General features: G+C 35.6%; 112 protein-coding genes, 3 tRNA genes and 1 pseudogene (1 of these 116 cut by a window edge). 70 read left to right on the top strand and 46 right to left on the bottom strand.

Annotated elements, in window-relative coordinates:
- Window positions 1-265: 265 nt before the first annotated feature.
- From RBH94_RS03210 to RBH94_RS03195, 4 genes are all read left to right on the top strand, one after another.
- Entirely contained in the window at window positions 266-1,663 is a 1,398-nt protein-coding gene (locus tag RBH94_RS03210) for an arginine decarboxylase (RefSeq protein ID WP_307882332.1), read from the top strand.
- Window positions 1,664-1,843: 180 nt separating this feature from the next.
- Window positions 1,844-2,818 (top strand): deoxyhypusine synthase family protein, encoded by a 975-nt coding sequence (locus RBH94_RS03205; RefSeq protein WP_188223102.1) that lies wholly within the window; start codon window positions 1,844-1,846, stop codon window positions 2,816-2,818.
- 23 nt (window positions 2,819-2,841) lie between these two features.
- A complete protein-coding gene (locus RBH94_RS03200; protein WP_307882331.1) occupies window positions 2,842-3,195 on the top strand; it encodes a hypothetical protein in 354 nt (117 codons plus the stop codon).
- A gap of 15 nt (window positions 3,196-3,210) precedes the next feature.
- Window positions 3,211-3,438, top strand: coding sequence for a hypothetical protein (locus RBH94_RS03195; RefSeq protein WP_307882330.1), 228 nt, complete (start codon window positions 3,211-3,213; stop codon window positions 3,436-3,438).
- A 46-nt stretch (window positions 3,439-3,484) separates the two neighbouring features.
- On the opposite strand, the gene RBH94_RS03190 is transcribed toward RBH94_RS03195, so the two are convergent.
- On the bottom strand, window positions 3,485-4,867 hold the full coding sequence (locus RBH94_RS03190) for a mannosyltransferase (RefSeq protein WP_307882329.1): 1,383 nt from the start codon (window positions 4,865-4,867) through the stop codon (window positions 3,485-3,487).
- Between the two features lie 235 nt (window positions 4,868-5,102).
- Here RBH94_RS03190 and RBH94_RS03185 point away from each other — a divergent pair, with 235 nt between their 5' ends.
- A complete protein-coding gene (locus tag RBH94_RS03185; RefSeq protein WP_307882328.1) occupies window positions 5,103-7,730 on the top strand; it encodes a glucosidase in 2,628 nt (875 codons plus the stop codon).
- Window positions 7,731-7,816: 86 nt separating this feature from the next.
- On the opposite strand, the gene RBH94_RS03180 is transcribed toward RBH94_RS03185, so the two are convergent.
- From RBH94_RS03180 to RBH94_RS03170, 3 genes are read right to left on the bottom strand one after another with little or no spacing between them, the layout of a single operon-like run.
- Window positions 7,817-9,307, bottom strand: coding sequence for a cellulose synthase family protein (locus RBH94_RS03180; RefSeq protein ID WP_307882327.1), 1,491 nt, complete (start codon window positions 9,305-9,307; stop codon window positions 7,817-7,819).
- The gene (locus tag RBH94_RS03175; RefSeq protein WP_307882326.1) at window positions 9,304-9,996 is read right to left on the bottom strand and encodes a glycosyltransferase family 2 protein; all 693 of its coding nucleotides are present in this window, start codon (window positions 9,994-9,996) and stop codon (window positions 9,304-9,306) included. Before RBH94_RS03175 ends, RBH94_RS03180 begins: the two co-directional genes overlap by 4 nt.
- Entirely contained in the window at window positions 9,983-10,468 is a 486-nt protein-coding gene (locus RBH94_RS03170; protein WP_307882325.1) for a hypothetical protein, read from the bottom strand. Before RBH94_RS03170 ends, RBH94_RS03175 begins: the two co-directional genes overlap by 14 nt.
- A gap of 96 nt (window positions 10,469-10,564) precedes the next feature.
- Between RBH94_RS03170 and RBH94_RS03165 the strand changes: the two genes are divergently transcribed.
- Both RBH94_RS03165 and RBH94_RS03160 read left to right on the top strand, forming a co-directional pair.
- Entirely contained in the window at window positions 10,565-11,572 is a 1,008-nt protein-coding gene (locus RBH94_RS03165; protein WP_307882324.1) for a glycoside hydrolase, read from the top strand.
- A gap of 111 nt (window positions 11,573-11,683) precedes the next feature.
- Entirely contained in the window at window positions 11,684-12,415 is a 732-nt protein-coding gene (locus tag RBH94_RS03160) for a metallophosphoesterase family protein (protein ID WP_307882323.1), read from the top strand.
- Here the strand turns inward: RBH94_RS03160 and RBH94_RS03155 are convergent, their stop codons facing one another.
- The 3 genes and pseudogenes from RBH94_RS03155 to RBH94_RS03145 all read right to left on the bottom strand — a co-directional run.
- Window positions 12,416-13,921, bottom strand: a complete 1,506-nt coding sequence (locus tag RBH94_RS03155; RefSeq protein WP_307882322.1) for a carboxypeptidase-like regulatory domain-containing protein — start codon at window positions 13,919-13,921, stop codon at window positions 12,416-12,418. It lies immediately after the preceding gene.
- A 60-nt stretch (window positions 13,922-13,981) separates the two neighbouring features.
- Window positions 13,982-14,866, bottom strand: a complete 885-nt coding sequence (locus tag RBH94_RS03150) for a sterol desaturase family protein (RefSeq protein ID WP_307882321.1) — start codon at window positions 14,864-14,866, stop codon at window positions 13,982-13,984.
- A 140-nt stretch (window positions 14,867-15,006) separates the two neighbouring features.
- Window positions 15,007-15,188, bottom strand: a pseudogene (locus tag RBH94_RS03145) (SAM-dependent methyltransferase); the annotation flags it as partial.
- Window positions 15,189-15,456: 268 nt separating this feature from the next.
- Between RBH94_RS03145 and RBH94_RS03140 the strand changes: the two are divergent.
- A complete protein-coding gene (locus RBH94_RS03140; protein WP_307882320.1) occupies window positions 15,457-16,101 on the top strand; it encodes an outer membrane beta-barrel protein in 645 nt (214 codons plus the stop codon).
- A gap of 66 nt (window positions 16,102-16,167) precedes the next feature.
- Here RBH94_RS03140 and RBH94_RS03135 read toward each other — a convergent pair whose 3' ends face one another.
- From RBH94_RS03135 to RBH94_RS03115, 5 genes are all read right to left on the bottom strand, one after another.
- Window positions 16,168-16,980, bottom strand: coding sequence for a purine-nucleoside phosphorylase (locus RBH94_RS03135; protein WP_307882319.1), 813 nt, complete (start codon window positions 16,978-16,980; stop codon window positions 16,168-16,170).
- Window positions 16,977-17,648 carry a TIGR04282 family arsenosugar biosynthesis glycosyltransferase gene (locus RBH94_RS03130; protein ID WP_307882318.1) on the bottom strand — a complete coding sequence of 224 codons (672 nt, stop codon included), beginning with the start codon at window positions 17,646-17,648 and terminating at the stop codon, window positions 16,977-16,979. Before RBH94_RS03130 ends, RBH94_RS03135 begins: the two co-directional genes overlap by 4 nt.
- A gap of 10 nt (window positions 17,649-17,658) precedes the next feature.
- Window positions 17,659-18,711 (bottom strand): arsenosugar biosynthesis radical SAM (seleno)protein ArsS, encoded by a 1,053-nt coding sequence (gene arsS / locus RBH94_RS03125; RefSeq protein ID WP_307882317.1) that lies wholly within the window; start codon window positions 18,709-18,711, stop codon window positions 17,659-17,661.
- A gap of 41 nt (window positions 18,712-18,752) precedes the next feature.
- A complete protein-coding gene (locus RBH94_RS03120; RefSeq protein WP_240571923.1) occupies window positions 18,753-19,088 on the bottom strand; it encodes an arsenosugar biosynthesis-associated peroxidase-like protein in 336 nt (111 codons plus the stop codon).
- Window positions 19,089-19,233: 145 nt separating this feature from the next.
- A complete protein-coding gene (locus RBH94_RS03115) occupies window positions 19,234-20,376 on the bottom strand; it encodes an acyl-CoA dehydrogenase (protein ID WP_307882316.1) in 1,143 nt (380 codons plus the stop codon).
- Window positions 20,377-20,470: 94 nt separating this feature from the next.
- Here RBH94_RS03115 and RBH94_RS03110 point away from each other — a divergent pair, with 94 nt between their 5' ends.
- From RBH94_RS03110 to RBH94_RS03060, 11 genes are all read left to right on the top strand, one after another.
- Entirely contained in the window at window positions 20,471-21,541 is a 1,071-nt protein-coding gene (locus RBH94_RS03110) for an anhydro-N-acetylmuramic acid kinase (RefSeq protein WP_307882315.1), read from the top strand.
- Window positions 21,542-21,701: 160 nt separating this feature from the next.
- The gene (locus tag RBH94_RS03105; protein WP_307882314.1) at window positions 21,702-22,928 is read left to right on the top strand and encodes a Glu/Leu/Phe/Val dehydrogenase dimerization domain-containing protein; all 1,227 of its coding nucleotides are present in this window, start codon (window positions 21,702-21,704) and stop codon (window positions 22,926-22,928) included.
- Between the two features lie 14 nt (window positions 22,929-22,942).
- Complete coding sequence (gene nhaD, locus RBH94_RS03100) at window positions 22,943-24,340, top strand: sodium:proton antiporter NhaD (protein ID WP_188223423.1); 1,398 nt, start codon at window positions 22,943-22,945, stop codon at window positions 24,338-24,340.
- Between the two features lie 52 nt (window positions 24,341-24,392).
- On the top strand, window positions 24,393-25,094 hold the full coding sequence (locus tag RBH94_RS03095; protein WP_307882313.1) for a MotA/TolQ/ExbB proton channel family protein: 702 nt from the start codon (window positions 24,393-24,395) through the stop codon (window positions 25,092-25,094).
- Window positions 25,094-25,489, top strand: coding sequence for a biopolymer transporter ExbD (locus tag RBH94_RS03090; protein ID WP_188223425.1), 396 nt, complete (start codon window positions 25,094-25,096; stop codon window positions 25,487-25,489). Before RBH94_RS03095 ends, RBH94_RS03090 begins: the two co-directional genes overlap by 1 nt.
- A 126-nt stretch (window positions 25,490-25,615) precedes the next feature.
- Window positions 25,616-26,464, top strand: coding sequence for an energy transducer TonB (locus RBH94_RS03085; protein ID WP_307882312.1), 849 nt, complete (start codon window positions 25,616-25,618; stop codon window positions 26,462-26,464).
- A gap of 4 nt (window positions 26,465-26,468) precedes the next feature.
- Window positions 26,469-27,686: a folylpolyglutamate synthase/dihydrofolate synthase family protein gene (locus RBH94_RS03080; RefSeq protein WP_307882311.1), complete on the top strand. Its 1,218-nt coding sequence runs from the start codon at window positions 26,469-26,471 to the stop codon at window positions 27,684-27,686.
- A gap of 62 nt (window positions 27,687-27,748) precedes the next feature.
- Window positions 27,749-27,823 (top strand) — tRNA-Val (locus RBH94_RS03075).
- A 97-nt stretch (window positions 27,824-27,920) separates the two neighbouring features.
- Window positions 27,921-27,995: transfer RNA gene (locus RBH94_RS03070), tRNA-Val, on the top strand.
- 95 nt (window positions 27,996-28,090) lie between these two features.
- A tRNA-Val gene (locus tag RBH94_RS03065) sits at window positions 28,091-28,165 on the top strand.
- 131 nt (window positions 28,166-28,296) lie between these two features.
- A complete protein-coding gene (locus tag RBH94_RS03060; protein WP_307882310.1) occupies window positions 28,297-29,067 on the top strand; it encodes a LuxR C-terminal-related transcriptional regulator in 771 nt (256 codons plus the stop codon).
- A gap of 161 nt (window positions 29,068-29,228) precedes the next feature.
- On the opposite strand, the gene murF is transcribed toward RBH94_RS03060, so the two are convergent.
- Together murF and gldJ are read right to left on the bottom strand one after the other, a co-directional pair.
- Window positions 29,229-30,509 carry a UDP-N-acetylmuramoyl-tripeptide--D-alanyl-D-alanine ligase gene (gene murF / locus RBH94_RS03055; RefSeq protein WP_307882309.1) on the bottom strand — a complete coding sequence of 427 codons (1,281 nt, stop codon included), beginning with the start codon at window positions 30,507-30,509 and terminating at the stop codon, window positions 29,229-29,231.
- 92 nt (window positions 30,510-30,601) lie between these two features.
- A complete protein-coding gene (gene gldJ, locus RBH94_RS03050) occupies window positions 30,602-32,293 on the bottom strand; it encodes a gliding motility lipoprotein GldJ (protein ID WP_188223430.1) in 1,692 nt (563 codons plus the stop codon).
- Window positions 32,294-32,558: 265 nt separating this feature from the next.
- On the opposite strand from gldJ, the gene porU reads away from it, so the two are divergent.
- From porU to RBH94_RS03025, 5 genes are all read left to right on the top strand, one after another.
- Window positions 32,559-36,443, top strand: coding sequence for a type IX secretion system sortase PorU (porU, locus tag RBH94_RS03045; protein WP_307882308.1), 3,885 nt, complete (start codon window positions 32,559-32,561; stop codon window positions 36,441-36,443).
- A 34-nt stretch (window positions 36,444-36,477) separates the two neighbouring features.
- On the top strand, window positions 36,478-37,722 hold the full coding sequence (porV, locus tag RBH94_RS03040; RefSeq protein ID WP_307882307.1) for a type IX secretion system outer membrane channel protein PorV: 1,245 nt from the start codon (window positions 36,478-36,480) through the stop codon (window positions 37,720-37,722).
- 128 nt (window positions 37,723-37,850) lie between these two features.
- Window positions 37,851-38,333, top strand: coding sequence for a cytidine deaminase (gene cdd, locus RBH94_RS03035; protein ID WP_307882306.1), 483 nt, complete (start codon window positions 37,851-37,853; stop codon window positions 38,331-38,333).
- A 211-nt stretch (window positions 38,334-38,544) separates the two neighbouring features.
- Window positions 38,545-39,543, top strand: a complete 999-nt coding sequence (pdhA, locus tag RBH94_RS03030; RefSeq protein WP_307882305.1) for a pyruvate dehydrogenase (acetyl-transferring) E1 component subunit alpha — start codon at window positions 38,545-38,547, stop codon at window positions 39,541-39,543.
- Window positions 39,544-39,546: 3 nt separating this feature from the next.
- Entirely contained in the window at window positions 39,547-41,181 is a 1,635-nt protein-coding gene (locus RBH94_RS03025; protein WP_307882304.1) for a pyruvate dehydrogenase complex dihydrolipoamide acetyltransferase, read from the top strand.
- A gap of 103 nt (window positions 41,182-41,284) precedes the next feature.
- On the opposite strand, the gene RBH94_RS03020 is transcribed toward RBH94_RS03025, so the two are convergent.
- The 4 genes from RBH94_RS03020 to RBH94_RS03005 form a co-directional block, all read right to left on the bottom strand.
- Window positions 41,285-41,557 carry a DUF4242 domain-containing protein gene (locus RBH94_RS03020; RefSeq protein ID WP_188223436.1) on the bottom strand — a complete coding sequence of 91 codons (273 nt, stop codon included), beginning with the start codon at window positions 41,555-41,557 and terminating at the stop codon, window positions 41,285-41,287.
- 22 nt (window positions 41,558-41,579) lie between these two features.
- Complete coding sequence (locus tag RBH94_RS03015) at window positions 41,580-41,954, bottom strand: group 1 truncated hemoglobin (RefSeq protein ID WP_188223437.1); 375 nt, start codon at window positions 41,952-41,954, stop codon at window positions 41,580-41,582.
- A gap of 97 nt (window positions 41,955-42,051) precedes the next feature.
- Window positions 42,052-42,447: a DUF4242 domain-containing protein gene (locus RBH94_RS03010; RefSeq protein ID WP_307882303.1), complete on the bottom strand. Its 396-nt coding sequence runs from the start codon at window positions 42,445-42,447 to the stop codon at window positions 42,052-42,054.
- Window positions 42,448-42,567: 120 nt separating this feature from the next.
- A complete protein-coding gene (locus RBH94_RS03005) occupies window positions 42,568-43,665 on the bottom strand; it encodes a nickel-binding protein (protein ID WP_307882302.1) in 1,098 nt (365 codons plus the stop codon).
- A 140-nt stretch (window positions 43,666-43,805) separates the two neighbouring features.
- Here RBH94_RS03005 and RBH94_RS03000 point away from each other — a divergent pair, with 140 nt between their 5' ends.
- Window positions 43,806-44,489, top strand: a complete 684-nt coding sequence (locus RBH94_RS03000; RefSeq protein WP_307882301.1) for an SDR family oxidoreductase — start codon at window positions 43,806-43,808, stop codon at window positions 44,487-44,489.
- 8 nt (window positions 44,490-44,497) lie between these two features.
- The gene (locus RBH94_RS02995) at window positions 44,498-45,133 is read left to right on the top strand and encodes an HAD family phosphatase (RefSeq protein ID WP_307882300.1); all 636 of its coding nucleotides are present in this window, start codon (window positions 44,498-44,500) and stop codon (window positions 45,131-45,133) included.
- A 60-nt stretch (window positions 45,134-45,193) separates the two neighbouring features.
- On the opposite strand, the gene RBH94_RS02990 is transcribed toward RBH94_RS02995, so the two are convergent.
- The gene (locus tag RBH94_RS02990; protein ID WP_307882299.1) at window positions 45,194-47,698 is read right to left on the bottom strand and encodes a T9SS type A sorting domain-containing protein; all 2,505 of its coding nucleotides are present in this window, start codon (window positions 47,696-47,698) and stop codon (window positions 45,194-45,196) included.
- A gap of 255 nt (window positions 47,699-47,953) precedes the next feature.
- Here RBH94_RS02990 and RBH94_RS02985 point away from each other — a divergent pair, with 255 nt between their 5' ends.
- The 3 genes from RBH94_RS02985 (at window position 47,954) to RBH94_RS02975 (ending at window position 51,283) form a co-directional block, all read left to right on the top strand.
- Window positions 47,954-48,556 (top strand): SprT-like domain-containing protein, encoded by a 603-nt coding sequence (locus RBH94_RS02985; protein ID WP_307882298.1) that lies wholly within the window; start codon window positions 47,954-47,956, stop codon window positions 48,554-48,556.
- Window positions 48,557-48,613: 57 nt separating this feature from the next.
- Window positions 48,614-49,693 carry a mannose-1-phosphate guanylyltransferase gene (locus tag RBH94_RS02980; RefSeq protein WP_307882297.1) on the top strand — a complete coding sequence of 360 codons (1,080 nt, stop codon included), beginning with the start codon at window positions 48,614-48,616 and terminating at the stop codon, window positions 49,691-49,693.
- A 102-nt stretch (window positions 49,694-49,795) separates the two neighbouring features.
- Window positions 49,796-51,283: a DUF389 domain-containing protein gene (locus RBH94_RS02975; RefSeq protein WP_307882296.1), complete on the top strand. Its 1,488-nt coding sequence runs from the start codon at window positions 49,796-49,798 to the stop codon at window positions 51,281-51,283.
- 36 nt (window positions 51,284-51,319) lie between these two features.
- Here the strand turns inward: RBH94_RS02975 and RBH94_RS02970 are convergent, their stop codons facing one another.
- Both RBH94_RS02970 and RBH94_RS02965 read right to left on the bottom strand, forming a co-directional pair.
- Window positions 51,320-52,087: an ABC transporter ATP-binding protein gene (locus RBH94_RS02970; RefSeq protein WP_188223444.1), complete on the bottom strand. Its 768-nt coding sequence runs from the start codon at window positions 52,085-52,087 to the stop codon at window positions 51,320-51,322.
- Entirely contained in the window at window positions 52,087-52,824 is a 738-nt protein-coding gene (locus tag RBH94_RS02965; protein WP_307882295.1) for an ABC transporter permease, read from the bottom strand. The genes RBH94_RS02970 and RBH94_RS02965 overlap by 1 nt, the downstream gene beginning before the upstream one ends.
- A 110-nt stretch (window positions 52,825-52,934) precedes the next feature.
- On the opposite strand from RBH94_RS02965, the gene pafA reads away from it, so the two are divergent.
- Both pafA and RBH94_RS02955 read left to right on the top strand, forming a co-directional pair.
- Window positions 52,935-54,605 carry an alkaline phosphatase PafA gene (pafA, locus tag RBH94_RS02960; protein ID WP_307882294.1) on the top strand — a complete coding sequence of 557 codons (1,671 nt, stop codon included), beginning with the start codon at window positions 52,935-52,937 and terminating at the stop codon, window positions 54,603-54,605.
- 1 nt (window position 54,606) lies between these two features.
- Window positions 54,607-55,413 carry a DNA/RNA non-specific endonuclease gene (locus tag RBH94_RS02955; RefSeq protein ID WP_307882293.1) on the top strand — a complete coding sequence of 269 codons (807 nt, stop codon included), beginning with the start codon at window positions 54,607-54,609 and terminating at the stop codon, window positions 55,411-55,413.
- On the opposite strand, the gene RBH94_RS02950 is transcribed toward RBH94_RS02955, so the two are convergent.
- From RBH94_RS02950 to gcvP, 5 genes are all read right to left on the bottom strand, one after another.
- On the bottom strand, window positions 55,410-55,628 hold the full coding sequence (locus RBH94_RS02950) for a hypothetical protein (protein ID WP_307882292.1): 219 nt from the start codon (window positions 55,626-55,628) through the stop codon (window positions 55,410-55,412). The genes RBH94_RS02955 and RBH94_RS02950 overlap by 4 nt on opposite strands.
- A gap of 59 nt (window positions 55,629-55,687) precedes the next feature.
- On the bottom strand, window positions 55,688-56,536 hold the full coding sequence (locus tag RBH94_RS02945) for a glycosyltransferase family 2 protein (RefSeq protein ID WP_307882291.1): 849 nt from the start codon (window positions 56,534-56,536) through the stop codon (window positions 55,688-55,690).
- Window positions 56,537-56,560: 24 nt separating this feature from the next.
- The gene (locus RBH94_RS02940; protein WP_307882290.1) at window positions 56,561-57,082 is read right to left on the bottom strand and encodes a methyltransferase; all 522 of its coding nucleotides are present in this window, start codon (window positions 57,080-57,082) and stop codon (window positions 56,561-56,563) included.
- 27 nt (window positions 57,083-57,109) lie between these two features.
- Window positions 57,110-58,168, bottom strand: coding sequence for a 3-oxoacyl-ACP synthase III family protein (locus tag RBH94_RS02935; protein WP_307882289.1), 1,059 nt, complete (start codon window positions 58,166-58,168; stop codon window positions 57,110-57,112).
- A gap of 101 nt (window positions 58,169-58,269) precedes the next feature.
- A complete protein-coding gene (gene gcvP / locus RBH94_RS02930) occupies window positions 58,270-61,119 on the bottom strand; it encodes an aminomethyl-transferring glycine dehydrogenase (protein ID WP_307882288.1) in 2,850 nt (949 codons plus the stop codon).
- Between the two features lie 122 nt (window positions 61,120-61,241).
- Here gcvP and RBH94_RS02925 point away from each other — a divergent pair, with 122 nt between their 5' ends.
- Window positions 61,242-62,075 (top strand): hypothetical protein, encoded by an 834-nt coding sequence (locus tag RBH94_RS02925; protein WP_307882287.1) that lies wholly within the window; start codon window positions 61,242-61,244, stop codon window positions 62,073-62,075.
- Here the strand turns inward: RBH94_RS02925 and RBH94_RS02920 are convergent.
- From RBH94_RS02920 to RBH94_RS02905, 4 genes are all read right to left on the bottom strand, one after another.
- Window positions 62,068-62,334, bottom strand: a complete 267-nt coding sequence (locus tag RBH94_RS02920) for a hypothetical protein (RefSeq protein ID WP_307882286.1) — start codon at window positions 62,332-62,334, stop codon at window positions 62,068-62,070. The two genes, RBH94_RS02925 and RBH94_RS02920, sit on opposite strands and share 8 nt — an antisense overlap.
- A 1-nt stretch (window position 62,335) precedes the next feature.
- Window positions 62,336-62,887, bottom strand: a complete 552-nt coding sequence (locus RBH94_RS02915) for a sigma-70 family RNA polymerase sigma factor (protein ID WP_188223455.1) — start codon at window positions 62,885-62,887, stop codon at window positions 62,336-62,338.
- Window positions 62,888-62,992: 105 nt separating this feature from the next.
- Window positions 62,993-63,352, bottom strand: a complete 360-nt coding sequence (locus RBH94_RS02910) for a DUF779 domain-containing protein (protein WP_307882285.1) — start codon at window positions 63,350-63,352, stop codon at window positions 62,993-62,995.
- Window positions 63,353-63,421: 69 nt separating this feature from the next.
- Entirely contained in the window at window positions 63,422-64,921 is a 1,500-nt protein-coding gene (locus tag RBH94_RS02905) for an aldehyde dehydrogenase family protein (protein ID WP_307882284.1), read from the bottom strand.
- Window positions 64,922-65,093: 172 nt separating this feature from the next.
- Between RBH94_RS02905 and RBH94_RS02900 the strand changes: the two genes are divergently transcribed.
- Window positions 65,094-66,011: an AraC family transcriptional regulator gene (locus RBH94_RS02900; RefSeq protein ID WP_307882283.1), complete on the top strand. Its 918-nt coding sequence runs from the start codon at window positions 65,094-65,096 to the stop codon at window positions 66,009-66,011.
- 40 nt (window positions 66,012-66,051) lie between these two features.
- Here the strand turns inward: RBH94_RS02900 and RBH94_RS02895 are convergent, their stop codons facing one another.
- The 3 genes from RBH94_RS02895 to RBH94_RS02885 all read right to left on the bottom strand — a co-directional run bounded on the left by RBH94_RS02895 (window position 66,052) and on the right by RBH94_RS02885 (window position 69,918).
- Complete coding sequence (locus RBH94_RS02895) at window positions 66,052-68,088, bottom strand: M3 family metallopeptidase (RefSeq protein WP_374047705.1); 2,037 nt, start codon at window positions 68,086-68,088, stop codon at window positions 66,052-66,054.
- A gap of 150 nt (window positions 68,089-68,238) precedes the next feature.
- Entirely contained in the window at window positions 68,239-68,718 is a 480-nt protein-coding gene (gene purE / locus RBH94_RS02890) for a 5-(carboxyamino)imidazole ribonucleotide mutase (RefSeq protein ID WP_307882282.1), read from the bottom strand.
- 45 nt (window positions 68,719-68,763) lie between these two features.
- Complete coding sequence (locus RBH94_RS02885; protein WP_307882281.1) at window positions 68,764-69,918, bottom strand: 5-(carboxyamino)imidazole ribonucleotide synthase; 1,155 nt, start codon at window positions 69,916-69,918, stop codon at window positions 68,764-68,766.
- Between the two features lie 153 nt (window positions 69,919-70,071).
- Between RBH94_RS02885 and RBH94_RS02880 the strand changes: the two genes are divergently transcribed.
- The 7 genes from RBH94_RS02880 to murC all read left to right on the top strand — a co-directional run bounded on the left by RBH94_RS02880 (window position 70,072) and on the right by murC (window position 76,660).
- Window positions 70,072-71,181 carry an adenylate kinase gene (locus tag RBH94_RS02880; protein ID WP_307882280.1) on the top strand — a complete coding sequence of 370 codons (1,110 nt, stop codon included), beginning with the start codon at window positions 70,072-70,074 and terminating at the stop codon, window positions 71,179-71,181.
- A 128-nt stretch (window positions 71,182-71,309) separates the two neighbouring features.
- Window positions 71,310-72,308: a GTPase ObgE gene (gene obgE, locus RBH94_RS02875; protein ID WP_307882279.1), complete on the top strand. Its 999-nt coding sequence runs from the start codon at window positions 71,310-71,312 to the stop codon at window positions 72,306-72,308.
- Between the two features lie 31 nt (window positions 72,309-72,339).
- Complete coding sequence (locus tag RBH94_RS02870) at window positions 72,340-73,029, top strand: ion transporter (RefSeq protein WP_307883130.1); 690 nt, start codon at window positions 72,340-72,342, stop codon at window positions 73,027-73,029.
- Window positions 73,030-73,065: 36 nt separating this feature from the next.
- A complete protein-coding gene (locus RBH94_RS02865) occupies window positions 73,066-73,587 on the top strand; it encodes a DUF4136 domain-containing protein (RefSeq protein WP_307882278.1) in 522 nt (173 codons plus the stop codon).
- Window positions 73,588-73,667: 80 nt separating this feature from the next.
- Window positions 73,668-74,393: an SDR family oxidoreductase gene (locus RBH94_RS02860; RefSeq protein WP_188223462.1), complete on the top strand. Its 726-nt coding sequence runs from the start codon at window positions 73,668-73,670 to the stop codon at window positions 74,391-74,393.
- Between the two features lie 104 nt (window positions 74,394-74,497).
- Complete coding sequence (locus RBH94_RS02855; protein WP_307882277.1) at window positions 74,498-75,235, top strand: lipopolysaccharide assembly protein LapB; 738 nt, start codon at window positions 74,498-74,500, stop codon at window positions 75,233-75,235.
- Between the two features lie 69 nt (window positions 75,236-75,304).
- Window positions 75,305-76,660 carry a UDP-N-acetylmuramate--L-alanine ligase gene (gene murC, locus RBH94_RS02850; protein ID WP_307882276.1) on the top strand — a complete coding sequence of 452 codons (1,356 nt, stop codon included), beginning with the start codon at window positions 75,305-75,307 and terminating at the stop codon, window positions 76,658-76,660.
- A 17-nt stretch (window positions 76,661-76,677) separates the two neighbouring features.
- Here the strand turns inward: murC and RBH94_RS02845 are convergent, their stop codons facing one another.
- Window positions 76,678-79,182 (bottom strand): mechanosensitive ion channel domain-containing protein, encoded by a 2,505-nt coding sequence (locus tag RBH94_RS02845; RefSeq protein WP_307882275.1) that lies wholly within the window; start codon window positions 79,180-79,182, stop codon window positions 76,678-76,680.
- A gap of 57 nt (window positions 79,183-79,239) precedes the next feature.
- Window positions 79,240-80,127 (bottom strand): dienelactone hydrolase family protein, encoded by an 888-nt coding sequence (locus RBH94_RS02840; RefSeq protein WP_307882274.1) that lies wholly within the window; start codon window positions 80,125-80,127, stop codon window positions 79,240-79,242.
- Window positions 80,128-80,203: 76 nt separating this feature from the next.
- On the opposite strand from RBH94_RS02840, the gene radC reads away from it, so the two are divergent.
- The 4 genes from radC (at window position 80,204) to RBH94_RS02820 (ending at window position 83,905) form a co-directional block, all read left to right on the top strand.
- On the top strand, window positions 80,204-80,902 hold the full coding sequence (radC, locus tag RBH94_RS02835; RefSeq protein ID WP_307882273.1) for a DNA repair protein RadC: 699 nt from the start codon (window positions 80,204-80,206) through the stop codon (window positions 80,900-80,902).
- 30 nt (window positions 80,903-80,932) lie between these two features.
- Window positions 80,933-82,234 (top strand): polysaccharide deacetylase family protein, encoded by a 1,302-nt coding sequence (locus RBH94_RS02830; protein ID WP_307882272.1) that lies wholly within the window; start codon window positions 80,933-80,935, stop codon window positions 82,232-82,234.
- Window positions 82,224-82,913 carry a YjjG family noncanonical pyrimidine nucleotidase gene (locus tag RBH94_RS02825; RefSeq protein ID WP_307882271.1) on the top strand — a complete coding sequence of 230 codons (690 nt, stop codon included), beginning with the start codon at window positions 82,224-82,226 and terminating at the stop codon, window positions 82,911-82,913. The genes RBH94_RS02830 and RBH94_RS02825 overlap by 11 nt, the downstream gene beginning before the upstream one ends.
- Window positions 82,914-83,050: 137 nt before the next feature.
- Window positions 83,051-83,905 (top strand): hypothetical protein, encoded by an 855-nt coding sequence (locus RBH94_RS02820; RefSeq protein WP_307882270.1) that lies wholly within the window; start codon window positions 83,051-83,053, stop codon window positions 83,903-83,905.
- 53 nt (window positions 83,906-83,958) lie between these two features.
- Here the strand turns inward: RBH94_RS02820 and RBH94_RS02815 are convergent, their stop codons facing one another.
- On the bottom strand, window positions 83,959-85,236 hold the full coding sequence (locus tag RBH94_RS02815; protein ID WP_307882269.1) for a replication-associated recombination protein A: 1,278 nt from the start codon (window positions 85,234-85,236) through the stop codon (window positions 83,959-83,961).
- 202 nt (window positions 85,237-85,438) lie between these two features.
- Here RBH94_RS02815 and RBH94_RS02810 point away from each other — a divergent pair, with 202 nt between their 5' ends.
- Window positions 85,439-86,179 (top strand): rhomboid family intramembrane serine protease, encoded by a 741-nt coding sequence (locus tag RBH94_RS02810; RefSeq protein ID WP_307882268.1) that lies wholly within the window; start codon window positions 85,439-85,441, stop codon window positions 86,177-86,179.
- Between the two features lies 1 nt (window position 86,180).
- Here the strand turns inward: RBH94_RS02810 and rlmB are convergent, their stop codons facing one another.
- The 10 genes from rlmB to RBH94_RS02760 form a co-directional block, all read right to left on the bottom strand.
- The gene (rlmB, locus tag RBH94_RS02805) at window positions 86,181-86,918 is read right to left on the bottom strand and encodes a 23S rRNA (guanosine(2251)-2'-O)-methyltransferase RlmB (RefSeq protein WP_307882267.1); all 738 of its coding nucleotides are present in this window, start codon (window positions 86,916-86,918) and stop codon (window positions 86,181-86,183) included.
- 58 nt (window positions 86,919-86,976) lie between these two features.
- A complete protein-coding gene (locus RBH94_RS02800; RefSeq protein ID WP_307882266.1) occupies window positions 86,977-88,458 on the bottom strand; it encodes an aryl-sulfate sulfotransferase in 1,482 nt (493 codons plus the stop codon).
- A 46-nt stretch (window positions 88,459-88,504) separates the two neighbouring features.
- The gene (locus RBH94_RS02795; RefSeq protein ID WP_307882265.1) at window positions 88,505-89,002 is read right to left on the bottom strand and encodes a lipid-binding protein; all 498 of its coding nucleotides are present in this window, start codon (window positions 89,000-89,002) and stop codon (window positions 88,505-88,507) included.
- Between the two features lie 18 nt (window positions 89,003-89,020).
- On the bottom strand, window positions 89,021-89,689 hold the full coding sequence (locus tag RBH94_RS02790; RefSeq protein ID WP_307882264.1) for an immunoglobulin-like domain-containing protein: 669 nt from the start codon (window positions 89,687-89,689) through the stop codon (window positions 89,021-89,023).
- Between the two features lie 16 nt (window positions 89,690-89,705).
- Entirely contained in the window at window positions 89,706-91,160 is a 1,455-nt protein-coding gene (locus RBH94_RS02785) for a SusD/RagB family nutrient-binding outer membrane lipoprotein (RefSeq protein WP_307882263.1), read from the bottom strand.
- Between the two features lie 17 nt (window positions 91,161-91,177).
- Window positions 91,178-94,354 carry a SusC/RagA family TonB-linked outer membrane protein gene (locus tag RBH94_RS02780; RefSeq protein ID WP_307882262.1) on the bottom strand — a complete coding sequence of 1,059 codons (3,177 nt, stop codon included), beginning with the start codon at window positions 94,352-94,354 and terminating at the stop codon, window positions 91,178-91,180.
- A 222-nt stretch (window positions 94,355-94,576) separates the two neighbouring features.
- The gene (locus RBH94_RS02775) at window positions 94,577-95,305 is read right to left on the bottom strand and encodes a hypothetical protein (RefSeq protein WP_307882261.1); all 729 of its coding nucleotides are present in this window, start codon (window positions 95,303-95,305) and stop codon (window positions 94,577-94,579) included.
- 24 nt (window positions 95,306-95,329) lie between these two features.
- Entirely contained in the window at window positions 95,330-96,946 is a 1,617-nt protein-coding gene (locus RBH94_RS02770; protein WP_307882260.1) for a RagB/SusD family nutrient uptake outer membrane protein, read from the bottom strand.
- A gap of 28 nt (window positions 96,947-96,974) precedes the next feature.
- On the bottom strand, window positions 96,975-100,103 hold the full coding sequence (locus RBH94_RS02765) for a TonB-dependent receptor (RefSeq protein WP_307882259.1): 3,129 nt from the start codon (window positions 100,101-100,103) through the stop codon (window positions 96,975-96,977).
- A gap of 165 nt (window positions 100,104-100,268) precedes the next feature.
- On the bottom strand, window positions 100,269-101,963 hold the full coding sequence (locus tag RBH94_RS02760; protein WP_307882258.1) for a POTRA domain-containing protein: 1,695 nt from the start codon (window positions 101,961-101,963) through the stop codon (window positions 100,269-100,271).
- 178 nt (window positions 101,964-102,141) lie between these two features.
- Between RBH94_RS02760 and rpsL the strand changes: the two genes are divergently transcribed.
- The 25 genes from rpsL to secY form a co-directional block, all read left to right on the top strand.
- Window positions 102,142-102,516, top strand: coding sequence for a 30S ribosomal protein S12 (gene rpsL, locus RBH94_RS02755; RefSeq protein ID WP_027138488.1), 375 nt, complete (start codon window positions 102,142-102,144; stop codon window positions 102,514-102,516).
- 22 nt (window positions 102,517-102,538) lie between these two features.
- The gene (gene rpsG, locus RBH94_RS02750; protein WP_188223480.1) at window positions 102,539-103,015 is read left to right on the top strand and encodes a 30S ribosomal protein S7; all 477 of its coding nucleotides are present in this window, start codon (window positions 102,539-102,541) and stop codon (window positions 103,013-103,015) included.
- Window positions 103,016-103,021: 6 nt separating this feature from the next.
- Window positions 103,022-105,148, top strand: coding sequence for an elongation factor G (gene fusA, locus RBH94_RS02745; protein ID WP_307882257.1), 2,127 nt, complete (start codon window positions 103,022-103,024; stop codon window positions 105,146-105,148).
- Window positions 105,149-105,159: 11 nt separating this feature from the next.
- A complete protein-coding gene (gene rpsJ, locus RBH94_RS02740) occupies window positions 105,160-105,465 on the top strand; it encodes a 30S ribosomal protein S10 (RefSeq protein WP_188214800.1) in 306 nt (101 codons plus the stop codon).
- A gap of 128 nt (window positions 105,466-105,593) precedes the next feature.
- Window positions 105,594-106,211: a 50S ribosomal protein L3 gene (gene rplC / locus RBH94_RS02735; RefSeq protein WP_188223482.1), complete on the top strand. Its 618-nt coding sequence runs from the start codon at window positions 105,594-105,596 to the stop codon at window positions 106,209-106,211.
- A complete protein-coding gene (gene rplD / locus RBH94_RS02730; RefSeq protein WP_188223483.1) occupies window positions 106,211-106,840 on the top strand; it encodes a 50S ribosomal protein L4 in 630 nt (209 codons plus the stop codon). Before rplC ends, rplD begins: the two co-directional genes overlap by 1 nt.
- A gap of 5 nt (window positions 106,841-106,845) precedes the next feature.
- Window positions 106,846-107,136, top strand: a complete 291-nt coding sequence (gene rplW, locus RBH94_RS02725; protein WP_188214803.1) for a 50S ribosomal protein L23 — start codon at window positions 106,846-106,848, stop codon at window positions 107,134-107,136.
- Window positions 107,137-107,146: 10 nt separating this feature from the next.
- Window positions 107,147-107,971, top strand: a complete 825-nt coding sequence (gene rplB / locus RBH94_RS02720) for a 50S ribosomal protein L2 (protein WP_307882256.1) — start codon at window positions 107,147-107,149, stop codon at window positions 107,969-107,971.
- A 3-nt stretch (window positions 107,972-107,974) separates the two neighbouring features.
- The gene (gene rpsS, locus RBH94_RS02715; RefSeq protein WP_188223485.1) at window positions 107,975-108,253 is read left to right on the top strand and encodes a 30S ribosomal protein S19; all 279 of its coding nucleotides are present in this window, start codon (window positions 107,975-107,977) and stop codon (window positions 108,251-108,253) included.
- A gap of 6 nt (window positions 108,254-108,259) precedes the next feature.
- Entirely contained in the window at window positions 108,260-108,667 is a 408-nt protein-coding gene (rplV, locus tag RBH94_RS02710; protein WP_188223486.1) for a 50S ribosomal protein L22, read from the top strand.
- A gap of 9 nt (window positions 108,668-108,676) precedes the next feature.
- On the top strand, window positions 108,677-109,393 hold the full coding sequence (gene rpsC, locus RBH94_RS02705; RefSeq protein ID WP_188223487.1) for a 30S ribosomal protein S3: 717 nt from the start codon (window positions 108,677-108,679) through the stop codon (window positions 109,391-109,393).
- 19 nt (window positions 109,394-109,412) lie between these two features.
- Window positions 109,413-109,832, top strand: coding sequence for a 50S ribosomal protein L16 (gene rplP, locus RBH94_RS02700; protein ID WP_188223488.1), 420 nt, complete (start codon window positions 109,413-109,415; stop codon window positions 109,830-109,832).
- A 13-nt stretch (window positions 109,833-109,845) separates the two neighbouring features.
- Complete coding sequence (gene rpmC / locus RBH94_RS02695) at window positions 109,846-110,037, top strand: 50S ribosomal protein L29 (protein WP_188223489.1); 192 nt, start codon at window positions 109,846-109,848, stop codon at window positions 110,035-110,037.
- A 12-nt stretch (window positions 110,038-110,049) separates the two neighbouring features.
- The gene (rpsQ, locus tag RBH94_RS02690; protein WP_044637136.1) at window positions 110,050-110,307 is read left to right on the top strand and encodes a 30S ribosomal protein S17; all 258 of its coding nucleotides are present in this window, start codon (window positions 110,050-110,052) and stop codon (window positions 110,305-110,307) included.
- A 2-nt stretch (window positions 110,308-110,309) separates the two neighbouring features.
- Window positions 110,310-110,678 carry a 50S ribosomal protein L14 gene (rplN, locus tag RBH94_RS02685; RefSeq protein ID WP_188223490.1) on the top strand — a complete coding sequence of 123 codons (369 nt, stop codon included), beginning with the start codon at window positions 110,310-110,312 and terminating at the stop codon, window positions 110,676-110,678.
- Between the two features lie 15 nt (window positions 110,679-110,693).
- The gene (gene rplX, locus RBH94_RS02680) at window positions 110,694-111,005 is read left to right on the top strand and encodes a 50S ribosomal protein L24 (protein WP_188223491.1); all 312 of its coding nucleotides are present in this window, start codon (window positions 110,694-110,696) and stop codon (window positions 111,003-111,005) included.
- Between the two features lie 2 nt (window positions 111,006-111,007).
- Window positions 111,008-111,559, top strand: a complete 552-nt coding sequence (gene rplE / locus RBH94_RS02675) for a 50S ribosomal protein L5 (protein WP_188223492.1) — start codon at window positions 111,008-111,010, stop codon at window positions 111,557-111,559.
- Between the two features lie 3 nt (window positions 111,560-111,562).
- Window positions 111,563-111,832, top strand: a complete 270-nt coding sequence (gene rpsN / locus RBH94_RS02670; RefSeq protein ID WP_188223493.1) for a 30S ribosomal protein S14 — start codon at window positions 111,563-111,565, stop codon at window positions 111,830-111,832.
- A 72-nt stretch (window positions 111,833-111,904) separates the two neighbouring features.
- Window positions 111,905-112,303, top strand: coding sequence for a 30S ribosomal protein S8 (rpsH, locus tag RBH94_RS02665; protein ID WP_188223494.1), 399 nt, complete (start codon window positions 111,905-111,907; stop codon window positions 112,301-112,303).
- Between the two features lie 11 nt (window positions 112,304-112,314).
- Window positions 112,315-112,857, top strand: a complete 543-nt coding sequence (rplF, locus tag RBH94_RS02660; protein ID WP_188223495.1) for a 50S ribosomal protein L6 — start codon at window positions 112,315-112,317, stop codon at window positions 112,855-112,857.
- 10 nt (window positions 112,858-112,867) lie between these two features.
- Window positions 112,868-113,224, top strand: a complete 357-nt coding sequence (gene rplR / locus RBH94_RS02655; RefSeq protein ID WP_188223496.1) for a 50S ribosomal protein L18 — start codon at window positions 112,868-112,870, stop codon at window positions 113,222-113,224.
- 5 nt (window positions 113,225-113,229) lie between these two features.
- Window positions 113,230-113,754, top strand: a complete 525-nt coding sequence (rpsE, locus tag RBH94_RS02650) for a 30S ribosomal protein S5 (RefSeq protein ID WP_188223497.1) — start codon at window positions 113,230-113,232, stop codon at window positions 113,752-113,754.
- 12 nt (window positions 113,755-113,766) lie between these two features.
- Complete coding sequence (rpmD, locus tag RBH94_RS02645) at window positions 113,767-113,946, top strand: 50S ribosomal protein L30 (protein WP_188223498.1); 180 nt, start codon at window positions 113,767-113,769, stop codon at window positions 113,944-113,946.
- A gap of 16 nt (window positions 113,947-113,962) precedes the next feature.
- Window positions 113,963-114,415: a 50S ribosomal protein L15 gene (gene rplO, locus RBH94_RS02640; protein WP_188223499.1), complete on the top strand. Its 453-nt coding sequence runs from the start codon at window positions 113,963-113,965 to the stop codon at window positions 114,413-114,415.
- Window positions 114,416-114,430: 15 nt separating this feature from the next.
- Window positions 114,431-115,343, top strand: partial view of a preprotein translocase subunit SecY gene (gene secY / locus RBH94_RS02635; protein WP_188223500.1) — the 5' portion only. It continues 431 nt past the right edge of the window; only the first 913 of its 1,344 coding nucleotides appear in the window; the start codon lies at window positions 114,431-114,433; the stop codon falls past the right edge of the window.

Genomic DNA, 115,343 nt, shown 5'->3' with positions numbered 1-115,343 from the left:
TTGTAACCTAATTAGCTGAACAATTGAAATCTGTTTTTATGTTCGGGCTTTTGAACAATAGGAAGTCATTTTCAAGAGCAGCTTATAGATTAAGTAACCGAATTTTAGAGCTAGCTTCCGCGTATTACATCTTTTTAAGTCAACATTTGTTTGGCTTTATTCCTACGACTCATCCTCAACTACAGGTTTGATATATTTTATTTGATATTGACTTAATATTGAATTATATTATAATTCTCATTTTTAAAATATTTAAAATAAAATAATGAATACCAAATACATCGATTTAATTAATCAAACATTCGATTTTCCACAAGAAGAGTTTAAACTGGAAGATAAACACTTACAGTTTCATGATATTGATTTAATGGCCTTGGTAGAGGAGTATGGAGCACCTTTAAAATTCACGTATTTGCCTCAAATTTCTAATAATATAAATAAGGCAAAAGGTTGGTTTAATAAGGCTTTAAAAAACAATAAGTATAAAGGGAAATACCATTATTGTTATTGTACAAAAAGCTCGCACTTTAAGCACGTTTTAAACGAAGCATTAAAGAATGATATTCATATAGAAACCTCGTCGGCTTTCGATATTGATATTGTTGAAAATCTTAAAAAAGAAGGTAAAATTACCGATGATACTTTTGTAATCAGCAACGGATTTAAACGTTCACAATACGTAACAAATATTGCCAGACTTATTAATAACGGACATAAAAACGCTATTCCAATTATTGATAATTACGAGGAGTTAGATTTACTGTCTCAGGAAATAGAAGGTAAATTTAATGTAGGAATTCGAATTGCATCAGAGGAAGAGCCTAAGTTCGAGTTTTATACCTCTAGATTAGGTATTGGTTATAAAAATATTGTTCCTTTTTATAAAAATCAGATTCAGGGTAATAAAAAAGTAAACCTTAAAATGTTACACTTTTTTATCAATACCGGTATTCGTGATAATGCGTATTACTGGAATGAGCTGCACAAATGTTTAAAGGTATATACGAGTCTTAAAAAGATTTGTCCGACTTTAGATAGCTTAAATATTGGAGGCGGTTTTCCAATTAAAAACTCGTTGGCTTTTGAATTCGATTATGAGTATATGGTTGATGAAATCATCAATCAAATTAAATTAGCTTGTGAGGAGGAGGAAGTTCCGGTGCCACATATTTTTACTGAATTTGGAAGCTTTACAGTTGGTGAAAGTGGTGGAGCTATATACGAAGTGCTATACCAAAAACAACAAAACGACCGTGAGAAGTGGAACATGATCAATTCATCATTCATTACAACGCTTCCAGATACCTGGGCGATTAACAAGCGTTTTATCTTGTTACCAATTAACCGCTGGAACGATAGCTACGAACGTGTGTTGTTAGGAGGTTTAACCTGTGATAGTGACGATTATTACAACAGTGAACAGCATATGAATGCGATTTACTTACCAAAGTATAATAAAGAAAAACCGCTTTATCTAGGGTTCTTTAATACCGGTGCGTATCAGGAAACCATTGGAGGATTTGGTGGGTTGCAACACTGTTTAATTCCGTCGCCTAAACATATTCTAATCGATAGAGATGAAGAAGGAAACATTACAACATCACTATTTAGTGAACAACAAAAAAGCGAAGATCTGCTTAAGATTTTAGGTTACGATAACTAAAATTCGAGAACAAAAGGAATGTGTGTTTGTTGGGTAAATAATGTTTTAGAATGAATACAAATTTCAGAATTGTTTAAAGCAGCATTGTATTATAAAAGGTTAAGTTATAAATTTATACGTGAAGAAGTGATTGAAAATAAGAAATGCTTCAGCGTAAAAACATATTAAAGCATAAAGAAAATGAGTACCAAAGGACCAATTTCACAATTTATAGAAAAGCATTATTTGCATTTTAATGCAGCGGCATTAGTCGATGCAGCAAAGGGCTATGAAGCACAATTGGCTTCAGGAGCTAAAATGTTAGTGTCGTTAGCAGGAGCTATGAGTACAGCGGAATTAGGTAAAAGTTTTGCTGAAATGATTCGTCAGGATAAAGTACAGATCATCTCTTGTACAGGAGCAAACCTGGAAGAGGATATCATGAATTTAGTAGCGCATTCGCACTATAAGCGTGTGCCTAACTATAGAGATTTAACTCCAAAGGAAGAGTGGGATTTATTAGAGCAAGGATTAAACCGTGTTACCGATACTTGTATTCCTGAGGAGGAAGCATTCCGTCGTTTACAAAAGCATATTTTTGAAATCTGGAAAGATGCCGACGATAAAGGTGAGCGTTATCTGCCACATGAGTACATGTATAAAATGTTATTATCAGGTGTGTTAGAGGAATATTACGAGATCGATTTAAAAGATTCTTGGATGTATGCAGCAGCCGAAAAGAATTTACCTATTGTATGCCCAGGATGGGAAGATAGTACAATGGGGAACATTTTTGCAAGTTATGTGTTAAAAGGCGAGCTTAAAGCAAGTACCATGAAATCTGGTATTGAATACATGACCTTTTTAGCAGACTGGTATACCGATAATTCAGAAAACGGTATCGGATTTTTCCAAATAGGTGGTGGTATCGCTGGGGATTTTCCAATCTGTGTTGTGCCAATGTTATATCAGGATATGGAACGCACGGATACACCATTCTGGAGTTATTTCTGCCAGATTAGCGACTCAACAACCAGTTATGGTTCTTACTCGGGAGCAGTACCAAACGAAAAGATTACTTGGGGTAAATTAGATATCGATACGCCTAAGTTTATTATAGAAAGTGATGCAACTATTGTTGCGCCGTTAATTTTTGCATATTTATTAGATCAATAATATAACCAACCCAAAAAATTAAAATGTTACGTAAAATTGTAGATTACAAAAAGTTGAATCAGGATATCTTAAATCTTCTGGTAGACAAATTTCCTGATGGATATGATGACTCCGATGTGATTTCATTTAGAAATGCTCAAAATGAAATTATTGAGGCGGTGGAGGTACGTACCGATGATACTATTTACTTAGTAAAAGTTGGTAAGCGTCTTGTACAAGCAATGGAAGACTTTGGTGACGATGATAGTGATGATAACGATACCGAAGTAGATTTCGAAAGCGTAAAAGTTGAAGACGGTGATGAAGATACTGATGAAGACGAGGATTCAGCAAATGATGTTGCTGATACCGACGATGAAGATGACGATAACGACTAAATAATTGTATGTGTAATGAGAACAGCTGTTTTTAAGTCTTACAAAAAAGGGTATTTTACTTTTTGGTTTGAAAATGGAGAGGAATTGGTTTTCGAAGAAGTTCATCCAAGAGTGTTAAAACAATACGATTTAAAGAACGACAAAAGTTATATCGATCAAGAGTTTAGAATAACGTTTGTTGAGGATTATGAAGATGATGATGCTGTAATTTATAGAGTGGAAAGTTTAAAACCAATCCAATAAATTTAAAATCTTCTACCTTATAAAAGAAAGATAAGAGTCTGCTATTTTAAATAATGGCAGACTTTTTTATACCCAAAGGTTTCTTTAAAATAACTTCCCATGTAAACGCCGAATAGACAATAAGGTATTCTGAGGCAATTATCCAAAGGTTTTCCTGATCCGCAGTATTTGAGTAGGCTAAATAACTTAAAATAATAACAAAGCTCCATATCAATGGGAATTTGTATGTTGTAAACACCGATAAAATTAAAAGTGTGGCAATGTACCATGGATGCACCGTTGTGGCAGCAAAATAATAAAAGCTAAGTACGAAAAGCATTGAAGAAATAAGCAGCGGTATGGATTTGTTATTTCTAAAAAAGGTTACAATTAAGACAAATAGAATAACTAAAACAGGAATATATTTTCCAATAATGGCAATTTCATTATATCCTCTAAAAGTATATCCTATAGCCCTTGCTATGTAATATAAACTTGCATTGAATTCAAATCGTTGGAACCACAAACCAACAGTTTGAGTATAGTTGTTAATAAATTCGGAAGATGTAAACGGAAGAAAACTAATGATAATTACCAACCCAACGATACTATAATATCGTGTTAATTTTAGAATACCTTTAGTTTTTGAAGTCTCTCTGTTCATAAACAATTGAAACAATAATGGTAAAAACATTAAAGGAATAAGTTTTGTAGAAACCGATAAGCCTAAAGTAACAGCAGACAGGATCCAGTGACCTTTGTAAAGTAAATATAAACTCCAAATTAAAAAGAAAATCATGACACCTTCAAAATGAATATTACCTGTTAATTCAATAATAATAAACGGGTTGAGTAAATACCAAAATATGTTATGAACAGGCTTGTTAATAACCTTTAAAAGTTGCTTTCCGTAGTAGAAGGTCCCAAAATCTGCCGCAATAATTATTAAACGCATTACAACCACCGAACCCAAGATATTGGTTTTGGCAAATAGTGCTGCAATTAAAAAACACAACTGATTTAGTGGAGGGTAATTGGTAAAGTGACTAGCGTTTAGCTTACCCATGCCTTTAAATAATTCTTCGGCTTGTGCTACCGGGAATTCATTGTTGTTTATAAAGGATGCAACATTAAATAAATAAGGGTTGTAACCTTCAAGCAATAGTCTGCCATCCCATATAAATCGATAGAAATCTTGAGATAGATTCGGTATGGCAAAAATAAATAGTGCACGGAAACCAAAGGCTAAACCCGTTAACAACTTAATGTTTGTTTTGTTATAATTAACAAGTGAATAAAACAATAAAAATAGTGTGCTATACAATAAAAGTAACTTAGGGTAGTCAGTGCGAACTAAGTCGTAGGCGAATATAAAATATAAAACAGAAGAAGCTGTTGCTAATAGAATTAGGGCTTTCTTATTGTTTTCAATTTGTAAGTTGCTAAACATATTTCAAATATAACATCATTTACAATGTATTACGAGTCTAAAAGTTTTTGACTTCCTTAATTTTTTGAGGACTTTTTTTAAGGACATTTTAAAAGAACAGCCTTAATAAAGTCAATTAGCTAATTCTTTTGTTGAAAATTATTTTTTGGAATAAAAAACCTAAATTTATGTAAGACTATAAATGCCGTTAGTTGACTTTCAGTAACATGAACGCTAACAAAAAGAAAAGATTGATATGAAGCAAAAAGGGCCTGAAGCAAAGCGATTGGAAGTAGCAGACGCTTATAGACATTGGAAAAATTGGGGGCCTTATTTAGCCGAGAGGCAATGGGGAACTGTCCGTGAAGATTATAGTTTGTATGGAGAATCCTGGGAATTTATAGATCACGATAAAGCACGCAGTAATGCATTTCGATGGGGAGAGGAAGGTATTGGCGGATTTTGTGATTCTCGAGAGATTTTATGCTTAGCACCGGCTTTTTGGAATGGTAAAGATGCCATCTTAAAAGAACGTCTGTTTGGTCTAACCAATAATCAGGGTAATCACGGTGAAGATGTTAAAGAACTTTATTTTCACCAAGTATCAACACCTACACATTCTTACTGCAAATATCTTTATAAATATCCTCATAATGAGTTTCCATATAGCGATTTGGTAAACCGAAATCGGAGAAGTCGTGAAGAACCGGAATATGAACTCCTAGATACGGGCTGCTTTAAAAATAATGCTTATTTCGATTGTTATATTGAATATGCTAAAGCCGACGTAGGCGATATTTTATTAAAAGTTACTGTTGTTAACCGCGGGAAAAAGGCAGCCGATATTCATGTTTTGCCTCATCTGTGGTACCGCAATTTCTGGAAGCATAATAATAGGTTTGAACGCCCTAGTATGAGGTTGTCAACATCTCAGGAGGAAGCTGTCGTGGCAAGAAGTATTCGTAATGGGCGTTACTATTTTTATCATGAAGGAGGAGAGCAATTGTTTTGTGAAAATGAAACAAATAATAAACGCATTTATAATGTGCCTAACGATGTGCCTTATGTAAAAGACGGTATCAATAATCATGTTATAGAAGGCAAAGCTTCGGTTAACCCTGATAAAACGGGTTCTAAACTAGCAATTTGGCATCAGTTTAAACTTAAGCCAGGAGAAGAAAGAAGTGTAAAAGTGCGATTAAGTAAAAATAAAATAGAATCACCTTTTGTTGATTTTGATGCCGTTTTTAATCAAAGACAACAAGAATGTGAAGAGTTTTATAATGAAACCATAGAAAACAATGTGCCGGAATCTCATAAAAAAGTGGCGAAAGCAGCTTTTTCTGGGTTATTATGGACGAAGCAGTTTTATTATTATGATGTGTTTAAATGGCTGTTTGGAGGACCTGGAGAAGCAAAACCAGATCGCGTAAATCTTCGAAATTACAGCTGGCAACATCTAACCAACAGGCATGTAATTTCTATGCCTGACAAATGGGAATACCCTTGGTATGCAGCCTGGGATTTGGCCTTTCATATGGTATCTTTTGTTGAGGTCGACCCGTATTTTGCTAAAGAACAATTGTTACTAGTGCTTCAGGAAAGTTATATGCATCCTAACGGACAAATTCCGGCTTACGAATGGAATTTTAGTGATGTAAACCCTCCGGTGCATTCGTGGGCTGTATGGAGTGTTTATGAAAAAGATAAGGAATATACAGGTGTTGGAGATACAGCGTTTTTAGAAAAGGTATTTCAGAAGTTACTTATTAATTTTACCTGGTGGGTCAATCAAAAAGATAAAAATGGTATTGATTTATTTGAGGGTGGATTTTTAGGTTTAGATAACATTGGTGTTTTCGATCGAAACCATATGCCTCCGGGAATCACCAGAATGCAGCAAGCTGATGCCACGAGTTGGATGGCACTATTCACGATTAATATGCTGCGTATGTCTTTGGAACTGGCTAAAACCAACAAGATTTATGAGGAGGTCGCTGCTAAGTTTTTCAGGCACTTTTTAAACATTGCATGGGCGATGCATCATATTGGTCAAAAAGACATATCGCTTTGGGATGATGAAGATAATTTCTACTACGATGTTGTTGAAATGGAATCGGGAGCAACAGAGCGTTTAAAAGTACGTTCGTTGGTGGGTATTATTCCTTTGTTTGCTGTGGAGATTATTCATAAAGATTTATTTGAAGAATTAAAAGAATTTAAAATACGTGCAGCTGAAATTGTAAGAACTCGCCCAGATTTAGCATCGTTAATTTCTAATATTGAAAAAATAAATGACGATGGCTATCATTTATTTTCTATTATGCGTGGTTTTAGGTTAGAACATTTATTAAAACGTATGTTGGATGAAGATGAGTTCTTGTCAGACTACGGTATTCGTTCACTATCTAAATATCATGAAAAACACCCGTTTGTTTTTGAGCATCATGGGCGTCATCAAATACAATATGAATCTGGTGAAAGTAGAACCAATATGTTTGGCGGAAACTCGAATTGGAGAGGTCCGATTTGGATGCCTTTAAATTATATTATTATCAGATCCCTTCGAAAATATTACAGTTATTACGGCGATGCTTATACTTATGAATATCCAACAGGATCAGGAAATAAACTCAATTTGAAGCAGATTTCGAATGAGTTAACAAAACGATTGGTGAAACTTTTTGAGCGTAATAAAGACGGAAAATATCAATACCACTCCGATGATGAGAATCATATGTTTTCCAAAGAAGAACATTTTAAAAATGAACATTTATTCTATGAGTTTTTTGATGGTGATAATGGAAAAGGGTTAGGAGCATCGCACCAAACCGGATGGACTGCACTAATCGCTAATTTAATTATGGAAATGGATGAAGATTAATTGAATGAAATCATCCTAACAGAAACAAAAAAGGCTCGCTAAATAAGCGAGCCTTTTTGTTGTTTTATGTAGACGTTCTATGAAACTTATACTTTAGAGGTTAGCGATTTAATAAATACATAGCCAAACCCAACGAATAACATCAAGTGGAATGGGAAAAGCCCAAAGTCTCCTCCTTGATTTCCTACGATAAAGGCGCTATACATCCCAAACCCAAAATATAACATCAGTAATCCTTCAAAAATTACATGGATAGAAACCGTTTTTTTAAGGTATTTGTTTTTCTTCCAGCTGTCTTTTAATGTATTAATATTGAATTTAGGGGTACGAACAAATTCACTTTTCTTACCCCAATGGCCTTCTAATACCGCAATCGAGTTGTGTAATGAGAAGCCCATAGCGATTGAGAAGAACACAAAGAACATACCTATATATCTGATGAAATTCTTGATGCCACCTCCGTAGGTGTTTTTATACATAAACCAATAACACACAAAGAAAATGATGGTACTAATCACAAAGAAACTCATGACATAAAAGTATGGTTTTAAGTGAGTGTACTCATTTTTAATGTATAACATTGGAATACTTAAAATACCAACGATTAATACGTTTAAGAACATGGTGCTGTTTAAAAGGTGCAATAACCCGTGAAGCTTTGTTTTTGCAGATATGTTTTCACTCTTCAATACGCGCCAAAGCATTTTTCTAAAGTTTTCGGCACCACCTTTATTCCATCTAAATTGTTGCGAACGTGCTGCGCTAATTACAACGGGTAATTCGGCAGGTGTTTTTACGTCCTCTAAATATTTAAATTTCCAGTTTTTTAATTGGGCCCGGTAGCTTAAATCTAAATCTTCAGTTAAGGTGTCTCCTTCCCAGTTTCCTGCGTCAAGAATACAGGTTTTACGCCAGATTCCGGCAGTACCGTTAAAGTTGATAAAATGACCTTTTGAGTTTCTTCCAACTTGTTCTAAAGTAAAGTGTGCATCTAAAGCAAAGGCCTGAATTTTTGTAAGTAGTGAGTAGTTGCGGTTCAAGTGTCCCCAACGGGTTTGAACCACACCAATGTTTTCGTCTTTAAAAAACGGAATAGTACGCTGTAGCCAGTCGGTTTCTGGTAAAAAGTCAGAATCAAATATGGCAACAAACTCACCTTTAGCAATGGTTAGTCCTTCTTTTAAAGCGCCTGCCTTAAAACCGGTTCTGTTGGTTCTGGTAATATGTTGAATATCTAAACCTGTAGCTTGTAGTTTTTCTACGTGCTTACGCGTAGTTTCTATAGTTTCGTCGGTTGAATCGTCAAGAACCTGAATTTCAAGTTTGTCTGTTGGATAGTCGATTTTAGCAATGTTATCTAATAAACGATCCATAACGTACATTTCGTTATACACTGGCAATTGGATCGTGACGAAAGGGACTTCATCAGGATTCGATAAATCGAATGTTTCACAAGTATCCTTACATCTCTTGGATGACAGGTAATTGAAAAGAAGGTTTAGTTGCGCTAAAGCATACATGAAAATAAGCAATAGTGCAATGCTATAAATAATGATAACTGTTGTTTCTAAAATCATTTCTTAATACTATATTTAAAAATCCAACCTAAGATTTTAATGCCCGCAAATATACTACCTTTTATGGTTCCTGAAACTTTTGAGACACCAATTCTATTTCGATAATTTACGGGTATTTCTGTGTATGATAATTTGTGTTTTAATGCCTTTAATTGCATTTCTATGGTCCACCCATAGGTCTTGTCTATCATGTTTAAATTCAGTAATTTATCGTATTTAATGGCACGAAAAGGTCCCAGATCGGTATATTTTGCAGAAAAGAATAAGGTCATCAAGTTTGTGGCCAGCCAATTGCCAAAAATTTGTGGTCCAGTCATGGACCCGGGTTCACGTAAATTTTTTACTCTAGAACCAATAACAAAGTCTATATTATTTTCGATAATAGGCTGCACTAGTTTGGTTAATTCTTCTGGGTAATCGCTATAGTCTCCATCCAAAAATACAATAATATTTGGTTTTTCAATCTTATTTTCAATGTATTGCATGCCTTTTAAGCATGCATAGCCGTAACCTTTATTGGTTTCGGTTAATACGGTGGCTCCGGCATGTTTTGCATTTACCTCAGTTTGATCGGTGGAGTTGTTGTTAATAACTATAATTTCATCAACTATATCTGGAATGTCCTTAATAACTTTGGCAATAGAATCTTCCTCGTTGTAAGCAGGAATAATAACATTAATTATTGTCATTTGGGGGAGAAATATAATTTAGGTTTAATTTTTTTTGGCGCTTCTGAAGGTATTCTTCTTGTTGGGCAGGAACAATATGCTTGTCAAAATACCAAGACGACCATTTTTCTAAAGAAAGAAAAATACCAATACCTAAAACTATAATAATTACAGTAACCAAAATAAGATTGTTTCTTTTACGTTTTGGGTCTATAGAACATTGGTTTTGTTTTTTACGATACATAAAAATACCATAAACACCTATGATTACTGCGATGCCACGTAAAATCCAAGATCCCAACCCAACGGAGCCATCTTCAGCATAAAAAAAATCGGCAAACGATATGGCGTAAATACCTCCCATTAAACCAAACATAAATAAAACCGCAGGTGCAACGCAGCATAAAATACCTGCAATACCTGCTGATGCCGCAAATTTAAAGGCCCATTTAAAAATATTAGGTTCTTGGTTTTTGGTTTTTAATTCGTTCATAGTTTTTTCAATTTGTCCTTTAAAGTTTGGCTACCTTTCAAAAAAAAAGGTTTAATTAAGATGTTAGATAATTAAATATAGCATTATTTTTCAGGTATGAAACGTTTTATAATTATTGGTTTAATGGTTTTGCTGAGTAGTTGCGATATAGCTTCTGTGGCAAACAACAAAATTAACGGCGTTAGTTTTGTTGCTTCCAGAGATTCCATAAATAATGCGCACGTTACCCCGGTTATTAATCTTCAGGCAAATTATGTTGCAATAATGCCTTTTGGGTTTATACGTAATTTAGAGCATCCTCGGATTACATACAATTCAAATAGACAATGGTTTGGTGAAACTAAAGAAGGCGTACAACAGTATGTTAAGGCTTTTAAAACCCAGAATATTCGGGTAATGATTAAACCTCAGATATGGGTGAGTCGTGGTGAATTTACAGGGAAAATAAAAATGAATACAGAAGTCGCATGGACAGAATTAGAGGAAACCTATTCTAGTTTTATCTTAGATTTTGCCAAAGTGGCTGAAGAAACTCAGACGGAATTATTTTGTATTGGTACCGAGCTTGAAACGTTTATTGACCATCGGCCGGAATTTTGGTCAGAACTGATTAGTAGCATTAGAAAAGTATACTCCGGTAAATTAACCTATGCAGCTAATTGGAATGAATATAACCGCACCCCATTTTGGAATCAGCTGGATTTTATTGGAATTGATGCTTATTTTCCAGTGAGCAATTTAAAAACACCATCCGTTGAAAGTTGTAAACAAGGTTGGGAAAGTTATAAGCCTCAGTTAAAAATATTTTCAGATAACTTAAAGAAACCTGTTTTGTTTACCGAGTTTGGTTATCGCAGTGTCGATTATGCCGGAAAGCAGCCATGGGAATCTGACAGACGAATGAATGCCGTAAATCTAGAAGCACAGTTAAATACAACTCAGGCTTTGTTTGAAACTTTTTGGAATGAGGACTGGTTTGCTGGAGGTTTTCTTTGGAAATGGCACCATAAACATGATAGTTCGGGGGGAGAGGAGAATTTCATGTTTACGCCGCAGAATAAACCCGTTGAGGTTTTAGTTAAAGATTGGTATACTCGTTATTAATTTTTTAGTTCTCCTTTTATGTATTCGGTAAATCTTCAATTTTAACTTATAATAACGTTGAAGCTTCTTTTGTTTTGAGCTAATCTTTTAGTTTTGTGGAAAAAAGCAAGTATGAGTACATATGCCATTGGAGATATTCACGGCGGTTTTAAGGCTTTAATTCAGGTTTTAAATAAGTTGGAGGTTAAAGACGAAGATACTTTAATTTTTATGGGCGATTATGTGGACGGATGGAGTGAGTCGGCACAAGTTATTGCCTTTCTAATGGACCTATCTGAAAAAATAAACTGTGTTTTTATAAAAGGAAATCACGATGTCTGGTGTGAAGACTGGTTAAAGTCTGATTATGTGAACCCTACCTGGTACATACATGGTGGTAAGGAAACTATGGAGAGTTATGCAGGGTTTTCTAAAGAGGAAAAGTTAGCACATCATGCTTTTTTTAACGACATGCCTTGGTATTATATTGATGATGAAAACAGGCTGTTTATTCATGCCGGATTTACTTCAATGCATGGGGTAGGTAAGGAAGCAATGGCTAGTAGTTTTTCAACAGATCGAACTTTATGGGAAATGGCCTTGGGGTTAGATAAGTCGCTCAATAACGATTCCCCAAAGTACCCAAATCGATTAAAGCATTATAATGAAATTTTTATCGGCCACACGCCAACCATTAATTTCAATTCATTTGAACCTATGCATGCGGCTAATGTTTGGAATATTGATACCGGCGCTGCTTTTTTCGGATGCATTACAGGAATGAATGTCGATACTAAAGCCTATGTGCAAAGTGATATTGTTAAAGATTTGTATCCCGACGAAAAAGGTAGAAATAGAAATTAACTATTCCATAATTTTAAAATCTTTAATAGCTTGATTCGGTTCAATAATGTTGTAGCCAGCCCAGAAATCTGGATCGTAAGCAGGTAAATAAGTCGGAGTTACTTTCGGGTTTTCCTTGAAACTGTTGTATTCATTTTCAGAAATCGTATGGTTTTCAAAAACAACGAGCACTTGTTTTGATGAACTAGAAAGTATAAAATGAATATCGGAAACCAATTCGTTTTGTTTTCTTCGACCTCGAGTATTTTTGTTTTTTTCAACAATTTTTAAAGGTCTTTCAATACCGATATTATGACCTTGTGTATTTTCGGCGAAACGAAGCGAATAGCTTTTGTCTTCATTTTTACCATAAATTAAGGTGCCTTCATGTTTGTATTCTTTGAATGAGAATCCGAGTAAACTAAAATTTCTTAAATCTTTTACATTTCTGTAATCGACACGAACCACTGCAAAATCATCGGTATTTATATAAAGTACGCCTTGGTAATCTGCACCCCGCTTCGGAGTAAAGCTAATTTTATACACAAAATCATCATTTAAAAATGCATAATCCAAAAGTTGATATTCATATTTATTAGATTTATGAATAAAGTTGAGGTCGCTTTTTTCTGAGACAAAACTTTCGTTAATCAAGTTGGATATCACTTGTTTGTTACTCATTAAAAAGAGTTCTTTTCTTGAGTTTTCATCGGCTTCCTGTTCGTCGATTAAGGATTTCGTTTGTTTGTTATTCTCGGTATCAAAAAACGATGAATCAATACTTTCTTTAGTACCAAACCAACCCGATTTAATTTTTAAATACGAATCACGCTTTATGTGTTTTTGAGCAATGTCTTTTAGTTTGTTTTGAAAGCCTTTTAAGTTGATTTCGGTGTCTTTGTTGTATAATTTCGATGCTTTAATAACATTAAGTTTTTCCGATTGGCTGTAATTGTTAGTGTAAAGGTCTCCTAGAAGTTCGGTATGGTAATCGTTGTTTTTAGGAAGCGACTGAATCACGCTGTCGATGAATGTCTGATTGAGTTCGGGAATACTACTTTTTTTAATGTCAATCTCTTGTTTTTGCATTTTGGTGTTGAACGATGTTCTTGAGAAGAGTGTGCTTTTGGTAAACTCGGTACTGTAGTTTTGCAAGAGGTTGTCTTTAACTTTGTCTATGATTTCTTCCGGGGTATAATGTTTGTTTGAAACGAGAACTTCATCTAATTCAATGGATTTTGGACGTAGTAAAACGATACTGTCTTTAAACTTTTTAACTGGAAGATTTTTACTCTCATAACCCAAACACTGAATAATTAAATCGATGTCTTCTGTAGTATTCAGATTAATTTGAAATTCACCATATTCATTACTGATAACTCCAAAATTTTTAGCGGTAGAAATGGTAGCAAAGGGAATGGGGTTTTGGGTTATAGAATCTAAGATTGTGGCTTTTATAGTTTCTTGGGCAGATACAGAAATATGGAGCCATATAATGCAAAAAAAGAAGGTGTAGGTGAGTTTCATAGTATTTTGCTTTACCATAAAAATAGGCGATTCACCTGTTATAATGTAACAATCAGGTGATTATTTTTTATTTAAAGGGTATAATTCCTGACTTATAAAATCTTTCGGAAACGCTTCATCACCTTCAAACCCTAGTTCTATATCTCTCCCGTTATAAGGGATATGAGCAGTATTGAACAAGTAATCCCAAATGCTTAGGGTAATGCCATAATTTATTCCAAATTTAGCTTGTTTGGGCAAGTCTTTAACGTGGTGCCAGATGTGCATTTTAGGATTGTTTAAAATGTATTTTAACGGACCGTAATTCCAGCCTAAATTAGCATGATTTAAATGACCAATAGTAATGTTAAAAAAGTGAATGATGGCTACATCCTGAGCATCAAAACCGCCAATAATAGCCATAGGGATATATAGTAACGATTTGTACACCACCGGTTCCATCCAGTGGTAGCGTAAATGTGCTGCAAATCCCATTTCTTTTACAGAATGATGCACTTTGTGAAAATTCCAAAGGAGTGGCACATGATGCAGTAGTCTATGAGTGTTCCATTGAATAAAATCACCAACTATAAAAAATACAAATAAGCCTAATACTTTTGGTAGGGCGTCGACATCGAAAAGTTGGAAGCTGGAAATGCTTAATCCAAAAATAGATAAGATATCGTTAAAAAACTGAGCCGCTGTATTCGATAAAGCAATGAGTACGATTAAATTCAGAAGAAAAAAGTTGAAAAACATATAAAAGGTATCCAACCAAAAGTCTTTTCTAAATATGGATTGTTGTTTTCGCCACGGGAAAATAATTTCTAAAAGCCAAACCGCTAACGAAATAAAAATGAGACCATAGAAATAATTGTCCCAATGGTTAATGGTAATTAATTCGTGCTTTAGGTAATTCCAGTAACCGGTGTAAGATTTTTGTATTATTTCTATATATTTATCCATAGCCACTAACTAAACGTAAAAATAAGACATTATGAGGACATTAAATAGCTTTTTTAGCTGAGTATTCCGAAAGTCACCAAACAACATATAATAAAAGAATTCATTATGTGTGTGCCGGCTATTTTCTTTTCGGTTGTCGCGCTGTTGGTTAAATCTCGAGCATGAACTGTACTTCCGCAGCCATAATTCATCTCTTGCATGATTTTCGGGATTTTTATCCAGGTAATTCCAAAATGGGATTTGTAGCGCAACACAAACCAACATTGGGCGTTAGTGCAGCTTCTTCGTAAACATTGTGAGTAGTTTCAAGGTAACAACTCATAAGGTGATTTGTATAAAATCGAAGTCCCAATGATGTTGTGAAAATAACAGATTTGGATGAGTTTTTATTCAAGGTGATATTGAATTTTTTTGATAACGACATCTTTTTCTTTAAGCATCTCGTAAATAATAGGTCGGGATTGCTTATTGGTGCCATTTGTCGAATATATCGCGTTAAAAGCAATATGAATTTGTACAAAGGCGTTTAACATATTCCAAAATTGCTAATTTCGGCCAGCCCTAAATTTATTAATATTTAACTGAAAAGTATGAGAAGTTTTTTTTTGAGTTTATGTTCTATGGTATTCGGATTGTTTGCATTTGCCCAGAGTTATGGTGGAAGTCCATGGGTTTTTGAAGCAGGAATTAATGCCGTAAATGTATATTCGGTAGGAGAGGATGCGCCTCAAGGTCCTTTTTTTGATGAGTTTTTTAATGTGAATGATCATTGGAATATTGGCTTACCAACTGTTAAAGTAGCCAGATACATAAATGATGATGTTTTTGTTAGTGTTAGAGCGTCTTTTAATAAATTAAATAAGTGGGGAGAATTTCCTAATGATCCAAAAGCGGAAGTGGATAAACTTACTTATTTAGGATTCGATGCCATGATTAATACAAATATTAACAACTTGTTTGAATCTGAAAAAGTAGAACCTTTCGTTGGAGCTGGATTAGGATATACCTGGATTCAGGAAGGGGAATATAATATGCTTTCACCAGCCAATGGAACCGATGATTTGGTTGGAGCAGCAACCATCAATGTGAGTGCAGGTTTGAAATACTGGTTTACTGAAACTATTGGTTTGAGTTGGGAAACCACTTATAAGCATTCGTTTGAAGATTATTTAACGAAGCATTGGCAACATAGCCTAGGAGTTATTTTCAAGATTGAAGATTGTACCTGTTACTAATATAAACATGAAAAAAAAGGCTTAGTTTTTACTAAGCCTTTTTTTATTTAATACTTTAATAGAAGCTTACAAAGATTTAATAAGATCACGGAATAAAGTAATCATATTAGGTTCGGCTTTTTTAGCCATTTCAATAATTTCGGTAATATCCACAGGCTGTAAGTTATCTGGATCACATTCATCGGTTAAAACAGAAACTGCAGCAACCTGTAGTTTTAAATGGTTGGCTACAATAACTTCAGGTACAGTACTCATACCTACAGCATCGGCACCAATAATTTTTAGCATGCGATATTCGGCTCTGGTTTCCAGTTGCGGACCTAAAACACTGGCGTAAATGCCTTCGTGTAAGGTAATACCATGATTCTTCGCTATAGTTTTAAATTTAGAATTAATAGTTGCATTGTACGGCGCGCTCATATCTACAAAGCGTTCGCCTAAATGTTCAACACCCATAAATGCTAATGGTGAATCGCCTTGAAGGTTTATATGGTCGTCAAGAAGCATCAATTCACCTTTTTTAAAATTGGTATTAATGGCGCCGGCAGCATTGGATACTAATAAGGTTTTAATACCCAATTTCTCCATAATACGAACCGGGAACGTTACATCCTGCAGGCTATAGCCTTCATACAAGTGGAAACGGCCTTGCATAACCATGATTTTTTTACCTTCTAAAATGCCGTAAATCAACTTGCCTTTATGAAATTCTACTGTTGCAGTCGGGAAGTTAGGAATGTGGTTATAACTTACTTCATGTAAAATTTCAATTTCGTTAACAAGCTGACCAAGCCCTGTACCCAAAATAATACCTATTTCAGGATTGTCAAAACCCTTGCCTTTTAAGTAATCTGTAGTTTCGTTTATTATCTTAATCATGTGGTGTAATACGGTTTTAATTCTTGATAGTCTTGAATATCTTCAAAGGTATCAATATCGTTTAACTCTTTTAACATGTAAACGTTGTTGTTTTGTAAATTTTCTAAAGTGTCTTTTAAAACGGTTTCGGTCCCCCAATGTTTATTTTTAAAAATGTCTTGATTTAAAATAGTCATGCCTAATAGGTAGTAACCGCCATCTTTAGCAGGGCCAATAACATAATCACCTTTATTTAATTCTTGAAAAGCTTCGTTGATGATATCTTCATTTAAATCTAATAAATCACTACCTATAATAATTGCTTTTTCATATCCTAAACTGAAAAGATGAGCAAAAGCCTGTTCCATGCGTTCTCCTAAATCCTTACCGTGTTGTAATTTCTTTTTGAAAACATCGGGGTTCCATAAATCGTCTTTAATGATGTTTTTAGAATAGAACACAAACTTGTCTGCTTCAAGGTTTACAGTAATTGATGAGGTATGTTTTAATAGATGTTTGTATATATTAAGAGCAGCTTCGTTACCAACAGTTTTAGCAAGTCGCGTTTTGCATTTTCCTAATTCCGGATTTCTAGTGAAAATGATTAAAGCCTCTTTTGATGTTGGAAAATGAAAATCGAATGTCATGTCGTTATCATTGTCCTGTCTTTTTTTGTTGATAAATCCCATATTTTATGATTTAAGCAACTGTACCCTGACAACTGCTACCGGCACCCGCAGTACAACCGTAACAATGTTGAGAAATCACAATATCTCGACCTTCAAGGAGACTCTCATTGTATTCAGAAATATGTTTTACTTCATTATTTACAGGAAGTTCGAGCATTTGATTAAAATCGCAATCATATAAATACCCATTCCAACTTACAGAAAGTGTATTGGTACACATCACATTACTTACTGCATTCGGATTGAAAGCTTCTACCAGCGCGTACATGTAATCTTCATAATTTTCTGAAGCTATTAAATAATCTAAAAAGCGACTAACAGGTAAATTGGTTAAGGCAAATAGGTTGTGAAAATGAATGCCAAAGTCATCTAAAAGCGCTTTTTTAAAATCTTTCTCCATTGCCATTTGATTTCCTGGTAAAAAAGCACCTGATGGATTATAAACTAAATCTAATTTTAAGTTGCTATCAGGCATGCCATATCCAACATCATTCAGCATTTTTAAAGCTTTAAGTGAAGCCTCAAAAACGCCATCGCCACGTTGCTTATCGGTTTTGCCTTTAGTCCAGTGTGGCATAGAACTTACCACATGAACATTATGATTTTTAAAGAATTCAGGTAAATCGTGATATTTTTTGTTGGCTGTAATGATGGTAAGATTCGATCGAACAATAAAATCTTTTATACCAGCCTTTGAAGCTTCATCTACAAACCATCGAAAATGAGGGGTCATTTCCGGAGCTCCACCAGTTAAATCCAGCGTATGAGCACCAGTGTTTTTAATCACCTCCAAACATTGTAGCATCGTGTCTTTAGTCATAATTTCTTTGCGGTCTGGGCCGGCATCAACATGGCAGTGGCTACACGTTTGATTGCACATGTACCCTAAGTTTATTTGTAAAATTTCAAGCTTTTTAGCTTTAAGAGGGAACTGATTGGTTTCCGAAATTTTAGCTTTAAAGGTTGGTAGCTCACCTTGTTTAAAAATGCCATTAGATAAAATGTCTAATTGCTTTTTAGCATGAGCTAACTCGCTTTCTCTTTTATGCAGGGATTTAATCATAGGTGCTGTATTAGTTTTCGATTCGAAGCAATATAAATGGTTTACATGTCTAGTTTATTCACTTTGTTCATCATTTGAACACCGTGTACTAAAGACGCGCCACCACGAATAGCAGCAGCCACATGTAAAGCTTCCATCATTTCTTCTTTAGTAATACCTCGTTGTAATCCGTCACCGGTGTAAGCGTCAATACAATAAGGGCACTGAATGGTGTGTGAAACAGCTAAGGCGATTAGCGATTTTTCACGTTCGGTTAGGGCGCCTTCCTCAAAAACTTTTCCGTAGTATTCAAAAAATTTAGCGCCAAGTTCTTCATTCCACTCCGATATTTTTCCAAATTTCTTAAGGTCCGCTGGGTCGTAATATGTTTTTTGCATGAATGTTTTTTGTTTAAAGATAGAAATCTATGGTTTTAAAGTCGAAAGGTTTTAATATTCTTAACAAAAAAAGCCCATGATTCACAAAGGAACAATGGACTTAAAAACGTTTCAGTTTTTTGATCTAGAAATTAAAAAGTGGAATTTAATCTTTTGTAATACTTCTGGAGATAACAATTTTCTGAATCTCGGAAGTACCTTCGTAAATCTGAGTAATTTTAGCATCCCGCATTAAACGTTCTACGTGGTAATCTTTTACAAAACCATTACCGCCAAAAATCTGAACAGCTTCAGTGGTGTGTTGCATAGCTACTTTCGACGCTTGCAATTTTGCCACGGCACTTGATACGTCGTAATTTTTGCCTTGGTCTTTGTCCCAGGCAGCGCGCATCACCAGATAGCGAGCAGCTTCAATATCAGAATACATATCGGCTAATTTAAAAGCAATGGCCTGATGATTACATATTTCTGTTCCGAAGGCCTTACGTTCTTTGGAATATTTTAATGCTAGTTCGTAAGCGCCAGAGGCAATACCTAAAGCCTGAGCAGCAATGCCAATGCGTCCGCCAGAAAGTGTTTTCATTGCAAAACGGAAACCGGAACCGTCATCACCAATGCGATTTTCAATAGGAACTTTTACGTCGTTAAACTGAAGGGTGTGGGTGTCGCTTCCCCGGATTCCTAATTTATTTTCCTTAGGTCCAATATGGAAACCTTCCATGCCTTTTTCAATAATAAATGCATTGATGCCGTGCGACCCTTTATCTCTGTCGGTTTGAGCAATTACCAGATATACATCGGCGCGACCACCATTGGTAATCCAGTTTTTTGTTCCGTTTAAAATATAATGATCACCTTTATCAATAGCCGTCGTTTTTTGTGAAGTAGCATCGCTACCAGCTTCAGGTTCACTTAAACAGAAAGCACCCACGAATTCTCCGGTAGCCAGTTTAGTAAGATACTTTTGTTTTTGTTCTTCGGTACCATAGGCTTCCAGACCATAGCAAACTAATGAATTATTAACCGAAACAATCACTGAGGCTGAAGCGTCAATTTTTGAAAGCTCTTCCATAATAAGAACATACGATATGGTATCCATACCACTGCCACCGTATTTAGGATCTACCATAATCCCCAGAAAACCTAGATCTCCCATTTTTTTGACGAGATCATTCGGAAAGTGTTGGTTTTCATCACGTTCAATAACGCCGGGAAGCAATTCATTCTGAGCAAAATCGCGAGCGGCATCGCGAATCATTTTATGTTCTTCGGAAAGATTGAAATTCATAATTCTTAGTTATTTTGTTTATTTGGTAAAAAATATACACAAATATAGCTTTTTAATGATAATTTATTAAAAACCATTCTTATTTTTGTTGAGTATGGCAAAAAATAAATACAACGTAGTAGGAGTCATGTCGGGGACCTCGTTAGATGGTGTCGATTTGGTTTATGTGACTTTTAAGAAAGGTAAGCAATGGGAATTTGACATTGTTAAAGCGGAAACAGTAGCTTACCCGAAATATTGGGTAGAACACTTGAGGGGGTTGGTGTCGAATTCTTTAGAGGAATTGAAGGTTATAGATGTAGAGTATACGAAATATTTAGCTGAAGTGATTCGAAATTTCATTTTAAAACATGACTTAAAGGACATCGATGCTGTGTGCTCTCATGGTCATACAGCGTTGCATCAACCGGAAAAGAAACTAACGTATCAAATTGGTAATCTACCAGAACTGGCAAAACTTTGTGGCCAAAATGTGGTTTGCGATTTTAGGATTCAGGATGTTGAATATGGAGGTCAAGGTGCACCGTTAGTGCCAATAGGGGATAAGTTGTTGTTTTGTGATTACAACTTTTGTTTGAATTTGGGAGGTTTCGCTAATATTTCAACCGAGATTGAAGAACAGCGCATTGCTTACGATATTTGTCCTGTAAATATTGTATTGAATCATTATGTGAAGCACTTAGGATTAGCGTATGATGATTCAGGAAAAATTGCTGCTTCTGGAATTGTTCATAAGGAATTATTAAGCCAATTGAACGATTTAGGTTTTTACAAAGAATCCTATCCAAAATCTTTAGGTCTGGAATGGGTAAAAACAAATGTCTTTCCACTAATAGATCATTTTAAGTTAGAAACACAAGATATTCTTAAAACATTTGTCGAACATATTGCTAAACAATTGGCTGCTGAAATCAATAAAAAGGAAGCTGCTTCGGTGTATATTACTGGCGGCGGCGTTTACAATGTTTATTTAATAGAAAGACTAAAGCAGTATACAAAAAACACCATAATAATTCCTGCAAATACAATTGTAGAATTTAAAGAAGCTTTAATTTTTGGGTTCTTGGGCGTGTTAAAACTTCGTGACGAAAATAATTGTTTAAGCAGTGTAACTGGTGCTATAAACGACCATTCTTCCGGCAAAATATACCTTCAGCAAAAATAATATAAAATTAATCTGTTAGGATTTTTAGTTTTTTATATTTGTGGATTAATAATTTTAAACTGTTTAAAAATGACTCAATTATAGCTACGCTTTAATTTATTATCCACGGAATACATCAATCAAGACTTAGCTAAAACGAATCAATTTTTAAATATCAACAATGAAAGAATTATTAAAGAAATACGAAAATAAAACTCCCGAAATTATATTCAACTGGAAAGATTCTGAAACCGAAGCTGAAGGCTGGGTGGTGATTAATTCACTGCGCGGTGGAGCGGCTGGTGGAGGAACCAGAATGCGATTAGGACTTGATGTAAACGAGGTGCTATCTTTAGCAAAAACTATGGAAATTAAGTTCACGGTGTCAGGGCCTGCAATTGGCGGCGCAAAATCGGGAATTAATTTCGATCCTAAAGACCCAAGAAAAAAAGGGGTTTTAGAACGCTGGTACAAAGCGGTATCTCCGTTACTTAAAAGTTACTACGGTACCGGAGGTGATTTAAATGTAGATGAAATTCACGAAGTGATTCCAATTACAGAGGAAAGTGGCGTTTGGCATCCACAGGAAGGTGTGTTTAATGGTCATTTTAAACCTACAGAAGCCGATAAGATAAACCGCATTGGGCAGTTAAGGCAAGGAGTTATAAAAGTAATTGAAAACCCAAAGTATTCCCCCGACGTTTTAAGAAAATATACGGTAGCAGACATGATTACAGGCTTTGGAGTGGCTGAAGCTGTAAGGCATTACTACAATATTTACGGTGGCGAGGTTATAGGTAAACGCGCTGTAATTCAGGGATTTGGTAATGTAGGAGCTGCCGCTGCATATTATTTGGCTCAAATGGGTGCAAAAGTGGTTGGAATTATCGATATTGCAGGCGGTTTAATTAATGAGGAAGGTTTTACGTTTGAGGAGATTAAAGCATTGTTTCTTGCAAAACAGGGCAATACTTTAGAGAGCGATAATTTAATTCCTTTTGATGAAATCAACGATAGAATTTGGAGTATTCAAGCCGAAATTTTTGCGCCATGTGCTGCATCTCGATTAATAACAGAAGGTCAGATTAATCAATTAATAGATAGTGGTCTTGAAGTGGTGTCGTGTGGAGCTAATGTGCCGTTTGCCGATAAAGAAATCTTCTTTGGACCAATTATGGAGCATACCGATAATCAGGTGAGTTTAATTCCAGATTTTATTTCAAACTGCGGTATGGCACGTGTGTTTGCCTATTTTATGGAACGCCGTGTACAAATGACCGATGATGCGATTTTTAACGATACATCAAATAAAATAAAAGAAGCAATAGAAAACGTATATAACAAAAACCAGCATAAAACCGGTGTGAGTGCCACGGCATATGAGATTGCACTCAGCCAACTTGTATAATTTTTAAATTTTTTATGGAAACAGCGATTATTTTAGTATTTGTATTAGGCTATTTGGCCATTACTCTTGAACATAACTTAAAAATAGATAAACTTATCCCAGCCTTAGTGATGATGGCTATTTGTTGGGCTTTGATTTCTTTAGGTTTAGATAGCTTTCCAAATTGGTTCGATTCTGCTCAACATGCTTTGTTAGATGGTTTTGGTAATTTCGGCCATGAAGAGAAGCTTCATCTGATGGAAGAAACTTTGTTGCACCACTTAGGTAAAACAGCAGAAATATTAGTCTTCCTTTTGGGAGCTATGACGATTGTGGAAATTATTGATTATTTCGATGGTTTCGCAACAATTAAAAGCTTTGTAAAGACAAAGAAAAAAAGCAAAATCTTATGGATTTTCTCAATCTTAGCCTTTGTTTTATCAGCTATCATAGATAACTTAACAGCAACTATTGTACTAATTTCAATTCTTCAGAAAATTGTTAAGGAAAGAGATGTGCGTATTTGGTACGCTGGTTTAATCATTATCGCAGCTAATGCGGGTGGAGCCTGGTCTCCAATTGGTGATGTAACCACGACTATGTTATGGATTGGTAAGAAAGTATCATCAGATCATTTATTTGTTTACCTTTTTATCCCTTCATTATTATGTATGGCGGTACCATCTTTTATCGCATCTTTCTTACCAGTATTTAAAGGTGATTTAGAAATAGATGAAAGTGATGATGACAAGCCAAAATCTAAATACAGTGCAACAATGTTGTATTTAGGTCTAGGAGCAATTGTTTTTGTTCCTGTATTTAAAATGGTAACGCACTTACCTCCTTATGTAGGTATGATGTTATCTTTGGGTGTTGTAGCTGTTTTTGCTGAAATTTATAGCAGTTCAAAATTCAGTATGACTGAGTTTGGCGCTGAAGAAAGTGATGCGCACGCGCACCACAGTCCGGTACACCACTCGTTATCTAAAATTGAATTACCAAGTATTTTATTCTTCTTAGGTATTTTAATGGCAGTAGCAGCATTAGAGTCTTTAGGTATTTTATTCGGTTTTGCTGAATCTTTACAGGAAACAATGCCTATGTTAGGAACAGAAATTCACGTAGGTGAAGGCGTTTCAGATTTAGTAGTTCTATTATTAGGAGTAGGTTCTGCCGTTATTGATAATGTACCTTTAGTAGCAGCATCGTTAGGAATGTTCCATGAGCCATTAGATAACGAACTTTGGCACTTTATTGCATATGCAGCAGGTACAGGAGGAAGTATGTTAATCATCGGATCGGCTGCCGGAGTAGTTGCAATGGGAATGGAAAAAATAGATTTCTTCTGGTACTTTAAAAAGATTTCGTGGTTAGCTTTAGTTGGGTTTTTAGTAGGTGCAGCTGCATTTATGGTAACCAGAACAATGTTCTAACATACTTTTATAAGAAAACCTACGTTATACAATTGCCCAAAAACTTAATTATATGCTTAACACTTTATTACAAAACACTCAAGAAGGCGCCTTGTTATTAACCGATGAGGAGTCTGTTGAAAAAACACTTTCCATTATAGAGCTCATCAGTAGTGGTGGTGTTGCTGGTCAAGTAATTATCCTACTTTTATTTGTGTTGCTTGTTGCAGCGATTTACATTTATTTCGAACGCTTGTTTGCTATAAAAGCAGCAGCTAAAATAGATGCGAATTTTATGAATCAGATTAAAGACCACGTTACGCATGGTAAAATCGATTCAGCACAATTGTTATGTGCTCAGGCCAACTCGCCAGTATCAAGATTAATCAACAAAGGGATTTCCAGAATTGGAAAACCATTGGCCGACATCAATACTGCTATTGAAAATGCAGGTCGATTAGAGGTTTACAGTTTAGAGAAAAACGTAAGTGTGCTTGCAACTATTTCAGGAGCAGCGCCAATGATTGGTTTCTTAGGTACGGTTATTGGTATGATCTTATCTATTTTCGAAATTGCTAATTCAGGAGGTCAAATCGATATTAAACTTTTAGCTGATGGTTTATATACAGCGATGACGACTACGGTAGCAGGTTTAATTGTAGGTATTGTAGCGTATATGGCATACAATCACCTGGTAGTTAAAACCGACAAAGTGGTGTATCAAATGGAAGCCCACTCGGTAGAATTTTTAGATCATTTAAATGAGCCGATTTAATGAATTTAAAAGGAAGAAATAAAGTTACGCCAGAGTTCAGTATGGCATCAATGACAGATATCGTATTCCTGTTGTTGATATTTTTCATGTTGGCCTCTACCTTAGTAACGACTAATGCGATTGATATTTTATTGCCGAAAGCTAGTGGTAAAACGGAGAATAAAAAATCAATTGCTGTTAGCATTAAGAAAGATTTAACCTATTATATCGACCAAAAACGTGTTGGTGAAAGCGTACTGGAAAACGAATTGTTAGCCTTATTGTCTTCAGAAGAAAAACCAACCATTGTTTTAAGAGCAGAGAAATCAGTTCCTGTGGAAAATGTAGTTAAGGTTATGGATATAGCTAATAGAAACAAGTTTAAGGTTATTCTGGCAGTAAGGCCGAATAACTAAGGTGTCTAGAAATCGACGATTCTTATCCGTCGAGGTGAAATAAAGAGAAATGTCTATGTTTTGTAGGCTTATAAGACGTAGACGTTTCTTCTTTTAATAGATCAAAAATAATATTAAAATTAACTGATGAAATATTTCGAAACCAAGCACGAAAAAGACTCAGCAAAGTTAACAGCCTTGATTACTGTTATTTTGTTGTTATTGTTGTTTGTTGTTGGTGCACCTTATATGGATCCGCCAGTGGAATATGGTGTAGCAGTTAATTTTGGAACTACCGATTTTGGTTCAGGAAATGTTCAGCCATTAAAACCTATAAAATCTGAACCAAACGAGATTAATCGTCCAACCGAACCAGAAGTTACTCAAACCGAACCGACTAAGTCCGCTATAGCAAAGGAGGAAGTTTTAACAGCTGATAACGCAGAAGAAATTGCCATCAAAAAGCAAAAGGAAGCAGAAGCTAAGGCGAAAGCCGAGGCCGATGCGAAAGCTAAAGCGGAAGCTGAACGTATTGCTAAAGAAAAACGAGAGCAGGAAGAAAAAAAGAAGAAGCTCGATGCGTTAATTGGTGGTGTTAGTAAATCTGAAGGTTTAGCAACGGGTGGTGAAGGAGACGATAATAAAGCGGGCGATAAAGGCCAGTTAGATGGCGATCCTTATGCACCAAGCTATTTTGGATCTGGAGGTTCAGGAAGCGGAGGTGTAGGTTATGGTCTCAACGGACGAGGTAAAGCTTCATATCAAACTTTAAAACAAGATTGTAACGAATCCGGATTGGTTATTGTTAAGATAATAGTAAACCGAAATGGTAACGTTATTGAAGCAGAACCGGGCGTAAGAGGAACAACCAATACAGCAGCGTGTTTATTGGAGCCAGCAAAAAAAATTGCTTTATCTCATAAATGGCAGGCAGACCCAAATGCGCCAGCAAAACAAATAGGGTTTGTAAAAGTGAACTTCAAATTAGGGCAGTAATAGCATGATATATCAAGATACAATCAATTGGATGTTTACCCAACTACCAATGTATCAACGCCAGGGCCAAACGGCTTTTAAAAAGGACTTATCGAATACCATTAAACTGGTTGAATACCTCAATCATCCCGAACGAAATTTTAAATCTATTCATGTGGCTGGAACCAATGGAAAAGGGTCTTCAAGTCATATGTTAGCTTCTATTTTACAGGAAGCCGGTTATAAAGTGGGATTGTATACGTCACCGCATTTAAAGGATTTCAGAGAGCGCATAAAGATTAATGGTAATATGGTGAATGAAACCTTTGTTGTTGATTTTATAGCTGATAATAAAGTGTTTTTAGAAAGTAACCAATTGTCTTTTTTTGAGATGACCGTTGGTATGGCTTTCGATTATTTCTCAAAAGAGCAGGTTGATATTGCAGTTGTTGAAGTGGGTATGGGCGGCCGATTAGACTCTACCAATGTGATTACGCCAGAGGTGTCGGTGATTACGAATATAGGCTTAGATCATACGCAATTTTTAGGGAATACACTTGATGTAATTGCTGCGGAAAAAGGAGGGATTATAAAGGTGCAGGTTCCTGTAGTGATAGGAGAGACTCAAAAGGAAACCACAGCTGTTTTTACAAAGTTGGCTGAAGAAAATGGGGCGAACATTATATTCGCCGATCAACAACCTTCTAAAACTTATGATAGCGATTTAATCGGGCCTTATCAAGCTAAGAATATTATAACTGTTCAGCAGGCTATAAAGCAATTACAGTTAAAAGGCTTTAGCTTTTCAGAAGAACATATCAAAGAAGGCTTTAAGAATGTGGTTAAGAACACAGGATTATTAGGGCGCTGGCAAACGTTGCAAACAAAACCCAAGGTGGTTTGCGACACGGGGCATAATCGAGACGGATTAACGTATGTGATGCAACAACTTTTAAAAGAAAAATATAAGGTCTTACATGTGGTTTTTGGTGTGGTAAATGATAAAGATATAAGTTCCATTATAGACTTGTTGCCTAAGAAAGCCGTGTATTATTTTTGTAAACCGGACATTCCACGTGGTTTGGAAGCAGAAACTTTAAAACAGAGTTTTGAAGAATATGGACTGAACGGTGAAGCCTATGGTTCTGTTAATGAAGCATATCGATCGGCATTAACAAACGCCAAAGAAGATGATTTTATTTTCATAGGTGGCAGTACTTTTGTCGTTGCTGAAATAATTTAAATTTTTACAAAAAATGTTTTTGTAGAACCAAAAACTAGCTTATATTTGCACACCTAATTGAAGGGCGCGTAGCTCAGTTGGTTCAGAGCACTTGGTTTACACCCAAGGGGTCAGGGGTTCGAATCCCTTCGCGCCCACAAAAAGTTCAAAATACCTGATATAAGAATCAGGTTTTTTAATGACATATTGTGAGGCTAATTTCAATTAGAAATTTACTCAAACCCGAAAATATTCGGGCGCGTAGCTCAGTTGGTTCAGAGCACTTGGTTTACACCCAAGGGGTCAGGGGTTCGAATCCCTTCGCGCCCACATAAGTTTAAAAACCTGATATAGAAATCGGGTTTTTTAATGACATATTGCGAGACTAGTTTCAATTAGAAATTTACTCAATCCCGAAAATATTCGGGCGCGTAGCTCAGTTGGTTCAGAGCACTTGGTTTACACCCAAGGGGTCAGGGGTTCGAATCCCTTCGCGCCCACACACACATATTAAAATCCTAAAGTATTGTGCTTTAGGATTTTTTATTTGCTATTATTTCTTCTTTCAAATAGGTATTTATCTTACAATTCGGCATTTTTTAATACATTTAGGATTACATAAGTTGCTATTATGAATTTAAATGAAATTAAAGGTCTTTATAAGGAAGTGTTTAAAACCTATGATCACCCGTCATTAGAAGAACATGTTAAGAAGATTGTAGAGTTAGATACGTATTTACCTTATAGTTCTACTTTTTTTTGTATTACTAATACTCGGGATCTCAAGTTTGAGTATATAAGTAAGAATATGACCGCTTGTTTGGGGTTGGAAAAGTCCTTATTCGAAACGCAGGGCATGCGTTATTTTTGGGGGAGAATGCATCCTGATGATGTAGAACAATGGTTGCAGGCTTTAAATGAATTGATGAAGTTTACTTTATCTGAAATTGATTTAAAGGATAGGAGTAAGATGAGTTATACCTGGAATTATCGATTGATGAATTCGGATGGGAATTATGTTAACGTCGTTCAGAATACTACTCCAATAGAGTTCGATCACTCCAATAAACCTATAATTGGCTTAGCGCATTATACAGTATTAGCACCTGAAATTAAAATGAGTATTTGTGCCACAGCTAAACTTTTAAATGATAAAAATGAGTACGAAACCGTTTATTTTAACAATTTTTCCCATAAATTGTTGACAGACGCTGTTAGTAATCGTGAGCGTGATATTATAAGACTATTAGTATTAAATCATTCCAGTAAAGATATTGCTGAAAAGCTGAATATTAGTCCAAATACGGTGGATACACATCGACGTAACATCTTAAAAAAGTTCAATATATCGTCTACCGGAGAATTGATTGGTATTATAAAAATGAATAATAGTATTATCTAAACTACTGTGATGTTAAAAAATTAGATAAAAAATACTCAAATTGAGTATTGTTAAGCAATCCATAAAATACAATCTTTGCTAAGCTATTAATTAATTCTTAGGGAGAGTTAAGTAAATATGTGCCTGTTAATATTGAGTTATTTCAGGCACTTTTATTTTAATTACAGTAAATCCAAAATTCTTTCCATAGCCATGCCTCTGGAGCCTTTTATTAAAAGGGTGCTATTGTGTAAATCTGTGCTGTTAATATTTGATTTAAAATCTTCAAACGATTTAAATTTTAACAGGTTTTCAGCAGTGGTTTCGGTATTAAAGAAGTTTTCTCCTATAACAATAACTTTATCGATGTTAAGAGATGTTGATAACTTCAGGATATTTTCGTGTTCGATTTTTGCGTCATTTCCTAATTCAAACATATCTCCAATAATGGCTATTTTATTGGAGTCCATTAACTTATCAAAGTTAAGTAGTGCTGCCTGCATACTTGATGGGTTAGCATTGTATGCATCTAAAATGATTTTACACGTTCCTTTGTTAATAACCTGTGAACGGTTATTTGTTGGTGAATAATTTTCAATAGCAGACTTAATATCGTTGTCTTCTACTTCAAAATAATTGGCAATAGCGATGGCTGCTGCTATATTATTGAAATTATAAGCGCCAATTAATTGACTCTGGATAGTTAGATTATTGTAGCTTAATTTTACGTTAGGTTGGGCTTCGATAAAATTGATAGTAACATCTAAATTATCGGTATTTCCAAAAACAATTCTTTTGGTATTTGTGGTTTTTTCCAATTGAATCGGATCATTACCATTAACAAAAATGGTTTTGTTGTTTGCAATTAGAAAATCATACATCTCACTTTTACCTTTAATTACGCCGTCAACACTACCAAAACCTTCTAAATGCGCTTTCCCAAAATTGGTGATGTACCCAAAGTCTGGTTTAGCAATAGCGCAAAGTATTTCAATTTCTTTTAGATGATTGGCGCCCATTTCAACAATGCCAATCTCTGTGTCTTTGGTCATCGATAATAGTGTTAAAGGCACACCTATATGATTGTTTAAATTACCAATAGTAGCTGTAGTTTTATACTTTTTTGATAGCGTGGCATTAATCAGTTCTTTGGTGGTTGTTTTACCGTTACTTCCGGTTAAGGCAATGATAGGTAGGTCTAAATAATCCCTGTGGTAGGTTGCTAATTGCTGAAGTGTTTCAAGCACGTTATCAACAAGAATGGTTTGTGAAGAGGTGTTGAATTCTTCTTCATCTATAATACAGTATTTAGCGCCGCTTTTTAAGGCTTGCTCTGCGTATTTATTTCCATTGAAATTTTCACCTTTTAGGGCAAAAAACATATCGTTGAATTCAAGTTTACGAGTATCGGTACTAATGGCGCGACATTCTAAGAATAGACTGTGTAATTGGGCTATTTTCAAAAGATGAAGATGTTTTAAATTGGAAAATAAAAGTATAAAAAAAAGTCCTAACGGTAGGTTAGGACTTTTAATATTATTAACAAGTTGTTGAACTAGTTTTTTGTTTTGAATTTCTGTTGAGATTTAGAACCTACTCTCGACATAGCACATCTAAACCCGATGTAATCTGTTGCCATATCTTGAGGGTAGTAGCGACGTTGCGCAGGGTCTAACCAGTACTCTCTGTCTTTCCAAGAACCTCCTTTGTAAACTCTGGCTTCATCGTTGATTAAAGACGTTCTGTTGTTAGATTTGTCATATTGTCTAATAAGGTTTCCTAAAGAGTCTCTTGTTACAACATTTTTAGGTGAGTTGTACATTTTTCTGGTAAGCGCATCAGCATTAGTTCCTTCTTCATCGTCGTTAAAGCTTTCAAAATAACGAGAAGACCTTTTATCTCCGTCTCTATAGTTAACTTGATTACTCTTGTCGAAGTTAGTACGTAAATAAGTTTCGTTTTCATCAACAGGCACTTGTAAAATTTCACCTGGTAGATTTCTTGCTATTATTTTTCCGTTAGAAAGTGTGTCGTACACGATGTCTTCTGGAGTTACTACTTTTACAGTTCCGTCATCGTTCAAGGCATTTTTTGTATAAACGTTACCACGGTAGTAGTTGAAATCGTTGAATTCGTCGTCAACAATAGGACGGTAAACATCGGCAACCCATTCTGCTACGTTACCAGCCATATCGTATAAACCATAATCATTAGGTTCGTATGATTTAACAGCATTTGTGATGTCAGCTCCATCATCAGACCAACCTGCGATTCCGCCGTAATCACCTTTACCTTGCTTGAAGTTAGCTAAATGATCTCCACGGTATTTACGTTTTCCATTACGAGTATATTGTCCTTCCCATGGGTATTTTTTACGTCCACGGTATAAGTTGTAACTTCTAATTTCACTTAAACCTAAGGCTGCATACTCCCATTCAGTTTCTGTTGGAAGTCTGTACTTTGGTGTAATAAGTCCTGTTTCTCTGGTAGCATAGATATTAGTTTCGTTACCATCGGCATCGGTTCTAACAAATCTTTTGTTTCTGCTGTCTGGATTTATAACTTCTTCGTTTCCTCCGTAGGTTAAAGTTGGAGCATTAATATAAGTATCCGTATTAAAAGTGGCATCAGCACCTACATCGGTAACTTTAGCATCACGTTTAAGGTAGCCTTCGCGCTCTAGTGTATATTCGTTAACACGATCTGTACGCCAGTTAGCGAACTCAACAGCTTGAATCCAGCTAACACCTACTACAGGATATTCACCATAAGCAGGGTGACGCAAGTAGTTATCTGTCATTACTTCGTTATATCCTAAACGATTTCTCCAAACCAATGTGTCTGGTAAAGCACCATGATATATAGCTCTGAAGTTCTCATCAGAAGGTGGATAAACCCGTTTAATCCAGTCTAAATATTCCATGTACATGGCATTAGTAACTTCAGTTTCATCCATGTAGAACGATTGAACGTGTTGCTGGTTAGGCGTATTGTTCCAATCGTGCATTACGTCATCTTGAACTCGTCCTTTGGTAAAGGTTCCTCCTTCAATAAAAACTAAACCAGGAGCTGTTTCCTGTTCTTTAAAGTCTGTATTGTATTGAAAACCTCCCTCACGAGAGTTGATTTGCCATCCTGTAGCTCTGGAAGTGTTCTTCGAGCTCGATGATTTTTTACAACTAGTTATGGTCGCGGTTAGGGCTAAAACTAGTAAAACCTTGAATGCTACTACTTTTTTCATATTCATACATTTAAGTAAGCTAATAATATTTTTGGTGATGCAATATAAGAATTAAACCTAACAATGCAAGCGTATTTTTACATTTTACCCAAAAAAATGTGCATTTCAACCTATTTTTTGGGTCTTACATCGATGTTTTTGAGGTTTTTCGATCTTATTTTGTGTTTTATTAACGTGTATATTGCTAAATTATTATTGTATTTTTGAATCTGTTTTTAAAATAGTAGCTTATAGTCATACTATATAGGTATTATTCACGTTAATTTTAGCAATGAAAGAGAAAATTTTATTCATCTTATTTTTAATTTCTGCTTTTGCCTTCGGGCAGCAGAAAACGTTTAATCTGACTTGGAAACCTTCTAAAACGATTTCCAGTGATACGTATACGCTGGAATTACCTGGGTTTAATGATGAGAATTTTAGTTATGATTTTACTGAAGGTCTTCGATTTGTTTCTCAATGGTCGACCTCCAGCACAGTAGATGAAAGTTCTTTGGCGATTAGTAATGTGGTTTACGCTTCAATATCTAAACAGGAGTTAAAAGATTTGGATGTTTCCACTCTTACGTCAAATTTAAAATTTAGTTTAAAAAATGCGATTGCCAGAGATAAACGATATGTGTTGTTTCAAATAACACCTATTATTAAAGATGCTAACGGCACGTTTAAAAAAGTAATGTCGTTTCAAATAAATTATTCACAAGGAGGAAATACTTCGAAAACCAATTTATTAAATAAGACTTATGCAACTAAGGCTATAACTAATTCGGTGCTTAGTAGCGGGGAGTGGTATAAGTTTTATGTCGATACCACAGGTGTGTTTAAATTGTCTAAAAGTTTTTTACAGCGTTTAGGGGTTAATGTTAATAGCGTAGATCCAAGAACCATCAAACTATATGGAAATGGAGGAAGAATGATACCGTATTCCAATGCAGAAGCTTATCCGTACGATGTGCAGCAAAATGCTATTAAATTCGTTGGAGAAGAAGATGGTGTTTTCGATAATAACGATTATATACTGTTTTATGCTCAAGGTCCTCGAATGTACAATTCTGAAAGCAATACGAATATCAATTGCTACACAGACAAAACGTACTATTATATCAATGTTAGTGCTGGTTCAGGAAAGCGTATTCAACCCTTTGCACAGCCCACAGGGACTGTTGGTATGGTAATTAATACATTTCAGGACTACAAGTTTTATGAAAAGGATGAACATAACATTGCGTTTTTAGGTCGTCGCTGGTTTGGCGATCGGTTTGATGTAGATAACAATAAAAGTTTTTCTTTTGATTTTCCTGATTTGGTCACTGCTGAGCCTGTAACTTTAAGGGTTTTTGTGGCTGCTACAGCGTCAACATCAACCTCTATGAATGTGAATGTAAATGGGAACTCATTAGCGACTATGAATTTGAGTGGAGCGAATTCACCAACGCTTGCCAGTGGAGCTTCATACTTTAATACTATTACGGTAAATTCATCAACGATTAATGTAGGGTTGAATTACAATAATCAAGGAAACCCTAGTGCTGTAGGTTATCTTGATTATATCTCGGTAGAAGCGACAAGATCGCTTAAATTTCATAATAAACAGTTCGAATTTAAAAATGATAAGGTAATCTCCGCTTCCGGTATAGGTGAATATCAGATTACTGAAGCTTCTGGTATTTCTGAAATTTGGGATGTGACCGATATCTATAATGTATCGAATTATGTTAATAGCGAGCAAGCCGCCACGCTTAGTTTTACAGCTGTAATGGGGGAGTTAAGGAATTACGTTGCTGTGACTAACAGTGATTTTTATGAACCCAAATATGATTCTAATACCTCTATAAGTAATCAAAATATAAAGGGAACGGTTTTTCAAAATAGTTTAGGAGAGTTTCATGATGTCGATTATATTATTGTTTCGCCAGATAATATGTTGAGTCAGGCTAATCGTTTAGCTCAGATTAATACAACTCAGTATGGGCTTAACGTGAAAGTATTTGGTTTAGATGAAATTTATAACGAATTCAGCACTGGAAATCAGGATATTGGAGCCATAAGAAACTTGGTTAAATATGTTTATGATAATGCTAGTGCGCCAGATAAACGTTTAAAATATCTTTGTTTGTTTGGAGATGGGTCTTTTGATTATAAAGACAGAATGGCCAACAATACTAATATAGTACCATCATGGCATTCCTATAATAGTTTTAATTTGACCAACTCATACATCTCAGACGATTTTTACGGTATGATGGATGATAATGAAGGAACCATGCTAACTAGTGATAAACTGGATATTGCTGTGGGAAGAATTATAGCCGATAATCCGCAACAGGCTAAAGAGCTTGTTGATAAAATTGAATCGTATTATGCCAAAGAGGCCTACGGAAGTTGGCGAAATAATTTTGTTGTGGTTTCAGATGATGTGGATCAGGATTGGGAAGGTATATTGCAATCTACTACCGATAACCTTGGTAATATGGTAACAGAAGCCAAGCCGTTTATGAATGTTGTAAAGATTCATAGCGATGCCTTTAAACAGGAAACTTCTGCCGGAGGAGAGCGTTACCCCGAAGCATCAACAGAATTTTTAAATGCCATTGATAACGGAGCATTGGTGGTTAATTATTTTGGGCATGGAGGAGAAGATGGCTTAGCTCAGGAACGCATTTTAACGAAACCAAATATTGAATCTTTCAGAAACTATAATAAACTGAATTGTTTTGTAACGGTTACTTGCGAGTTTACAAAGTTTGATAATCCGTATAGACAAACAGCAGGAGAGTTTACCTATTGGAACAAAGACGCAGGTGCCATAGGTTTAATAACTACAACCAGGCAGATATTTGTGAGTTTTGCTATCGCTTTTAACAATGTTTTGGGCGAGTATCTTTTTTCTTTTAATGATAATGATGCTTATGGAGATTTTGAATATCCTTCCATGGCAGAAGCTTTACGCCTAACAAAAAATGACCCAATCATATCAGGTCAGAGTCAAAGGCGTTTAATCTTTTTTATAGGAGATCCAGCAATGAAATTAGCTTTTGCTAAACCAAATGTGAGATTAACACAAATCAATGATGTCCCAATTGCTCAATCAACAGATACATTAAAAGCATTAAGCTATGTTAAACTGGCAGGTGAAGTTACCGATTTATCCGGGAATATACTTTCTAATTATAATGGTGTACTTTCTACTACGATTTATGATAAAGATATCGATAGACAAACCTTGGCAAATGATGGCACTCGATTAAACGGAGAGTTAGTGAAGTTGGATTTTAAAACATTAGGTGAAGCTATATTTCGAGGGCAAGCCACGGTTGAAAACGGACAATTTGAATTTGATTTTATAGTTCCAAAGGATATTGGTATTCCTGTTGGTTTTGGTAAAGTAAGTTTTTATTCCGAAAACGGAGCGTTGTTAGAGGATCAGACAGGGGCAAGTGTTAGCACAATAAAAATTGGAGGACTGAATGAAAATGCCGAAGAGGACAATATAGGGCCTGTGATTACACTGTATATGAATGATGAATCATTTGTCTCTGGAGGTATTACCAATGAATCTCCAACATTATTAGTGAAACTAGAAGACGCAAATGGGATAAATACCGCAAGTGGAATTGGTCATGATATTGTAGCTATATTGGATGGAGATGAAACCAACCCTTTCATATTAAATGATTATTATCAAACGGAGTTAGATGTATACACGAATGGTACAGTAAGTTTTCCTTTTCGGGATTTAGAACCCGGTTTGCATACCTTAACTATTAAAGCTTGGGATGTTTACAATAATTCATCAACTGCCGAAATTCAATTCGTGGTTTATGATGAAGATCAGGAACTGGTAATAGATAATGTTTTAAACTATCCTAACCCGTTTGTAAATTACACCGAATTTTGGTTCAATCACAATAGTTCGGCACCTTTAAACGTTTCTATACAGATATTCACGGTTTCAGGAAAGCTGGTAAGAACATTAAACGGTCAAACAGCAGGTGGAGGCATTGTAAATAGCACGCTTTCAAGAGATATTGTCTGGGATGGTCGAGACGATTTTGGAGACAGGATAGGAAAAGGAGTTTACATATATAAATTAACCGTCCAATCTGAAGTGCTCAATAAAAAAGTAGAAAAAATAGAGAAGCTTGTTATACTATAATAAAAATATATATTTGTTGAATTAAAACTAATCCATGAAAAACCAATTATTATTTCTTTTAGCACTGGTGGCTATTATAAACGTTAGTGCACAAACAACTATAATTCCAAATGACAATGATTCTAGGGTAATTACAACCGGTATGCCGTTTGTTTTAATTGCACCAGATGCAAGAGCAGCAGGTATGGGCGATATGGGAGTCGCGACTTCAGTTGATGCTTTTTCTCAACAATGGAACTCTTCTAAGTATGTTTTTTCGGAAACAAAATCAGGAATAGGTGTTAGTTATACGCCTTATTTAAGTAAGCTAGTAAACGATATTTTCTTAGGAAACGTAACATATTTTAATCGTTTAGATGAGCGTAGTGCATTTGCTGTGAGTTTTAAATATTTTTCTCTAGGTGATATTGAATTTGTAGCAGATGAATTCGCTACACCGTTAATTCAGCGTCCAAATGAGTTAACTATCGATGCATCTTATGCTTTACGTTTATCAGATCAGTATGCAATGTCTGTGGCAATGCGTTATTTACGTTCCGATTTAAGATTAGATGGTGTAGATGGCGATACAACACCAGCAGGTACGTTTGGAGTAGATATTTCCGGATATTACCAAAGTGAAGAGGAAGTGTATTCTGATTTTAACGGACGATGGCGAGCAGGTTGGGCGATTCAAAACATAGGTCCTAAGTTTAAATACGATCAAGGGGGGTATGAAAACTTTCAGCCGACTAATTTAAGATTAGGAGGAGGCTTTGACTTTATTTTCGACCAGTACAACACCATTGCTGTAACCGCAGAATTTGCTAAATTATTGGTGCCAACACCTCCGATTTTAGGTACAGAATACGAGTATACAGATAACAATGGTAACGGCGTTTATGATGAAGGGGTTGATGATCGAGGTGCTCAGATATCAGAAACAAATGGTGTGATTTACGATGGAAAATCACAAGATGTTAGTTTTTTGTCTGGAATCTTCCAGTCTTTTGGAGATGCTCCGGGAGGTTTTAGCGAAGAGTTAAAGGAATTTACCTGGGCCTTAGGTGCCGAGTACAGGTATCAGGATTCTTTTGCTTTTAGAGCTGGTTATTTTAATGAAAGCGAAGAAAAAGGAGCTAGAAAATTTATGGCCTTAGGAGCCGGATTTAAAGCGAATATTATAAATATTGATTTATCTTATTTGTTCTCTACGTCAAAAGTACAGAGCCCACTTGAAAATACATTGCGTTTCTCTTTAACCTTTAATATTGGTTCTGGAGAATATATGGAGTATTAAGTAAATACTTAGATATTTAATAACAAAAAAACTATTGCTGTGAGCAATAGTTTTTTTGTTTGTAATAGTTTCTTAACTTTATTGAAGCGAGGAACTGTAAAAGTGATCCTCATCTATCAATTGGGTATATGAAACAAATAAAAATAGAAACGGTTTTACAGGTTTTTGATTCTTTAGATGAATTACCTGTTAATATCAAGTCTTTAATGAAGAAAGCTGTAGAAGCAAGAAGTAAAGCTTACGCACCGTATTCTAAATTTAATGTAGGCACAGCGCTTTTATTAGACAATGGTGAAGTTGTTTTGGGAAATAATCAGGAGAATGCTTCCTATCCTTCGGGTTTATGTGCTGAAAGAACAGCTATTTATTATGCGGGTGCACAGTATCCCCAAGCTAGAATTTTAAAAATGGCAATTACAGCGACTTCTACACATAATCCAACAACAAGTCCTATTCCACCATGTGGTGCTTGCAGGCAGGCTATTGCTGAATATGAAATAAAGCAAAAGCAACCTATAGAAATTTATTTTATGGGGGAATCTGGTTCTGTTGCCATGTCAAAATCTCTTGAAAATCTCTTGCCCTTTGTTTTTGATAAATCGGCACTTTAATTTTCTTAAAAGTGCAAATTATTGGTTTGGTTAAACGTTTGAAATTTTAAAAAACGTATCGTTTTTTGTAAAATGTTGAAAATATGTCAAAGTTGAATATGAAGCGTTTTTTTTTTGACATTTTTTTTTACTTTCATTAGTTTCTGTTTTTGCAATAGCGTTCAATGTATTACTTTTGTAATTCGCTTAAGTAAAACCTAGAAATTAGTCGATGCAAAAAATCACAAAAGAGGTTTACCTCAAATGGTATGAAGACATGTTGTTCTGGAGAAAGTTTGAAGATAAACTTGCTGCAGTTTACATACAACAAAAAGTAAGAGGATTTCTTCACTTGTACAATGGTCAGGAAGCCGTGTTAGCAGGAGCTTTACACGCCATGGACTTGACAAAAGATAAAATGATTACTGCTTATAGAAATCACGTTCAACCAATTGGTATGGGTGTAGATCCTAAACGTGTTATGGCAGAATTATATGGTAAAGTAACAGGAACATCTCATGGTATGGGTGGTTCTATGCACATATTTTCTAAAGAGCATCGTTTTTATGGTGGTCACGGTATTGTAGGTGGGCAAATTCCTTTAGGAGCAGGTATTGCTTTTGGTGATAAATACCATGGTAGTGATGCTGTAACGTTATGTTGTTTTGGTGATGGTGCCGCTCGTCAAGGGTCACTACACGAAACATTTAACTTAGCTATGCTTTGGAATTTACCAGTAGTATTTGTTTGTGAAAATAACGGATACGCCATGGGTACTTCAGTAGAACGTACTGCAAACCATAGCGAAGTTTGGAAATTAGGTTTAGGATATGAAATGCCATCTGCTCCGGTTGATGGAATGAATCCTGTAAAAGTAGCTGAAGCATTTGATGAAGCTATTCAACGAGCACGTAAAGGTGGTGGGCCAACGTTTTTAGAGCTTAAAACATACCGTTATAGAGGACACTCCATGAGTGACGCTCAGCATTACAGAACGAAAGATGAAGTAGAAGAGTACAAGAAAATAGATCCTATTACGCAAGTAAAGGAAACTATTTTAGCTGAAGGATATGCTACTGAAGATGATATCAAGGTTATCGATAAGCGCGTTAAAGATCGTGTTTCTGAATGTGAGAAATTCGCAGAAGAATCTGCATGGCCAGAGATACAACAACTTTACGATGTGGTTTACGAACAAGAAGATTATCCATTTATTAAACATAAATTATAAGATATGGCTATAGTAGTAAATATGCCGCGTTTAAGCGATACAATGGAAGAAGGAACGGTCGCAACTTGGTTAAAAAAAGTTGGTGACAAAGTTGAAGAGGGTGATATTTTAGCTGAAATAGAAACAGATAAAGCCACTATGGAATTTGAATCTTTTAATGAAGGAACGTTACTTCATATTGGGGTTCAAGAAGGTGAAACTACCAAAGTAGATGAGCTTTTAGCAATTATAGGAGAAGAAGGAGAAGACATCTCTGCACTGTTAAGTGGAGGAGACTCTGCTCCGGCGGCTCCAGCAAATGAAGAAGCACCAGCTGCTGCTGAGGCTGCTCCTGCTGAAACAAAAGAAGAAGCATCAGAAGCAGTAGACTTACCAGAAGGGGTTATCGTGGTAACTATGCCGCGTTTAAGCGATACGATGGAAGAAGGAACTGTAGCCACTTGGTTAAAGAAAGTAGGTGATGAGGTATCAGAAGGTGATATTCTTGCTGAAATTGAAACCGATAAGGCGACAATGGAGTTCGAATCCTTTCAGTCAGGTACGTTATTACACATAGGTCTTCAGGAAGGTGAGTCTGCAAAAGTAGATTCGTTATTAGCTATAATAGGTCCTGCCGGAACAGATGTTTCTGGCGTGGCGGCTAACTTTAAGGTTGATGCTCCTGCTGCAAAGACAGAAGAAGCTCCTAAAGCTGAAGTTAAAGCCGAAGCGCCAAAGGCAGCTCCTGCATCAGCTCCAGCTGCTGACAAACCAGTGAAAAGAGCAGCTACTCCTGTTACAGAAAACGGACGTGTATTTGTTTCTCCATTAGCGAAGAAAATAGCTGAAGAAAAAGGTATCAACCTAACAAAAATACAAGGTACTGGTGAAAACGGACGTATTGTAAAATACGACGTAGAGAATTACGAACCAGCTCAAGGTGCAGCTGCAGTTGGTAAATTTGTACCAGCAGGTCAAGAAGATTTTGAAGATGTTCCTAACTCGCAAATGCGTAAAGCGATTGCTAAGGCATTAACAAATTCTAAATTCTCAGCACCGCATTATTACCTAAGTGTAGAATTCGATATGGAAAATGCTATGGCTTTCCGTGCGCAATTCAACACCATTCCGGATACAAAAATATCATACAACGATATGGTGGTTAAAGCTTGTGCTTTAGCATTAAAACAGCATCCTCAGGTGAACTCGCAGTGGTTTGCTGATAAAATGCGTTTAAATAACCATGTTCATATTGGTGTGGCTGTTGCTGTGCCTGATGGATTAGTTGTGCCAGTAGTGAAATTTGCTAACGAGCAAACTTTACCACAAATTGGTGCTGCAGTAAAAGAATTAGCAGGAAAAGCTAGAAACAAAAAATTAACACCTGCCGAAATGGAAGGTAGTACGTTTACCGTTTCTAACTTAGGAATGTTTGGTATTGATACCTTTACATCAATCATCAATCAACCTAACTCAGCAATTCTTTCTGTTGGTAATATTGTTGAAAAACCAGTCGTTAAAGATGGTCAAATAGTTGTTGGTCACACAATGAAATTATCATTAGCGTGTGATCACAGAACTATTGATGGTGCTACAGGAGCTCAATTCCTTCAAACTTTAAAAGGATATATTGAGAACCCTGTAACAATGTTAGTGTAATCATTATTCTGAATAATTTAATTCGGGATTTAGTTATATAATATTTTTAAAAAAGCCTAATTCAAATAGAATTAGGCTTTTTTTATTCGTGTTCAGTGTTCAATTATTCAGAGGTTACAGGATCAATTATAGTTGACACTGTACTTATCATATTAGCCGGAAAGCCACCTTGTTTGGCATGTTCTTCTACCAACTCTTTATTAGGCGCAATATACACACAATAAATTTTGTTTTCGGTTACATAACTTTGTACCCAGTTAATTTCGGGGCCCAGGTTTTGTAAGACCTTACATGAGGTTTGAGAAATTGATTTTAATTCTTCACCAGAAAGGTTACCTGCTCCGGGGATTTCTCTTTCTATTACATATTTAGGCATAATTTGAATGTTTAAAGGTTTATTATTTAGCAATTATCATCCCTTTTAATGACCATAGTATTGCGAGTACATCTTTTTTTGTGTCGTCGTCTATTTTATGTTCATCTAAAGCAATAAAAATATCATCAATGGCACACATATACTCGGTTGGGCTAATATTCATGCCCTTGTGAGCTGTTTCCATATCTCTGCCTTCATAAACGGCAGGTCCGCCACTACCTGAATTAAAGAAATTAATGCTGTGTTGTACAACCGTTTCAAAATATTCAGGTCGGTCTTTGTAAGGAAGAAATCGTGCATTAATGTCTGGGTTTTCCATGTGTATATTAATTGCACGTCTTACGATGGCTGAAATGCCATCATTTCCTCCTAATCTTTCGAATAGTGATTTTGTCATAATTTATTGGTTTTGCGCAGGCAAAAGCACTAGTAGAAAAGAGACAATGAATTTAACTAGGTAGACCTATTTAGGGGAAACATAAGTGTTTAAATGTCTAGTAAGTTTCGCCAGAAGTAGAAGGGTCTATTACAGTTACTACTTTTGCAATAGTATTAGCCGGGAATCCACCTCTTTCGGCGTGTTCTTGAACGAGTTCTTTACTCTCTGCAAGATAAACACAGTACATTTTATTTCCTGTAACATAGCTGTGAAGCCAGGTGATTTTAGGCCCCATTTCTTTAAGTAAACTACAGGACGTTTTTGAAGCTGTTTTAAGGTCGGTAGCAGACCATGTGTCTAAGTTAGGGATTTCTCTTTCAATAACATACATACTTTGGCTTTTTAATGTTGTATTTTCACGTAAAACATCCGGAATTGATTTTTCCTGAGCAAAAAATTGGAATGAAATTAGCGTCAGTACTATGCACAAAACAAATTTAAAAGTTTTCATAATTTTTGGTTTTAGGGTTAAATAAATTAGGTTACATCCCAAAATTAAAATCTTGTTATGAAAGTTGTTTGTACAAATAATTCAAAAACTTGTATTTTTAAATCATTGAATAATAATGTTTTACGGTGTTTTTTGTTGGGCGTATTGTGAAGGAATGGTATTGTATTTGTTTTTAAAACATTTGGAAAAATAGCCAAGGCTGTTAAATCCAGTTTCAAAAGCAATTTCAGAAATATTTCCTTTTTGGTTGTCAATAAGTTTTAAAGCACGATCTAATCTATAATCTCTAATAAAAGCATTTGGGGATTTTCCTGTAAGGGCCTTAAGTTTTCTATACAGTTGAGATTTACTAAATCCTAAATTATCGCTAAACCTATCGATATTAAATTCGGGATTTTGCCAGGTGTTTTCAATTTCATCCATTACTTGTGTCAGGAATGTTTCTTCAGAAGGACTTAAAACCCGAATTTCATGCTTGACAGAAATAGGATGTCTTTGTTCATTTTCATAAAGCATTTTTACTTCAAATGATATATTTATAGCGGAATTAATAACTTCTGATAAACGCGTGGTTAAAATGATTGTTTCTTCAAATATTTGAGGCATATCTGTTACAGGATCACCGGAAGCAATACCGATTTTTGTTCGTGAGGATGCATCGGTGTATTTTGGCTTTAATTCTGTTTCTATTTTTAAAGCTGTATTGATAGCTTTATCGGCAGATTTAAATGAAATTAAATACGTGTGTGATGTGTTATTAACAATATTACCCTCTTGTTCTTTGATGAGATTTTTAATAGCTACTTCAAAATCTGTTGAAATGGATTGTGTAATATTTGAATCCTGATTGTTTATTATCCTTAGGTTTTTAACAGTCATTAATATACGGTGTGCTGAATCCTTAATGATATTTAGTTGGGTATTTTCAGATTTTTCAGGATCTGAAATTCTTCCAAGAAAGGATTCTACAATAGTCGGTTCAACTTCAATAATCGTGTTAGGCACATCGCCATGTGCATGTCTATGCATACTTTCTATGGCGGCTTTATTCGGAGCTTCAATCAGGCAAAAAGCATTTTGACGTCTTTCATCAAACCAATAGGTAAAGCCACGACAACCGTATTCGTGTTCAATTTTTAAGTCTTCTTGGTGTATTTGTGCTAATAACTCAGCCGATACATTTTCAGAGACATCGTGACGATCCATAAATATAGGCATGATTAATAAATTTCATACAAATTAATGATTTATAGTGAGTTACGCAATTCTATTCGACCAGATGTAATAATTGGAATTAATCGGATTTTAATTTTATTAGGGTATTGAACTTTTTTATCTTTAACCACAAATAAAGATAAATGCATAAAAATGTCATAATAACTGGAACGAGTAGAGGGATAGGTTTTCAGTTGGTACAATTGTTTGCTAAAGCAGGACATAACGTGTTGGCACTTTCCAGAAACGAAAAGCCAATAGCAAATTTAAACCTTAATAATGTTACCTCATTTTCTTTCGATTTGGCTGATGCAAAAGCTTATAAAAAGGTTGAAGATTTTATATCGACAAATTGGGAACAGGTTGATGTTTTAATTAACAATGCAGGAATGTTGGTAAATAAACCCTTTTCTGAAATTACCATGGGCGACTTCGAAACGGTTTACAAAACGAATGTTTTTGGTGTTGCAGAACTTACTCGAACTGTATTGCCATATATGAAGGTTAATAGCCATGTAGTAACGATTAGTTCTATGGGAGGTGTACAAGGGAGCATGAAATTCCCAGGGTTAGCCGCATATAGTTCAAGTAAAGGAGCCGTAATTACCCTTTCTGAATTGTTAGCCGAAGAGTACAAAGAATCAGGTATATCTTTTAATGTCTTAGCCCTTGGGGCTGTACAAACCGAAATGTTAGAAGAAGCGTTTCCTGGTTATCAGGCACCAACATCAGCTATAGAAATGGCTGAATATATCTTCGAATTCTCGTTAACAGGAAATAAATATTACAACGGTAAAATGTTACAAGTTTCGAACTCTACACCATAATAAACTCTATGAAAAAATATAAATGTATAATTTTTGATTGCGATGGCGTGTTGGTAGATACCGAAGTTATAAGCAATCAATTACTGGTAGATATGGCTAATGAATACGGTGCTAATATCGATTTAGATTATGCCATGAAATACTTTAAAGGAAGTCATTTTAAGCATTGCTTAAACCTTATAAAAACATTGGTAACTACACAGGTTCCTGATTCGTTTGAGAAAGATTACAGAACAGAATTAGACAGACAGTTTAAAGAATCGGTTCAACCTATTAATGGCATTAAAAAAGTTATAGACCAATTAGAAATCCCGTTTTGTGTAGCTTCTAGTGGTACAGTTGAAAAAATTCGATTGAATTTGGGTTTGGTGGGACTTTTAGATGAGTTTGAGGGAAAAATTTTCAGTTGCTATACTATTGAAAAATGGAAGCCAGAGCCCGATGTGTTTTTATTGGCAGCAAAAACTATGGGTTTTAAACCTGAAGAGTGCTTAGTAATTGAAGATAGTAAATTAGGAGTTCAGGGAGCTAAAAACGGAGGTTTTGATGTTTTTGGATATACCGAACACGATTATTATAATGATTTAGAGGGTTTAGCAACCCAAACCTTTCAGAGCATGAATGAATTGATAGATATGATTTAATTGTAAATACCAAAGTCACGGGATTACAATTGTTCATCGCAACTTTGGTATTCAATCTAGCTATTTTTTTAGTATAATTTTATCTAAAACGCCTTGCTTGCTATAAGCTTTAATTAAATAACTTCCGGGTTTTAAATTGTTAACATCAATATAGTTTTCGGTAGGATTAAATGTTTTTACCAACATGCCTAGCATGTTATAGATTTCTACTCTTTCAATTTTAGAATTTACTGAATAATAAAGCAGGTTATCAACAGGGTTGGGATAAACTTTTAGTTTATTGGCTTCAAATTCATTAGTGCTTAAAGCAGTAGTTTTAAAACTAGCATAAAACAGGTTCGCAACATCTGTTTTAGAAATGGTATGTTCACCGGGTTGTAATGTTACTTCAACAATCCCGGCACTTGCATTATAATCAACCCCATCAATTTTTATTCTTCCGGAAAAATCCGTGTTAAAAACTAAAGTTAAAGTACCTTCAAGGTTAGTGGTAAATGTTATACTGGTAGCAGATTCAATTTTTAGACATTGCGTTAAGGTGAGTCCGTTATAATTTACAGTGCCTTTTGTTGTAGATAAATTCCCAACAATGGTATAATAAGAGCTAACTAAACCTGAAAGCGTAAAGTTATGAACTTCGTCACCTGCATTTACTGTTCCTCCCTCTGTAGGTGTTGCCGAATCTGAATTCGATTCAATACTTCCATCCGCTACCACCCAGTAATAGTAGGTCACATCATTTAAAGCTGTATTATCAGAATAACTTAAGGTGTTTGTGTCACTAATATCCGCAATTTTAACACGTCCCGTTGGGTCGGAATCTGTATTTCTAAAAATTTCATATGCAGAAGCCGTATAGTTGTTGACTTGCCAATTTAATTCTATTAAAGCATCACCTGCATCAGCGGTTAATATTATTTCAGGCTCTGGCTCTGTTTCTCCTTGAATAGATATAAGAGATGTTGTGTAATTTGTTAATGCGCTTTTTAATGCAGTATTAACATCGTAAGACGTGTCATCAACGGTATTGTTAAACGTCCAGTTAAAGTCACCACCATGCATACGCCCTGAATATTGCATTACTTTTGTTTTTGCATCTTCAGGCGTATCAGGTGTATAGTTGTACATGACACTTGTATTAGTGTCAAAATTATTATAGGTATTTGTTCCGTAAGCAGAAGTAACAGTATTACTTACAGATTCATCTCTTGTAGAGGCTACATAGGCATCAAAATCTATTGTGGGGTTAGGGTAGTTTGTGTCGCCAAAAGGAACAAAACGATTTGCTCCAGTAATATAGTTATTAAAGGCTTTTATAGTACCTCCATCTTCTTTTGAAAAGGTGGGGTTATTTGTATAATCATTTGTTCCGGTTGAAGAATTGTAAACATCGGAACCTTGCATTGAGGTTAATATGGGATATTTGCAATTTCTAAAATAGTTGGCTTCTACAAATACCGAAGACCCATTAGTTGATCCTACGCCGTATTTAGAGTTTCCATCGTAATAATTGTTGTAAACATGTGCCGAATAGAATCGTACACGAGGATGACGAGAATCGGAATGGTCATACCAGTTATGGTGGTAGGTAATAAATAGGCCATCGGTTGTATCTTCGCTTAAACCCAATAAGTTAGATTTTCCTGAATCCCAAAAGTGATTGTATGAAAACGTTACATAGGTAGACCGTTTACAGTCTAAAGCTCCGTCACCTTTAGCCTGGTCCGCATCTCCACCAGCATCACCATAAAAGAAATCAACATTATGTACCCAGATATAGTTGTTGTCTTGTTGCAGGCCAATGTTATCACCTTCGCTACTATTGCAGTTCATAGAGCCAAGGTTTCTAATTTCAACATTGGTTGCATTTTTAATTCGTATTCCCCAACCATCTGCTACAGCATCATTACCAATACCTTCAAAGGTGATATGGCTTAAAGTATTTTGTTTGTTTTCAATAACAATATCGCCGTTAAGCATATAGTCGAAATCTGTAATTTGTCCAATAAGCCTAACAATTAAAGGCCTTGTATCATTCCCTTTTTTAAAACCATCTAAAATAGTTTGTAGGCCAACACAAGGGTTACTATTAGCGCCGGTAACATTTAATTCAATAGTATTTTTAGAATTTTCGGTGATATACAATATAATAGCATTGTCTTTTGGTGTGCCATCTAATTTATAGGCCCCGGGAACACGACCATTCGAAAAAGCAAAGCCTGTCCTGTCATGGGCTTCAACTGTAATTGAACTTGTAGATGTTGGTGTGCCTTCAGAACCAGAAATAATGGGTGCAATTTTAAAAGTATAATTGCCAGGTTTTAAACCTAAAATGTCTGCGCGGTAATAGCTTCCATAATTCCGAATAAGTTGGTCATCAATTTTTTGATCCGTGATGCCTTCTCCACTAAAATATACGTTATAGCTTTCGGCTTCTACTATAGGCTGCCATTTTACGTAAGCCGATTCAAGCCATCCATCAGATTCTGTAATTGTTACTGTTTGAGCAAACCCCCAATTTAATAACAGAAGAAGAGATAAGGTGAAAAGTAATTTTTTCATCATTAATTTTATGTCTTATTAGTTGTTGTTTAGATGATTACAACTAAATTTCTGGTTAGCAAATTTTACATTGTAATCGATTACTTTAAAAGTATGATTTTTTTTAATATGAAATTAAAATTTATTTAAAAACCGATGAAATACATTGATTTAACGTTTTGATTTTACTTCAAAATGTATCTCTTTGAGTTTTACACTGAATATTAAATGTCACTTTTTTAATATGGTCATTAAAATAAAACCCTTATTTTTGTTTATATGCATGAGAAACTTCAGGATTACATTCCGCAAAATGCCATTCCGCAAGTTGTAAACCTTTTAGATCATGATGATTTAGTTATCAAGGTAAAAAAAGAACGTAAAACCCGACATGGTGATTATATGCGATTACCAAACGGAAAGCATCAAATCACGGTAAATTCCAATTTAAATGAATATAGGTTTTTAATAACACTTATTCATGAAATAGCTCATTTTGAAGCTTGCAGAACCTTTGGAAGATTAATTAAGCCTCATGGTATTGAGTGGAAGAGAACCTTTCAGTATTTAATGCTACCATTTTTAAATCCGGATATTTTTCCGGAATCACTATTGCCTTTATTGGCTAAACATTTTAAAAACCCCAAGGCATCAAGTGACACCGATGTTACTTTAGCCCTAGCATTAAAGCAGTTTGATGAACCAAATGGTAAAACTTATATATTTGAAGTGCCTTTAGGAAGTATGTTTAAGTTATACAATGGGCGCATTTTTAAAATGGAGGGTAAACGTACCAAGCGTTTTGAATGTGTTGAAGTTAAGACGGGAAGATTGTATCTATTCAATCCTAATGCAGAAGTAGAATTATTAACCAATAATTAGTTTGAAGTTAATAGGGTGTTGAAACTTACATCAACTTTGAACAAAAAACCGACATAGATGAATAAAAATTATTACGCCATTTTAATGGCAGGAGGTGTAGGGTCTAGATTCTGGCCAGTAAGCACACAAGAGTTTCCAAAGCAGTTTCACGATATGCTAGGAACCGGTGATACACTTATCCAAAAAACATTTCAGCGATTATCACGATTAATTCCAAAAGAAAATATTTTTATTTTAACCAACGAGCGTTACAACGACCTGGTATTTGAGCAATTACATGAATTAACCGAGCGTCAGGTTGTTTTAGAGCCAGCTATGCGTAATACAGCACCTTGCATTTTGTATGCCTCTCTTAAAATTCAGAAGGAAAACCCGGATGCTGTTATGATAGTGGCACCAAGTGACCACTGGATTGAAGACGAGGTAGCTTTTTCTAAAAATGTGGAGCAGGCATTTAATTTTTGTGAAAAGAATGATGCATTAATGACTTTGGGGATTCAACCTACATTTCCGAATACGGGTTATGGTTATATCGAATTTGATAAATCGTCGAGAGATGACATTAAATCGGTTAATCAGTTTAGAGAAAAGCCAGATTACGACACAGCAAAAGGGTTTATAGAACAAGGAAATTTCCTTTGGAATGCCGGTATTTTTATGTGGAGCGTAAAGAGTGTTATTGAAGCTTTTAAAAATAACCAACCGAATTTATACGCTCATTTTGAAAAAGGAATAGCGACTTATAACACCGATGCCGAAGAAGCTTTTATAGCTGAAAATTATCCGTTGGCTGAAAATATTTCGGTGGATTATGCTGTAATGGAAACATCTAAAAATGTATATGTTATTGCGGCAGAGTTTGATTGGAATGATTTAGGAACTTGGGGGAGCCTCTACGATAAACTAGGAAAAGATGCAGATGATAATGCTGTTGTGAATGCCAGAACACTTACCGAAGATGCTTCAGGTAATATGATTCGAACTAAGAATAATAAAATTGTTGTGGTTGATGGATTAGAGGATTATATCATTGTCGATAAAGATGATGTCTTACTAATTTACCCTAAAACAAAGGAACAGGATATAAAACAAGTGCTTAAAAAGGTGAAAGATACCTTTGGTGAGCAGTACGGATAGAAGATCTCTATCTAGATTTTAATGGTTCGGTTTTTAATTGAAAAGATTAATAACCGAACCATTTATTTTATATATTAGTATGTTACTAGTAATCTCACACCAATGGAAGAAAACAAGTTCAATTTTTCTGAGGAAGAACAAAAGAAGGAGCAAATTGTTGATGAAACAAAGCAGGCTGTTAAAAAAGATGCACAAGGACTACTTTTAAGTATTAAACGTTTTTTTAGTGAATTACTGGATTTTCGTGATGACACTGATAGGGATGCTACCATTCAGGCGATTAAAAATGATATCCCGTTTAAAGGAGCTACAGCATGGATTTTAGTATGTTCCATTTTTGTGGCATCTATTGGTCTTAATGCGAATTCAACAGCTGTTGTTATCGGTGCCATGTTAATATCGCCATTAATGGGACCTATTCTGGGGATTGGACTCTCCGTTTCTATTAACGATATTGATACGCTAAGAAAATCATTGGTCAATTTTGGAGTAATGATTGTGCTCAGTGTTTTTACTGCGTTTTTATTCTTTTGGTTTTTCCCGTTAAGTGAAGAATCTTCAGAATTACTCGCGCGTACACAACCGGATATACGCGATGTGCTTATTGCTTTTTTTGGTGGTTCGGCGTTAATTATAGCCAGAACTAAAAAAGGAACAATTGCTTCTGTAATTTTTGGTGTGGCCATTGCTACAGCCTTAATGCCTCCCTTATGTACTGTAGGTTATGGTTTGTCTGTTGCTTTAGATCAGGAATTTGGAAAGGGAATGCGTTATGCGCTAGGCGCGTTGTATCTATTTATAATCAATACTATTTTTATAGCCTTAGCAACTTTTTTAGTACTGAAAGTTTTAAAGTTTCCCATGCTTAGATATGCTAATTCGGCACGTCGCAGACGTATTAGCCGATTGGCTACAACCCTAGCCATTGTAGCTATGATTCCTGCTTTATGGACGTTTGTAAACGTATTAAAGCAGAGCCGATTTGAGCTTGATGCTAGTAATTTTGTAAAAAGAGAATTAAGTGCTTTGCCGCACTCAGAATACATAAAAAAGAACGCTTCATATAAATATTCAGAGGATAAAAAGATACCATCAACAATAGAGTTGAATACGTTTGGTTTAGATGAAGTAGATGAAAATTCTATCGCATTACTTGAAGATAGAATGCGGACTTATGATGCTTTAAAGACCAGTAATTTAATTTTCAATCAGAATAAGAGTAAGAATCTAGATAACCTAAAATATATGGAACAAATTCGTTATCGAGATTCAATTGATTTATTAGGACAATCTCAAAAAATTGTATTTCTGGAAGGCCGATTAAAAAGCTTGGAAAAGCTGGAGCGACAACAAATTCCATTTGATGAATTAACTAAAGAAGTCAAGATTCTTTATGATGGTATCGATAAATTATCTTACTCAAGTGTTATTACTTCTAATTTTGATAAAACAGATACTCTATCGGTAATTACAGCCAAGTGGGATACTAAAAAGATTAAGGAAAAGGATATTGCCAGTCAACAAGAAAAACTTGAAAAGTGGTTAAAGCAAAAATATAAATTAGATAGTCTTGTAGTCACCCGACAGTAAAAAGTCGGGTTTGTTTTAGGTTCTTCTAAAATTGAATTACTCATTTTCCTCAATATACATGCGCCTTACTTTTTTGAATAAGTTAGACGAGTATACAAAGTCGGTTACCGAAGTGTTGTCGGTTTTAAATATGGTGTCTTTAGAGCCTTCCCATTCTTTGTAACCGTTTTTCAGAAAGACAATTTTTTCACCAATTTCCATTACCGAGTTCATGTCATGTGAATTGATTACAGTTACAATTTGGTATTCATCGGTAATCTCCTGAATTAAATTGTCAATTACAATAGATGTCTTCGGGTCTAAACCTGAGTTAGGTTCGTCACAAAACAAATACTTTGGGTTGTTAACAATAGCACGGGCTATAGCGACACGTTTTTGCATCCCTCCAGAAGCTTCACTGGGCATTTTGTTATGTGCATTCTCAAGATTTACGCGTTTTAAAACAAAGTTTACACGATCTTCCATTTCACTTTTACTTTGCTTAGTGAACATTTTTAAAGGGAACATGACGTTTTGTGCAATGGTCATAGAATCGAATAAAGCACTCCCTTGAAATACCATACCTATTTCGGCACGTAAATTACGTTTTTCAGCATCAGATAATTTTGAAAAAATCTTTCCGTCGTAGGCAATACAACCTTGCTCATAATCAAATAACCCTAAAAGGCATTTTAAGAAGACTGTTTTACCAGAACCGCTTTGTCCAATAATAAGATTGGTTTTTCCTTGTTCAAAATTCGTGGTGATACCCTTCAGAATTTCGGTGTCTCCGAACGATTTATGTAAATCTTTAACCTCAATCATTAACTTAAAAGCATTTGGGTTAGTAAATAGTTTAATATAATAATAACCACACTGGTCCATACAAACGAAGTCGTACTGGCTTTACCTACTTCTAAAGCGCCGCCTTTCATGTAATACCCATAAAACGATGGTATTGTTGCTAAAACAAACGCAAAGACAAAAGTTTTTATAAAAGCATAGGCGACATGGAATGGTATAAAATCGGTTTGAATACCTGAAATATAATCCTCTAAAGAAGTAAAGCCTCCAAAAACACCAGCAGCTATTCCTCCTAAAATTCCTAAAAACATACCAATAGCAATTACAAACGGATAAAGCATTAAGGCCACTGTCTTAGGAAAAACAAGGTAGTTTAAAGAATTAATACCCATAACTTCTAGAGCATCTATTTGTTCGGTAACACGCATAGTTCCAATACTAGAGGTTATAAAAGAACCTACTTTACCGGCCATAATTATAGAGGTAAATGTAGGTGCGAATTCTAAAATAATAGATTGTCTGGTTGCAAAACCTATCAAGTATTTAGGAATTAAAGGGTTGTCGATATTTAAAGCAGTTTGAATAGTAATAACGCCACCAACGAAAAACGAGATAAAGGCAACAATACCTAAGGAGCCTATAACTAAATCGTCAATATCTTTAAGTATTAATGTTTTCATTACCGACCACTTTGTTGGTTTGCGAAACATATTAACAATCATTAAAGAATATGCGCCAATATTATGTAGATAAGTCATATGCAAAATTAATAGTGCTAAAGTAAAAAAAAGTAACAGGTAATTAACGTTAAATTTAAATTATGATTTTATTTAACGCGTATTTTTGGCATCTTTATAAAAATTTTATCATGAAGAAAATTTCAACTTTTTTATCTCTAGTTATACTTGTTATGGGTTGTAAGGCACAGGAACAACCTAAAGCATCGCAATCAGCAGAGCAATCGTCTTATTACTTCAATCATAAACCAAAATTGGTGGTTGGTATTGTAGTCGATCAAATGCGATATGATTATTTAACCCGTTTTTATACTAAATACGGAGAAGGAGGTTTTAAACGTATGATGAATGAAGGGTTTAACTGTAAAAACAATCATTTTAATTATGTGCCAACCAAGACAGCTCCAGGACATGCTTCAGTGTTTTCAGGAACAACACCTAAATACCACGGTATTATTTCAAACGATTGGTATGACAAAGAAATAAAATCATCAGTGTATTGTGCTGGCGATGATAGTGTAGAACCTGTAGGAACATCCAGTGACGCGGGTAAAATGTCACCACACCGTATGATAACCACCACTTTTGCAGATGAAAATAGATTATTCACGCAAATGCGAGGAAAATCAATTGGAGTTTCTGTAAAGGACAGAGGGGCTATTTTACCAGCCGGGCATTCGGCTAATGCAGCATACTGGTTCTATGGAAAAGATCAGGGAGATTTTATTACCAGTACATATTATATGAATGATTTACCAAAATGGGTGAAAGATTTTAATAGTTCTGATATTGCCGAATCTTACTTAAAACCTTGGACAACTTATTACGATATTAAAACTTACACCGAAAGTGGAAGCGATTTAAATAATTTTGAAGGTGGGTTTACTGGTAAAGAAACAGCGACGTTTCCTTACGATTTAAAAGATTTGAAAGATAACAACGGAGGTTTCGATATTTTAAAAGGAACAGCCTACGGAAACAGTATTGTAGCCGATTTTGCTATCGCTGCTTTAACAGGAGAACAATTGGGTAAAGACGAACATACCGATGTGTTAACCGTTAGTTTTTCAAGTACCGATTATGTTGGGCATAACTTTGGTGTCAACTCAAAAGAGATTGAAGACACTTACATTCGTTTAGATTTAGACTTAGAGCGTTTCTTTAATGCTTTAGATGAAAAGGTAGGAAAAGGAAATTACACTGTGTTTTTAACGGCCGATCACGCTGCGGTTGATGTACCTGCCTATTTACAAAGTGTAAATATCCCTGCAGGTTATGTTACGCCAAAAGAGAATGCCAAAAGAATGAGAGCCTTTTTAGTTGCTAAATACGGAGCAGATTTTATCGAGAATATTAGTAATAATCAGGTGTTTTTCGATCGTGCTAAAATTGCTGAAATGAACTTAGATTTAGATGATGTTCAAGAAGCTTTAGTAAACGAAATTATAAGTTATAAAGATATCGATAAAGCATATTCTGCAAAAACATTAACAACCACTTCTTTTCCAATAGGTCTTGAAGCTTTATTACAAAAAGGTTATAACCAAAAGCGTTCAGGTGATGTTGTGTTCGATTATAAGCCGGCGCATATTTCTTACGGACATACTGGGTCTACCCATGGTTCAGGTTTTGATTACGATACGCATGTGCCATTATTATTCTTTGGAAAAGGCATTAAGCAGGGACAAACGTTTGATAAAACTGAAATCACTGATATTGCTCCAACCATATCTGCATTGTTAGATATTAGTTTCCCTAACGGCGCTATTATTGGTCAACCCCTAGAATTTGTTTTAGAATAATTTGAGAAACAAAAGTATATACACCTTATTTGCCGTTGTACTTGTTGTGGGTGTCTATGGCTACGAACACTTTTTAAAAGAAGAAGAAAAGGTTCAAACCATAGAGGAAGGAAAAGTTGTTAAAACAGATACGAACGCGTATTTCCTCCCGACAAGTACAACGGGCCAAATAGTGCATCACGATAGTTATTCGTTAAGTTATAATGAAGCTTATGAGCAAGCCGAATGGGTGGCTTACGAATTAAAAAAATCACATTTATCACATACTAATTTTAGGCGTCCTTATTTTGAAATTGATCAGGCTGTAAAAACAGAAGCAGCACATTGGCGTAATTATAAAAAATCTGGTTATGATAAAGGTCATTTATGTCCCGCAGGAGATAGGCGTTACAGTCAGGAAGCACACGATGAAACCTTTTTAACAAGTAATATTAGTCCGCAGGATCACGATTTTAATGCTGGCATTTGGAATACGCTTGAACAGAAAGTACGGTATTGGGCCAATAAGTATGATGGGGTTTTTGTGGTTACCGGAGGTGTCCTTCAACCTGGATTAAAACGCATTGGTAACGAAAAGGTTGCTGTGCCTAAACAGTTTTATAAGGTGTTGATTGATATGAATTCTGGCCAACCTAAAATGATTGCTTTTTTAATACCTCACAACAACTCTAAAAAACCTTTGTACGACTTTGTGGTTTCGGTTGATTCTATCGAAATACTTACTGGAATCGATTTCTTTCCCGAATTAGATGATGCCATTGAGGCCAAACTGGAAGCGTCTAATAGTTATAAGGGGTGGAGTTTTTAATTTAGCTCCGAATTTTGGTTTAGTATATAAGCCGCTCTTCCAGAACTGATACAACAACCGTTATGCGCTTCAGAGTGGTTGTTCGTAAAATTAGGAGCTATACAACGCTGCTTACCAATCTGGTTATTCACTTTAACCACATCAGGTTTGGGTTGTTCTTTAGTCAAAAGGAAGATTCCAATAACGCAAACTAATAGGAGTCCGAAAGTTTTCATAGACTGAAAATAGCAAATTTTAGAATAATAATCCAAATAGGTTTATCTTTAAATTTGCTTTAACTGAATTTATTAAGCATGCCTTTCCATCTCAAATCACGAATAAACTGGCCTTCTTCAACAGAAACTAAAGGTTCAATATTATGTTTTTGAGCTTTAAAATAACCTGCCATATAATCCTTAAACAACGAAAAGCTCTTTTTCTTATACGCCAGTTTTAAAGCAGAAATGAGAGTGATTGTAAAGCCATAACGCATTTTGTACATCGCTTCTCCTTGCAAGTATTTTGAAGCTTTATTATAACTGATGCCTGTTGGTTTTAAATGCTTGACATGTAAGGATTCATCGGTTAAAATGTCCCAACCATAATATTTAGCTAAAAGTTCATCAACTGTATCCCATCCCATGGAAGGTTTTAGTTTACCTATTTGTAAAAAGCAGGCTTTTGTGTACGCTTTTAAAGCACCACGAATGTGGTCTTTGTTGGTTAAATTTTCCAATACCCAATCCCCATTTTTTTCTATGTAACAGAAACCTGCTGCCATGCCCAATTTGGGGTTGCTTTTAAAATGGTTGGCAATTTTCTTTAAATACTTTTCAGGAAAAATCAGGTCAGCATCAAATTTGCAAATGATGTCGTAATCATCATCTAATACGTCATATCCTTTATAAAAGGCATTAATGATTTTTGATCCGGGTAAGTGTTTGTTGGACGATTGTGAATTTACTAATTGAACCCAATCGTGTTTCGAAGCGTAAGATTCTACAATAGTCTGAGTGCCATCGGTAGAATTGTCGTTAACAATTACAACGCGTTTAGGGAGTAAGGCTTGCTTGGTTAGAGATTCTAAAGTCAGTCCAATAGAGTCTTCTTCGTTATGCGCCGGTATGATGATGTAGAAATTCAAAATTGAAATGTTAAAGGTTCAAAGTTAAACTCTTTCAGCGTAAACAATGTAATATCTGGGTGTAAACCAACGAAGGATAGGACGGATGCCTAATTTCTTTGTTGGATTCGTCCATTTCTGGCGATCTACAATTTTCCAACCCGCTTTTTCAAGTAACCAATCGAACTGCCAATCTTCAAATTCATGGTAGTGTCTGTCAAGCATATCGGTTTTGCTTCTGTAAGCAGAAGAAAACCATAATTTAAGAGGGACACTCGCTACCAATTTATCGGTTTTAATGGATTTTAAAACGGTGAAAGGTGATAAAAGATGCTCAAAAATTTCGAATGCCGTAACCACCTCCGCTTCCGAATTTTCTATTGTTGAGGTGTCTATGTCTAAATCTTCTCCTTTTGTGTTTTCAACAGTGTAGCCTTGCTGAGACATGATTTCAGAAAACGGATTTTCAACTCCAAGATCTAAAATAGTTTCAGAAGTGGACACATGATTTTGTAGAAACTCTAACGTATGTTTAAAGCGTTTGTTAGGAAATGTGTTTTCGTACATTTTGGCATTTCCGCTTTAGCGGCGATATTAATATTTGTAAACAATAGCGTTAATGTGCATTCCTGCACCAACACTTGCAAATATAACAACATCACCTTTGGTAAGGCTATGGTTTTCTAATTTATTATTTTTTACCAAATCGAATAGTGTGGGTACCGTTGCAACTGAACTGTTTCCTAGGGTTTGGATGCTCATCGGCATAATGCGTTCAGGAATTTCGGTTCGGTATAATCGATAAAAGCGTTTTAAAATGGCTTCATCCATTTTTTCGTTGGCTTGATGAATAAAAATCTTTTTTACATCTTTAATATCTACACCACTGGCATCTAAACAACTTTTCATAGCTTTTGGAACGTTGGTAAGTGCGAATTCGTATATTTTACGACCATCCATTTTAATGTAACGCGTCCCTTTATCTAAAGTCTGGTTGTTTGAATTTCCGAAGTATAAAAAGTAGGCTTCATCATAAGTGAAACTTGCTGTTTCGTGGGAAAGAATGCCACCTTCATCTTCAGTAGCCTCAATAATGGTAGCACCGGCACCATCAGAAAAAATCATGGAATCTCTGTCGTGTTTGTCCACCACACGCGATAAGGTTTCCGATCCGATAACCAAACAACGTTTGGCCATGCCTGCTTTAATGAATGCTTGGGCCTGAATAACCCCTTCAATCCATCCCGGGCAGCCAAACAAAATATCGTAAGCAATACATTTTGGGTTTTTAATACGCAAGCTATGTTTTATGCGTGCTGCTAACGATGGTAAAACATCGCTTTGAATGGTGTTGTGTTTTACATCTCCAAAGTTATGAGCTACGATAATGTAGTCTAAAGTTTCAGGATCTATTTTCGCATCTGCAATGGCGCGTTCGGCAGCAAAGAATCCTAAATCTGAAGAGTTTAAATGCGGCTTGGCATACCGACGTTCAGCAATGCCAGTGATCGCTTTAAACTTTTCAATAATGACTTCATTTGGGTGGTTTATAACCGATCCATCGGTATTAAGAAATTGATGCTGATGGAATGCATCGTTTTTTTCAATTGTATCGGGAATATAACTTCCTGTCCCCGTAATTTTTATATTCATAAAAAGAAAATGCCTTTTATTTTTAGCAGTACAGCAATATACTTACTTTCAATAAAAGGCAAAGTCTATTTTAGATTATTTTACGATGTTCAACGCCTATTTTAGGCTTCAGCATAAGCTTCAATAGGGGCGCAAGAACATACTAAGTTTCTATCTCCAAAGGCGTCGTCTACACGTCTTACCGTTGGCCAGAATTTATTGTTTTTAACGTACTCTAATGGATAAGCAGCAGCTTCACGAGTATAAGGTAAATCCCAAGTGTTCGCTGTTATCATTTCTAAAGTGTGCGGAGCATTCTTTAAAACGTTGTTTGTGTCGTCTTTAGAAGTGTTTTCAATTTCTTTTCTAATTGAAATTAAAGCATCACAAAAACGATCGATTTCAGCTTTGCTTTCACTTTCGGTAGGCTCAATCATTAATGTTCCAGCAACAGGGAATGATACTGTAGGGGCGTGGAATCCGTAATCAATTAAACGTTTGGCGATATCTACTACTTCAATGCCATTAGCTTTAAACGGACGACAGTCAACAATCATTTCGTGTGCCGCACGACCACATTCTCCAGAATATAACGTCTCGAAATTACCTTCTAAACGCGACTTGATATAGTTGGCATTTAAGATGGCAATTTTAGTTGATTCTGTTAAACCTTCGGCACCTAGCATTTTAATGTAACCGTAAGAGATTAAACATACCAATGCAGAACCGAAAGGAGCAGCAGAAATAGCAGGAATCGCCTCTGTACCACCTACTTTTCTAACTGGGTTTCCAGGTAAGAATGGAACTAATTGTTTAGCCACACAAATTGGACCAACCCCAGGGCCACCACCACCGTGAGGAATGGCGAATGTTTTGTGTAAGTTCAAGTGGCAAACATCTGCTCCAATGTTTCCAGGATTTGTTAATCCTACCTGAGCATTCATATTTGCACCATCCATATATACTTGTCCGCCGTTATCGTGGATGATTTGCGTAATCTCTTTAATTGCAGATTCATAAACACCATGTGTTGATGGATAGGTCACCATTAAACAAGACAGGTTGTCTTTGTGTAAGATGGCTTTTTCACGTAAATCTTCAACATCGATATTTCCTTCTGGAGTCGATTTAGTAACCACAACTTTCATACCCGCCATAACAGCACTCGCAGGATTTGTACCGTGAGCCGAAGAAGGAATTAAACAGATATTTCTGTGGTGATCGCCACGAGATTCGTGATACGCTTTAATAACCATTAATCCGGCAAACTCGCCTTGAGCACCAGAGTTTGGTTGTAAAGATGTTGCTGCGAATCCAGTGATTTCGGTTAACTGATCTTCTAATTCTTTTAAAACGGTTAAATAACCTTCCGCTTGATTTGAAGGAACAAACGGGTGAATGCTAGACCATTTCATGTTACTTAATGGCAACATTTCTGAAGCCGCATTAAGTTTCATCGTACAAGATCCTAAAGAAATCATCGATTGGTTTAAAGCTAAATCTTTACGCTCTAACCATTTAATATAACGCATTAACTCTGTTTCAGAGTGGTATGTGTTGAATACATCTGAAGTTAAGAATTCAGAGGTTCTTGTTAATGTTTCAGAAATATTATTGCTTTCTTTTAATTCAGAAACTGTGATTGCTTCTTTGTTTGCAGCTTGAGCAAATACAGAAAGAATAGCATTTACATCATCAACAGACGTTGTTTCGTTTGTTGAAATGGTAACGGTTTCAGCATCTGAATAGAAGAAGTTTATTTTGTTCTCTAAGGCTAAGGTTTCAATCGCTTTAGCATCAGCTTTTACTTTAATGGTATCGAAGAAATCACTGTTTTCTTGCTTATAACCTAATGCTTTTAAACCTTCGGCTAAAGTAGAAGCCGCATTATGTACTTTATCAGCAATAAACTTTAATCCTTTCGGACCGTGGTATACGGCATACATACTCGCCATAACCGCTAATAATACCTGAGCAGTACAAATGTTAGAAGTCGCTTTATCACGCTTAATATGTTGCTCACGTGTTTGTAAAGCCATACGTAAGGCACGATCTCCGTTCATATCTTTACTTACACCAATGATACGCCCAGGCACATCACGTTTGTAAGCTTCTTTAGTAGCGAAGTATCCGGCGTGCGGTCCACCATATCCCATTGGTACACCAAAACGTTGTGTAGTACCAACAACAACATCCGCACCAAATTTACCAGGCGCTTCAAGTTTTACTAAACTTAAAATATCGGCAGCTACAGCTACTTTTATATTGTTTTCGTTTGCTTTGCTAATGAACGATTTAATATCGCTTACCTGACCGTCTTTTCCTGGGTATTGTAAAATAGCTCCGAAGAAACCTTCTGAAAAATCGAAATCATTTTCGCTTCCTACTACCAATTCAATACCAATAGGTAATGCTCTGGCTTCAAGAACAGATAATGTTTGTGGTAAAATAGCATCTGAAACAAAAAACTTGTTTACATCAGCTTTTTTCTGAGCACGATCGCGAACTGCGAATAGTAAACTCATCGCTTCTGCCACGGCAGTACCTTCATCAAGTAAAGAAGCATTTGCGATTTCCATTCCTGTAAGTTCGATTACCATAGTCTGGAAATTTAATAAAGCTTCTAAACGTCCTTGAGCAATCTCAGCCTGGTATGGGGTGTAAGCCGTGTACCATCCTGGATTTTCAAGAATATTTCTTTGAATTACTGCAGGTAAAACCGTTGGGTGATATCCTAATCCAATGTAAGTTTTAAAAACTTTGTTCTTATCAGCCAATCCTTGAATATGTAGAGAATACTCATATTCTGTCATTGGTTCAGCTAAGTTTAAACCATTTTTTAATTTAATATCATCCGGTAAAGTTTCGTAAATCAACTGGTCTAGTGAATCTACCCCAATAGTTTGTAACATTTGGTTTTGTTCGTCTTCTCTAGGTCCAATGTGACGCAATGCAAAAGCGTTTGTATTCATTAAAAATTGAATTTTGTTAAATATGCCGCAAAAGTACATAATATTAAGTGTGTTTTCTTGTCTAAAAGGGGGTGTTTTTATTCACAGGATGTTAACTTTAACACTTTGTTTACATTTGTGTTATGAAAATTTTTAAACAGCTCCTGAATTTCTACATCAATAGCAGTTTTCATGTAGCCTTTGCAGTAGTTGCATTAACATGGATAACCTTGCTGGAATTTCACCTTGGTTTTGATAAAAATCTTCTCACTTTTGTATTCTTTGCTTCGGTTACAGGTTATAATTTTGTGAAGTATTTTGGTATAGCAAGATTTCATCACAGAAGCTTGTCTAATTGGTTGAAAACGATTCAGATTGTATCTTTTTTCTGTTTTGTATTCATGTGTTATTATGTGTTGAAATTAAAGCTGGAAACCTTAGTTTTTATTGCTGGTTTTGGTGTTGTAACCTTTTTTTATGCCGTTCCGTTTTTACCAAAACGTTTGTATTTGGATAGCAAACAAAATTTGAGAAATATAGGCGGATTGAAGGTCTATTTAATAGCTTTGGTATGGACCGGTGTTACCGTTTTTTTACCAGTGATTAACAATAATTACGGTATTGAGTACGATGTGATTTTAACAGCGATTCAGCGTTGGATTTTTATTATTGTTTTAATGTTGCCTTTTGAAATTCGCGATTTAAGTTACGACAGTTTAAAACTGGCAACTATTCCACAGAAAATAGGGGTAGAGCAAACTAAAATTATGGGGATGGTACTGCTCGGAACCTTTTATACAATAGAATTTTTTAAAGACAGTACTGCTTCAGGAAATTTGTTAATTATGTTTTTAATTAGTGCAATAACCTTGTTTTTTGTGAAGTATGCCGATGTGAATCAAGGCCGGTATTATTGCTCGTTTTGGGTTGAAGGGTTACCTATTTTATGGTTCTTGTTGCTGCTAATATTTAACTAATTTCCTGTTCTTTTAAAGCTTTGTCAAATTTCTCTTTTAAAGCCGCTTTACACTGTTTATCCATACATTGAATGTTAGATGATTTTATAGCGTCTGTAAGTTTTTTGTTATTCTTCGTATAGTCTCTGCAGCACGGGCAAAGTATTAAGTGAACGTTTAATTTTAGTTTTTCCCAAAGAGAAGCCTCTTGATACTGTGCTTTGTCGCAAACGTGATTTGCTTTGTTACAAGGGTTTGTACTGTTATCTTTACTACTCATATTAAAACCAATTTTCTTTTAAACATTCTGCCATTGCCGTACGTGCTCTGTGAATAATAACCCAAAGGTTAGACGCAGTGATATTAAGTTCATTACAAATAACTTCGGTGTCTTGACCCTCAATCGTTTTCAATCTAAAAACCTGTGCCTGTTTTTCGGGGAGTTTACTTAAGCAATTATAAATGGCATCACCAAGTTCGGTGTTTTCCATAGCATCTTCAGCAGTTTTGTCGAACGGATCTGCCACGCGCTCTTCTAACCAGTCGCCTTCGTCTTCTTCGGTGTTGAAGCTCATTCGCACTTCGGCTTGTCCTTTATTTGAATTAATCTTACGATAGTAATCAATAATTTTCCGCTTTAAAATAGAAATCAGCCAAGTGCGTTCGCTGGATTCACCTTTAAAGTTTTTCATTGATTTTAATCCAGCAAAAAAAGTGTCCTGAACTAAATCCTGTGCGACCTCTCTATCGTTAACACGTGAAATCGTGTAATTGTAAAGGTAATCGGAATATAAATCGATCCACTTATTCGGATTAATTTTATGGTTAGACATTGGTCAGGCTGTTTATTGATACCTACCAAAAATAGAATAAAAAAATGGATTCTTCTACTTTAAGAAGAAGGAAGTAAATTTAAAGTATAAATAGAAAAAATTGATTTAGGCTTTCGGATTTAAAACCGCGTTTTCTTCATCGGTTAATAATCTGGAGTGAATAATAAAACGAAGACCTAAAGGGATTTCCAGAGAGAAACTAGCACCACGTCCTTGGGTGATATCAACTGTTAGGTGCGTATGTTTCCAATATTCAAATTGGTCTTGATTCATGTAAAAGTTAACACCTTCAAGATTGCCTAAAAGAATATCGCTTTCATCGAGATACATATCGTCTTTTTCAAAAATCATAGGGGCAGATCCATCACAGCAACCGCCACTTTGATGAAAGATAAGTTCGCCGTGTTTTGCTTTTAATTGATTGACCACTTTCGCGGCTTGGTCTGTAATTGAAATGCGTTCCATAGTTTTTGAAAGTTAATGAGAGGCCGAATCGAGCAATAATCCGACCTCTGCATTAAGGTAGTCACCCTATTAAAAAAATCCTAACTTATTTTTATCGTATGAGATTAACATATTTTTAGTCTGGCGGTAATAATTAAGCATCATAACATGGTTTTCACGACCAAATCCAGATTTTTTATACCCCCCAAATGGAGCATGAGCAGGGTAGGCATGATAACAATTTACCCAAACACGACCAGCTTTAATAGCTCTCGGAATTTGATATAATTGATGAGCATCACGGGTCCAAACACCAGCGCCTAATCCGTAAAGGGTATCGTTCGCAATTTCTAAAGCTTCAGCTTCATCCTTAAATTTTGTCACACAAACCACGGGACCAAAAATTTCTTCCTGGAACACCCGCATTTTATTGTGGCCCTCTAAAATGGTTGGTTTTATATAAAATCCGTTGGCTAAATTGCCACTAAGTTTATTGGCTTCGCCTCCAGCTAATACTTTTGCCCCTTCTTCAACGCCTATTTTTAAATACGATTGAATTTTTTTATATTGGTCATTCGAAGCTTGTGCGCCAACCATGGTATTAACATCATAAGGGTTATCCTGAATGATGGCATTGGTTCTGGCAACAACACGTTCCATAAAAGCATCGTAAATATCTTCTTGAACTAATAAGCGCGAAGGACAGGTACAAACTTCGCCTTGGTTAAAAGCAAAAAGTACGGCGCCTTCAATCGCTTTATCTAAATAAGCATCGTCGGCGTCCATGACCGAATTGAAGAAAATATTAGGTGATTTACCACCTAATTCCATAGTTACGGGGTTTAAGTTTTTAGAAGCGTACTGCATGATTAATTGTCCGGTAGTCGTTTCACCAGTAAATGCAACTTTATCTACCTTAGAGCTTGAAGCCAGAGGCTTTCCTGCTTCAGGACCAAACCCATGAACCACATTAATCACACCCGGAGGGAACACATCGGCTATTTTTTCCATAAGTAAGGTGGCTGATGAAGGTGTTTGCTCTGCAGGTTTTAAAACCACACAATTTCCGGTTGCTAAGGCCGGAGGTAATTTCCAGGATAACATTAACAGTGGAAAATTCCAAGGGATAATTTGTCCGACGACCCCCAACGGTTCTTTAATGTTCATGGAAAGTGTATTAGAATCCAGTTCGGTGGCACTGCCTTCTTCGGCACGAATACAAGCTGCAAAATACCGCCAGTGGTCTACCGATAAAGGCACATCGGCATTTAATGTTTCGCGAATAGGTTTCCCATTATCGCAGGTTTCCACTAAAGCAAACTCTTCTAAGTTTTCCTGAATAATATCAGCGACTTTATTTAATAATGTAGCGCGTTCGGTAGCTGAGGTATTTCCCCAAGCTTCTTTGGCGGCATTGGCGGCATCCAGTGCCATTTCAACGTCTTCCTTTTGAGAGCGAGGGTACTTTGCTATTAAACTATTGTCTATGGGAGAGGTGTTTTCAAAGTATTCACCAGCAACAGGAGGAACAAATTTTCCGTTTATAAAATTATGATACGTTTCTTTAAATTTAGGTTTAGAATAACTCATTTCTTATTTAGTTTTGTTGTTAAATGTTTAAAAATGCGGTTAGTATTTTAGTTAAAGTTTAGTTTTTATAAAATTATATTGTCATTTTCTTATTATCTTGAACAAGAATATCATTGTTTTGAACATATCTATCATTTCAAATTTTTAAAGCGATTTTTTTGTACTATTGAATATGAGACAGTTATTAAACCACCACAGAAGTCACAGAAAACTATCCACTCTAGTAGAAAATAGAACCACTTATAGCGCAGCATATGCTGAGTTGAATATTTTTGAAACTCATGAATATGCGGAGAAAGTGTCTTTGATTTTCGATTTTCCGGTGATAGCAAGTATGCTTACTGGAAAAAAAGTGATGCATATTGATGGTTTGGAAGCTTTTGAGTTTTTTCCGGGAGAATCCGTGGTGATGCCAACAAGAAAGGAAATGGTGATTGACTTTCCCTTAGCAACGCAAAAAGACCCAACGCAATGTTTAGCTCTGGGAATTGATACCGATAAAATTAATGAGGTAGTTGAAAAGTTTAATTATGAAGTAGCCATTGAAAACGAAAACAATAACTGGGATTTAGATAACAATACCTCGCATTTAACCAATCATCAAGATGTAAATCATTTAATAGAGCGGTTAACATCCACCTTTCTTAATAATAGTAAATCCAAAGACGTGTTGTTGGATTTAATGATTCAGGAGCTAATCATTCGGTTATTACAAACTAAAGCCAAAGCTTTAATTATTGATGATCCGAATCAGGCGTTCAGTGATACCAGAATAGGTACAGTGATTAAGTTTATAAAAGAGAATTTAACCAATAAAGATATTACGGTAGATTTATTGGCAGAGAAAGCGTATATGAGCACGTCACATTTTCATAAGAAGTTTAAAAATACTTTAGGGGTGTCTCCAATAGATTATATTAACTCTGAAAAAATTAAATTTTCGAAGAAATTGATTAAGGAAGCTAAAGATTTTAGAATGTCTGAAATTGCCTTTAAATCTGGTTTTAACAATACCAGTTATTTTAACCGACAATTTAAAAAGATGGAAATGATGACGCCGCAGCAGTTTAAAAAAATGATTTCCGCTTAACTGAAGATGGAGTTATTCAATCAAGCGGAAACCTTAGTTATTATTTTATTAATCCCGCACGTCTTAGTAACGCTTCTGGTTGCGGTTCTTTTCCGCGGAAGCGTTTGTATAAAGTCATAGGATTTTCTGTGCCACCTTGCGATAATACGTTGTCTTTAAATTTCTGAGCCACTTCTGCATTAAAAATGCCTTCTTCTTTAAAATACTCAAAAGCATCGGCATCTAAAACTTCCGCCCATTTGTAGCTGTAATATCCAGAACTATATCCGCCTTGAAAAATATGAGAGAACGATGTGCTCATGCAATTTTCCGCAACGTCAGGATATAATTTTGTGTTTTCGAAAGCCTGAGTTTCGAAGCCTTTTACATTTTTAATGGTCTCTGGCGAATCACTACCATGCCAGCTCATGTCTAATAATCCGAAACTCAACTGACGTAAGGTTTGCATGCCTTCATGGAAGGTTGCCGACTCTTTTATTTTCTCAACCAGTTCCATAGGAATCACTTCGCCGGTTTCGTAGTGGATAGCGAATAATTCAAGCGCTTCTTTTTCGTAGCACCAGTTTTCCATCACCTGACTTGGTAGCTCTACGAAATCCCAGAACACGCTGGTTCCTGAAAGACTCGGGTAAGTCGTGTTGGCTAACATGCCATGTAATGCATGACCAAATTCATGAAATAAAGTAGTAACCTCGTTAAATGTTAATAACGATGGTTTGCTCTTGGTTGGTTTCGTAAAATTACAAACAATTGAGATATGCGGACGGCTGTTTTCGCCATCTTTCACATATTGTGGTTTGTAAACCGTCATCCAGGCACCGTTCCGTTTTCCTGGTCTTGGGAAAAAGTCGGCATACAAAATCGAAATGTAGTCGCCGTTGGTATTGGTAACCTTGTATGTTAATACATCGTCGTGATATTTGTCGATGGTATTTATTTCTTCAAATTGCAATCCGAATAATTTTTCAGCAACAGTAAATGCACCGTTGATAACATTTTCTAATTTGAAATAAGGCTTTAATTTTTCATCATCTAAATTGAATAATTTTTGTTTCAATTTTTCTGAATAATATGCTGAATCCCATTTTTGAAGCTGATCGACACCATCTAAATCTTTGGCAAATGTTTCCAAGTTTTCAAACTCTCCTTGTGCAGCAGGTTTAGCTTTTTCAAGAATATCGTTTAAGAAAGTTTGAACGCTTTCTGGGTTTTTGGCCATACGTTCTTCTAAAACAAAATGCGCATGTGTTTTGTAGCCTAAAAGATTCGCGCGTTCATGACGCAGTTTTACAATTTTTAAAACAATCTCCTGATTATCTAATTCATCGTTTTGAAACGATTTTGCTCCAAAAGCAATGGCTAAGGTTTTACGTAACTCGCGATTATCGGCATAGGTCATAAACGGAATATAGCTCGGATAATCTAAAGTGATTAACCAACCGTTTTTACCTTTGCTTTCTGCTAATTGCGCAGCAGCTTCTTTAGCACCTTCAGGTAAACCCGCTAAATCCTCTTCATTTGTAATATGCAGCTTGTATTTGTTAGTTTCGGCTAAAACATTCTCACCGAAGGTTAATTTCAGCTTGCTTAATTCTTTGTCAATCTCACGGAGTTGTTGCTTTTTGTCTTCCGCTAGGTTTGCTCCATTTCTTGAAAAGCCTTTGTACTTTTTGTCTAAAAGCGTAGCTTGTTCGGTTGTTAAGTCTAACGAATCTTTAGCATCGTACACAGCTTTTACACGTTTAAAAAGCGCTTCGTTTAAGGTAATGTCATTACTGAATTCTGATAACAAAGGGGAAACCTCTTGTGCTATTTTTTGAATTTCATCGTTAGTTTCAGCCGAATTCAAATTGAAAAATATGCTCGATACACGATCTAACTGCTCACCAGAAAAATCTAATGCTTCAATAGTATTTTGAAACGTAGGAGCTTCCGGATTGTTAGTAATAGCGTCTATCTCTGCTTTAGCATTTTCAATGCCTTCTTTTATGGCCGGTAGGAAATCACTATTATTAATTTGTGAAAAAGGCGCAGTATTAAAAGGAGTTTGAAATTTTTTTAATAGGATGTTTATCATTTTAGTAATAAATATGTTAAAACAAAAATTATATTATGCATACATAGTATAATTTTTGTAGATTTGACGCAGTTCAATTGAAAGAGTGACTAACTCAAATGAATTATTCTTAATAGCACTAAACCCCGAATCTCTTCGGGGTTTTTTGATTTATAAGCCTTTTGCCGACTCGTATACCTTTTGCTTTAAGCTTTCTTTATAGTCTACTATTTTGTTTAAAACGACTTCGTCTGAAGAGCCAATAATTTGAGCAGCTAAGATGCCCGCGTTTTTAGCACCGTTTAAAGCCACGGTTGCTACGGGTACACCACCAGGCATTTGTAAAATAGATAATACAGAATCCCAACCGTCTATAGAGTTGCTGCTTTTTACGGGAACACCAATAACAGGTAGTGGGGATAAAGAGGCTATCATACCTGGTAAATGTGCAGCACCACCTGCACCAGCGATAATAACACCGATACCTCGCGTATGTGCATTTTTCCCATAGTCGAATAATTTCTCAGGAGTTCTGTGAGCTGAAACGATATCTACTTCAACTTCAATATTGAAATCTTTTAAAATGTCTACAGCGTCTTGCATTACAGGCAAATCGCTTTTGCTTCCCATGATGATTCCTACTTTATTCATCTATAATTTATTTTATGTTTTTGTCTTTATGTATTGATGAAGCGATTATTCGCTAATCACTTTTATGGTCTTTTTTACTTCTTCAGCAATTTTCCTTGCCTGATTGATGTCTTGGTCTACAATAGTTACATGCCCCATTTTTCTAAACGGACGTGTTTGTTTTTTACCATAAATGTGTGGAGTAACACCATCTAAGCCCATAATGGTTGAGATGTTTTCGTAAATCACATTACCACTGTAACCTTCAGCCCCTACTAAATTTACCATAACGCCACCAACTTTACTATCGGTGCGACCAAGGGGTAAATCTAAAATAGCTCTTAAGTGTTGTTCAAACTGCGAAGTGTAACTCGCTTCGATAGACTGGTGACCTGAGTTATGAGGTCTTGGCGCAACTTCGTTAATTAAAATCTCGTCGTTTTGCGTCTGGAACATTTCAACAGCTAATAAACCAACGTGGTTAAAAGCTTCCGAAGTTTTTAAAGCCACATCAATAGCTTTTTGTGCTACCGCGTCAGGAATTCTTGCCGGACAAATTACATATTCTACCTGATTGGCTTCCGGGTGAAATTCCATTTCAACCACTGGGAAATTTTTGCTTTCTCCAGAAGGTGTACGAGCCACAATTACTGCCAATTCATTTTTAAAAGGTACTAATTCTTCAGCAATACATTCCACATTTGGTAAGCCTTCTAAATCTGAAACAGATTTTACAATTTTAACCCCTTGTCCGTCGTAACCAAACTGAGCTGATTTCCATACGAAAGGCACGGTTAAACTACCATGTTCGATAGCTTCTTTTACTTCTGTAGTATAAGCAAAACGGGTAAAAGGAGAGGTTGGTAAATTATTGTCTTTATAAAACAATTTTTGTCTCGCTTTGTTTTGAATAGTCCTGAGAGTTTTAGATGCAGGATATACTTTGATACCTTCTTTTTCAAGTGCTTCTAATGCATCAACGTTTACGTTTTCAATTTCAATGGTTAATACATCAACCTGTTTACCAAAATTGTAAACGGCATCATAATCCATTAAATCACCTAAATGAAATTCGTTACTTGCAATTTTACAAGGAGCTTCGTTACTTGCATCTAACACACAAGTATATATGTCAAACTTTCTGGTATCGTTAAGAAGCATTTTACCTAATTGTCCGCCACCAAGAATACCTAGTTTAAAATTTGAAGAAAAATAGTTCATTGTTTATCTTTAAAAATGAAATTAAATTGTCTAACCGACAAAATATGATGCAAAAATACACTTAAATATTAATTAGTGTCTAAATCGTAAATCAAAAAATGGTGATTCCTTAATCTATTGATTATCTTTGCACCTTTATTAAAATAAGTTTCAGTGGTAAAGCTACACGACAAATTTTTTAAACCGTTTATTTCTGCCGAAGAAATTGACCGGGCTATGACTCGAATGGCGAGTGAGATAGCAAAAGATATTGGAGATGAAATTCCTGTGTTTATTGGTATTTTAAACGGATCGTTTATGGTAGTAAGCGATTTTGTAAAGAAATATCCAAAACCATGTGAAGTAACGTTTATTAAGTTAGCCTCTTACGAAGGGGTAAAGTCTACCGAAGATATTCAACGACTTATAGGCTTAACACAAGATTTAACAGGACGCACTGTGGTTATTCTTGAAGATATTATCGATACAGGTAATACTTTAGCAGAAGTACATCGTATTTTTAAGAATGAGCAGGTAAAATCGTTAAAAATTGCAACGTTATTTTACAAACCTGAAGCTTATAAAAAAGATTTCAAACTTCATTATGTTGGTATAGAGATTCCTAATAAATTCATTGTAGGCTATGGATTGGATTACGACGGACTAGGAAGAAATTTACCCGAAATATATCAAATAAAACAAACAGAATACATGACAAATTTAGTGCTATTTGGCCCTCCAGGTGCTGGGAAAGGAACACAAGCAGAATTTTTAAAAGAAAAGTATAAGTTAGTACATATTTCTACTGGCGACGTTTTTAGATACAACATTAAAAACGAAACAGCTTTAGGAATGTTAGCAAAATCATACATCGATAAAGGAGAGTTGGTTCCAGATCAGGTAACGATCGATATGCTTGAGGCTGAAGTAGAGAAAAATACAGATGCTAACGGATTTATCTTCGACGGGTTCCCACGTACAAGTGCGCAAGCTGAAGCATTAGATAAGTTAATGGAAAGTAAAGACTCTGCAATTAGCGCAATGATTGCTCTTGAAGTTGACGATGAAATTTTAGTAGAACGCTTAATAAAAAGAGGTGAAACCAGCGGAAGAGCTGATGATGCCGACGAGTCTATTATTAGAAACAGAATTACTGAGTACTATAACAAAACAGCTATCTTAAAAGATTACTATTCTGCCCAAGATAAATACTATGGCGTAGATGGTGTAGGATCTATCGAAGAAATTACAGAGCGTTTAAGCAGCGTTATAGATAACTTATAAAATCTTAATCCGTAAGGATTTAAAGCAATAAAAACCATATCTTTAAAGTATTAAGGGTATGGTTTTTTTAAAAATACAATAGCATTTAATAGCAAATCCACTTTCGTGGAAGATTAAAATAAACAACAATGACAGAAGGAAATTTCGTTGATTATGTAAAAATGTATGTGAGCTCGGGTAATGGAGGAAAAGGTTCAGCACACTTACATCGCGAAAAATATATAGCTAAAGGAGGACCTGACGGAGGTGACGGAGGTCGTGGTGGTCACGTTATTGTTCGCGGAAAATCTAATCTGTGGACCCTTCTGCATTTAAAGTTTAAAAAACATATTCGTGCCGGTCACGGAGAACATGGAAGTAGCGGACGTAGTTTTGGAGCCGATGGTGAAGATGTATACATCGATGTGCCATTAGGAACCGTAATTCGTGATACCGAAACAAATGAAATCCTTTTTGAGATTACCGAAGAAGGACAGGAAAAAATTCTCGCTCAAGGAGGAAAAGGCGGACTTGGAAACTGGCATTTTAAAAGTGCAACCAATCAGACCCCACGTTATGCACAACCTGGATTGCCGTTAGAAGAAAAGTTTGTAACCATGGAACTTAAGGTACTTGCCGATGTTGGATTGGTAGGGTTTCCTAATGCAGGAAAGTCTACGTTGCTATCGGTAGTAACGTCAGCTAAACCAAAAATCGCCGATTATGAGTTTACAACGTTGAAACCGAATTTAGGGATTGTAAAATATCGCGATTTTCAAACCTTTGTTATGGCCGATATTCCTGGGATTATTGAAGGGGCGGCCGAAGGTCGTGGGTTAGGACATTACTTTTTACGTCATATCGAGCGTAACTCTATTCTATTATTTTTAATTCCAGCCGATGCTGAAGATATTAGAAAACAATACGATATTCTATTAGATGAATTACGCCGTTATAATCCTGAAATGTTAGACAAAGAACGCATCATTGCCATATCGAAATGTGATATGTTGGATGATGAACTTAAAGCAGAGTTGAAGGAGGAATTAGATAACGAACTACCAATACCGTATATGTTTATTTCATCGGTAGCGCAGCAAGGTATTAAAGAACTTAAAGATAGGCTTTGGAAAATGTTAAATGATTAATTGATGACATGTGAGACATCATATCAAAAATATGGTTGAATTAAATAACAGTAAAAGAAGTAAGTTCTTTGCGTTATTTATTCAACTGTTAATTTTGATTTCGATAATCATCTTTTCCATTGAAACCATTCCAGATTTAAATCCTCACACTAGAAAGGTTTTACATTACATAGATCTTATTATAGTCATTATTTTTACAATTGAGTATATTTTAAGAATATACTTAGCCAGGCATAAATTAAGGTTTGTTTTTAGCCTTTTAGGACTTATCGATTTGATGGCTATTCTACCATTTTATATATCTATTGGTGTCGATTTGCGAGCACTTCGAGCGTTACGGTTTTTAAGTATTTTCAGAATATTTAAGTTAATACGATACAATCGGGCAATTCATCATTTTGTAAGAGCTATAAGGTCGGCTAAAGAAGAAATACTACTTTTTATATTTGTAACACTTATTTTAATTTTCTTTTCTGCTGTTGGAATTTATTATTTTGAACATGAGGCGCAACCTGAGTATTTTTCTAGTGTGTTCGAAAGCTTATGGTGGGCTGTTATTACACTTACAACAGTTGGCTATGGAGATGTGTATCCCATAACGGTTGGCGGGCGTGTTTTTACTTTCTTTATTTTAATGATTGGACTCGGAATTATTGCTATTCCAACAGCAATTATTTCTTCAGCATTAACAAAATCAATGGATAGAAAGGTAGAAAAGTAAAATTTCGTAATTTTCAGTATCTAAATCTATTCAATAATGAAAACGTTACTTTCAGCTTTAATGATTCTTGTTCTAATCTCTTGTTCTTCTGTTCGGGTTAATCACGATTACGATAAGGAAACCAAATTTTCTCAATATAAAACCTATAATTATTACGCCGATATGAATACTGGATTGAGTGAACTCGACACCAAACGTTTTCTCGATGCCTTAGATAATCAGTTATTTCAGCAAGGTTATAAGCTGGCTAAAGAACCGGATTTCTTTATTGATGTGAGTAGTAAAGAATATGAAGAGGGACCTAAAAGTTCTTTTGGTATTGGTTTGGGTGGAACTGAAAGGCATGTTGGTGGTGGTGTTTCCATTGGTGTACCAGTAGGACAGTCAAATATTAACCGACAAATTACTGTCGATTTTGTTGATGAAAATAAAAAACAATTGTTTTGGCAAGCGGTAAGCGAATCGACATTTAAACATAATGAAACGCCGGAAAGCAGAGAGACGATTTTTAAGGCTATTGTTGTTAAAATGTTATCTGAGTTTCCGCCTAAACCATAGTTTTATAATTATCATAACATTTTAAATGCTTCAATTGATTTTTCGTTTAGTAATTTTACGAAAATCACTAAAAAATAGTTATGAGTTCATTAAAAGATAAAGTAGCCTTTATAACCGGAGGCACAAAAGGAATAGGTTATGGAATTGCACAATCTTTATTAAACGAAGGTGTAAATGTAGCCATTACTGGAAGAGATTTAGCTGCGGCACAAAAAGCTGCAAATGCATTGAATTCCAATTCAACTCAAGGAGCTAAAGCAATTGGTATTCAGGCTGACGTTAGAAGTTATGAAAGTCAGCAAGAAGCGATTCAAACCGTTTTAGATACCTTTAATAAAATAGATGTTGTCATTGCGAATGCTGGAATAGGACATTTTGGTAGTATTGAAGATTTAACAGTAGAGCAGTGGCAGGAAACTATTGATACCAATTTAACCGGTGTGTTTTATTCTATTAAATCGAGTATTGAAGCCTTAAAACAATCAAAAGGATATTTTATTACGATTTCCAGTCTAGCGGGAACTAATTTCTTTGCGAAAGGATCGGCGTATAATGCTAGTAAATTTGGATTAACTGGATTTTCGCAATCTGTAATGTTAGATTTACGTAATTATGGGATTAAAGTAAGTACCATTATGCCTGGATCGGTATCGACCTATTTTAATGGTAATACACCAGATGAAAGTGATGCCTGGAAAATTCAAATTGAAGACTTAGGAGAAATTGTTGTGGATTTATTGAAGTTAAACCCAAGAACATTACCAAGTAAAATAGAGGTTAGACCGACTATGCCTCCTAGTAAATAAATGACGTTAATAATTTAATTATTGATATTATAAAATCACCGACTTTAAGTTGGTGATTTTATTTGATTTAAAAGGATTATTTTTGCTAAAATTAAAATAGTGTAATGCCTCGAATTCTGTTTTTACTTTTCTTTCCTATATTGGCAATGGCTCAGGTGGATGCCAATAGCATTCAAGATTTATTTAATCAAGAAAAATTCATAGAAGCCGAAACTATTTTAAAGTCCCATTTAAAACAATATCCCAATGATGTAGAAGCAGTAGAATTATTGGGGGATGCTTACGGGCATCAAAAGAAATGGGATGAAGCCATCGAGAGTTATCAATCGTTAATCGATTTTGATCATAAAAATGCTAATTTCCATTATAAATACGGCGGTGTTTTAGGTATGAAAGCCTTATCGGTGAGTAAGGTTAGAGCATTAACTCTAATAGGAGATGTTGAAGAAGCCTTTATTAAAGCCGCTGAATTAGACGCAAATCATATCGATGCTAGATGGGCGTTGGTTGAATATTATATGAAGTTACCTGGTTTTTTAGGTGGAGGTGTTTCTAGTGCGTTACTTTATGCTAATCAGTTAGAAATGCTTTCAAAAGTGGATGGGTATTTAGCTAAAGGTTTTATTTACGAAAGCGATAAGGAACCAGAGTTGGCCGAGAACTATTATAAAATGGCCATAACCGAAGGCGGTTCGTTGGTGTGCTATGATAAATTAACCAAATTTTATATTGCTCAAGATGAACCTGAAAAGGCTATATTAAATCTTAAAGCAGCTTATGAAAAGCATCAGGATTCAGATTTACTGATTCAAATTAGAGACCTGGAAAACGATAAACAGTAAAATTTAGAGGGCTTGTATTACCGCTAAAAAAATAGCAATCCTTATCTTTACACACTACAAAAATAACTTATGAACGTACATTTTATAGCCATTGGCGGTGCGGCAATGCACAACCTTGCTTTAGCATTACATAATAAAGGATATCAGGTAACCGGTAGTGATGATGAGATTTTCGAACCTTCAAAATCACGTTTGGCAAACAAAGGATTATTGCCAGAAGCGTTTGGTTGGTTTCCTGAGAAGATCACTGAAAATTTAGATGCGGTTGTTTTAGGAATGCATGCAAAAGCCGATAACCCAGAGTTATTAAAGGCTCAGGAATTAGGACTTAAAATTTACAGTTATCCAGAGTTTTTGTACGAGCAATCTAAAAATAAAACTCGTGTGGTTATTGGCGGAAGTCATGGGAAAACTACCATTACTTCAATGATTCTTCATGTCATGCATTACCATGATCGCGATGTTGACTATATGGTGGGAGCACAACTTGAAGGTTTCGATGTGATGGTAAAGTTAACCGAGGACAATGATTTTATTGTTCTTGAGGGCGATGAGTATTTAAGTTCTCCAATAGATAGACGCCCTAAATTTCATTTGTATAAACCTAATATTGCTTTGTTAAGTGGTATTGCCTGGGACCATATAAATGTATTTCCAACCTATGAGAATTATGTAGAGCAGTTCAAGATTTTTGTAGATTCTATAGTAAAAGGCGGAAGTATTAATTATAACGAAGAAGATGCTGAGGTAAAACGTGTAGTTGACGCTTCAGAAAATCCGATTCGTAAAATAGCTTATCACACGCCTGAATATACTGTTGAAGACGGCGAAACCTATTTGGAAACACCAGAAGGACCAATGCCTATCGAGGTGTTTGGAAAACACAATTTAAATAATCTGGCAGGCGCGAAGTGGATTTGTCAGCATATGGGTATTGATGAAGACGATTTTTATGAGGCCATTTCAACTTTTAAAGGGGCAAGTAAACGCCTGGAAAAAATAGCGGAAGGCAAAACCAGTGTAGCTTACAAAGATTTTGCGCATTCACCAAGTAAAGTTGAAGCTACCACCAAAGCGGTTAAAGAGCAATACAATGACAAAAAATTGGTGGCTTGTTTAGAACTTCATACCTATAGCAGTTTAAATGCTGAATTTTTAAAGGAGTATAAAGGCGCTTTAGATGATGCCGATACGGCCGTTGTGTTCTATTCGTCGCATGCGGTAGAAATTAAAAAGCTCGATGCTGTATCTCATGAACAAATTGCCCAGGCTTTCGAGCGTGACGATTTGGTTATTTATACAAACACGGACGATTTTAAAAACTTCTTATTCTCACAAAATTTCGAAAACAAAGCATTATTACTTATGAGTTCGGGTAATTACGGCGGACTTAATTTTGATGAGGTTAAAGCTTTGATAAAATAATAAAACATCTTTTCTTTTTAAGATGTTTTATTTTCAATAGTGTTATTATTAGGCATACTCTTGATGTGAATATCTCTTTGAGGGAATGGTATTTCTATACCCGCTTCTTTAAAGGCATTATAAACCGCAACTGAAATCTCACTTTTTGTCGTTAAACTCAGTTCGTAATGTACCCAACATTGTAATACGAAATTAAGAGAGTTATCTCCAAACTCAAGAAACAGTCCGCGTGGAGGGGGCGTTTTTAGAGTGTTAGGGTGTGATGCACCCGTTTTAGCCAGTATTTCTAATACTTGATTTGGGTCAGCATCATAAGTTGCGCCAATAAAAATATCGATGCGTTTAATGTTATCTGAAAGCGTCCAGTTAATAAGATTGTTAGACATCAGGTTGTAATTGGGTACTATAACTTCGGCGCCATCAAAAGTTCTAATTTTTGAGGAACGCACCCCAATTTTATGTACACGTCCTAAAAGGTTATCAACTTCAATCGTATCACCTTGTAAAACTGGTCGTTCAAACACTAAAATTAGCCCTGAAACAAAATTGGAGATTAAGGTTTGTAAACCAAAACCAATACCAATACCCATAGCACCAGCGAGCAGGTTAAATTTACTCAAATCCATACCCAAGGATGATAGTGCAAAAACAAACCCGAAGGCGACAATAAAATAACGAATCACTAGGGAAACGGCAGCAGGTATTCCTTTTGGTAATCGTAAGGATTTTAAAACGCCTTCACCATCGCCATCATCAATCATAAACGAAATAAGTGTGGTTAACAGATATGATGAAATCAGGATAATAATAAACGATAAAATCGAACCGATGGTAATGCTTATCGTACCGAGTTTATAGGGTTCAGAAAGTATGTCTGTTAAATAATCTTTCAAGGGTCTGTAGACTTCAATCATATTCAAGAAAAACAGAAACCAGAAAATTAAGACTACGACTCTTAATATTTTCATTAATTTGAGTTCTAAAGCTAATTTTCTGTTGAAATCAATTTCAGCTTTGGAACTAAAATGTCTGTGAATTACACTGGTTGAGATACCTTCAAGAATTAACAATAAACTATAAAAAATGACAGTGATAACGCCAATATGCGTACAGATTTTAAGAGTGATGTCAGTTAGGTTCGTATAGCCCAAGAAATTCGACATGATGGCTACAAAAACCAGAATGTAAATAGAAGGACTTAATTGAATTAAGAACTTACTAAGCGGATTGATTTTAGCATCTTTTGTTGTATACAGTTTTTTTAGTAATAAGTAAACCGCAGCACCAATTAGAATGGCTTCGCACAGTAAGTAAACTCTATAAACTCCGGAATGAAACCATAAATATGTTTTTAATAAATCTATAACATAGAAAAATGTAATAACGTAGTATATGTTTTTAAACTGCGTTTTTATTTGTGGTCGTACTACATACGATGAGACAATGATTAACCCCAAGATTAAAATACTTTCAAAAAGTTTAGGTGTTCCTGTGAAAAATATATTTCCAATAAGTAAAGACAGGAATATATATGATGCAATAGGGTGTTTTAAAATAACATCTTTAGAGATGTGTAAATTTGGGTCGTTCGCTACAAACTCATATTTTTCAAACCCACGTTTCAGAAAGTAGATAATTCCGGAAAGAAATAAAATGAGTGTAAAATACAAGTAGAACGAACTTTTATTGTTTTTTATAAAGCTTACAAGTTCTTTAAAACTATCTGAAGCGGCTTCTAATGCCGAACCATTACTTGAGCTTTCGGTTTGAGAAAAGGAAATTTTCCAAATAGGATTGTGTCTTAAATGAAATAAATCATAGGTTTCAGAGTTTTTAAGGGTTAAAATCTCCTCCATGATTTCGTTAATCAATTCTACTTTAAAATTGATTTTCGACTCTAACTTTAAAGCAGTATTGTTTTCTTCAATAATGGCTTTATCGATCGCTTCAATATCTTTAATTAAATCGCTAATGCGGTTTAATATTTCTTTTGGCGCTTCTTCATTTTTAGCATTTTCAAGCGTTAAATCCCATGTTTTGTGATGCAATTCAATTGTTTCAAGTAAGCGTGTGTTGCGAGAAACAAAGTTATTAACATCATCTTCTATACCTGTTAAATATATTCGATTTCCATTCCATTTGGTATACAGGTTTTCAATTTTTTGTCTGTTTGGATTTGAAGCTAGAACTTTTTCAGTTTGTTCCTGTTGTTTATCAATATATGTGGCATAAGTAGGGTATAAAGAATCTACTTTATGCACAGCTTTGTTAGCTTCCAGCTTACGTTCAATAAGTTTTAAATCTTCATTGGTTTTTTGAATGTTTTGAATAATCGCTGTTAACGGTATAGCCTTGGGAGCATTAACAATTATAGAGTCGATGGTGTTGTCTGAATCTTGTGCCTGTATGTTATTAAAACTGAAACATAGCACAATGAATGACGTTAATAATGTTTTAAGCGAAACCGATGATAAAGTAAAATGCATAAAGTTATAGTTGACTTGTGCTATAAATTTATGCATAAAATGTAAATAAATTAAATGATTTTTAACTTATAAAAGTGGAAATGGAATTCTGTGTTATTGCAGTTTTTCTTTAAAAAAGTCTATCGTTCTTTTCCATGCTAAAGTAGCTGCAGCCTCATCGTATCTTGGAGTTGTATTATTATGGAAACCATGATTAACCTCAGGGTAGATATGTGTTGTGTATTCGATGTTATTTGTTTTTAAGGCGGCTTCATAAACCTCCCAACCTGCATTAACGCGAGTATCTAATCCAGCATACTGAATGAGTAAAGGCGCTTTAATGTTAGCCGTTTCTTCAGCTGAAGGTTGCCCGCCATAAAATGGCACAGCCGCAGATAAGGATGGTACTTTAACCGCCATCATATTGGCAATCCATCCACCAAAACAAAAACCGACCACACCAACTTTTCCGCTACAATCTTTATGGTTTTTTAAATAGTTATAAGCTGCAATAAAATCTTCCAGCATTTCATTACGATCTCGTTGCCGCTGCAAAGCACGTCCATCATCATCATTGCCAGGATATCCTCCGAGTGGGGTTAGTGCGTCTGGAGCTAAGGAAATAAACCCTTCTAAGGCTGCACGCCTGCCAACATCCTCAATGTATGGGTTAAGTCCGCGATTTTCATGAACCACTATAATTCCAGGTAGTTTACCTTTTGCTATTTTAGGTTTAGAAAGTAATCCTTTGATGGTGCCACCGCCGCTAGGAGATTGGTAAGTAATAAATTTGGAATCTAATTTAGGGTCATTGGGGTTAACCAATAATGTATCGGTATAGTTAGGTGTTATAAAACTTAACAGCGAAGACACGGTAATGCCCCCTACAGCAAAAACAGATAACTTTTCAACAAATTGGCGTCTGTTTATTTTATTGTGTGCATAATCATCGTATAAATCGTAAATGTTCTGATTGATATCTTCTTTTTTTAATGGTTTCATTTAGTTGAAGTGTTAAGGTTTGATTTTCAGTGGTTCAAATGTTGAAATATAAATTTACAATATTTATATTTACTCTATGCACGAAAAATCAACATCGTTTTCTATTAAAAGCTGGAGTCAGGACGATCGGCCCCGTGAAAAATTACTCTACAAAGGAAAATCAGTTCTTAGTGATGCCGAGCTAGTTGCCATTTTAATTGGTTCGGGTAATCGAGAAGAGAGTGCTGTCGCTTTGTGTAAACGCATACTAGGAAGCGTAGATAATAATCTAAGCGCACTGGGGAAACTGTCGGTTAAACAATTAATGCAGTTTAAAGGTATAGGGGAAGCTAAAGCTGTTACAATTGCTGCAGCGCTTGAGTTAGGGCGGCGACGACGTGGAGAGGAAGCTTTAGAGAAAAAGCAAATCAGTTCCAGTCGGTCGGTTTTTGAAGTGATGCAGCCCGTTATTGGCGAACTGCAACACGAAGAGTTCTGGATTATTTATTTAAATAACTCCAATAAAGTGATTCAAAAGAATCAGTTAAGTAAAGGAGGTATTACAGGAACGCTGGTTGATGTACGTTTGGTGCTAAAAACGGCTTTAGAAGTTGGAGCTACCGGACTTATTTTGGCGCATAACCACCCGTCGGGAACGTTAAGACCAAGCGAGGCTGATAAGCAAATCACGGAAAAGTTAAAAACTGCTTCGCAAAGTTTAGATATTAAAGTCTTAGATCATCTTATTATAACAGAAAATGCATACTTTAGTTTCGCAGACGAAGGAATTCTATAATTTAGCTATAAATACTGCTCGCTATTACGTATGCTTTTAATTTATACACATAAAATAACACCACGTTTAAAGTATGTTTTTAAACATATATGTACGCGTATTTTAGGTGTTGAGGTCGATTTTACAACACAGATAGAAAGCTTCATTGCGCATGATAGTTTAAAAATGTCGTATACCAAACAACAGTTGGGTAACGAGTTTTTTATTAAAAGTCATGATATGTTGTTTGAACAGGGTTTAAGCGATGTAGAGGTGAATGTACAACCTTGGGAAGAGACTAAGAGTTTCTTTTCAGCAGGCGATAAAAGTGCTATTCCGTTCGATATTTTTGCAGCATCCTTTTATTTGTTATCGCGATACGAAGAGTATTTGCCACATGTAAAAGATGAATATGGCCGGTTTTTAGCAACCGAAAGTATAGCTTATAAGAATGGATTTTTAGAACAACCGGTTGTAGATATCTGGGCATTTAAATTCAGAGAAGCACTTCAGCTACAGTTTGAAGATTTTAGTTTTCCTGATCGCAAATACAGTATCAAGCCCATTATAGATGTGCCAACAGCATACCATTTTAAATTAAAAGGGGTGATGCGTGGTGTTGGCGGAACATTAAAGGAATTGTTTCAGCTAAAATTTAAAGCGCTTTACAATAGGTTTATGGTGAAATTCGGTTTACAACATGATCCTTACGATACCTTTAAATATATTATAAATAAACAGAAGCAGAGTAACTATAAGTTTTTGTTTTTCTTCTTATTAGGAGACTTTTCAACTTACGATAAAGGTACCAATCCCAACAGCAAACACTTTGTGTCACTTATAAAGCATGTTGCCGATTATTGTTATGTCGGGCTAAAGGCCTCTTATTTTGCGCTCGAAAATTCCGAGGTGTTAAAGAAGGAAAAGATGCGCATAGAAGATATTTTAAATGTGCCTCTGAAGGCATCTCGTCAGTCATTTTCAAAATTAAACCTTCCTGAATCTTACAGAAACTTGATAGAACATGAGATTTTAGAAGACTACACTATGGGATATGTCAATTACATGGGCTTTCGCGCGGGCACCTGCACCCCTTTTCTGTTTTACGATCTAGATTATGAAGTGCAAACACCTTTAAAAATTAATTCGTATCACCTTATGGATTATACCTTACTCAAGCAGCATTCGTTGTTAGATAAAAAGAAGGCCTTAAATAAAATAATTCGTGAAGTTAAAAAGGTGAAAGGAGAATTTATACCGGTATTTCATAATTATACGTTTAGTGATGTAGAACGATGGAAAGGTTTTAAAGAATTATTCAATATTATTTTAGATTCTCCAGATGAAGATTAACGGTATTACAGATATATTTTTTGATTTAGATCATACGTTGTGGGATTTCGACAGGAACTCCGAATTGGCTTTTGGAAAAATTTTAAAATTAAATCAAGTTGAGGTCGATTTACAGGAGTTTTTAACTCATTATAAAGCGATTAACTTACAATACTGGAAGTTATATCGTGATGAAAAAGTGGATAAGGCTTTTATGCGCTTCGGAAGATTAAACGATACGTTTAACGCATTAAATGTGATGGTAGCGGAAGAAGTTATTCATCAGTTAGCAGAAGATTATATAACGTATTTAACCGATCATAATTTTTTGTTTGATAATACGGTTGAAATTTTAGAGTATTTGTCGGTTAATTATAATTTACACATCCTATCGAATGGGTTTGAAGAGGTTCAAACTAAAAAACTTATTAAGTCAAATATCGATCACTTTTTTAAAACAGTAACCAACGGAGAGACTGTTGGTGTTAAAAAGCCAAACCCTAAAATATTTCATCATGCCATAAAACAGGCCAATACCTCTGTAGAAAAAAGCATCATGATAGGCGATGGTTTTGAAGCCGATATTCTAGGTGCTTTGGGGATAGGTATGGATGTTATTTATTTCAATGAATTTAATAAGGAAGTCGAAGTGCATTTAAAACAAGTGAAAAACTTATTGGAGTTAAAAAAATATTTATAACGTTTCAAATTATGCGATTTTAATATTTTTTACGTTTCAAAAAATAGAAGTAAATAACAAAACGTATATTTACTCAATTATCAAAAACAATAATGTATACGAGATTTATAATTTCAATTAAATTAGATATTACAACAATGAAAACTAAATTTTTATCGCTTTTAGTAATGTGTTTAGTGGCGGGGAGTTTGTTTGCGCAGACCAATTTAAACGCTTATAAATATGTTATCGTTCCTAATAAATATGATTTTTTAAAAGAAAAAGATCAGTATCAATTGAATTCGTTAACCCAATTTTTATTTGAAAAATATGGATTTACAGCTTTAAAGGAAGGGGAAGCCTACCCAGACGATTTGGTTAAGAATCGTTGTTTAGCCCTTAAATCTGATGCAATGAAAGATCCTGGGTTATTTAAAACTAAATTAACAATAGAGCTAAAAGATTGTAATGATGCCGTGGTATACACTACAAAAGTGGGGGAGAGTCGTGAAAAGGATTTTTACAGAGCTTATACTGAGGCTTTAAGAGATGCTTTTACCGATATTGAAGCATTGAATTACAAGTATGAGCCAAACTTAGCGGCTACCGCAACCACTACAGTCGTGGCAGCGACAAATACAAATCAGGAAATACAGGAATTAAAAAATGAAATTCAAGCTTTAAAAGAAAAGGAGGCCCAACAGGCCGCTAATGTTGCTGTAGTTCCGGTTGTTGCTGCTGAAAAAGTAGAAACGGCTAAGGAAGGAAAAACGATGGAAGCAGAAGTTAAAGAGGTTATGAATAGTGTGTTGTATGCTCAGGAAATAGAAAATGGCTATCAGTTAGTAGATGCAACACCTAAGGTGGTTTATAAAATTACTAAAACGGCACAGCCTAATTTATATATGGTAAACGGTGAAAATGCCATTATTTATAAAAAAGGAGATACTTGGGTTATTGAGTATAATACATCAGAAGGTACAAAACAGAAAGAGCTTAATATTAAGTTCTAAATCAAATCATAAAAATAAAAAAGGGAACCAATTGGTTCCCTTTTTTTATCGGGTTAATACCCATATTTATCTTTCCATCGTTGTTTTAAAAATTCGCGATGCGCATTTTCTCGAGCATTATTACCAGGTTCGTAAAATTTAGTATTTTTAATTTCATCAGGTAAAAACTCCTGAGGCGCAAAGTTGTTTTCGTAGTTATGGGCGTACTTATAGTTATCGCCATAACCTAATTCTTTCATAAGTTTGGTAGGTGCATTTCTAATATCTAAAGGCACCGATAAATCCCCGGTTTGTTTTACGATTTGTTGCGCCTTACCAATAGCTGTATAGGCAGCATTACTTTTTGGTGAGCATGCTAAATATGTTGCACACTGACTTAAAATAATACGCGATTCAGGATAACCAATGGTTGAAACTGCCTGAAAAGTATTATTCGCAATAACCAGTGCTGTGGGGTTGGCATTGCCAATATCTTCACTGGCTGATATTAACAATCGGCGGGCGATAAACTTTTCATCTTCACCGCCTTCAATCATTCTGGCTAACCAGTATACAGCACCATTTGGGTCACTACCACGAATTGATTTTATAAAAGCAGAAATAATATCGTAGTGCTGGTCGCCGGTTTTATCGTAACGAACCGTGTTGTTCTGAACCTTTTGTAAGACACTATCGTCAGTAATAATAATATTATCTGATTCCTCTGAATTGATGATGAGTTCAAATATATTAAGTAATTTTCTGGCGTCGCCACCAGAGAGTTTCAAAAGCGCATTAGTTTCTTTAAGCGTTATTTTTTTCTCTGATAGCTGGACGTCTTCATTAATGGCACGTTGTAAAAGTGTTTCTAAATCGGCTTTTTCAAAAGGTTTTAAAATATAGACCTGACAACGTGATAGTAATGCCGAAATTACTTCAAAACTTGGATTTTCAGTTGTAGCACCAATTAGGGTTACCCAGCCTTTTTCAACCGCTTGAAGTAACGAATCCTGTTGCGATTTACTAAAACGATGAATCTCATCGATAAATAAAATAGGGTTTTTTGTTGTAAACAGTCCTCCGCTTTGTTTGGCTTTATCAATGACTTCTCGAACATCTTTTACACCAGAACTTATGGCACTTAAGGTATAAAATGGTCGGCCCGATTCTGTCGCAATGATATTTGCAAGCGTGGTTTTTCCAATACCTGGTGGTCCCCAAAAAATCATGGAAGGGATTAAGCCTTGTTTTATTTGATTGGTTAAAACGCCATGCTCGCCAACCAGATGTGTCTGGCTAACGTAGTCTTTTAAGGTTTTTGGTCTTAAACGTTCTGCTAAAGGTTCATTCATGACTGTAAAATTAAAGGAAATTTTTAAGTTTTTGCTGTGACCTTGCAAAAAAGCAAAGTCGGCCGCGTATTCTATCCTGAGTGCAGTCGATGGGCTATATTTTTTCATATTAAAAAGGAAACTGCTTCTATACCTTACCCAAGAGGTCTGCCATTTTAGCACTAAGTATAATATTGGAGAACTATTTGCTATATTTAGTACAATGAAGACACACAAACATTTCCATTTTTCAACGGGTGTTATCGCTTACCCTTTATTTTTTGTGCTTTTTATTTGGGTGATATTTTGGGCAGAGGTGCGTTTTGGATTCCGGTTGAGTAAATATGGAATCTATCCACAAAGTCTAAAAGGGTTGAGAGGTGTTTTATTTAGTCCGTTGATTCACGGAAGCATAAAGCACTTAGCGCATAATTCGGTGCCTTTATTGGTACTTAGTACTGCCTTATTTTATTTCTACAGGCCAATCGCTTGGAAAGTTCTTGGTTATGGTATTCTTGTTTCTGGTTTTTTAACATGGTGTATAGGTCGACCATCCTATCATATTGGAGCCAGCGGACTTATATATGTGTTAGTGAGTTTTATATTTTTTAAAGGTGTTTTTGCTAAGCACTACCGGTTGATTGCATTATCCCTTTTGGTCGTCTTTCTTTATGGAAGTATGATTTGGTATACCATGCCAATAGAGAAAGGTATTTCCTGGGAAGGACATTTGTCAGGTTTAATTACAGGTTTGTTATTTGCTTTTATTTTTAAAAAGTCGATTGCCAAGCCTAAAAAATACGTTTGGGAACAACCCGATTATAACGAAGATGATGATCCGTTTTTAAAACATTTTGATGAGAATGGCAATTTTATAGAACATATTGAACCTGAAGTAGAAGAGGAGCAAGAGTCCATTATTATCAGTTACTCATACAAAGAGCAGAAAAACGAGGAAAATTAGTTTACTTTAAACGTTGTCTAACGGCTTCGTATAAAAATGCACCACAAGCAACAGATACATTTAACGACCCTATTTCACCCAATAAAGGTAATTTAGCTTTAGCATCAACTACTTTTAAAGTAGATGGATTGATACCGCGATCTTCAGACCCCATAATTATAGCACAAGGTTCAGTAAAATCTACATCGTAGAGGGTTTCGTTTGTTTTCTCGGTGGCAGCAACAACTTTAATACCTGATGCCTGCATATAGAAAACCGCGTCTTTAATGTGGTCTACCTTACAGATTGGAATTTTAAAAACGGCACCAGCACTGGTTTTAATGGTATCGCCATTTACAGGGGCACCACCTTTCTTCTGAATAATAATACCATCAACGCCGGTACATTCCGCCGTACGGATAATAGCACCGAAATTACGAACGTCACTTAACTGATCTAATAAAAGGAATAGTGGTGTTTTACCAGATTCGGTTACTTGCATCACTAAGTTTTCTAAATCGTGAAAAGCGATAGGTGAAATTTGAGCAACGGCTCCTTGATGATTGCCTTTGGTAAGACGATTTAATTTTTCAACAGGAACATACGATGAATTAATAGAATGTTGACGTAGTACAAATTCTAATTCGGAAAACAAGTCACCTTTTAATCCTTTTTGAAGGAATACTTTATCAATTGTTTCGCCTGCATTTATAGCTTCTATGATGGCTCTAATACCAAATATTTGTGTTTGTTCTTGCATGGCGCAAAGGTATAAAAAAAACCATCCTAAAAATAGGACGGTTTCATAATATATAGGGTTACATACAATTGCCCAAATTGGGGTCTAACTCAATAGGTGAACCAGGCGTTAAAGTTTTATTTTTGAAGGCAGGATAATTGGTTGAATATTTGAATGCTCTGAAAACAGCGTTATCAACACCTTCATCCCCTTGTTTTAGAATACCTGATCCAGATTCAGGATTAACATATTCCCATATAATCTCATCATTAGTATTTATTTCGAAAAAATGTCCACGTTGCCCTTCGCATATTAAGGTATTACCGTTTGGTAGCCTTTGTGCGCTTGATATAATTTCTGAGAGGAAGGAACCAATATTTTTATATTGCCATTCGGGTTGTTTTGGAGCAAAGGGTAACCCATCGGTAAAGCTGTAATTACCATTGTTGTCTTTGGTTGGGCTAATAAGATCAACCGATGAATAAGCAACAGGTGATTCTCTGTCAAGCCCATTGTTAAAAACCAAAATTTTGCCTCCGTCTGAATAATTATTTGGAATCCAGTGTGGGTAATGTTGACCATAAAGGGTTCTGTCATTTTCTGTCCCTAATTGGTATACTGCCGGATTTCCCCATCGGTATAATATATCTCCCCCTTTGCCTTTTTTACCTCCACTACTGGAAGCAGCTTCTAAGCTAGTGGTTGAATGATCAATAATCATAAATTCGCTTGTCCCTTGGAAACTTATAATAATCTCATCTAAATCTTCATTGTATTGAATAGAATTTGCATGTAGCCAATCGGCTTTTCCATTGTACCTTCCTATGTAATTTATGTCCATTAGTTGTGGGTTTTCACTAATAGTTCCAAAATTCGCTTTTGTTGAATCAAAATCTTGTACTAAATGGTCCCAAATATTCCATTCCCAAACGATGTTTATTGCGTTATTTCCAATCGGTTCAATCTCAATTATCTGTTCATTGTATAATTCAGAATCGGTTAACGTTTCCGGATCTCGTCCTGCATCAATACATTCCTGTAAATTTTTGCGTGTAGCGATTAATAATAGGATGTTTCCATTCTTCAATGGAATAGCATCATGATGATGACTAAATTGATCAGATGAATATTCATAACTCCAGATCAAGTTATCATTCCAATCTTTTATCTCAATAGCGCCGCCAATCCCCCCAATAGCAATATTTTCATTTAGTATTTCACCAGCTCTAAGAATAGATCCATTTTCTAAGAGATAGACAGACTTTCCTGATTTGTATTTACTAGTCCATTTGTTAATGACCTGACCGCAATTGTTAATAAGGTAGGTGTCTGTAGATTTTGAAGAAGTAAAAAGTGTGTAGCCGTCAAAAACTTTAAGCTTTTTTTGCGTTACTCCCACTGTATTTGTTGAAGGGATATCAATTTCTTCTTCGGGAATATTTGGTTCTATTGGGACGTTATTGTCATTAGAACAAGAACAAAGAAATAAATAAAGTAGGAGGGTGATAAAAAATGGTTTCATTGGTTTGTATGAATAGTTTTGTAAAAATAAAGCTGCCATATGGCAGCTTTATTTATTAATTATCATAAAATTTGCTTATACAATTTTAATGTTCATCTTCTGCAAATCCGGTTCTTTTATAGCCTTTAATGGTGTAAATAGTACCAGGGTCATCAGAGAATTCAATGTCAAAAGAGATACCATCTGTCATGTTTCCTCCAGAAGTTTCAGTGTCTCCTTGAGTAACTTTACCATTTGTAATGGTTACAGTTATATCGTAGCCATCAACACTACTTTCTAAATCTGTACCGGCAAAAGACATATCACTGATATTTACAGGCGTTTTAGATTTAAACCACCAGATGTGTTGATGATCATCAACCCACATTTCATCTGTATTCGCTGCTGTATTATAAGTAGAAATTAATTGGTAATCTAAAGCAAGGTTTTCTCCTACAAATGTTTGAACATACCAATCGCCAGCCATTTTTTCAACAGCTGTACCACCTGGATTAGGATCTTCTACTTCATCACATGATACAAACGACGTCACTAAAAATAAAGTTAGTAACGGAATGGCTATATATTGTTTTATTGTTTTCATATCTATCATTGTTATTAATTAAGGAGTTACTTTGGTCATTTTAACATCAAATCCAAAGGCATAATCAGTAAGTGTTGCTGTCCATGTCATTTCTTTTCCATCAGAGCTAACAACACCGTTAGTTAAAGAACAAGGTCCGAAACCGCCAGCGCCACCAGCAGCAGAAGTTACTGTGCCTCCAGCAACATCAACACTGATGATTGCAGGGAATGCATATGCGTTACCATATCCAACACCAAACTCATAATATCCTCCCATAAGGTCAGAAATATTAAAATCACCATCACCTCTAGAAGATATTAATATTGGTCCTCCAAATCCTCTACTGATTCTAATGCCATCATAAACACCGGCTACACTACCATCATTTTCATATATAATGACTGTTCTTGATGCTGTTGCTTCAAATCCATCTGAATTGGCAGCAGCATAAGTAATGGTGTAAAATCCAGGTGTAGTGGTGTCAAGGTCACCAGATGTGGAATATTCAATAGCAGATCCACCAACAGAAGCGTTAGCTCCAGGGTCATTAAACGGTTGACCAACTTCAGAATATACTAAGGCGTCACCATTTATAGTTAACTCAGGGTACACCGTAATCTGAGAAACATCATCTGTGCTTTCAACGTCACAGGAGAACGTAAGCGCTCCTAATAGAGCTAAAAATATTATACTATACTTTTTCATTTAAATCTTTTTTAAATTAGTTTACATCATACCAAACCGGTTCTGTAATTTTAATTACAGTATTCGGTGCATTCGAATTTCTTTGGCTTTCATCTTGAGGATACTCAAGTCTTTTTGGAAATAAACCTCCAGTAAGACCTTCTACAGAATATGCGAATTGGCCTGGTACGTATGACAACTCAGATTGACTTACAGCTGATTCTTGAGGATAACCTGTTCTGTTGTGTTCGAAGAAGGCTTCGAATCCGTTTCCTGGGAATAGAGATACCCATTTTTGAACCACAATTGCTTCAATATTTTCTGCATCTGTTCCGTTAGGGTAAGCATAAGCTCCTGAAATAAATGAGCTTGCATCTTCACCCCATTGATCAAAAGCTGCAGTTAATCCAGCCTCGTATAAAGCTTGAGCTCCATTACCTCCCATGTATCTTACTCTTGCTTCAGCTTGTAAAAATAAGCTTTCTGCTAAAGACATAAAGTAGTAAGGATCTTCAGGTGCTAATTCTACTACAGACGAAGTAGATGAACCATCTTCAAAATCCCCTTGATTTTGAAAACTTGTGCCATCATAAAAATAACTTAACCTGGTATCTGAATTTGCTTGTAAGAAGCTTCCCATTGTTGTACTCGCTCTTAAGTTTGTAGCAACATTTAGTTGACGTCTATCAGTTTCATATAATGGGTTACTTTTACTATCCTCGTCTGTAAATTGAGTAATTGCAGCATCTGAAGATAGGAAAGTTGCACCAGAGTTCATTAAAGTTGTAATTCCGCTTTGAGCAACAGAAGGGCGAACTTCAGACTGTCTTAAGTATAACTTTAAAAGCATTGTGTTCGCAAATGCTTTCCATTCATCCATATCACCTTCAAAGACAAAATCCGTGTCTCCTGGAGCGTTATCGATTGGAGAAGCAGATAAATCTTTACTTAAAGCTCCTTTTAAGTCCGAAACCATCAAATCGTAAACTTCTTCAGCTGTATTGAATGCAGGGTTTAAAATAGCAGTATTATTTGCTTCTGCATAAGGAATAGAGCCATAAAAGTCAATTAAAATTTGATTTGCATATACTTCTAAAGTCGTTGCTATTAAATAATAGTTCCAATTTTCTTCGGCTAAAGCATTTGCTTTAATATTTCTAACATCTGTTAAAGCATCAAACATTGAAGACCAAGCTCCATTAATCATGTTATCGGTCGTGTTTAATGAATAATCATCAATTTGTTTGTACTGATTAGCAACGGCACTTTGCGTCCAATATTGACTCCAAAATCCTCCAAAAATTGCAAAATAAGATCCTGCACTACCAGCAATACCTGTTAATGCAGCAGGTAATTCAGAAGCCATTGGTACGGCATCAGGTGCTAACAAATCCGGATCTGTATTAATATCTAAATCTGTGTCACATCCCATAAAGAATACAACAACGGCAGTCATAAAGAGACTAGATATTTTTCTATATGTATTTTTCATTTTATATTTTTTTTTAATTAAAATCCTATTTTAACACTAGCTCCATAAGATCTTTGTGAAGGGTTAGTCGCAAACTCTCCAAATTCACTACGAATTCCTCGACCGTAAGTTGTTGTTTCAGGGTCAATATAAGAGTTATCAGAAGGAGTCCATAGGAATAAATTCTTTCCGTAAACAGAGAAAGTTAAACTACTTAAGTTTAAATCACTAATCATTTTCGAAGGAAAGCTGTAAGAAAGTGAAGCATCTCTTAAACGAATAAATGTTTTATCGATAATATTATCTCCTTCAATAGCGGAGTTTCTTTGTGTATTGTAGAAGCCAGTTACAGATTCGAAATCAACAGCTGTTGTGTTTTCAACATAACCACCATTACCATCAGGAACAACTGAATTAGGAACAATCCAAGGGTTTCTGTCGTTATATGTAGTTTCTACACCGTTACCTACGAAATAATTAAGACGTTTGGTGTAAGAATACATTTGCCCACCTTCTTTCCAGTCCCAACTCATGTTAAAACGGAAGTTCTTGTAAGTTAGGGTATTTTTAAGACCCATGATAAAATCTCTTTGAGAATTTCCTAATTCTACTTCTGTACCGTCATATGTATAGTATCCAGTATTTGGATCAACAATATAAGCACCATCATCATTTTTCGCTGGAGCAGGACCATAAAATGTTCCAAGTGGTTTACCTTCCTCAGCATAGAAGTTAATGTTATAAGCATTGTAAACAGATACTTTACCGTCGTCGTTGTTTACTTTGGTTACTTCATTGTCATTTTTGGTAAATGTATAGTTGATTTCCCATTGGAAATTGTCTGATACGATTGGTTTAGCTGATAACAATAACTCAACACCTTTGTTAGTTAAGTCAGCATAGTTACCTGTAATCGTACTGTATCCTGTTGAACGAGCAATAGGAAGGTCAACAATTAAGTCTTTTGTTTTTCTGTTGTAATAAGTTGCGTCTAGTGTAATACGTCTGTTAAATAAACCTAACTCTAAACCTAACTCGATTTCATCAGTAATTTCAGGTTTTAAACTTTGGTTTTCAATACGTCCGAAAATTTCATAAGCATTAACTCCTCCGAAAGGATATGTTATTTGGCCAAAGTAGGCATCATTTGCCGATTGACCTGCTGTTGATAGTACCTGGTACATTCCTGTATCATTACCAATTCTAGCCCAACTTCCTCTTAATTTTGCGAAAGTACTACCACTGTCTAGTAATATCGCTGCAAGGGAAGCAGAAGGATAGAAGTACGAGTTGTTTTCAAGAGGAAGCGTAGAAGAACTATCATTTCTTGCTGTAATAGTTAAGAAATATCTTTCTAAGAACCCTAATTCTACTTGGCTATACACACCAAATACTCTTCTTAAATAATCACTTTGTACTAACGTAGGAGTTGCTGCTGAATTTGCTAACTCATAATAATTAGGTAAGTCTAGACCCTTAACTGTTACACTTAATAGGTCACCGTTTCTTTCATTATAGTTAAAACCAACCAACGCATCAAGTCTTAGGTTTTCTGTTAAATCTTTTCCGTAATTTAAGTTTAAATATGTATCAAATTGACGGTTAGTATATTTTGATTCTTGAACAGAACCAACTACACCGTTAGCTGCAGCATTATCTTGAGGAGAACCCGGAATGTAATCAACAATAGCACCCCAACGTTTTACACTTTCGTTATCAATATCTGTACTTACTTGGTAACTAGCAGAGAAATCATCAGAGAATTGATATGTGAAGTTAACATTACCGAAGAAACGATCTTTTTTAATAGCTACATTGTTGTTAACCAAAGTTGTGTAAGGGTTTGATGCGTAAGGTGTAAAGAAGTAACTAGGAGTATTGAAAATTAGTGATTGATCAGCCATATCAACAATACTTAAGTCCACAGGCATTTGAATTACTTCTTGAGTTAAAGATTTACCAAAACCAGCATCATCTCCTTGACCTGTTGGAATAGCCTTTTGTTCTTTGTGCGCATAGTTTCCACTAACACGAACTTTAAATTTGTCTGAACCGATACCGGCATTAACACCAAAATTGTTTTTTATAAAACTATCGCCATCTGTTGGGAAAATACCATCAACGTCAACTCTAGAATAAGTAAACGATACATCTGATTTTTCTCCACCACCTGATATAGAAACAGAGTTGTTATAGGCATGACCAACATCGTAAAAATCTCTAACGTTATCTTCTAGAGCAACATATGGTTTAATTAATTGAGAATTGTCAATAATTCTACCCCAAGGTCTTACTTCGCCGTTAAAAGGCGCTCCCCATGATCCATTCTCATTACTGGCAGCTAAACTACCTTCCCCGATAACCGAAGAATAAGATAAACCATTCCATCCTTGTCCAAATTCTTGTTGAGTATGTGTAACTCTAGCCACTTCAGAAAAGTCTACTGAAGAAGAAATATTTACTCTTAATTTGTTTTTTCCTTTCTTGGTTGTGATTAAAATAACACCATTAGCTCCTCGAGAACCGTAAAGAGCAGTTGCTGCCGCACCTTTAAGGAAGTTGATGTTTTCAATGTTATTTGGGTCGATATCATTGATACCAGAACCAGCATCGAAAGAACTTGTACTACCTACACTACTATTCGAGGTGTCTAGAATTGGCGAGCCATCTATAACATATAAAGGATTATTACTTCCAGTGATGGAGCTAAAACCTCTAAATATTACTTTGGTAGAAGCCCCTGGTTGTGCTGGAGCAGAAATGTCTACACCGGCAATTTTACCAGACATGGTTTCTAAAGGATTAGCTGTGGCGACCTCAGTTAGTTCTTCACTTGTAACCTTAGTTGCTGCATAACCTAAAGATCTAGCTTGTCTTGCTTGACCAAATGCGGTTACAACAACTTCTTCCAGAGCTGCTGCATCTTCTTCTAAGGTAACATTAATAGTACTTGATGCACCTACAACGACTTCTTTAGAACCGTATCCTACGAAGCTAAAAACCAAAGTAGACCCTTGGCTTGCTTGGATAGAATAATTACCGTCGAAATCAGAAGAAGTACCTGTCATCGTACCTTTTACTAAGACTGTAGCTCCCGGTAAAGGCAGACCGTAATTGTCTGAAACCGTACCTGAAATAGTCTTTTCTTGTGCGAAAGTTAATTGCACAACAAACGCTAGTAATAGCGTTAGAATTCCACTAAACTTTGTTTTCATTTTATAATTATTTGAATTAGTCAGGTTCAAAAATCAAAATAAAAAGTTAAATAAACAATAAATTAAGGTTAAAATTTTTTTAGAAGCTTTGTATTTATCTACTGTTATCGTTTGTTTTTGGACAATTCCCTCGCAGATTTTGTTATTTAAATTTGCCTTTAAAAATAAAAGGGAACCCTTTAAAAGAGTTCCCTTAATTTAAAAAATCAAAGTTTTTAATTTTTACTTTGTATCGAATGCGGTAGATACTTCAGCATCAAATTCACCATCATTAGAGATTTTAACTTCACCATCAATAGATAGAGTATAAGATCCTAAATTAGCACCATCAAACATACCGTCTCCATAAGCATCGAATATAGTTAATGTGTAATCGCGTCCTGAGCATAATGTAAGACTTTCTGAAGCTGTACCTGCGCTGCGAGCATATGGTCCGCCTGAAAGGACAACCCCGCCAAGGGCATCTGTTATTTCCCAAGACGTTTCATCAGAGTAGGTGTCAAAAACAAAATCTAAAGTACCCGTAACTTCTGTACAATTTTGGATGTATTCTACAGCAGTAGAACCTCCATTGTCGTATCCTGACGCTACATCAGTGAAGCTTAATTCAATTCTGTTAATACCTATCCCTAAATCGACGTCAGATAAAGTAAGGGTAAATTTACCTTCGTTACTTCCGCTAGGCACAGTAACCGATGTTGGGATGCTATAAGAACCATCGGCAGCTCCAGAAGCATCAGCTTCAATATTAAAAGTAACATCAGAACTTACTTTTGATGATGTATAAACATATACATCAATGGTATTTGATCCTCCTACGTCTACACCTGTAGAATACGTGGTGTCTCCAAATGAAACATAATTAAGTGATGACTCAAATTGATCCTCATCACAGTTTTGTAACACTACAAAGGAGATTATTAGTAAAAATATATTTATTGTTTTTTTCATAATTTCAATGTGTTAAGTTAAACCTTAGTTTTGGTCTGCTTCGGTTAAGAATGGATTTGCATCAAGTTCATCTTGTGGAATTTGGAAAATCCAGTCGTCGTTAACAGATGGTTTGTCTTGCATAAATCCAGCTTGATAAAGTACTTCTGAAGCACCAGAATTTGTTTGGTCTAAACCTTCGTCCCATCTAATGTTGTCGTGGTAACTAAAGCCTTCTCCCCATAACTCAACACGTCTTTGCCATTTAATTTCATCCATAAGTTGGGCTTGCGTAGTAAAAGCTGTTTTGTCAAATGCAGAATCTCTTGCAGAACCTAAGATGTCTAAGGCATTTTGAGCACCGCTAACGTCATTTAACATGGCTTTAGCTTCGGCTTCAATTAAAACCATTTCAGAAGAACGCATGTAAATAACGTCATCAGGATCGATGCCACCTGGATTTTTTTGTTTGAACTTAACATTCATATAAGGATGGGTGTTGTGTCCAGAAGTAGCTCCGTATTCCGTAATGATTGCTTCCCATGCATCCCAAAAATCATCAGCATTATCATAATTCGGGTCTGTTTCATAACTTCCTCCCAAATCGTTAGAAGCTGCAGGGTTTGTGTTCGGTGCTAATGGTAACCATCCTTTGTTTCTGTAATCTGTAGATGGGATTCTGTCGTACAGTTCTTTACTGATTAACTTAGGATTACTTCTGTTTTGACTTCCGTTGAAAGCGAAAGCAACATAATAGAAGTATGATTGATAGTAATTGGTTTCTGTATCAATTACGTAACCACCCCAAATAACTTCAGATAAATCGTTGGTATTAAATCCAGATAACCAACCGCTTTCATCAAGTAAAGGGTATCCGTTTCTAGCTAAAGCTGCGTTATCAGCTGCGATTTGCCAGTCACCTTTTGATAAAGCCACACGTGCTTTTATTCCGTATGCTGCATTTATTGAGATATGAGATTTGTCTTCTGGAGCACTCGCTTTTCCTAAATAGGAAATTGCGGTATTAATGTCTGAATAAATTTGAGTGTAAACATCTTCAACAGTACCTCTTGGACCACCTTCGTATGGAGCTCCTTCATTTAAAAGGATAGGTACACCTGGGTCGGTACTAGGGTTTCCAATTAGATAACCTTTAGAGAAGGTTGTAACTAATCTCCAGTATGCCCATGCACGGTAAGCGTAAGCTTGTCCTAAAACATTATTTAGTTTTTCTGTTTCGGTGAAATTACTACCTGCCGCTTTATTAATGATGGCATTAGCTACTTCAATAAAATGGTAACGTTGAAACCAAAGATTAAAACCAGTTGTAGCATTGGCATTGGTGTGAGAAGTCCATTTTAAATCTGATGTCATCCATCCGTTACCCGGAGAAGAGTGAATTATATTACCACCAACAGCATCAAACATTGGTAAGAAGTGACTTTCACCAGAACGGCTAGAAGTACCACCAGTTAATTGGTTTTGACCATACATCATTCTGTGCAGTCCGTTAACTACAAGGTACATGTTATCCTCGTTAGAAAGCGCAGTTGATTCAGAAATAGAATCGGTTGGAGCTGTCTCTAAATACTCTTCAGTACAGCCTACAAAGACCATTGCCGCAAAAGCAAGTAGGAATATATATTTTTTATTACGTATCATGTCTATTTTTTTTATTTTCTAATTAAAATTAAAATGCCACATTAACACCTAAAGAAATTACTCTATTCGGGTTGTAGTCGTTACCAGATGGAGTACCAGAAAGGTTGTATTGTGGATTTAATCCTGTTCTTTTAGCAAACATTGCTAAGTTTTCTCCTGTTACAAAAATTCTTAATTTATCAACACCAATTTGATCTGCGGTTGAAGAACTTAGGTTGTAAGCCAGGTTTATGTTTCTTAATGCTAAATAAGATGCATCTGTTAGCCATCTAGAAGATAAACTTGGAGCTAACAAAGTGTTACCATTCTCTAGTCTAGGTACGCTAGTAATGTCTCCAGGGTTTTTCCAAGCTTTTAAAGCATCTGGATGAAGTGATTCACCATATTCTCCCTGGTGCATCATGTCTGCATAACCGTAATCTAAAATGTCTCCTCCAATTTGGTAGGTAAATAAGAAATTAAGATCGATGTTGCCAAACGAAAAGCTATTAGAAATAGAACCAATTAAGTCTGGTACAGCACTAGCTCCTACGTATCCTTTTCCTGCATCTAAATAATCATTTGTTGTAGCATGGGTGCCATTGTCGTTTAATACAGGAACTCCAACAGCGTCTTCTGTTTCTTCATACATATAGAATAAAGCATCACCATTACTTGGATCAACTCCGGCATAGTCGTATACGAAGAAATCGAATCTTGAACGTCCTTCTTCCCAACGTTTAGAGCCGTCTATGAAAGGACTAGGAAGGTAGGTAATTTCATTTTTAAGGGTTGAAGCATTGATTCCTAAGTTCCATGTGAAGTTCTTCTTGTTTACGATTAAACCGTTTAATCCTATTTCTAGACCTTGGTTGAATAAATCTCCTACGTTATCCGGAGCTTCAATTTGTCCTTCAGAAGGAGGAATTGGCACGTTGTATAATAAATCAGATGATATTTTTTTGTAGAACTCAAAAGCACCTGTTAAGCGGTTATTGAATAATCCAAACTCTAAAGCAACATCCCAACTTTCAGATGTTTCCCATTGTAGGTCTGCATTACCTGTAGTATCCCAACGAAGACCAGGAGTTCCAGCATTTGGGTAAATAGCGTAAAGGGGTTGAGAAACATAGTAATTACCTAATTGGTCGTTACCAACCTCTCCATAAGATCCTCTAAGTTTCAAATTGTTTACAAATGAAACATCTTTCATGAACTCTTCCTGGCTAATTCTCCAAGAACCTCCAAAAGAGTAGAAGGTACCCCATTTATTATTTGTAAATACAGAAGATCCATCTCTTCTTGCAGAAGCACTTAAATAATATTTATCTGCAAAGTTATAATTAAGTCTTCCAAGGAAACCTTCTAGTTTGTAATCTGTGCTACTACCACTAGCGTCTAATACAACTGAGAAGTTGTCCAGTTCGTAAATTCCTGAAATAGTCTCAGTGCTTTTAAAGGCGCTGTTTTCAGTGAAGTTTCTGTCGAAACTTTCATGACCTAAGGTTAAATCGAAATTATGATTTCCTAGCGATTTGTTATAAGTAATTAACTGGTTGAAGTTTTCAACAGTTCTTCTAAATCTGTTGTCTTGAAAACGAGCTGTTGGTGCTCCATCACCAACCTCAGGATTTTCGTAGCTTTTGTTGTAACTATCTTGAATATCCTGACCGTAAATTAAACTTACTTTTAAACCTTCAATAATGGTGAAATCAGCATTATATCTGAAACCGTAATTGTTTCTTTTTGTCAATTCGTTGTTAAGTATAGCTTCTTCTAAGGCATTACGTCCAACATTTGTCGGTCTAGATTGAATACCTAATGAAGAAATACTTTCACCGCGATCCCATCTTATGTTACCTGCTTCATCATAGATATAATCTCCGGTAGTAGGATCTAATAAATATGGAGAGTAAATAGATCCCATGTTTTTAGCAAAACCAAATACGTTTGCAATAGAGCTACCTCTAGAAGGAGAACCAGTGAATTTTTCACTTGCAAAGTTTACATTACCTCCCATAGATAACCAATCGGTAGCTTTGAATGTACCACTTAAACGACCAGTGGTTCTATCGTAACCACTTTGAATAACATAACCTTTCTCAGCTAAGTTAGAGGCTGAGAAAAATACAGAGTGGTTTTCACCTCCACCAGACACGTTCACAGAGTGGTTTTGTCTGCTTCCTGTACGCTCAAGTGCATCATACCAATCTAAATCTTTAGCAATTAGGTTGGCATTGGGATTAAGATTACCATCAGTGTCAACAATTTGATCGTTTGGAACATCGAAAGGGTTTCTTCCTAAACGGTTAAAAATAGTCGCCGAAGCTTGAGCTGCAGCAGCTGCATCTCCTCCTAATGAATTTTTGTATGACTGCCACATTAATTCATAGTATTCACCTGGATTAACCGCATCGTATTCGTCTATTCCTTTAGTTATAACACCAAATTGACTTGTCGCGTTAACAGTAATGCCAGATGCTTTTTTTCCTTTTTTCGTAGTAATAATAACAACTCCATTTGCAGCACGAGATCCGTAAAGTGAGGTTGAAGCTGCATCTTTTAAAACTGTGATAGACTCGATGTCATCCTGGTTTAATGTGCTTAGCCCTCCTTGGAAAGACACACCATCTACAATATATAGTGGGTCGGTGTCTCCATTTAAGGTTCCAACCCCTCTAATTACAATGCTGGGAGAAGATCCTGGTGATCCTGATGCTGATAAGAATTGCACACCCGTTGCATTACCTTCGATGGCAGCGACAGGCGATGTCAAAGGTCTCAACTCAAGACTTTCTGCTTCAACTACACTGGCAGAGCCGGTAAACGCTTCTTTAGTTGTAGTACCGAAAGCAACTACTACAACTTCTTCAAGTGCAGCAGCGTCCTCTGTCATTGTTACGTTAATAGTGTTTGAAGAGCCTACAGTAACTTCTTCAGAAGTGTATCCTACAAAACTGAAGACCAAGGTTGCTCCTTGGTTGGCTTGTATAACATACTTTCCATCGAAATCAGATGAGGTTCCTGATGATGTACCCTTTACAATAATAGTTGCTCCAGGTAAGGGTAGGCCATAGCTGTCTATAACTGTACCCGAAATAGTTTTTTCTTGTGCATAACTTAAATGCACCACAAACGCTAGTAATAGCGTTAGAATTCCACTAAACTTTGTTTTCATTATTTATAATTATTTGAATTAGTCAATGCCAAAAATCAAAATAAAAAGTTAATAAAACAATAAAAAATAGTTAATTTTTAAGTAGCACTATAAGTGTCTTAATGACTGTAATTGTTGTAATTACTGTGTGAAAGAGTGGTTTGTTTTGAGGGGTTTGTGTTTTTCTTAAAAAGAAGCAGTTAAACTTATATGAATCTTAGAATTTGATATTTTAAATGCGGTATTCTCATTTTTTCCGTTTGCGTAATTTAGCTTTAGGAGACCAGCTTTTGTGAAGATTCCAAAACCAAAACCAAAACCATAAAGTTTTTCTTCAATATCGGTAATTTGATTTTTATAATAGGCGATGTCTGTAATGGAGTGAATATAAATTGAGTTACTTAGTTGGTAACGGTATTCGGTGTTTAAAACATTGAATAGAGAAGCGTAAATACTGTTTTCTTCAAAACCTCTAATAGAGTTAATGCCACCAAAGCGCATCAATTCGTTTTCAAGATAGTCGTCTGAATTTAAAATGCCTCCAGTTAGTTTGAAGTAAACGGAGTTTTTTAAGTTGATGTTTAAAATTTTAAACGCTTCCAAATTAAATAGAGATTGCTTCTGGTTGTTGTTGTCTTGTTTGCGTGAACCAAAATTGCTTTCTATATAAAATTTGGTGTTTAAAGGGAAAAGTAAATTGTTAGGTTGGTAGGTTTTAAACTCGTAAGCTAAGGTGTAGTAATTGGTTGTGTAATCTATTAAGGTGGAAGGGATGTTTGTTGAAAGTAAATTGTTGGATTCTGTTAATGTTACACCTGTATAAATTTTGTGTTTTGGGTTTATTTGATAATGTAGCTTGGCAGATTGATTGACTGTGGTAAAGGAGGAATCTTTTTTAAAAATCCTTAATAGAAGGTCTAAACCAATAGGTGTTTTAAATAAATAAGGAAGTGAAGCGTTGGCTTCAAAAGTTTTTTGTTCATTCTCATCGCTCTTGTATAATAAGCGTAAAGTTTCTCCGTAATTTAAATTATTGGTCAGGTTTAAATTTAAATACCCGTCAAATTGTAACTGGTTAGTGTCTTCGTTGGTTCCGAAACCTAAAAAACCGTCAAACGCATTGCTTTTTGTTTTTTCGAGGTAGAGATACAGGGTCGTAGAATCTTTTGAGAAAAGAACTTCAGGCGATTTTGTTTCGGTTGCAAATCTTAAATTATTCAGTTGAGATGTTTTTTCTTTTACCTCATTAAGATTAAATAATTGTCCGGGTTTTATTTTCAGGAAATGTTTTAAAAACGATTCTGGGAATTTCTCGTATCCTTTAATGAGGATATTGCTAATCTGTCGCTTTTTGGTTTCAGATGATGTGATTAACGTTCCTTTTAAAGTAGTTACGTTTTCAATGGTGACTTCCGTAAGTTTGAGTTTTGAAAACGGATAGCCTTCTTCGGTTTGTTTTTTATTTATAAAATTTAAAGTGGTTTCAATGTCTTTAAAAGCAATTGTAAAATACTCTGGAGTAATATCTCTGGATATTGATGTTAATACTTTTGGGTTAATATCTGTGTTACTATAATATATATGTATAGACTGATATTGATTTTTTAGATTAAAAATCGTTGAAAATGTAGAGTCGTTTAATTTAAGAATTTCGGAGTGCTCGTTTTCTATAAATCCTATTTTTTGAAGGGAATTTTGTAAAGAATCGATTTTCTTTTTTATTGATAAATAATTAAGGTGCGACGTGTTGTAGTTTAAAGCCTCTAAAACTTTGTTTTCGGTTTCATTACCTCCTTTAACAGTTAAGTATAAGTTTTGGCTAATCAGATTGGTAGCTAAAACAGATTGAAAAACGAATAAGATGATAATTTTTTTTATCACAGTAAATGAAGGCGGTTTTTTGATGTAAATCTAACTGAAAAGCCACACATAAATTTTATGATGTCATATTTTTTTAAATTCTATTGAAAATTAATGATTTAGGATTTGAATTTTTAAATTAAATTTCTACCTTTGCAGCCCTCTTAGAAGAGGATTGAAAATTTTATATATAATTTATATGCCAACAATTTCACAATTAGTAAGAACAGGAAGAGCCAAAATAACCAAGAAGAGTAAATCGGCTGCTTTAGATTCTTGTCCTCAAAGACGTGGAGTATGTACGCGTGTTTACACTACAACACCAAAGAAACCAAACTCAGCAATGCGTAAAGTTGCAAGGGTAAGGTTAACAAATGGTAATGAGGTGAACGCTTATATCCCAGGTGAAGGACACAATCTACAAGAGCACTCGATAGTATTGGTTAGAGGTGGAAGGGTAAAAGATTTACCAGGAGTTAGATATCACATCGTTCGTGGTGCTTTAGACACAGCAGGTGTACAAGGTAGAACACAACGTAGATCTAAGTATGGTGCTAAACGCCCTAAGAAGTAATTTAAAACTTTAAGAAGAAGACATGAGAAAAAGAGCAGCAAAAAAGAGACCGCTTTTACCGGATCCGCGTTTTAACGATCAGTTAGTGACTCGTTTCGTTAACATGATGATGTGGGATGGTAAGAAGTCTGTAGCTTTTAAAGTATTCTATGATGCTATTGATATTGTAGAGTCTAAAAAAACTGACGAAGAAAAAACAGCTTTAGAGACTTGGAAAGATGCTTTATCTAATGTGATGCCTCACGTAGAAGTACGTAGTCGTCGTGTTGGTGGTGCAACATTCCAAATTCCAATGCAAATCCGTCCAGATCGTAAAGTTTCAACTGCTATGAAGTGGTTAATCGGGTACGCTCGTAAAAGAAACGAAAAATCTATGGCACAACGTTTAGCTTCAGAAATTTTAGCAGCAGCTAAAGAAGAAGGAGCAGCGGTTAAGAAAAGAGTAGATACTCATAAAATGGCGGAAGCTAATAAAGCATTCTCTCACTTTAGATTTTAATAAGAAATGGCAAGAGATTTAAAATATACAAGAAATATTGGTATTGCGGCTCACATTGATGCTGGTAAAACAACAACAACAGAGCGTATACTTTATTATACTGGAGTGTCTCACAAAATTGGTGAGGTACATGATGGTGCAGCAACTATGGACTGGATGGAGCAAGAGCAAGAGCGTGGTATTACTATCACATCTGCAGCTACAACTTGTACGTGGAAATTCCCAATGGAAAATGCACAGCCATTACCAGATACTATGGATTATCACTTCAATATTATTGATACTCCTGGTCACGTTGACTTTACAGTAGAGGTAAACCGTTCATTACGTGTATTAGATGGTTTAGTATTCTTATTTAGTGCAGTAGATGGTGTTGAGCCACAATCTGAAACTAACTGGAGACTTGCAGACAACTATAAAGTACCACGTATTGGTTTCGTTAACAAGATGGACCGTCAAGGATCTAACTTCTTAGCAGTATGTCAACAAGTAAAAGATATGTTAAAATCTAATGCGGTGCCAATCGTATTAAACATTGGTGACGAAGCAGATTTTAAAGGTATCGTAGATTTAGTTAAGAATAGAGCTGTTGTGTGGCATGATGAAACACAAGGAGCTACTTTCGACGTTGTAGATATTCCAGAAGATATGAAAGAAGAAGCACGTAAATACCGTGCGCTTTTAATCGAGGAAGTTGCAACTTACGATGAGAACTTATTAGAAAAATTCATGGAAGATGAAGATTCTATTACAGAAGATGAAGTGCACGCTGCACTTAGAGCTGCTGTAATGGATATGGCTATCATTCCAATGATTTGTGGTTCTTCATTCAAAAATAAAGGTGTTCAGTTCTTATTAGATGCTGTATGTCGTTATTTACCTTCTCCATTAGATAGAGATAATGTAGTAGGAACAAACCCTAATACTGGTGACGAAGAAACTCGTAAGCCATCTGTAGATGAGCCGTTCGCAGCATTAGCATTTAAAATTGCTACCGATCCTTTTGTAGGTCGTTTAGCATTCTTCCGTGCTTATTCTGGACGTTTAGATGCAGGGTCTTATATCTTAAACAACCGTTCAGGTAAAAAAGAGCGTATCTCTCGTATTTACCAAATGCACTCTAACAAACAAAACGCTATCGAATATATCGAAGCTGGAGATATTGGAGCTGCAGTAGGATTTAAAGATATTAAAACTGGTGATACTATGTCTGCTGAAAATGCACCAATAGTATTAGAATCTATGGAGTTCCCAGATCCAGTAATTGGTATCGCAGTAGAGCCTAAAACTAAGGCTGACGTAGATAAAATGGGTATGGCTTTAGCAAAATTAGCTGAAGAAGATCCAACATTTACAGCAAGAACAGATGAAGCTTCAGGACAGACTATTATCTCTGGAATGGGTGAGCTTCACTTAGATATTATTGTTGACCGTCTTAGACGTGAGTTCAAGGTTGAAGTAAACCAAGGACAACCTCAAGTAGAGTACAAAGAGGCTGTTACTCAAGTTGCTCAACACCGTGAAACTTATAAGAAACAATCTGGTGGACGTGGTAAATTCGCAGATATCGTATTTACTTTAGAGCCGGCAGAAGAAGGTAAAGATGGTTTAGAATTCGTTTCTGAAATTAAAGGTGGTAACGTTCCTAAAGAATTTATCCCTTCAATTGAAAAAGGATTCAAAGAAGCTATGAAGAATGGTCCATTAGCAGGATACGAAGTTGATGCTATGAAAGTAACATTAACAGACGGTTCTTACCACGATGTGGATTCGGATCAATTATCATTCGAATTAGCTGCGAAATTAGGATTTAAAGCTGCTGCAAAAGCTGCGAAAGCGGTAATCATGGAGCCAATGATGAAACTAGAGGTAATTACTCCAGAAGAAAACATGGGTGACATTGTAGGAGATTTAAATAGAAGAAGAGGTCAAGTAAGTGACATGAGTGATAGAGCAGGAGCTAAAGTTGTAAAAGCTATCGTTCCGTTATCAGAAATGTTTGGTTATGTAACTACATTAAGAACATTATCTTCTGGTCGTGCAACATCTACTATGGAATTCTCACACTACGATGAAACTCCTTCAAACATCGCTGAAGAAGTAATCAAAGCAGCTAAAGGAGTTGAAGCTTAAAATCTAAGAAAATGAGTCAAAAAATTAGAATAAAATTAAAATCATACGATCACAACTTAGTAGACAAGTCTGCTGATAAGATTGTAAAAACAGTAAAAAATACTGGCGCTGTAGTAACGGGACCAATTCCATTACCTACAAACAAAAAGATCTTTACTGTGTTACGTTCTCCACACGTAAACAAGAAGTCAAGAGAGCAGTTCCAATTAAGCTCTTACAAGAGATTAATGGATATCTACTCTTCGTCTTCTAAAACAATTGACGCTTTAATGAAACTTGAATTACCAAGTGGAGTTGAAGTTGAGATTAAAGTTTAAGTAGAACAATCGACATGTCCTTAACGACTGGTTAGGGAAAAACGGAAAAATACAATTCAAGGCTGAAACGTATTTTTGGCCTTGAGTTTTTTTAATAACAAATAGTAATAATTAATAAATAATTTAATATGTCTGGGTTAATTGGAAAAAAAATCGGTATGACCAGCATTTTCGATGAAAATGGGAAAAACATTCCTTGTACAGTAATCGAAGCGGGTCCATGTATCGTTACCCAAGTCAGAACCAACGAAGTTGATGGGTATGAAGCTCTTCAATTAGGTTTCGATGACGCGACAGAAAAAAGCGCAACTAAAGCTGACCTTGGTCATGCTAAAAAGGCTGGAACTTCTGTAAAGCGTAAAACCGTTGAGTTTAAAGGTTTTGGTGAGGAGTACAAATTAGGTGATGCGATCACAGTAGATCATTTTATCGAAGGAGAGTTCGTTGATGTTTCAGGAACGTCTAAAGGTAAAGGATTCCAAGGGGTTGTAAAACGTCACGGTTTTGGTGGTGTAGGTCAAGCGACACACGGTCAGCACAACCGTTTAAGAGCTCCAGGTTCTATTGGTGCAGCTTCATATCCTGCGAGAGTATTCAAAGGAATGAAAATGGCCGGAAGAATGGGGAATGATCAAGTGAAAGTTGAAAATTTAAGAGTTTTAAAAGTAGTTCCAGAAAAGAACTTACTTGTTGTTAAGGGATGTGTTCCTGGACACAAAAACGCTTATGTAATTATTAGAAAGTAATGGAAGTAGCAGTTTTAGATATAAACGGAAAAGATACTGGAAGAAAGGCAAACCTTTCTAACGAAGTATTTGCTATTGAGCCTAATAATCATGCAGTATATTTGGATGTTAAGCAATACTTAGCAAACCAAAGACAAGGAACTCACAAATCTAAAGAGAGAGGTGAGATCTCAGGAAGTACTCGTAAGATTAAAAAGCAAAAAGGAACAGGTACTGCTCGTGCGGGTAGCATCAAGTCTGGAGTGTTTAAAGGTGGTGGACGTATGTTTGGTCCAAGACCAAGAAACTATAGCTTCAAACTTAACAAAAACGTTAAACGTTTAGCTCGTAAATCAGCGTTAAGTATTAAAGCAGGAGAGCAATCAGTAGTTGTATTAGAAGATTTCAACTTTGAAACTCCAAAAACTAAGAACTTCACTGCAGTGCTAAAGGCCTTAAACTTAGAGAATAAAAAGTCTTTATTTGTGTTGGGTGCGTCGAATAATAATGTATATTTGTCGTCACGCAATTTACAAGGCTCTGAAGTTGTAACTGCTTCAGAATTAAACACTTACAAGATTTTAAATGCAAGTCAAGTAGTTGTTTTAGAAGGCGCTTTAGAAGGAATTGAAACAAATTTAAGTAAATAGAAACCATGAGTATCTTAATTAAACCTATAATCACAGAGAAAGCGACTGCAGATAGCGAGTTAAGAAACTGCTATACTTTCGCAGTGAACACAAAGGCGAACAAGATAGAAATCAAGAAAGCGGTAGAAGCTGCTTACGGTGTTTCTGTTGAAAAAGTTCGTACTATAAATGTCCGTCCAGAAAGAAGAACACGTTATACAAAAACTGGTCTTCAACATGGTAAAACAAATGCTGTTAAAAAAGCAATTGTACAACTGGCGGAAGGTGAAATGATTGATTTATACAGTAACATGTAATTAAAGACAAATGTCAGTAAGAAAATTAAAACCAATCACACCAGGGCAGCGTTTTAGAGTAGTAAATGGTTATGACGCCATTACTACTGATAAGCCGGAGAAAAGTTTATTAGCTCCGAAAAAAAGGTCTGGTGGTAGAAACAGTCAAGGAAAAATGACCATGCGCTACATTGGTGGTGGTCATAAAAAGAAGTATCGTATTATCGATTTTAAACGTAACAAAGCTGGTATCCCTGCTGAAGTTAAAACTATCGAGTACGATCCAAACAGAACCGCTTTTATCGCATTATTGAATTATCAAGATGGCGAGAAAAGATATATCATTGCTCAAAACGGTTTACAAGTAGGTCAAACTGTAGTTTCAGGAGAGAATGTAGCTCCAGAAATTGGTAATGCAATGCCTTTAAGTCAAATTCCTTTAGGAACAATTATTTCTTGTGTTGAGTTACGTCCAGGTCAAGGAGCTGTTATGGCTCGTAGTGCTGGTGCTTTTGCTCAGTTAATGGCGAGAGATGGTAAATTTGCAACTGTAAAATTACCTTCAGGCGAAACAAGATTAATTTTAGTTAACTGTTTAGCAACTATTGGAGCAGTATCTAACTCAGATCACCAATTATTAGTAGGTGGTAAAGCTGGTAGAACTCGTTGGTTAGGAAGAAGACCACGTACTAGACCAGTAGTGATGAACCCGGTTGATCACCCAATGGGTGGTGGTGAAGGACGTGCTTCAGGTGGACACCCACGTTCTAGAAACGGCGTTCCTGCTAAGGGTTACAGAACGCGTTCTAAAAAGAACCCAACAAATAAGTATATCGTAGAACGTAGAAAGAAATAAGACATGGCAAGATCATTAAAAAAAGGACCTTACGTTCATTATAAATTAGAAAGAAAAGTAGCTGCTAACGTTGAGTCTGGTAAGAAAACTGTAATTAAAACTTGGTCTCGTGCCAGTATGATTACTCCAGATTTCGTAGGACAAACAATCGCAGTACACAATGGCCGTCAATTCGTTCCAGTATATGTTACTGAAAACATGGTAGGTCATAAATTAGGAGAATTTTCACCAACACGTTCATTCCGTGGACATGCAGGTGCTAAAAACAAAGGTAAAAAGTAGTAAGCTATGGGAAGTCGTAAAAAACAAATGGCAGACGCTATTAAGGAAGAGAAAAAGCTAGTTGCTTTTGCTAAGCTTAATAATTGTCCTACATCACCAAGAAAAATGCGCTTAGTAGCCGATTTAGTAAGAGGTGAAAAAGTTGAGAAAGCACTAAACATATTAAAATTTAGCCAAAAAGAAGCTTCAAACCGTTTAGAGAAATTGTTATTGTCTGCAATTGCAAACTGGCAAGCTAAAAACGAAGATGCAAGCATCGAAGACGCTGAATTATTTGTAAAAGAGATTAGAGTAGATGGCGGATCTATGTTAAAAAGATTACGTCCAGCTCCTCAAGGTCGTGCACACAGAATTAGAAAACGTTCTAACCACGTAACTATCGTTGTTGGAGCTAACAATAACACACAAAGCTAAGATAGAAGTATGGGACAAAAAACAAATCCAATCGGAAATCGCTTAGGTATTATCAGAGGATGGGAATCTAACTGGTACGGTGGTAATGACTACGGAGATAAGCTTGCCGAAGATGATAAAATTAGAAAATACGTTCACGCGCGTTTATCTAAAGCTAGTGTAAGTAGAGTAATTATCGAGCGTACTCTAAAACTTGTAACCGTTACTATCACTACTGCTAGACCTGGTATTATTATCGGTAAAGGTGGACAAGAGGTAGACAAGTTAAAAGAAGAGCTTAAGAAAATTACTGGAAAAGAAGTTCAGATTAACATCTTTGAAATTAAAAGACCTGAACTTGATGCATATTTAGTAGGAGCAAGTATTGCCCGTCAAATTGAAAACCGTATTTCATACAGACGTGCAATCAAAATGGCTATCGCTGCTACAATGCGAATGAATGCTGAAGGAATTAAAATCGAAATTAGTGGACGTTTAAACGGTGCTGAGATGGCACGTTCTGAGCACTACAAAGAAGGTCGTATTCCTTTATCAACCTTTAGAGCCGATATTGACTATGCTTTAGTTGAGGCACACACTACTTACGGTAGATTGGGTGTTAAAGTATGGATCATGAAGGGTGAAGTATATGGTAAAAGAGAGCTTTCTCCGCTTGTTGGGTTATCTAAGAAGCAAGGAAAAGGTGGAGCCGGACGTGGAAACTCTAAACCTCGTCGTAGAAAGTAATTTTTTAAAGTAAAGAAAAATGTTACAGCCTAAAAGAACAAAATTTCGTAAGCAACAAAAAGGACGTATGAAAGGTCTGTCTCAAAGAGGACATCAACTTTCAAACGGAACTTTTGGAATAAAAGCATTAGACGCTGTGTTTATCACGTCTCGTCAAATAGAAGCTGCACGTATTGCTGCAACCCGTTATATGAAAAGAGAGGGGCAACTGTGGATTAAAATTTTCCCAGATAAGCCAATCACTAAAAAGCCTTTAGAGGTACGTATGGGTAAAGGTAAAGGTGCTGTTGAATATTGGGTGGCAGTAGTTAAACCAGGAAGAGTATTATTTGAAATTGGAGGTGTGCCTTTAGAAGTAGCGCAAGAAGCGTTACGTTTAGCAGCACAAAAACTTCCAGTAAAAACTAAGTTTTTAATTGCTCGCGATTACGAAGCATAATTTATTTGATATTATGAAACAATCAGAAATTAAAGAATTATCAGTAGCCGAGTTACAAGAGAAACTTGGTGAAACAAAAAAGAGTTATTCAGACCTAAAATTAGCTCATGCAATATCTCCTTTAGAGAATCCAATTCAATTACGTTCTTTAAGAAGAGACGTAGCAAGAATTGCGACCGAATTAACTAAAAGAGAATTACAATAATTCTGCTAAAAGATGGAAACAAGAAATTTAAGAAAAGAACGTATAGGAGTTGTTACTAGTAACAAAATGCAGAAATCTATTGTAGTTTCTGAGGTTAAAAAAGTAAAACACCCTATGTATGGTAAGTTCGTGTTAAAAACGAAAAAATACGTTGCACACGACGAAACAAACGATTGTAACATTGGAGATACTGTAAGAATCATGGAAACACGACCTTTAAGTAAATCTAAATGTTGGAGATTAGTTGAAATCATAGAAAGAGCTAAATAATTATGGTACAGCAAGAATCAAGATTAAAAGTAGCAGACAACACTGGAGCAAAAGAAGTTTTGGTAATCCGTGTTTTAGGTGGTACAAAAAGAAGATATGCTTCTGTTGGAGATAAAATTGTAGTTTCTGTAAAAGATGCTACTCCAAACGGAAACGTAAAAAAGAAAGCAGTTTCTACTGCTGTTGTTGTACGTACTAAGAAAGAAGTAAGAAGACCAGACGGATCTTATATTAGATTCGACGATAATGCTTGTGTATTATTAAACCCAGCGGGTGAGATGAGAGGTACACGTGTATTTGGTCCTGTTGCTAGAGAGCTTCGTGATAAACAATTCATGAAAATAGTATCATTAGCACCAGAAGTGCTTTAATACATTAAATTAAAGATGACAAAGCTTAAAATAAAAACTGGAGATACTGTAAAAGTAATTGCTGGAGACCACAAAGGTACAGAAGGTAAAGTACAAAAAGTATTAATAGAAAAGAACAAAGCGATCGTTGAGGGGGTTAACTTGGTTAAGAAACACACTAAACCAAGTGCCCAAAATCCTCAAGGTGGTATCGTAGAGAAAGAGGCTCCTATTCATATTTCAAACTTAGCGTTGTTAACTTCTAAAGGAGAAACAACAAGAGTAGGTTATAAAGTAGAAGGCGATAAAAAAGTAAGATTTTCTAAAAAATCTAATGAAGTATTATAGTTATGGCATATTCACCTAGACTTAAAGAAGAGTATAAAAGCAGAATAATTGCTGCTCTTACAGAAGAATTTGGATATAATAATGTAATGCAAGTTCCTAAACTAGAAAAGATAGTAATATCTAAAGGTGTGGGAGCTGCAGTTGCAGACAAAAAGTTAATTGACTACGCAGTAGAAGAGTTAACAACTATATCTGGACAGAAAGCGGTAGCAACTTTATCTAAAAAAGATGTTGCAACGTTTAAATTACGTAAAGGGATGCCAATTGGTGCTAAAGTAACTTTACGTGGAGAAATGATGTACGAGTTTTTAGATCGTTTAGTAACATCTGCTTTACCCCGAGTAAGAGATTTTAACGGAATTAAAGCTACAGGATTTGACGGACGTGGTAACTACAACTTAGGAATCACTGAGCAAATCATTTTCCCAGAGATAAATATTGATAAAGTTAATAGAATCTCAGGAATGGATATTACATTTGTAACATCAGCAGAAACCGATAAAGAAGCAAAATCATTATTAACCGAATTAGGATTACCTTTTAAAAAGAACTAAGTTATGGCTAAAGAATCAATGAAAGCCCGCGAGGTAAAAAGAGCAAAAACAGTAGCTAAGTATGCTGAGAAACGTAAAGCTTTAAAAGAAGCTGGAGACTACGAAGCATTACAAAAGTTACCAAAAAATGCTTCTCCTATTCGTAAGCATAATAGATGTAAATTAACAGGAAGACCTAGAGGTTACATGAGAACATTTGGTATCTCACGTGTAACGTTTAGAGAAATGGCCAATCAAGGTCTTATTCCTGGTGTAAAAAAAGCAAGTTGGTAATATTATTTTAAATAATCAGATTTAAGGTTCGGCTACCAACGCCGAAAACCAAAATCGCAAAATCAATTCATTATGTACACAGATCCAATAGCGGATTATTTGACAAGAGTTAGAAATGCTGTGCGTGCAAACCACAGAGTGGTTGAAATCCCTGCATCTAACTTAAAGAAAGACATCACTAAAATATTATTCGAGCAAGGATATATTTTAAGTTACAAGTTCGATGATTCTACAGTACAAGGAACTATTAAAATAGCGCTTAAGTACAACAAAGAAACAAAAGAGCCTGTAATCAAGAAGATTGAGAGAGTAAGTAAACCAGGTTTACGTAAGTATGCAAGTTCAAAAGAACTTCCTAGAATTCTTAACGGTCTTGGTATTGCCATCGTTTCTACTTCTCACGGAGTAATGACTGGTAAACAAGCCAAGAGAGACAATGTAGGTGGTGAAGTTTTATGTTACGTTTACTAAAAATATAAGATATGTCAAGAATAGGTAATAACCCAGTAGTAATTCCAAACGGAGTTACAGTTGATGTAAAAGACAACTTAATTACAGTAAAAGGAAAGTTAGGAGAATTAACTCAAACTTTCGAATCTGTAGATGTTAAAGTTGAAGATACTAATGTTTTAGTAACACGTTCTGCTGATTCTAAAGACCAAAAGGCAAAACACGGTCTTTACAGAGCTTTAGTAAACAACATGATTAAAGGTGTTTCTGAAGGTTGGACAAAAGAATTAGAATTAGTAGGTGTAGGATATAGAGCTAGCAACCAAGGTAACAAACTTGAATTAGCTTTAGGTTTTTCTCATAATATTGTAATGGACTTAGCTCCAGAAATTAAGGTTGAAACAGTATCTGAAAAAGGGAAGAATCCATTAGTGAAACTAACATCTCATGACAAACAACTTGTAGGACAAGTAGCTGCGAAAATTCGCGGATTTAGAAAACCAGAGCCTTACAAAGGTAAAGGTATCAAGTTTGTTGGTGAAGTTTTAAGAAGAAAAGCAGGTAAATCAGCTTAATAAGTAAGTTATGGCATTGACAAAACACGAAAGAAGAATAAGAATTAAAAACAGAATTCGTAAGATTGTTTCTGGAACAGAAGCAAGACCAAGATTAACTGTTTTTAGAAGTAATAAAGAAATTTATGCTCAAATTGTAGATGACGTAACTGGTAAAACTATCAGTGCTGCATCTTCAAGAGACAAAGATATTAGTTCTGTAAAAGCTACTAAAATAGAATTAGCTAAGTTAGTAGGTAAAACAGTTGCTGAGAAAGCTATGAAAGCTGGTATAGAAACTATCGCTTTTGATAGAGGTGGATATTTATACCATGGTAGAGTAAAATCGTTAGCTGAAGGAGCTAGAGAAGCAGGACTTAAATTCTAAAAATTATGTTTCAAAAATATAAAAGCGCAGAGTTAGTAAAACCAGGTGGATTAGATCTTAAAGATCGTTTAGTTGGTGTACAAAGAGTTACCAAAGTAACTAAAGGAGGTAGAGCATTTGGTTTTTCAGCAATCGTAGTAGTAGGTGATGAAGCTGGTGTTGTAGGTCAAGGTTTAGGAAAATCTAAAGACGTTGCAACAGCTATCGCTAAAGCCGTAGAAGATGCAAAGAAAAACTTAGTGAGAATTCCATTAAAAGGAAAGACATTACCTCACGAGCAAAAAGGTAAATTCGGAGGAGCTAGAGTAAACATCATGCCTGCTGCAGAAGGTACCGGAGTAATTGCTGGTGGTGCTGTAAGAACAGTATTAGAGGCAGTTGGTGTACACGACGTATTATCTAAATCTCAAGGATCATCTAACCCTCATAACGTGGTAAAAGCAACATTTGATGCTTTATTACAGTTAAGAGATGCTAACGCGATCGCTAGAGATAGAGGTATTTCACTTGAACAAGTTTTTAAAGCTTAAAAATTTAAAGAGATGGCAAAAATTAAAGTTACAAAAGTTAAAAGCGCTATCAACAAGCCGCTTAGACAAAAAAGAGTACTTGAGTCTCTTGGATTAAAAAAGATTGGTCAAGTAGTAGAGCATGAAACCACACCAAGTATCCTTGGTATGGTTGCTAAAGTTTCACATTTAGTTTCTGTAGAAGAAGCTTAAAAATATAAACTGAAAAATGGATTTAAGTAATTTAAAACCTGCAGAAGGTTCTGTAAAAAACCAAGGGAAAAGAGTAGGTAGAGGACAAGGTTCTGGTAAAGGTGGTACTGCTACACGTGGTCACAAAGGAGCTAAGTCTCGTTCTGGATACTCTAAGAAAGTAGGATTTGAAGGAGGGCAAATGCCAATTCAAAGACGTGTTCCTAAGTTTGGTTTTACTAATATTAACCGCGTAGAATATCAAGGGATTAACTTAGATACTTTACAACAGTTAGTAGATGATAACAAAGTTACAGATACAGTAGATTTTGAAACTTTATTCGCTAACCGTTTAGCTGGAAAGAATGATCTAGTTAAAATTTTAGGTAGAGGAGAGTTAAAAGCAAAATTAAAAGTATCTGCACACAAATTTACTGCTTCAGCAAAAGCTGCTATCGAAGCTGCAGGAGGTGAAGCTGTAACATTATAAGACCTTATTACAAGTATGAAGTTTATAGAATCGTTAAAGAATGTTTGGAAAATAGAAGAACTAAGAAACAGAATTACCGTTACGCTTGGTTTGTTATTAGTTTATCGTTTTGGTGCTCAAGTAGTACTTCCTGGTATTGATGCCGCTCAATTAGAAGGATTGAGTGACAGTACAGACGGAGGTTTATTAGGATTACTAAATGCCTTTACAGGGGGTGCCTTTGCAAATGCATCTGTATTTGCTCTTGGTATCATGCCTTACATTTCTGCTTCTATTGTAGTACAGTTAATGGGAATCGCTATTCCTTATTTACAAAAACTACAGAAAGAAGGCGCAAGTGGTCAAAAGAAAATTAATCAAATTACACGTTGGTTAACTATTGCTATATGTTTATTACAAGCTCCAGGTTACCTGGCAAGTTTACCAGCATTAGGGATTCCTACAAGTGCATTTTTATTAGGTCAAGGACCATTATTCTATTTCTCATCAGTTTCTATCTTAGTAACCGGATGTATCTTTGCGATGTGGTTAGGAGAAAAAATTACGGATAAAGGTATAGGCAATGGTATTTCACTATTAATTATGGTGGGTATCATTGCTCGTCTACCAGCCGCTTTTCTTCAAAACGCAGCCACTAGATTAGAAGGGAATAACGTAATGTTAATTCTTTTCGAACTAGTTATTTGGTTTGCAATTATCTTAGGTGCTATCATGCTTGTTATGGCTGTTAGAAAAATAGCTGTAGAATATGCAAGAAGAACAGCAAGCGGTGGCTATGAAAAAAGCGCTGTAGGGTCTAGACAGTATATTCCATTAAAGCTTAATGCTTCTGGAGTAATGCCTATCATATTTGCACAAGCAATTATGTTTGTTCCTAGTTTAATTGGAGGATCGTCTTTCTTAAAGGAGACAGCTACAGGAATCTGGT

It is taken from the genome of Aestuariibaculum sp. YM273 (assembly GCF_030908365.1).
In the GTDB taxonomy this organism is placed as follows: Bacteria; Bacteroidota; Bacteroidia; order Flavobacteriales; family Flavobacteriaceae; genus Aestuariibaculum; species Aestuariibaculum marinum.
This window is presented reverse-complemented; position numbering and strand designations above follow the sequence as displayed.

What these genes read in the sequence shown, in the direction of transcription:
- RBH94_RS03210 (WP_307882332.1), top strand. Translation starts at nt 266, where the DNA reads ATGAATACCAAATACATCGATTTAATTAATCAAACATTCGATTTTCCA.
- RBH94_RS03205 (WP_188223102.1), top strand. Translation starts at nt 1,844, where the DNA reads ATGAGTACCAAAGGACCAATTTCACAATTTATAGAAAAGCATTATTTG.
- RBH94_RS03200 (WP_307882331.1), top strand. Translation starts at nt 2,842, where the DNA reads ATGTTACGTAAAATTGTAGATTACAAAAAGTTGAATCAGGATATCTTA.
- RBH94_RS03195 (WP_307882330.1), top strand. Translation starts at nt 3,211, where the DNA reads ATGAGAACAGCTGTTTTTAAGTCTTACAAAAAAGGGTATTTTACTTTT.
- RBH94_RS03190 (WP_307882329.1), bottom strand. Translation starts at nt 4,867, where the DNA reads ATGTTTAGCAACTTACAAATTGAAAACAATAAGAAAGCCCTAATTCTA.
- RBH94_RS03185 (WP_307882328.1), top strand. Translation starts at nt 5,103, where the DNA reads ATGAAGCAAAAAGGGCCTGAAGCAAAGCGATTGGAAGTAGCAGACGCT.
- RBH94_RS03180 (WP_307882327.1), bottom strand. Translation starts at nt 9,307, where the DNA reads ATGATTTTAGAAACAACAGTTATCATTATTTATAGCATTGCACTATTG.
- RBH94_RS03175 (WP_307882326.1), bottom strand. Translation starts at nt 9,996, where the DNA reads ATGACAATAATTAATGTTATTATTCCTGCTTACAACGAGGAAGATTCT.
- RBH94_RS03170 (WP_307882325.1), bottom strand. Translation starts at nt 10,468, where the DNA reads ATGAACGAATTAAAAACCAAAAACCAAGAACCTAATATTTTTAAATGG.
- RBH94_RS03165 (WP_307882324.1), top strand. Translation starts at nt 10,565, where the DNA reads ATGAAACGTTTTATAATTATTGGTTTAATGGTTTTGCTGAGTAGTTGC.
- RBH94_RS03160 (WP_307882323.1), top strand. Translation starts at nt 11,684, where the DNA reads ATGAGTACATATGCCATTGGAGATATTCACGGCGGTTTTAAGGCTTTA.
- RBH94_RS03155 (WP_307882322.1), bottom strand. Translation starts at nt 13,921, where the DNA reads ATGAAACTCACCTACACCTTCTTTTTTTGCATTATATGGCTCCATATT.
- RBH94_RS03150 (WP_307882321.1), bottom strand. Translation starts at nt 14,866, where the DNA reads ATGGATAAATATATAGAAATAATACAAAAATCTTACACCGGTTACTGG.
- RBH94_RS03140 (WP_307882320.1), top strand. Translation starts at nt 15,457, where the DNA reads ATGAGAAGTTTTTTTTTGAGTTTATGTTCTATGGTATTCGGATTGTTT.
- RBH94_RS03135 (WP_307882319.1), bottom strand. Translation starts at nt 16,980, where the DNA reads ATGATTAAGATAATAAACGAAACTACAGATTACTTAAAAGGCAAGGGT.
- RBH94_RS03130 (WP_307882318.1), bottom strand. Translation starts at nt 17,648, where the DNA reads ATGGGATTTATCAACAAAAAAAGACAGGACAATGATAACGACATGACA.
- arsS (WP_307882317.1), bottom strand. Translation starts at nt 18,711, where the DNA reads ATGATTAAATCCCTGCATAAAAGAGAAAGCGAGTTAGCTCATGCTAAA.
- RBH94_RS03120 (WP_240571923.1), bottom strand. Translation starts at nt 19,088, where the DNA reads ATGCAAAAAACATATTACGACCCAGCGGACCTTAAGAAATTTGGAAAA.
- RBH94_RS03115 (WP_307882316.1), bottom strand. Translation starts at nt 20,376, where the DNA reads ATGAATTTCAATCTTTCCGAAGAACATAAAATGATTCGCGATGCCGCT.
- RBH94_RS03110 (WP_307882315.1), top strand. Translation starts at nt 20,471, where the DNA reads ATGGCAAAAAATAAATACAACGTAGTAGGAGTCATGTCGGGGACCTCG.
- RBH94_RS03105 (WP_307882314.1), top strand. Translation starts at nt 21,702, where the DNA reads ATGAAAGAATTATTAAAGAAATACGAAAATAAAACTCCCGAAATTATA.
- nhaD (WP_188223423.1), top strand. Translation starts at nt 22,943, where the DNA reads ATGGAAACAGCGATTATTTTAGTATTTGTATTAGGCTATTTGGCCATT.
- RBH94_RS03095 (WP_307882313.1), top strand. Translation starts at nt 24,393, where the DNA reads ATGCTTAACACTTTATTACAAAACACTCAAGAAGGCGCCTTGTTATTA.
- RBH94_RS03090 (WP_188223425.1), top strand. Translation starts at nt 25,094, where the DNA reads ATGAATTTAAAAGGAAGAAATAAAGTTACGCCAGAGTTCAGTATGGCA.
- RBH94_RS03085 (WP_307882312.1), top strand. Translation starts at nt 25,616, where the DNA reads ATGAAATATTTCGAAACCAAGCACGAAAAAGACTCAGCAAAGTTAACA.
- RBH94_RS03080 (WP_307882311.1), top strand. Translation starts at nt 26,469, where the DNA reads ATGATATATCAAGATACAATCAATTGGATGTTTACCCAACTACCAATG.
- RBH94_RS03060 (WP_307882310.1), top strand. Translation starts at nt 28,297, where the DNA reads ATGAATTTAAATGAAATTAAAGGTCTTTATAAGGAAGTGTTTAAAACC.
- gldJ (WP_188223430.1), bottom strand. Translation starts at nt 32,293, where the DNA reads ATGAATATGAAAAAAGTAGTAGCATTCAAGGTTTTACTAGTTTTAGCC.
- porU (WP_307882308.1), top strand. Translation starts at nt 32,559, where the DNA reads ATGAAAGAGAAAATTTTATTCATCTTATTTTTAATTTCTGCTTTTGCC.
- porV (WP_307882307.1), top strand. Translation starts at nt 36,478, where the DNA reads ATGAAAAACCAATTATTATTTCTTTTAGCACTGGTGGCTATTATAAAC.
- cdd (WP_307882306.1), top strand. Translation starts at nt 37,851, where the DNA reads ATGAAACAAATAAAAATAGAAACGGTTTTACAGGTTTTTGATTCTTTA.
- pdhA (WP_307882305.1), top strand. Translation starts at nt 38,545, where the DNA reads ATGCAAAAAATCACAAAAGAGGTTTACCTCAAATGGTATGAAGACATG.
- RBH94_RS03025 (WP_307882304.1), top strand. Translation starts at nt 39,547, where the DNA reads ATGGCTATAGTAGTAAATATGCCGCGTTTAAGCGATACAATGGAAGAA.
- RBH94_RS03020 (WP_188223436.1), bottom strand. Translation starts at nt 41,557, where the DNA reads ATGCCTAAATATGTAATAGAAAGAGAAATCCCCGGAGCAGGTAACCTT.
- RBH94_RS03015 (WP_188223437.1), bottom strand. Translation starts at nt 41,954, where the DNA reads ATGACAAAATCACTATTCGAAAGATTAGGAGGAAATGATGGCATTTCA.
- RBH94_RS03010 (WP_307882303.1), bottom strand. Translation starts at nt 42,447, where the DNA reads ATGAAAACTTTTAAATTTGTTTTGTGCATAGTACTGACGCTAATTTCA.
- RBH94_RS03005 (WP_307882302.1), bottom strand. Translation starts at nt 43,665, where the DNA reads ATGCCTATATTTATGGATCGTCACGATGTCTCTGAAAATGTATCGGCT.
- RBH94_RS03000 (WP_307882301.1), top strand. Translation starts at nt 43,806, where the DNA reads ATGCATAAAAATGTCATAATAACTGGAACGAGTAGAGGGATAGGTTTT.
- RBH94_RS02995 (WP_307882300.1), top strand. Translation starts at nt 44,498, where the DNA reads ATGAAAAAATATAAATGTATAATTTTTGATTGCGATGGCGTGTTGGTA.
- RBH94_RS02990 (WP_307882299.1), bottom strand. Translation starts at nt 47,698, where the DNA reads ATGATGAAAAAATTACTTTTCACCTTATCTCTTCTTCTGTTATTAAAT.
- RBH94_RS02985 (WP_307882298.1), top strand. Translation starts at nt 47,954, where the DNA reads ATGCATGAGAAACTTCAGGATTACATTCCGCAAAATGCCATTCCGCAA.
- RBH94_RS02980 (WP_307882297.1), top strand. Translation starts at nt 48,614, where the DNA reads ATGAATAAAAATTATTACGCCATTTTAATGGCAGGAGGTGTAGGGTCT.
- RBH94_RS02975 (WP_307882296.1), top strand. Translation starts at nt 49,796, where the DNA reads ATGGAAGAAAACAAGTTCAATTTTTCTGAGGAAGAACAAAAGAAGGAG.
- RBH94_RS02970 (WP_188223444.1), bottom strand. Translation starts at nt 52,087, where the DNA reads ATGATTGAGGTTAAAGATTTACATAAATCGTTCGGAGACACCGAAATT.
- RBH94_RS02965 (WP_307882295.1), bottom strand. Translation starts at nt 52,824, where the DNA reads ATGACTTATCTACATAATATTGGCGCATATTCTTTAATGATTGTTAAT.
- pafA (WP_307882294.1), top strand. Translation starts at nt 52,935, where the DNA reads ATGAAGAAAATTTCAACTTTTTTATCTCTAGTTATACTTGTTATGGGT.
- RBH94_RS02950 (WP_307882292.1), bottom strand. Translation starts at nt 55,628, where the DNA reads ATGAAAACTTTCGGACTCCTATTAGTTTGCGTTATTGGAATCTTCCTT.
- RBH94_RS02940 (WP_307882290.1), bottom strand. Translation starts at nt 57,082, where the DNA reads ATGTACGAAAACACATTTCCTAACAAACGCTTTAAACATACGTTAGAG.
- RBH94_RS02935 (WP_307882289.1), bottom strand. Translation starts at nt 58,168, where the DNA reads ATGAATATAAAAATTACGGGGACAGGAAGTTATATTCCCGATACAATT.
- gcvP (WP_307882288.1), bottom strand. Translation starts at nt 61,119, where the DNA reads ATGAATACAAACGCTTTTGCATTGCGTCACATTGGACCTAGAGAAGAC.
- RBH94_RS02925 (WP_307882287.1), top strand. Translation starts at nt 61,242, where the DNA reads ATGAAAATTTTTAAACAGCTCCTGAATTTCTACATCAATAGCAGTTTT.
- RBH94_RS02920 (WP_307882286.1), bottom strand. Translation starts at nt 62,334, where the DNA reads ATGAGTAGTAAAGATAACAGTACAAACCCTTGTAACAAAGCAAATCAC.
- RBH94_RS02915 (WP_188223455.1), bottom strand. Translation starts at nt 62,887, where the DNA reads ATGTCTAACCATAAAATTAATCCGAATAAGTGGATCGATTTATATTCC.
- RBH94_RS02910 (WP_307882285.1), bottom strand. Translation starts at nt 63,352, where the DNA reads ATGGAACGCATTTCAATTACAGACCAAGCCGCGAAAGTGGTCAATCAA.
- RBH94_RS02905 (WP_307882284.1), bottom strand. Translation starts at nt 64,921, where the DNA reads ATGAGTTATTCTAAACCTAAATTTAAAGAAACGTATCATAATTTTATA.
- RBH94_RS02900 (WP_307882283.1), top strand. Translation starts at nt 65,094, where the DNA reads ATGAGACAGTTATTAAACCACCACAGAAGTCACAGAAAACTATCCACT.
- RBH94_RS02895 (WP_374047705.1), bottom strand. Translation starts at nt 68,088, where the DNA reads ATGATAAACATCCTATTAAAAAAATTTCAAACTCCTTTTAATACTGCG.
- purE (WP_307882282.1), bottom strand. Translation starts at nt 68,718, where the DNA reads ATGAATAAAGTAGGAATCATCATGGGAAGCAAAAGCGATTTGCCTGTA.
- RBH94_RS02885 (WP_307882281.1), bottom strand. Translation starts at nt 69,918, where the DNA reads ATGAACTATTTTTCTTCAAATTTTAAACTAGGTATTCTTGGTGGCGGA.
- obgE (WP_307882279.1), top strand. Translation starts at nt 71,310, where the DNA reads ATGACAGAAGGAAATTTCGTTGATTATGTAAAAATGTATGTGAGCTCG.
- RBH94_RS02870 (WP_307883130.1), top strand. Translation starts at nt 72,340, where the DNA reads ATGGTTGAATTAAATAACAGTAAAAGAAGTAAGTTCTTTGCGTTATTT.
- RBH94_RS02865 (WP_307882278.1), top strand. Translation starts at nt 73,066, where the DNA reads ATGAAAACGTTACTTTCAGCTTTAATGATTCTTGTTCTAATCTCTTGT.
- RBH94_RS02860 (WP_188223462.1), top strand. Translation starts at nt 73,668, where the DNA reads ATGAGTTCATTAAAAGATAAAGTAGCCTTTATAACCGGAGGCACAAAA.
- RBH94_RS02855 (WP_307882277.1), top strand. Translation starts at nt 74,498, where the DNA reads ATGCCTCGAATTCTGTTTTTACTTTTCTTTCCTATATTGGCAATGGCT.
- murC (WP_307882276.1), top strand. Translation starts at nt 75,305, where the DNA reads ATGAACGTACATTTTATAGCCATTGGCGGTGCGGCAATGCACAACCTT.
- RBH94_RS02845 (WP_307882275.1), bottom strand. Translation starts at nt 79,182, where the DNA reads ATGCATAAATTTATAGCACAAGTCAACTATAACTTTATGCATTTTACT.
- RBH94_RS02840 (WP_307882274.1), bottom strand. Translation starts at nt 80,127, where the DNA reads ATGAAACCATTAAAAAAAGAAGATATCAATCAGAACATTTACGATTTA.
- radC (WP_307882273.1), top strand. Translation starts at nt 80,204, where the DNA reads ATGCACGAAAAATCAACATCGTTTTCTATTAAAAGCTGGAGTCAGGAC.
- RBH94_RS02830 (WP_307882272.1), top strand. Translation starts at nt 80,933, where the DNA reads ATGCTTTTAATTTATACACATAAAATAACACCACGTTTAAAGTATGTT.
- RBH94_RS02825 (WP_307882271.1), top strand. Translation starts at nt 82,224, where the DNA reads ATGAAGATTAACGGTATTACAGATATATTTTTTGATTTAGATCATACG.
- RBH94_RS02820 (WP_307882270.1), top strand. Translation starts at nt 83,051, where the DNA reads ATGAAAACTAAATTTTTATCGCTTTTAGTAATGTGTTTAGTGGCGGGG.
- RBH94_RS02815 (WP_307882269.1), bottom strand. Translation starts at nt 85,236, where the DNA reads ATGAATGAACCTTTAGCAGAACGTTTAAGACCAAAAACCTTAAAAGAC.
- RBH94_RS02810 (WP_307882268.1), top strand. Translation starts at nt 85,439, where the DNA reads ATGAAGACACACAAACATTTCCATTTTTCAACGGGTGTTATCGCTTAC.
- rlmB (WP_307882267.1), bottom strand. Translation starts at nt 86,918, where the DNA reads ATGCAAGAACAAACACAAATATTTGGTATTAGAGCCATCATAGAAGCT.
- RBH94_RS02800 (WP_307882266.1), bottom strand. Translation starts at nt 88,458, where the DNA reads ATGGCAGCTTTATTTTTACAAAACTATTCATACAAACCAATGAAACCA.
- RBH94_RS02795 (WP_307882265.1), bottom strand. Translation starts at nt 89,002, where the DNA reads ATGAAAACAATAAAACAATATATAGCCATTCCGTTACTAACTTTATTT.
- RBH94_RS02790 (WP_307882264.1), bottom strand. Translation starts at nt 89,689, where the DNA reads ATGAAAAAGTATAGTATAATATTTTTAGCTCTATTAGGAGCGCTTACG.
- RBH94_RS02785 (WP_307882263.1), bottom strand. Translation starts at nt 91,160, where the DNA reads ATGAAAAATACATATAGAAAAATATCTAGTCTCTTTATGACTGCCGTT.
- RBH94_RS02780 (WP_307882262.1), bottom strand. Translation starts at nt 94,354, where the DNA reads ATGAAAACAAAGTTTAGTGGAATTCTAACGCTATTACTAGCGTTTGTT.
- RBH94_RS02775 (WP_307882261.1), bottom strand. Translation starts at nt 95,305, where the DNA reads ATGAAAAAAACAATAAATATATTTTTACTAATAATCTCCTTTGTAGTG.
- RBH94_RS02770 (WP_307882260.1), bottom strand. Translation starts at nt 96,946, where the DNA reads ATGATACGTAATAAAAAATATATATTCCTACTTGCTTTTGCGGCAATG.
- RBH94_RS02765 (WP_307882259.1), bottom strand. Translation starts at nt 100,103, where the DNA reads ATGAAAACAAAGTTTAGTGGAATTCTAACGCTATTACTAGCGTTTGTG.
- rpsL (WP_027138488.1), top strand. Translation starts at nt 102,142, where the DNA reads ATGCCAACAATTTCACAATTAGTAAGAACAGGAAGAGCCAAAATAACC.
- rpsG (WP_188223480.1), top strand. Translation starts at nt 102,539, where the DNA reads ATGAGAAAAAGAGCAGCAAAAAAGAGACCGCTTTTACCGGATCCGCGT.
- fusA (WP_307882257.1), top strand. Translation starts at nt 103,022, where the DNA reads ATGGCAAGAGATTTAAAATATACAAGAAATATTGGTATTGCGGCTCAC.
- rpsJ (WP_188214800.1), top strand. Translation starts at nt 105,160, where the DNA reads ATGAGTCAAAAAATTAGAATAAAATTAAAATCATACGATCACAACTTA.
- rplC (WP_188223482.1), top strand. Translation starts at nt 105,594, where the DNA reads ATGTCTGGGTTAATTGGAAAAAAAATCGGTATGACCAGCATTTTCGAT.
- rplD (WP_188223483.1), top strand. Translation starts at nt 106,211, where the DNA reads ATGGAAGTAGCAGTTTTAGATATAAACGGAAAAGATACTGGAAGAAAG.
- rplW (WP_188214803.1), top strand. Translation starts at nt 106,846, where the DNA reads ATGAGTATCTTAATTAAACCTATAATCACAGAGAAAGCGACTGCAGAT.
- rplB (WP_307882256.1), top strand. Translation starts at nt 107,147, where the DNA reads ATGTCAGTAAGAAAATTAAAACCAATCACACCAGGGCAGCGTTTTAGA.
- rpsS (WP_188223485.1), top strand. Translation starts at nt 107,975, where the DNA reads ATGGCAAGATCATTAAAAAAAGGACCTTACGTTCATTATAAATTAGAA.
- rplV (WP_188223486.1), top strand. Translation starts at nt 108,260, where the DNA reads ATGGGAAGTCGTAAAAAACAAATGGCAGACGCTATTAAGGAAGAGAAA.
- rpsC (WP_188223487.1), top strand. Translation starts at nt 108,677, where the DNA reads ATGGGACAAAAAACAAATCCAATCGGAAATCGCTTAGGTATTATCAGA.
- rplP (WP_188223488.1), top strand. Translation starts at nt 109,413, where the DNA reads ATGTTACAGCCTAAAAGAACAAAATTTCGTAAGCAACAAAAAGGACGT.
- rpmC (WP_188223489.1), top strand. Translation starts at nt 109,846, where the DNA reads ATGAAACAATCAGAAATTAAAGAATTATCAGTAGCCGAGTTACAAGAG.
- rpsQ (WP_044637136.1), top strand. Translation starts at nt 110,050, where the DNA reads ATGGAAACAAGAAATTTAAGAAAAGAACGTATAGGAGTTGTTACTAGT.
- rplN (WP_188223490.1), top strand. Translation starts at nt 110,310, where the DNA reads ATGGTACAGCAAGAATCAAGATTAAAAGTAGCAGACAACACTGGAGCA.
- rplX (WP_188223491.1), top strand. Translation starts at nt 110,694, where the DNA reads ATGACAAAGCTTAAAATAAAAACTGGAGATACTGTAAAAGTAATTGCT.
- rplE (WP_188223492.1), top strand. Translation starts at nt 111,008, where the DNA reads ATGGCATATTCACCTAGACTTAAAGAAGAGTATAAAAGCAGAATAATT.
- rpsN (WP_188223493.1), top strand. Translation starts at nt 111,563, where the DNA reads ATGGCTAAAGAATCAATGAAAGCCCGCGAGGTAAAAAGAGCAAAAACA.
- rpsH (WP_188223494.1), top strand. Translation starts at nt 111,905, where the DNA reads ATGTACACAGATCCAATAGCGGATTATTTGACAAGAGTTAGAAATGCT.
- rplF (WP_188223495.1), top strand. Translation starts at nt 112,315, where the DNA reads ATGTCAAGAATAGGTAATAACCCAGTAGTAATTCCAAACGGAGTTACA.
- rplR (WP_188223496.1), top strand. Translation starts at nt 112,868, where the DNA reads ATGGCATTGACAAAACACGAAAGAAGAATAAGAATTAAAAACAGAATT.
- rpsE (WP_188223497.1), top strand. Translation starts at nt 113,230, where the DNA reads ATGTTTCAAAAATATAAAAGCGCAGAGTTAGTAAAACCAGGTGGATTA.
- rpmD (WP_188223498.1), top strand. Translation starts at nt 113,767, where the DNA reads ATGGCAAAAATTAAAGTTACAAAAGTTAAAAGCGCTATCAACAAGCCG.
- rplO (WP_188223499.1), top strand. Translation starts at nt 113,963, where the DNA reads ATGGATTTAAGTAATTTAAAACCTGCAGAAGGTTCTGTAAAAAACCAA.